The 115343-nt window shown below is 46.9% G+C and carries 101 protein-coding genes and 4 pseudogenes (1 of these 105 only partly in view); 75 read left to right on the top strand and 30 right to left on the bottom strand.

Going from position 1 to position 115343, the window contains the following annotated elements:
- Window positions 1-727: the 5' portion of an AraC family transcriptional regulator gene (locus A7975_RS27695; RefSeq protein ID WP_065387297.1), read on the bottom strand. It extends 137 nt beyond the left edge of the window; only the first 727 of its 864 coding nucleotides appear in the window; the start codon lies at window positions 725-727; its stop codon lies beyond the left edge, outside the window.
- 255 nt (window positions 728-982) lie between these two features.
- On the opposite strand from A7975_RS27695, the gene A7975_RS27690 reads away from it, so the two are divergent.
- The 12 genes from A7975_RS27690 to A7975_RS27635 all read left to right on the top strand — a co-directional run bounded on the left by A7975_RS27690 (window position 983) and on the right by A7975_RS27635 (window position 18874).
- On the top strand, window positions 983-3121 hold the full coding sequence (locus A7975_RS27690; protein ID WP_065387296.1) for an alpha-L-fucosidase: 2139 nt from the start codon (window positions 983-985) through the stop codon (window positions 3119-3121).
- A 212-nt stretch (window positions 3122-3333) separates the two neighbouring features.
- Window positions 3334-5598 (top strand): helix-turn-helix domain-containing protein, encoded by a 2265-nt coding sequence (locus A7975_RS27685; protein ID WP_065387295.1) that lies wholly within the window; start codon window positions 3334-3336, stop codon window positions 5596-5598.
- 221 nt (window positions 5599-5819) lie between these two features.
- Window positions 5820-7448 carry an extracellular solute-binding protein gene (locus A7975_RS27680; RefSeq protein WP_065387294.1) on the top strand — a complete coding sequence of 543 codons (1629 nt, stop codon included), beginning with the start codon at window positions 5820-5822 and terminating at the stop codon, window positions 7446-7448.
- A gap of 90 nt (window positions 7449-7538) precedes the next feature.
- Window positions 7539-8441, top strand: a complete 903-nt coding sequence (locus tag A7975_RS27675; RefSeq protein ID WP_053371916.1) for an ABC transporter permease — start codon at window positions 7539-7541, stop codon at window positions 8439-8441.
- A gap of 57 nt (window positions 8442-8498) precedes the next feature.
- Window positions 8499-9371: a carbohydrate ABC transporter permease gene (locus A7975_RS27670; protein WP_053371915.1), complete on the top strand. Its 873-nt coding sequence runs from the start codon at window positions 8499-8501 to the stop codon at window positions 9369-9371.
- Window positions 9372-9430: 59 nt separating this feature from the next.
- The gene (locus tag A7975_RS27665; RefSeq protein ID WP_065387293.1) at window positions 9431-11197 is read left to right on the top strand and encodes a hypothetical protein; all 1767 of its coding nucleotides are present in this window, start codon (window positions 9431-9433) and stop codon (window positions 11195-11197) included.
- Window positions 11198-11201: 4 nt separating this feature from the next.
- Complete coding sequence (locus tag A7975_RS27660) at window positions 11202-13478, top strand: glycoside hydrolase family 88/105 protein (RefSeq protein WP_082198499.1); 2277 nt, start codon at window positions 11202-11204, stop codon at window positions 13476-13478.
- An 11-nt stretch (window positions 13479-13489) separates the two neighbouring features.
- A complete protein-coding gene (locus tag A7975_RS27655; protein ID WP_065387292.1) occupies window positions 13490-14341 on the top strand; it encodes a glycoside hydrolase family 43 protein in 852 nt (283 codons plus the stop codon).
- Window positions 14342-14441: 100 nt separating this feature from the next.
- A complete protein-coding gene (locus A7975_RS27650; RefSeq protein ID WP_065387291.1) occupies window positions 14442-15455 on the top strand; it encodes a LacI family DNA-binding transcriptional regulator in 1014 nt (337 codons plus the stop codon).
- A gap of 477 nt (window positions 15456-15932) precedes the next feature.
- Window positions 15933-16739: a phytanoyl-CoA dioxygenase family protein gene (locus tag A7975_RS27645; RefSeq protein ID WP_065387290.1), complete on the top strand. Its 807-nt coding sequence runs from the start codon at window positions 15933-15935 to the stop codon at window positions 16737-16739.
- A gap of 59 nt (window positions 16740-16798) precedes the next feature.
- Window positions 16799-17797, top strand: a complete 999-nt coding sequence (locus A7975_RS27640; RefSeq protein WP_065387289.1) for a Gfo/Idh/MocA family protein — start codon at window positions 16799-16801, stop codon at window positions 17795-17797.
- A gap of 3 nt (window positions 17798-17800) precedes the next feature.
- The gene (locus A7975_RS27635) at window positions 17801-18874 is read left to right on the top strand and encodes a Gfo/Idh/MocA family protein (RefSeq protein ID WP_053371908.1); all 1074 of its coding nucleotides are present in this window, start codon (window positions 17801-17803) and stop codon (window positions 18872-18874) included.
- Window positions 18875-18962: 88 nt separating this feature from the next.
- Here A7975_RS27635 and A7975_RS27630 read toward each other — a convergent pair whose 3' ends face one another.
- Complete coding sequence (locus tag A7975_RS27630) at window positions 18963-22079, bottom strand: ATP-binding protein (RefSeq protein ID WP_141680445.1); 3117 nt, start codon at window positions 22077-22079, stop codon at window positions 18963-18965.
- Between the two features lie 54 nt (window positions 22080-22133).
- Window positions 22134-22739 carry a LysE/ArgO family amino acid transporter gene (locus A7975_RS27625; protein WP_065387287.1) on the bottom strand — a complete coding sequence of 202 codons (606 nt, stop codon included), beginning with the start codon at window positions 22737-22739 and terminating at the stop codon, window positions 22134-22136.
- Window positions 22740-22847: 108 nt separating this feature from the next.
- Between A7975_RS27625 and A7975_RS27620 the strand changes: the two genes are divergently transcribed.
- The 8 genes from A7975_RS27620 to A7975_RS27585 all read left to right on the top strand — a co-directional run bounded on the left by A7975_RS27620 (window position 22848) and on the right by A7975_RS27585 (window position 32093).
- Window positions 22848-24278, top strand: a complete 1431-nt coding sequence (locus A7975_RS27620; protein WP_065387286.1) for an aminotransferase-like domain-containing protein — start codon at window positions 22848-22850, stop codon at window positions 24276-24278.
- Window positions 24279-24387: 109 nt separating this feature from the next.
- A complete protein-coding gene (locus tag A7975_RS27615) occupies window positions 24388-25245 on the top strand; it encodes a sugar phosphate isomerase/epimerase family protein (protein ID WP_053371904.1) in 858 nt (285 codons plus the stop codon).
- 64 nt (window positions 25246-25309) lie between these two features.
- Window positions 25310-26251 (top strand): AraC family transcriptional regulator, encoded by a 942-nt coding sequence (locus tag A7975_RS27610; protein WP_218061039.1) that lies wholly within the window; start codon window positions 25310-25312, stop codon window positions 26249-26251.
- 19 nt (window positions 26252-26270) lie between these two features.
- Window positions 26271-27278 carry a zinc-dependent alcohol dehydrogenase gene (locus tag A7975_RS27605; protein ID WP_053371902.1) on the top strand — a complete coding sequence of 336 codons (1008 nt, stop codon included), beginning with the start codon at window positions 26271-26273 and terminating at the stop codon, window positions 27276-27278.
- Window positions 27279-27326: 48 nt separating this feature from the next.
- Window positions 27327-28172, top strand: coding sequence for a sugar phosphate isomerase/epimerase family protein (locus tag A7975_RS27600; protein WP_065387284.1), 846 nt, complete (start codon window positions 27327-27329; stop codon window positions 28170-28172).
- Window positions 28173-28360: 188 nt separating this feature from the next.
- Window positions 28361-29443, top strand: coding sequence for a GerAB/ArcD/ProY family transporter (locus A7975_RS27595; protein ID WP_065387283.1), 1083 nt, complete (start codon window positions 28361-28363; stop codon window positions 29441-29443).
- The gene (locus A7975_RS27590) at window positions 29440-30921 is read left to right on the top strand and encodes a spore germination protein (RefSeq protein ID WP_255314591.1); all 1482 of its coding nucleotides are present in this window, start codon (window positions 29440-29442) and stop codon (window positions 30919-30921) included. The genes A7975_RS27595 and A7975_RS27590 overlap by 4 nt, the downstream gene beginning before the upstream one ends.
- Before the next feature lie 5 nt (window positions 30922-30926).
- Window positions 30927-32093 carry a Ger(x)C family spore germination protein gene (locus tag A7975_RS27585; RefSeq protein ID WP_065387282.1) on the top strand — a complete coding sequence of 389 codons (1167 nt, stop codon included), beginning with the start codon at window positions 30927-30929 and terminating at the stop codon, window positions 32091-32093.
- A gap of 357 nt (window positions 32094-32450) precedes the next feature.
- Here the strand turns inward: A7975_RS27585 and A7975_RS27580 are convergent, their stop codons facing one another.
- Window positions 32451-33848 (bottom strand): glycosyltransferase family 4 protein, encoded by a 1398-nt coding sequence (locus A7975_RS27580; protein ID WP_065387281.1) that lies wholly within the window; start codon window positions 33846-33848, stop codon window positions 32451-32453.
- A gap of 289 nt (window positions 33849-34137) precedes the next feature.
- Between A7975_RS27580 and A7975_RS27575 the strand changes: the two genes are divergently transcribed.
- Genes A7975_RS27575 through A7975_RS27555 form a run of 5 tightly spaced genes read left to right on the top strand, consistent with a single transcriptional unit; the run spans window position 34138 to window position 40259 of the window.
- The gene (locus A7975_RS27575; RefSeq protein WP_065387280.1) at window positions 34138-35412 is read left to right on the top strand and encodes a nucleotide sugar dehydrogenase; all 1275 of its coding nucleotides are present in this window, start codon (window positions 34138-34140) and stop codon (window positions 35410-35412) included.
- A 13-nt stretch (window positions 35413-35425) separates the two neighbouring features.
- On the top strand, window positions 35426-36388 hold the full coding sequence (locus A7975_RS27570; protein WP_065387279.1) for an NAD-dependent epimerase/dehydratase family protein: 963 nt from the start codon (window positions 35426-35428) through the stop codon (window positions 36386-36388).
- A 34-nt stretch (window positions 36389-36422) separates the two neighbouring features.
- On the top strand, window positions 36423-37643 hold the full coding sequence (locus A7975_RS27565; RefSeq protein WP_065387278.1) for a glycosyltransferase family 4 protein: 1221 nt from the start codon (window positions 36423-36425) through the stop codon (window positions 37641-37643).
- Window positions 37640-38998, top strand: a complete 1359-nt coding sequence (locus A7975_RS27560) for a glycosyltransferase family 4 protein (protein ID WP_065387277.1) — start codon at window positions 37640-37642, stop codon at window positions 38996-38998. Before A7975_RS27565 ends, A7975_RS27560 begins: the two co-directional genes overlap by 4 nt.
- A gap of 25 nt (window positions 38999-39023) precedes the next feature.
- Window positions 39024-40259 (top strand): sialidase family protein, encoded by a 1236-nt coding sequence (locus A7975_RS27555; protein ID WP_065387276.1) that lies wholly within the window; start codon window positions 39024-39026, stop codon window positions 40257-40259.
- Between the two features lie 53 nt (window positions 40260-40312).
- Here the strand turns inward: A7975_RS27555 and A7975_RS27550 are convergent, their stop codons facing one another.
- The 4 genes from A7975_RS27550 to A7975_RS27535 all read right to left on the bottom strand — a co-directional run bounded on the left by A7975_RS27550 (window position 40313) and on the right by A7975_RS27535 (window position 42286).
- Window positions 40313-40762 (bottom strand): hypothetical protein, encoded by a 450-nt coding sequence (locus A7975_RS27550; protein ID WP_065387275.1) that lies wholly within the window; start codon window positions 40760-40762, stop codon window positions 40313-40315.
- Between the two features lie 87 nt (window positions 40763-40849).
- Window positions 40850-41317 (bottom strand): hypothetical protein, encoded by a 468-nt coding sequence (locus tag A7975_RS27545; protein WP_065387274.1) that lies wholly within the window; start codon window positions 41315-41317, stop codon window positions 40850-40852.
- 35 nt (window positions 41318-41352) lie between these two features.
- On the bottom strand, window positions 41353-41802 hold the full coding sequence (locus tag A7975_RS27540) for a hypothetical protein (RefSeq protein WP_053371890.1): 450 nt from the start codon (window positions 41800-41802) through the stop codon (window positions 41353-41355).
- Between the two features lie 25 nt (window positions 41803-41827).
- Complete coding sequence (locus tag A7975_RS27535; protein ID WP_053371889.1) at window positions 41828-42286, bottom strand: hypothetical protein; 459 nt, start codon at window positions 42284-42286, stop codon at window positions 41828-41830.
- Window positions 42287-42443: 157 nt separating this feature from the next.
- Here A7975_RS27535 and A7975_RS27530 point away from each other — a divergent pair, with 157 nt between their 5' ends.
- A complete protein-coding gene (locus A7975_RS27530) occupies window positions 42444-43082 on the top strand; it encodes a class I SAM-dependent methyltransferase (protein WP_053371888.1) in 639 nt (212 codons plus the stop codon).
- A 236-nt stretch (window positions 43083-43318) separates the two neighbouring features.
- Here the strand turns inward: A7975_RS27530 and A7975_RS27525 are convergent, their stop codons facing one another.
- On the bottom strand, window positions 43319-44233 hold the full coding sequence (locus tag A7975_RS27525) for an NAD-dependent epimerase/dehydratase family protein (RefSeq protein WP_065387273.1): 915 nt from the start codon (window positions 44231-44233) through the stop codon (window positions 43319-43321).
- A 305-nt stretch (window positions 44234-44538) separates the two neighbouring features.
- On the opposite strand from A7975_RS27525, the gene A7975_RS27520 reads away from it, so the two are divergent.
- From A7975_RS27520 to A7975_RS27485, 8 genes are all read left to right on the top strand, one after another.
- Window positions 44539-46386, top strand: a complete 1848-nt coding sequence (locus tag A7975_RS27520; RefSeq protein WP_053371886.1) for a cache domain-containing sensor histidine kinase — start codon at window positions 44539-44541, stop codon at window positions 46384-46386.
- Window positions 46361-47407, top strand: coding sequence for a response regulator transcription factor (locus A7975_RS27515; RefSeq protein WP_065387272.1), 1047 nt, complete (start codon window positions 46361-46363; stop codon window positions 47405-47407). The genes A7975_RS27520 and A7975_RS27515 overlap by 26 nt, the downstream gene beginning before the upstream one ends.
- 125 nt (window positions 47408-47532) lie before the next feature.
- The gene (locus tag A7975_RS27510; protein ID WP_065387271.1) at window positions 47533-49215 is read left to right on the top strand and encodes a type 2 periplasmic-binding domain-containing protein; all 1683 of its coding nucleotides are present in this window, start codon (window positions 47533-47535) and stop codon (window positions 49213-49215) included.
- A gap of 27 nt (window positions 49216-49242) precedes the next feature.
- Window positions 49243-50145: an ABC transporter permease gene (locus A7975_RS27505; protein ID WP_053371883.1), complete on the top strand. Its 903-nt coding sequence runs from the start codon at window positions 49243-49245 to the stop codon at window positions 50143-50145.
- A 15-nt stretch (window positions 50146-50160) separates the two neighbouring features.
- Entirely contained in the window at window positions 50161-51051 is an 891-nt protein-coding gene (locus tag A7975_RS27500; protein ID WP_065387270.1) for a carbohydrate ABC transporter permease, read from the top strand.
- Between the two features lie 6 nt (window positions 51052-51057).
- Window positions 51058-52431 carry an MGH1-like glycoside hydrolase domain-containing protein gene (locus tag A7975_RS27495; RefSeq protein ID WP_065387269.1) on the top strand — a complete coding sequence of 458 codons (1374 nt, stop codon included), beginning with the start codon at window positions 51058-51060 and terminating at the stop codon, window positions 52429-52431.
- A gap of 263 nt (window positions 52432-52694) precedes the next feature.
- Complete coding sequence (locus tag A7975_RS27490) at window positions 52695-53636, top strand: aldo/keto reductase family protein (protein ID WP_053371880.1); 942 nt, start codon at window positions 52695-52697, stop codon at window positions 53634-53636.
- A 15-nt stretch (window positions 53637-53651) separates the two neighbouring features.
- The gene (locus tag A7975_RS27485) at window positions 53652-54509 is read left to right on the top strand and encodes an NAD-dependent epimerase/dehydratase family protein (protein WP_053371879.1); all 858 of its coding nucleotides are present in this window, start codon (window positions 53652-53654) and stop codon (window positions 54507-54509) included.
- 83 nt (window positions 54510-54592) lie between these two features.
- On the opposite strand, the gene A7975_RS27480 is transcribed toward A7975_RS27485, so the two are convergent.
- On the bottom strand, window positions 54593-55609 hold the full coding sequence (locus A7975_RS27480; RefSeq protein WP_065387268.1) for an SLAC1 family transporter: 1017 nt from the start codon (window positions 55607-55609) through the stop codon (window positions 54593-54595).
- Window positions 55610-55753: 144 nt separating this feature from the next.
- Here A7975_RS27480 and A7975_RS27475 point away from each other — a divergent pair, with 144 nt between their 5' ends.
- From A7975_RS27475 to A7975_RS27450, 6 genes are all read left to right on the top strand, one after another.
- Window positions 55754-56641 (top strand): LysR family transcriptional regulator, encoded by an 888-nt coding sequence (locus tag A7975_RS27475; protein WP_065387267.1) that lies wholly within the window; start codon window positions 55754-55756, stop codon window positions 56639-56641.
- A gap of 112 nt (window positions 56642-56753) precedes the next feature.
- Entirely contained in the window at window positions 56754-57428 is a 675-nt protein-coding gene (locus tag A7975_RS27470) for a response regulator transcription factor (RefSeq protein WP_065387266.1), read from the top strand.
- Complete coding sequence (locus tag A7975_RS27465) at window positions 57425-58792, top strand: sensor histidine kinase (RefSeq protein WP_065387265.1); 1368 nt, start codon at window positions 57425-57427, stop codon at window positions 58790-58792. The genes A7975_RS27470 and A7975_RS27465 overlap by 4 nt, the downstream gene beginning before the upstream one ends.
- A gap of 293 nt (window positions 58793-59085) precedes the next feature.
- Entirely contained in the window at window positions 59086-60024 is a 939-nt protein-coding gene (locus A7975_RS27460; RefSeq protein ID WP_065387264.1) for an alpha/beta hydrolase, read from the top strand.
- A 304-nt stretch (window positions 60025-60328) separates the two neighbouring features.
- Complete coding sequence (locus A7975_RS27455; RefSeq protein ID WP_065387263.1) at window positions 60329-61267, top strand: alpha/beta hydrolase; 939 nt, start codon at window positions 60329-60331, stop codon at window positions 61265-61267.
- A 176-nt stretch (window positions 61268-61443) separates the two neighbouring features.
- On the top strand, window positions 61444-61821 hold the full coding sequence (locus tag A7975_RS27450) for a VOC family protein (RefSeq protein WP_053371872.1): 378 nt from the start codon (window positions 61444-61446) through the stop codon (window positions 61819-61821).
- A gap of 113 nt (window positions 61822-61934) precedes the next feature.
- On the opposite strand, the gene A7975_RS27445 is transcribed toward A7975_RS27450, so the two are convergent.
- A complete protein-coding gene (locus A7975_RS27445; protein WP_053371871.1) occupies window positions 61935-62144 on the bottom strand; it encodes a hypothetical protein in 210 nt (69 codons plus the stop codon).
- 182 nt (window positions 62145-62326) lie between these two features.
- Here A7975_RS27445 and A7975_RS27440 point away from each other — a divergent pair, with 182 nt between their 5' ends.
- Window positions 62327-62686 carry a winged helix-turn-helix transcriptional regulator gene (locus A7975_RS27440; RefSeq protein WP_065387262.1) on the top strand — a complete coding sequence of 120 codons (360 nt, stop codon included), beginning with the start codon at window positions 62327-62329 and terminating at the stop codon, window positions 62684-62686.
- Between the two features lie 82 nt (window positions 62687-62768).
- Here A7975_RS27440 and A7975_RS27435 read toward each other — a convergent pair whose 3' ends face one another.
- Together A7975_RS27435 and A7975_RS27430 are read right to left on the bottom strand one after the other, a co-directional pair.
- Window positions 62769-63332, bottom strand: coding sequence for an NAD(P)H-dependent oxidoreductase (locus tag A7975_RS27435; RefSeq protein ID WP_053371869.1), 564 nt, complete (start codon window positions 63330-63332; stop codon window positions 62769-62771).
- Between the two features lie 263 nt (window positions 63333-63595).
- Window positions 63596-64663, bottom strand: a complete 1068-nt coding sequence (locus tag A7975_RS27430) for a LacI family DNA-binding transcriptional regulator (protein ID WP_053371868.1) — start codon at window positions 64661-64663, stop codon at window positions 63596-63598.
- A 254-nt stretch (window positions 64664-64917) separates the two neighbouring features.
- Here A7975_RS27430 and A7975_RS27425 point away from each other — a divergent pair, with 254 nt between their 5' ends.
- The 6 genes from A7975_RS27425 to A7975_RS27400 all read left to right on the top strand — a co-directional run bounded on the left by A7975_RS27425 (window position 64918) and on the right by A7975_RS27400 (window position 72600).
- Window positions 64918-65907 (top strand): ROK family protein, encoded by a 990-nt coding sequence (locus A7975_RS27425; protein WP_082198495.1) that lies wholly within the window; start codon window positions 64918-64920, stop codon window positions 65905-65907.
- Window positions 65900-68314 (top strand): glycoside hydrolase family 9 protein, encoded by a 2415-nt coding sequence (locus A7975_RS27420; protein ID WP_065387261.1) that lies wholly within the window; start codon window positions 65900-65902, stop codon window positions 68312-68314. The genes A7975_RS27425 and A7975_RS27420 overlap by 8 nt, the downstream gene beginning before the upstream one ends.
- A 13-nt stretch (window positions 68315-68327) precedes the next feature.
- On the top strand, window positions 68328-69218 hold the full coding sequence (locus tag A7975_RS27415) for a carbohydrate ABC transporter permease (RefSeq protein ID WP_065387260.1): 891 nt from the start codon (window positions 68328-68330) through the stop codon (window positions 69216-69218).
- On the top strand, window positions 69215-70051 hold the full coding sequence (locus A7975_RS27410; protein WP_053371864.1) for a carbohydrate ABC transporter permease: 837 nt from the start codon (window positions 69215-69217) through the stop codon (window positions 70049-70051). Before A7975_RS27415 ends, A7975_RS27410 begins: the two co-directional genes overlap by 4 nt.
- 35 nt (window positions 70052-70086) lie before the next feature.
- On the top strand, window positions 70087-71436 hold the full coding sequence (locus A7975_RS27405; RefSeq protein WP_065387259.1) for an ABC transporter substrate-binding protein: 1350 nt from the start codon (window positions 70087-70089) through the stop codon (window positions 71434-71436).
- A gap of 72 nt (window positions 71437-71508) precedes the next feature.
- Window positions 71509-72600: an SIS domain-containing protein gene (locus A7975_RS27400; RefSeq protein ID WP_053371862.1), complete on the top strand. Its 1092-nt coding sequence runs from the start codon at window positions 71509-71511 to the stop codon at window positions 72598-72600.
- Window positions 72601-72722: 122 nt separating this feature from the next.
- Here the strand turns inward: A7975_RS27400 and A7975_RS27395 are convergent, their stop codons facing one another.
- Window positions 72723-73286, bottom strand: a complete 564-nt coding sequence (locus tag A7975_RS27395) for a manganese efflux pump MntP (protein WP_053371861.1) — start codon at window positions 73284-73286, stop codon at window positions 72723-72725.
- A 306-nt stretch (window positions 73287-73592) separates the two neighbouring features.
- Here A7975_RS27395 and A7975_RS27390 point away from each other — a divergent pair, with 306 nt between their 5' ends.
- Complete coding sequence (locus A7975_RS27390; protein ID WP_065387258.1) at window positions 73593-74360, top strand: DeoR/GlpR family DNA-binding transcription regulator; 768 nt, start codon at window positions 73593-73595, stop codon at window positions 74358-74360.
- Between the two features lie 39 nt (window positions 74361-74399).
- Window positions 74400-75542, top strand: coding sequence for an N-acetylglucosamine-6-phosphate deacetylase (gene nagA / locus A7975_RS27385; protein ID WP_065387257.1), 1143 nt, complete (start codon window positions 74400-74402; stop codon window positions 75540-75542).
- 112 nt (window positions 75543-75654) lie between these two features.
- Here nagA and A7975_RS27380 read toward each other — a convergent pair whose 3' ends face one another.
- Window positions 75655-76476, bottom strand: coding sequence for a phytanoyl-CoA dioxygenase family protein (locus A7975_RS27380; RefSeq protein ID WP_053371858.1), 822 nt, complete (start codon window positions 76474-76476; stop codon window positions 75655-75657).
- A 139-nt stretch (window positions 76477-76615) separates the two neighbouring features.
- On the opposite strand from A7975_RS27380, the gene A7975_RS27375 reads away from it, so the two are divergent.
- Window positions 76616-77506: a helix-turn-helix transcriptional regulator gene (locus tag A7975_RS27375; RefSeq protein ID WP_065387256.1), complete on the top strand. Its 891-nt coding sequence runs from the start codon at window positions 76616-76618 to the stop codon at window positions 77504-77506.
- A 125-nt stretch (window positions 77507-77631) separates the two neighbouring features.
- On the opposite strand, the gene A7975_RS27370 is transcribed toward A7975_RS27375, so the two are convergent.
- On the bottom strand, window positions 77632-79365 hold the full coding sequence (locus A7975_RS27370; RefSeq protein WP_065387255.1) for an S-layer homology domain-containing protein: 1734 nt from the start codon (window positions 79363-79365) through the stop codon (window positions 77632-77634).
- A 40-nt stretch (window positions 79366-79405) separates the two neighbouring features.
- Window positions 79406-82072: a hemoblobin-interacting domain-containing protein gene (locus A7975_RS27365; RefSeq protein WP_065387254.1), complete on the bottom strand. Its 2667-nt coding sequence runs from the start codon at window positions 82070-82072 to the stop codon at window positions 79406-79408.
- Window positions 82073-82350: 278 nt separating this feature from the next.
- On the opposite strand from A7975_RS27365, the gene A7975_RS27360 reads away from it, so the two are divergent.
- Window positions 82351-83430: a phosphatidylglycerol lysyltransferase domain-containing protein gene (locus A7975_RS27360; RefSeq protein WP_065387253.1), complete on the top strand. Its 1080-nt coding sequence runs from the start codon at window positions 82351-82353 to the stop codon at window positions 83428-83430.
- A 158-nt stretch (window positions 83431-83588) separates the two neighbouring features.
- Here A7975_RS27360 and A7975_RS27355 read toward each other — a convergent pair whose 3' ends face one another.
- Complete coding sequence (locus tag A7975_RS27355) at window positions 83589-84155, bottom strand: TetR/AcrR family transcriptional regulator (RefSeq protein ID WP_065387252.1); 567 nt, start codon at window positions 84153-84155, stop codon at window positions 83589-83591.
- Window positions 84156-84404: 249 nt separating this feature from the next.
- Between A7975_RS27355 and A7975_RS35700 the strand changes: the two are divergent.
- The 11 genes and pseudogenes from A7975_RS35700 to catA all read left to right on the top strand — a co-directional run.
- Window positions 84405-84548, top strand: a pseudogene (locus A7975_RS35700) (NAD-binding protein); the annotation flags it as partial.
- A 52-nt stretch (window positions 84549-84600) separates the two neighbouring features.
- Entirely contained in the window at window positions 84601-84759 is a 159-nt protein-coding gene (locus A7975_RS35695) for a hypothetical protein (RefSeq protein WP_483295933.1), read from the top strand.
- A 67-nt stretch (window positions 84760-84826) separates the two neighbouring features.
- Window positions 84827-85459, top strand: coding sequence for a biotin/lipoyl-containing protein (locus A7975_RS27350; RefSeq protein WP_065387251.1), 633 nt, complete (start codon window positions 84827-84829; stop codon window positions 85457-85459).
- Window positions 85443-86615, top strand: a complete 1173-nt coding sequence (locus A7975_RS27345) for an ABC transporter permease (RefSeq protein WP_065387250.1) — start codon at window positions 85443-85445, stop codon at window positions 86613-86615. Before A7975_RS27350 ends, A7975_RS27345 begins: the two co-directional genes overlap by 17 nt.
- A 328-nt stretch (window positions 86616-86943) precedes the next feature.
- Entirely contained in the window at window positions 86944-87246 is a 303-nt protein-coding gene (locus A7975_RS27340) for a Ger(x)C family spore germination C-terminal domain-containing protein (RefSeq protein ID WP_065387249.1), read from the top strand.
- 75 nt (window positions 87247-87321) lie between these two features.
- Entirely contained in the window at window positions 87322-87693 is a 372-nt protein-coding gene (locus tag A7975_RS27335) for an iron chaperone (protein WP_065387248.1), read from the top strand.
- Between the two features lie 222 nt (window positions 87694-87915).
- Complete coding sequence (locus A7975_RS27330) at window positions 87916-88380, top strand: hypothetical protein (protein ID WP_053377391.1); 465 nt, start codon at window positions 87916-87918, stop codon at window positions 88378-88380.
- 211 nt (window positions 88381-88591) lie between these two features.
- Entirely contained in the window at window positions 88592-88810 is a 219-nt protein-coding gene (locus A7975_RS27325) for a hypothetical protein (protein WP_065387247.1), read from the top strand.
- Between the two features lie 548 nt (window positions 88811-89358).
- On the top strand, window positions 89359-90342 hold the full coding sequence (locus tag A7975_RS27320; RefSeq protein WP_065387246.1) for an SLAC1 anion channel family protein: 984 nt from the start codon (window positions 89359-89361) through the stop codon (window positions 90340-90342).
- Between the two features lie 126 nt (window positions 90343-90468).
- Window positions 90469-91017 carry a GrpB family protein gene (locus tag A7975_RS27315; RefSeq protein ID WP_065387245.1) on the top strand — a complete coding sequence of 183 codons (549 nt, stop codon included), beginning with the start codon at window positions 90469-90471 and terminating at the stop codon, window positions 91015-91017.
- 140 nt (window positions 91018-91157) lie between these two features.
- Window positions 91158-91820, top strand: a complete 663-nt coding sequence (gene catA / locus A7975_RS27310; protein ID WP_065387244.1) for a type A chloramphenicol O-acetyltransferase — start codon at window positions 91158-91160, stop codon at window positions 91818-91820.
- Window positions 91821-91898: 78 nt separating this feature from the next.
- Here the strand turns inward: catA and A7975_RS27305 are convergent, their stop codons facing one another.
- The 3 genes from A7975_RS27305 to A7975_RS27295 form a co-directional block, all read right to left on the bottom strand.
- Window positions 91899-92960, bottom strand: a complete 1062-nt coding sequence (locus tag A7975_RS27305; RefSeq protein WP_065387243.1) for an NAD(P)-dependent alcohol dehydrogenase — start codon at window positions 92958-92960, stop codon at window positions 91899-91901.
- 149 nt (window positions 92961-93109) lie between these two features.
- On the bottom strand, window positions 93110-93490 hold the full coding sequence (locus A7975_RS27300) for a MerR family transcriptional regulator (RefSeq protein WP_065387242.1): 381 nt from the start codon (window positions 93488-93490) through the stop codon (window positions 93110-93112).
- 622 nt (window positions 93491-94112) lie between these two features.
- Window positions 94113-95024 carry a helix-turn-helix transcriptional regulator gene (locus tag A7975_RS27295; protein ID WP_065387241.1) on the bottom strand — a complete coding sequence of 304 codons (912 nt, stop codon included), beginning with the start codon at window positions 95022-95024 and terminating at the stop codon, window positions 94113-94115.
- Between the two features lie 174 nt (window positions 95025-95198).
- Between A7975_RS27295 and A7975_RS27290 the strand changes: the two genes are divergently transcribed.
- The 3 genes from A7975_RS27290 (at window position 95199) to A7975_RS35545 (ending at window position 96112) form a co-directional block, all read left to right on the top strand.
- A complete protein-coding gene (locus A7975_RS27290) occupies window positions 95199-95663 on the top strand; it encodes a VOC family protein (protein WP_065387240.1) in 465 nt (154 codons plus the stop codon).
- Window positions 95664-95787: 124 nt separating this feature from the next.
- Window positions 95788-96000 carry a hypothetical protein gene (locus A7975_RS27285; protein WP_065387239.1) on the top strand — a complete coding sequence of 71 codons (213 nt, stop codon included), beginning with the start codon at window positions 95788-95790 and terminating at the stop codon, window positions 95998-96000.
- Complete coding sequence (locus tag A7975_RS35545; protein ID WP_082198525.1) at window positions 95921-96112, top strand: S-layer homology domain-containing protein; 192 nt, start codon at window positions 95921-95923, stop codon at window positions 96110-96112. The genes A7975_RS27285 and A7975_RS35545 overlap by 80 nt, the downstream gene beginning before the upstream one ends.
- A gap of 438 nt (window positions 96113-96550) precedes the next feature.
- On the opposite strand, the gene A7975_RS27280 is transcribed toward A7975_RS35545, so the two are convergent.
- Both A7975_RS27280 and A7975_RS27275 read right to left on the bottom strand, forming a co-directional pair.
- Complete coding sequence (locus tag A7975_RS27280) at window positions 96551-97969, bottom strand: sensor histidine kinase (RefSeq protein WP_065387238.1); 1419 nt, start codon at window positions 97967-97969, stop codon at window positions 96551-96553.
- The gene (locus A7975_RS27275) at window positions 97966-98682 is read right to left on the bottom strand and encodes a response regulator transcription factor (protein WP_065387237.1); all 717 of its coding nucleotides are present in this window, start codon (window positions 98680-98682) and stop codon (window positions 97966-97968) included. The genes A7975_RS27280 and A7975_RS27275 overlap by 4 nt, the downstream gene beginning before the upstream one ends.
- 143 nt (window positions 98683-98825) lie before the next feature.
- Between A7975_RS27275 and A7975_RS27270 the strand changes: the two genes are divergently transcribed.
- From A7975_RS27270 to A7975_RS27245, 6 genes are all read left to right on the top strand, one after another.
- A complete protein-coding gene (locus A7975_RS27270; protein WP_065387236.1) occupies window positions 98826-100250 on the top strand; it encodes an alpha/beta hydrolase family protein in 1425 nt (474 codons plus the stop codon).
- A 195-nt stretch (window positions 100251-100445) separates the two neighbouring features.
- Window positions 100446-101051 carry a DUF3267 domain-containing protein gene (locus tag A7975_RS27265; RefSeq protein ID WP_065387235.1) on the top strand — a complete coding sequence of 202 codons (606 nt, stop codon included), beginning with the start codon at window positions 100446-100448 and terminating at the stop codon, window positions 101049-101051.
- A 74-nt stretch (window positions 101052-101125) separates the two neighbouring features.
- Complete coding sequence (locus tag A7975_RS34610; RefSeq protein WP_218061038.1) at window positions 101126-101434, top strand: hypothetical protein; 309 nt, start codon at window positions 101126-101128, stop codon at window positions 101432-101434.
- Between the two features lie 135 nt (window positions 101435-101569).
- On the top strand, window positions 101570-102460 hold the full coding sequence (locus A7975_RS27255) for a copper amine oxidase N-terminal domain-containing protein (protein WP_065387233.1): 891 nt from the start codon (window positions 101570-101572) through the stop codon (window positions 102458-102460).
- Between the two features lie 229 nt (window positions 102461-102689).
- A complete protein-coding gene (locus A7975_RS27250; protein ID WP_065387232.1) occupies window positions 102690-103160 on the top strand; it encodes a GNAT family N-acetyltransferase in 471 nt (156 codons plus the stop codon).
- A gap of 320 nt (window positions 103161-103480) precedes the next feature.
- Complete coding sequence (locus A7975_RS27245; RefSeq protein ID WP_065387231.1) at window positions 103481-106597, top strand: hybrid sensor histidine kinase/response regulator; 3117 nt, start codon at window positions 103481-103483, stop codon at window positions 106595-106597.
- 162 nt (window positions 106598-106759) lie between these two features.
- Here A7975_RS27245 and A7975_RS27240 read toward each other — a convergent pair.
- A pseudogene (locus A7975_RS27240) lies at window positions 106760-108014 on the bottom strand (SpoVR family protein).
- Between the two features lie 167 nt (window positions 108015-108181).
- On the opposite strand from A7975_RS27240, the gene A7975_RS27235 reads away from it, so the two are divergent.
- Entirely contained in the window at window positions 108182-108781 is a 600-nt protein-coding gene (locus A7975_RS27235; RefSeq protein WP_065387230.1) for a Uma2 family endonuclease, read from the top strand.
- Between the two features lie 441 nt (window positions 108782-109222).
- On the opposite strand, the gene A7975_RS27230 is transcribed toward A7975_RS27235, so the two are convergent.
- Window positions 109223-109762 (bottom strand): GNAT family N-acetyltransferase, encoded by a 540-nt coding sequence (locus A7975_RS27230; RefSeq protein ID WP_065387229.1) that lies wholly within the window; start codon window positions 109760-109762, stop codon window positions 109223-109225.
- 401 nt (window positions 109763-110163) lie between these two features.
- Here A7975_RS27230 and A7975_RS27225 point away from each other — a divergent pair, with 401 nt between their 5' ends.
- From A7975_RS27225 to A7975_RS27215, 3 genes are all read left to right on the top strand, one after another.
- Entirely contained in the window at window positions 110164-110802 is a 639-nt protein-coding gene (locus A7975_RS27225) for a DUF4183 domain-containing protein (protein WP_065387228.1), read from the top strand.
- 78 nt (window positions 110803-110880) lie between these two features.
- The gene (locus tag A7975_RS27220; protein WP_053377372.1) at window positions 110881-111165 is read left to right on the top strand and encodes a DUF4183 domain-containing protein; all 285 of its coding nucleotides are present in this window, start codon (window positions 110881-110883) and stop codon (window positions 111163-111165) included.
- 100 nt (window positions 111166-111265) lie between these two features.
- Entirely contained in the window at window positions 111266-111700 is a 435-nt protein-coding gene (locus tag A7975_RS27215; RefSeq protein ID WP_065387227.1) for a hypothetical protein, read from the top strand.
- A 70-nt stretch (window positions 111701-111770) separates the two neighbouring features.
- Here A7975_RS27215 and A7975_RS27210 read toward each other — a convergent pair.
- From A7975_RS27210 to A7975_RS35290, 5 genes and pseudogenes are all read right to left on the bottom strand, one after another.
- A pseudogene (locus A7975_RS27210) lies at window positions 111771-112365 on the bottom strand (manganese catalase family protein); the annotation flags it as partial.
- A 314-nt stretch (window positions 112366-112679) separates the two neighbouring features.
- Window positions 112680-112886, bottom strand: coding sequence for a hypothetical protein (locus tag A7975_RS27205; protein WP_065387226.1), 207 nt, complete (start codon window positions 112884-112886; stop codon window positions 112680-112682).
- A 462-nt stretch (window positions 112887-113348) separates the two neighbouring features.
- Window positions 113349-113574, bottom strand: a pseudogene (locus A7975_RS35150) (DUF3231 family protein); the annotation flags it as partial.
- A gap of 1 nt (window position 113575) precedes the next feature.
- Window positions 113576-113930 (bottom strand): DUF3231 family protein (locus A7975_RS35145; protein WP_255314590.1); only part of this gene is annotated, 355 nt, incomplete at its 3' end.
- Window positions 113931-114073: 143 nt separating this feature from the next.
- Window positions 114074-114285 (bottom strand): WGxxGxxG family protein (locus A7975_RS35290; protein WP_304362774.1); only part of this gene is annotated, 212 nt, incomplete at its 3' end.
- Between the last annotated feature and the right edge of the window lie 1058 nt (window positions 114286-115343).

The raw sequence follows: 115343 nt of genomic DNA, 5'->3' as shown, positions 1-115343 counted from the left end.
GCATCGCGTAGGCCCTCTGCATTTTGATCCGCGCAAAACATTCTTTTGGCGTGAGGCCGGTCATTTTTTTGAAAATGCTGTAAAACTGCGATTTTTTTAACTGGCATAAATCAAGCCATTGCTCATAGGGCGGGTTGGTACCGGGAAACTGTTCCATCAGGTCGATAATTTTTTGAATCCGGTAATCAGGGATGTTATCCGATATTTTCAGATTGAACAATTGGAGAATCCAGCTGTACAGCATACTGCTTACGATCTCTTCCTTAAAATGGATATCGAGCCGGCTGAGCCTAACCAGATGAATGAAAGTCTGAATCAGCTCCGGGTAGCGGGAAAGCTGGAGTGTACCCGTTAATGGCTCGATGACCGAGCTATCTGGCATCACCGTCATCCATTCAGCGTTAAAATCCTCGGGAGGGTTAAAGCAAAGATGGATGCGGGTATCTTTTTTGGTATAAAAATCACAGTACAGATCATAGGAGGCTATAGGCTGTGATTCGGAAATATGAAAGGAATGGTTGGTTCCCGGCGGAATAAAGACGAGCGTCCCTTTCCTCAGAGGAAATGTGCGGCCAGCCATAAGCACAGTGCCGATCCCTTTATCGATCAGGTGAAAGGCGCAGCAGTAGCCGCAGCGGTTTTTCTCCTTGAGCGTCCCGGAGTAGGCGTGATAATGGGCGGCTCTTATGGAAGGCTTAATGGAAACAATCGATGATTCTATACGCACAAGGCAACCACCTCACTCTTGATCATGGGAAGCTTCAATAGAAAGCGCTTTATTTAAGGGTAAACCTCCAATTAGAGGCTGTCAATGACCGTGATTCACGGCGGATGAACGACTTGCGCCTTCATTTTCATATTTTGCTGGAAATCTCTATAAAGCAGCGGAATTTCATCTAAATACTTTAGCAGCCCTAAGCCGGATAATGAGCAGCAGGATGAAAATACGGAGAACAGCCCGATCGAATTGGAGGTTATACAAATGAGCGATTATAACGAAGCATCTGCGGTCATTATTAGCAGTCAAGATATAAAGGCAGCGCTGTCGGTTGGCAACTATTCGCTATCCCGCTTGCAAGAGCTGGGCTTGAAAGAAGCTCCGCTAAGCTCAATTCAAGTGGCAAAAGGCTTTCAAGCTGTCATTTATGCCGAGGATCATTTCAAGGGTGACTCCCGGGTGCTGAACGGTGAGCCCGTTTTAGAAAACATAATGCTGAAGAAGGGCAATCCCCTTTTGAAAATAGCCTCTATGAGAGTACTGGCGCCTTCCGTGCTGGAGGCGGATGATCATGATAGTCAGGCGATTCAGCACGCGCTGGACGGATGGTGGCCGCAGTCGCTTGTAAATATGGAGAACCGGCTGGCTTGGTGGCGCGAGGCTCGGCTGGGCTGTTTCATTCATTGGGGAGTCTACTCGATTACGGGCGGGAGATGGAAAGGCGAGAAATCGCAAGGATATGCCGAGCATTTGATGCGGGCGAAAAAAATCGGCCATAAGGAATACAAGGAAGCCTTTATCGATAAGTTTAGCCCGGAGCATTTTGACGCGGAAGCGTGGGTTCGGCTGATTAAAGCCGCTGGCATGAAGTATGTGGTGATTACGGCTAAGCACCATGACGGATTCTCGATGTATCCATCGGATGCTTATCCGTTTGATATCCGCATGACGCCGTTTCAGCACGATCCGCTGCTTGAGCTTAAAGAGGCTTGTGCCAGGCACGGCATGAAGTATGGCTTTTATTACTCCCACGCATTTGATTGGGAGCATCCCGATGCGCCGGGCAATGACTGGGAATATACGAATCCGGGCGGAGATCTTCGGCTATATGAAGGGGATGGGAAGCTGTGGCATTCGGAGCATCCGGAGCTTTTGGCAAGAACGGCTAATTATTATGTTGACCAAAAAGCCATTCCGCAGATTTTGGAGCTGATACGCGTCTATGAACCTGATATTTTATGGTTTGATACGCCGCATAAATTGCCGTTATCGGAAAATTTAAAGATTTTGGAGGCGATCAGGGAGGCTGATGACCGGGTTGTCGTGAATGGCCGCCTTGCGGCGGGCCGTGGATTTTATACGTTTGCGGATTATGTGAATACTGCGGATCGCGCGCTTGAAATTTTCCCGTGCGAGGGTGATTGGGAGAGCATTCCGACGACTAATGAATCCTATGGTTATTCGATAGATGACCACAGCCATAAGCCGGCTTCGGCATTTATCGAGCTCTTAGCGAAATCCGCAGCGCGCGGCGGCAATATGCTGATGAATTTGGGGCCGAAGGGCAATGGGGAGATCGACGAACGGGATACGCCTATTTTGCAGGAAATTGGGGCGTGGCTCGCTGTTAACGGGGACAGTATTTACGGGACATCGAGAACGCCGCTGGAAGTGCAGCAATGGGGCGAATCGACGAAAAAAGCGAATAAGCTGTACCTTCACGTTTTTCAGTGGCCGAAGGACGGAGAGTTGGTGCTGGGTGGCCTGATGAATGTTATTCGCAAAGCATGGCTGCTATCCGATCAGGAGCAAAAGCCTCTGGAAACCAAAAGGCTGAATTACTACGATTGGCTCATTCATGTCCCTTTGATGGCTCCGGATTCCACCAACAGTGTTATAGCCGTGGAAGTAGATGGCGAGATCAGGACTCATGCGGGCCGCCTCCTTAGCGAAAAAGGGATTAATGTCTTAAGAAGCTTTGACGCGGAAGTCAGTCAGGGAATGAAATACGGAGACGGGAAGAAAGGAAATGATTATATTTGCAACTGGACGAGCTTGAATAAGCGGGTGATTTGGAAGGTTCGGTTAAATCATTCCATGAAAATAAGGCTATCGTTAACATACAGCACAGCAGAAGCGGTGGATGCGGGAGTTGTCCGGATTGCCTTGGGGGATGAGACTATGGAGAAACGCGTCAACCGAACGGAAAGTCCAATGGAAACCGCAACGCTGTCATGCGAGTTTGTGATTTCCGCCGGTGAGCATGACCTGTCTATCACGCCTGTGCAAATGGAAGGGAAGGAGCTGATGAGGCTTTATTCGGTGACGCTTGCTCCGCTTGGCGCGTACGATAATCAAGGGAGAAGCTTTGCGGAATTTGATGCAACGGATGTGGGAGACTGAGGAATAAGATACACGCAGCAATAAGCCCATAGATCTCGCCAACCCGGCGATGTCTATGGGCTTTTATTTTGGCTATTTACCAATAAACCGTTTAAATCGAACAAATGGCTGCGCTTGTCATTGAATACTCGTGTATAATCTCTTAAAATAAGCAAGGTAAGCGCTTTCTCTGAAGAATAGGCATTCGTGCTTTTATACAAGGAGTGATAGAGATGAAGAGGAACTGGTACCGCCGCATGCTGCTTTCCTATTTCCCGATTTTTTTGTTTACGGTGACGATTTTGATCTTTTTGTCCTTTATTGTTGTCAATGATATTTCGCACAAGGAAACGGTCAAGGCGGACCGGATAACGACCAGCTATATGGTGGACAGGCTTTCCCGTTCCCTCAAGGATATCGAGATGGACGTGCTTGAAGAGATAGGGAAAAACCATCGATACCGCGATTTTCTGAATATTGGACTAACGGACGATAACAGCCAGGTGATCTTCGATGTCGTCGATAGCATGCGCACGCTCACCGCGAGCGACAGCTTGCTGGATTCGATTTATGTGTATCGTACGGAGGATAAGCAGGTGCTGACGCGCAGCGGGCAAGTGGGCTGGGAGTCGTTCGCAGACAAGGCGTTCATTGAGCAGGCGCTGGCGAACCCGGACAGCCATGGTTGGTCGATCGTGCGCCCCTACCATGAATTCAGCACGGAGAAGGATAAACGCGTAATTTCCATTTACAAAAGAGAGCCGCTGCCATTCGGAACCGAGGGTCTCGTCGTCATTAACGTCGATATGTACGCGGTCGAGCAAATGATCAGGTCGATGAATAACGGGGGCGTCTCCTTCGTAGATGTGCTTGACGCGGCCGGGACGCCGTTGTTTTCCACAAGGGGGGCAGGTCAATCCGGCAATGCGGAGGGCGGCAAAGTGCTGAACCGCTTATCCGTGGAGCTGACAGGCTGGTCATTCGAGAGCGGCATTGCCGCAGGACAGCTGTTCATGTGGGTGTCGGTCATCTCGTATGTGTGGGTTGTAATCGGCCTGCTCACCGTTGTATTTGCTATTTTTTACATCATTTATATAACAAGAAAAAACTATAAGCCGATCCGGGTCATGATGAACAGAATCGAATCGATACAGCTGCGGGAGGATGCGTTTGGACTGAAGATGGACGAATTGTCCATGATCGACCATACGCTGGAGAGCCTCATACAGCAAACGGCTGATTTCGAGAAGGAGCAGCGCGAAAATCTGCTCGTGAGCCGGCGGCAGCTGTTCCACGATATGATGCAGGGCAGCGGCCCAGAAAAGGTTTCGGAACGTTTAGCGAAGCTGGGATTGCTTCCGGCAGGCGAGAAGCCGCAGCAATTGGCGTTCGTGGTCGTTGAGATCGGGCGCTATCGCGATTTTAGCAGCGATTTTTCAACGCGGGACCAGCATACGTTGAAGTTTGCGTTAACCAACGTGCTTCAGGAGCTGGCGCAAGCGGACGGCATGTACGGCTGGGCGGAGTGGATTGCGGAGAACCGGATGGGGATGATCGTCGGTTTAAGCGGCGGAAGTGTCCCCGCAAGAGAGAAAATTCGTGAATTCGCCGATAAAGGCAGGATTTGGGTGGCTGAGCATTTGCGGCTGTCGCTGCTTTTTGGCGTCGGACATGTGGAACGGGAATGGGAGAAGGTCGGGCTCTCTTATAAGGCGGCAATTGACGTGCTGCTGCATAAGATGTCCCTCGGCAAACAATCGGTCGTGATGAGCGAGGATCTGCCGGATGAAGCAGGCCGGAAATGGTATGCCTATCTGCAGCATGGCTCCGGGCTTGTCAAGGAATTCAGGCTTTTAACGGGCGAATGGCGTGCGCATTTGGAGAGATTGTTCGAGCATTTGGAGAAAGACTGCCTGAAGGATGAGGACATTAGGATGGTTTTGCTGACGATGATGGATATGCTCGGGAGCGAGCTGTCGGATATGTCCGACGAGCTGCACAGCCATTTCAAAGGTCCAGAGGCGAAGGCCAAGCAGGGTGAAGCCGACGATACCGCGACGCTAGACGAATTAAAAGCTTATTACTTTGAGCGGCTGACGGATATATACCGCACTTATGTCGCGCACAGCGAAACGAAAAACCATCGCGCAATGATAAACGAATTGAAGGCATATATCGAGGAGAATTTCGAGAACCCGGATTTATCGTTAAAGCACTTGAGCGACCGGTTCCATATATCGGGCAAATACGCCAGCTATTTATTCAAAGAAGAATTTAATATGAAGTTTGTTGATTTTATCGTTCAGCTTCGTATGGAGCGGGCGGAGGAGCTGCTCGCGACTACCGAGGAGTCGGTGCAAAATATTGCCCTTCAGGTGGGATATGCGAATTCGATTACGTTCGGCCGCGTGTTCAAGCGAATCGCCGGTGTAACGCCGGGAGACTATAGAAAGCTGAAGATTAAGCCCGGAAAAGCCCGTCATACCGAGGATATTTGAAAATTGTTTATTGCACGACTACGGTCATTGTATACAGATAATGGGAAAAGAAGCAGGAGTTTATCGATTGGAAACTAGTTTATTGCTGCCTCTTCGGATGCCATGCCATACTGTGGTCATTCCGAATCGGGCTGCAGCAGCATTTCTGAAAGCGTTATCCTGAAATGTCGAGCGGCCTGCCCGGTACAATGTTACATCATTCATAGAGGGGGCTTGGAACGATGATTGGAAGCAAAAAAGGAAGAGGAATGTTGGGTAAGAAGAAAGCGGTTTTGGCGATTGGCTTAGCTTGTTCCTTATTATTTACGGCATGCTCGGCAAACTCGGCAAACTCGAAAGAGGAAGCATCAGGTAATAAGAATGGGGGAGCGTCAAAGGAGCGGGTAACGCTTAAGGTTGAGGTGTTCGATAGAGGCAACTCGCCGGCCGGCTCCACGATTACGGACAACTACATGACGAAATTTATTCAAAAGAATTTCGGAGATCCGAACAACATTAATATGGAGTTTGTACCGATTCCGCGTTCGGAGGAGGTCGAGAAGCTGAATGTGCTGATGGCCAGCGGCAGCAACGTGCCGGACATCGTCTTTACTTATGATCCGAATACATTTAACCGTTACGCCAAACAGGGCGGCTTGACCGATATCGGACCGCTTCTTGAGCAGGCGCCGAATTTGAAAGCATTTCTGGGCGATGAAGTTCTCGGCTACGGCCAGTTCCAAGGCACACAGTTCGCGATTCCTGCAAAGCGGTCGAATGTAGGCAAATACGCGTCCTTCATCCGTCAAGACTGGCTGGATAAGCTGAATATGCCGGTTCCGCAAACGACAGAAGAGCTGTATGAAACGTTGAAAGCGTTTAAGGAGAAAGATCCGGGCGCAACGGGCGGACAGGTTATTCCACTCGGCATGACGATCGCGTCCGCTCAATACGAGCCGCTGGTTTGGTCTTTCATTAAGCCGGTGTCGGAGGAACAAAAATATACGCTGACGCAGCAGCTTGGTTCGAACGATTATCCGACGCTTCTGCCGGGCTTTAAAGATGCGCTGCAATTTATGAACAAGCTGTACAACGAAGGTTTGATGAGCAAGGATTTTGGCCTCGACAAGGATAAGAAAAAACTGGGTGAAGGCGTGTCCACGGGGAAGATCGGCTTCTTTAGCGAGGACGATATCAATCCATTTTACGAGAACGGCTCTAACGATACGCTGCTGAGCAACGTTCCTGACGCGAAGCTCGTTTCCGTTGACATATTCACCAATGAAGAAGGCAAACATGCCAAGCCGATGTACGCGCCGAACGGTCTTTACATCATGATTCCAAAATCGAGCGAGCGTGCGGCCGAGGCCGTCAAATATTTGGAATGGATGACGAGCGGCGATAATTTGTTCAATTTGCAAAACGGCATTGAGGGCGAAAATTATACGATGGTCGACGAAATTCCGGTCGTTGTTGAAAATCCGACCGAGGAAGCGTTGAACCGTATGTACAATGTAGGCGACATGGTTATTATCTCAAACGGCAAGCAGCTGGGCAGCATGGAGAAAAACTTGAAGGCGAGAGCGCTTCAAATGCCGACGAAATTCCAGGAGCAGGTGGAAGCTGCGCAAAAGATAGCGAATTCCGATGTGATTCCGCCCGTGCTAATGGACAGACCGATCGAGGCGCAAACGAAATATGGCACCACTTTGCTCGACAAATTTAATGAGATGATCGTTAAGACAACGATGGCGAAGACGGAGCAGTTCGACAGCGTTTATGAAACGATGATGAAGGACTACATGGCAAGCGGAGGCCAGGCGATTCTGGACGAGAGAACGTCTGTTTACAAAGAGATGCAGGCGAAATAATGCGCTGAGCAAAATGGGCCGCGGCGACGGAACGAGGAAAAGCAACTTCCTCGTTCCTGCGCCAAACCGATGCATAAGGAGGAGACCGCTATGAGCAATACCGCCTATTTCCGCAGATACTGGCAGCTGTACGCACTGCTGGTTTTGCCGCTGTCATATTTCATTATTTTCAAATACGGACCGATGTACGGAATCCAAATCGCATTTAAAGACTTTAACTTCTTTCAGGGCATAACGGGAAGTGAATGGATCGGCTTCGAGGCGTTCAAGGAAGTTTTCGGCATGCGCGATTTTTATTTGACGCTGCGCAATACGCTGATGCTTAATTTTCTGGATTTGCTCATGTCGTTCCCAGCGCCGCTTATTTTGGCCATCATGTTATACGAGATGAAAACGCTGTGGTTCAAGAAGCTGTCGCAAACGATACTCTACATTCCGCATTTTATTTCATGGGTCATTATCGGAGGAATCGTCTATCAGGTGTTCGGCACGGAATCAGGCATGATCAATAATTTGATTACGTCGATTGGTTTTGACGCTATACCGTTTCTAACAGACAAAAACGATTGGCTCATTACCTATTTGCTTGTCGGCGTGTGGCAAAGCGCCGGCTGGGGGACGATTATTTACTTGGCTGCCCTTACCGGCATCAACAAGGAGCTGTTCGAGGCTGCCGGCATTGACGGAGCAGGCAGGCTGAAGCGCATTTGGCATATTACGCTTCCAGGCCTTAAGCCGACGATCGTTGTGCTGCTCATCATTAATTTGGGCCATATGATTTCTATCGGCTTCGAACGCCCGTATGTCATCGGCAATTTGGCCGTACGCGAATATTCTGACGTGCTCAGTACGTTCGTGTACCGAATCGGACTCCAATCAGGCCAGTACACGCTGGCGACGGTTGTCGGTTTATTCCAAGCGGTCGTAGGTCTTGTCTTCGTGCTCGGAGCTAACTATACGTCGAAGAAGCTTACCGACGAAGGCATCATGTAGAAGCGATCGCAGCAAACGATCCATCCTGAATTCGATCATTTGAAAGGAGCGGACGCTATGAAAGAGCAAACCGCTAACCGCGTATTCGATACCGCCAACTTTATCATTCTACTCGTTTGCACGTTGATATGTCTGGCTCCATTTCTTCATATAGCAGCTATTTCACTGAGCTCGGCTGGTCCGATTCTCTCCGGTAAGGTGAGCCTCATTCCGGTTGATTTAAATCTTGAAGCTTATGTCAAAGTGTTTTCTGACGCGTCGATGATTCGCTCGCTTGGGTTTACGTTGCTATTGACCGGCTTGTTCACCGTGCTCAGCATGATTATGACGATTGCGATCGGTTATCCGCTGTCCAAAAAAAAGCTGAAGGGCCGCAAAGTATTTATGATCGTCGTCGTCGTTACGATGTTTTTCAGCGGCGGCATCATCCCCGAATATATTCTGATCCGGAATCTGCATCTGCTGGATACCATATGGGCGCTCGTGCTGCCCGGTTTGATCAACCCTTTTTATTTAATCATCTTGATTACGTTCTTTAATAACATTCCGGAAAGCTTGGAGGAGTCTGCGGAAATTGACGGCAGCAGCCACTTTCGGACCTTGCTGAGCATCATGCTGCCCTTGTCGCTCCCGGTCATTACGACGCTCAGCCTGTTTTATGCGGTGGGACGCTGGAACGGTTTTACGGACACGCTCATGTACATCAACAGTCCGGAGCTTTATCCGCTGCAGCTGAAGCTTTATCAGCTCATTCAAAACAACATGATTACCGATCTTCTGCAAATGGAAGGCGCGCAAATGGCGACCGTCGTCCCGGAAAGCTTGAAAGCGGCCAGCGTTATATTCGCGACCGTGCCGATTCTAATCGTTTACCCGTGGCTGCAGCGTTACTTCGTAAGCGGCGTAATGCTTGGCGCGGTGAAGGGTTAAGTGCTTCAGATATAGCTTGAAGGCGAAAAACGACTGACGAGGAAAGAGTGGGAGAACGAATGGACATTTACGACAAGCTGGTTTCTATCAATGACGGTTGTGTGCAAGACGGAATGGATCATCAGGTGCTCGATTGCGATAGCCGGTTTTACGGCGGGGTCATTGATCCCGCAAACGGCATCGCATGGCCGAGCCATGGCGGAACCCCGATGGTTATGGCTTTTTGGGCTTCCGCAATTACCAACGAGGATTCAAGGTTTTATCATGATCAAGAGCTGTTGCACCGGCTGGAGCTGAGCGCTCAGTACATGCTGCGGTTCCAACATGCCGACGGCACGATATCACCGCCATGGACGAATATGCACTCGCCGCCGGATACCGCATTCGTCGTTAGCGGCCTTGCGCAAGTCCATGAGCTGCTTGCAGGCCATGCATGGGAGCCTTTGCGCCAAGCGGCGGAGGGAATCCGGACATTTCTTGTGCGAACGATTCCTGCCTTGCTGACGGGAGGCTGCCACACCCCGAATCACCGCTGGGTCATTACGGCGGCGCTCGGGTTTATGTATCAAATGACTGGTCAGCCGGAGCTGAAGGCGAGAGCGGAGCAGTGGCTCGCGGAAGGAATCGACTGCACGGAGGACGGGGAGTGGACGGAGCGGAGCAACGGCATATACAATGCCGTGAGCGATATCGTCCTTATTTACGCGGCGGAGCTATTTGACCGGCCCGATCTGCTTGCGCCTGTGCGCCGTAATTTGCGGATGATGGCGTATATGATTCATCCGGACGGCGAAGTGGTGACGGATTATTCCGGCCGCCAAGATTTTGGCAGCACCTACAACATGGGCACTTATTTTCTTTCGGCCAAGCTGATGGCAAGCCTCGACAATGAGCCGCTGTTTGAAGCTATCGCCGCGCTTGCGGGCGAAGCGCTGACGCATCCGGGCGGCTTGCCCAATAACGCGCTGCTCGGCTTGTTGCGTTATCCGGAGCTTCGAGGCAGTTCGGTCGAGCGGGCAGAGCTGCCGGACAACTACCGGGTCGTCATCAACGGCAGCTTTCCGCGCGAGCGTTATTTGAGCGGAATGGAGGCGGCCGGACACGGAGGCAAAATCTATCACAGCCGGCTACATCCGGACTTTGGCGCTCCCGTAGCACGGCACAGGAGCGGGGCGACCAGCGCGACCGTCATAACCGAGACGAATTCGTTTTTTGCGCTGCGGCACGGCGCGGCGCGGCTGCTTGCGGTACAAATCGCCACATCCTTTGAGCCTGGCTTCGTCAAGCTGAAGCAGCTGGAAGAGCTGGAATCCGGTTACCGTTTAACGGCGACGGAGCGGAAGGGATACTACGGTCCCGTGGCGCAGAGCCAATTGCCGGAAACCGCCAGCGGGCCGGTCAGCCCTTGGTATTTGCTGCCGCATCATTTGAGGGAAGTCACGCACGAGCAGCAGCATGAGGTCGAGGTTGAGCTAACGGAGAGCGAGCATGGCTGGCGCATTCGCGTCCGCTGCGAGCAGCCGGAAATTTTGATGACGCAAATCTCATTCGTATGCCATATGGAAGGTTCGCTATCGGGCGAGGGAATAGCGCCTGCAGCCGCTGGAACGTTGTTCTGGAAAGAGGGGACAGCCCGCTTAACTGCGGGTAAAGACTGGATTGAGCTGGACGGGGGCTCGCACGAGCACAGGGCCAAGGCTATTAACAATGCAAGCTATCCCGCGAATTGCCAAACACTGCTTGTAAATGTAATGACGCCATATGATAAGACGTTCGAAATCAGGCTGTCCGGCAAGGACATCAATGAGGGCCAACGGGAGGAGTGAGAACATGACCGCATATATGGAAGCGCGGGAAAGCGCGCGATACGGATACGGCGACGACGAGCGCCGCATACTGGAGGTGCTCGCAGGCCGGTACGCCGGCGCCAATCCGCCCGTTCCCTTCGCTCTGCGGGCTTTTGCCAAATCGGGTGTGCTGCAAACGCGGGAAGGACTGTACGAGATGGATTTCTCGCTCAAGCTCCCGGGAGCAGCTATCGGCGACTATGCTTACGCATTCGGGCTTGTATGGAGCGATGACGAGCGCTCGCTCGACGGCATCATGGAGCCGCTTGGCCCTGCTCGGCTGTACGTCAATGAAGAGGAGCTGTACCGATCGAATGCGGTAGAGGAGCTTAAGCCTGGCGCACGCGCCGTCGTTCCGCTCTTACTGCGCAAAGGCTGGAACGCTTTCCTAGTAGAGGCGCGAAAGACGGCTGCCGGCTTCGGCTGCCGTTTTGGAGCGGACGAGGGTAAGGTTCGCATTATGCAGGTGCTTGCTCCCTTTGCAGGCAGGACGGGGAATGCGGGCTGGGTGTTCGCAGGAGCAGCGAAAAACCGGATATTCGGGACGGAAAATGGTTTTCCCGATTTCAAGCGGGCAGAAGAAGAAACCGGGCTTTGCTGGCAGCCTCGGCTGAAGTGGACGGAGGAGGAAGCAGAGCGGCCAAACGGCGAGCGATTGTTCGGCTTACCCGTTCAACCTGCGGCGGCTTACGGCTGGAGCAGGCTGCAGGTACCGGCTGAGGCGGAGTCCGTCGTGCTGGAAGGCCATGCTCTAGGGCCGACCTCCATATGGGTGGACGGAAGGAAAGCGGCGGAGCTTGCGTCTGCGGGCTCTTACCGCATCGAAGTATTCGTTGCCCCGGGGCTTCGCGAGCTGCTGGTGCACAATGTAAGCAGCCATGCTGGTTGGGGGTTTGCATGCAGCGCTTATGCCTGCGGGAAGCAGCTCCAATTGGAGCTGCCTGCTGCTATCCACGGAGGCGAAGGCGCATGGCTGTACGCCGGGCCGCTGGATCCGGCAGCCCAGCCTGACCCGCAGGCGGTATGCACAACGTCTGCGCTTTATGCTGCCGTCGATTCCGAAGGAGCGGCTGCCGGTTATACGTATTGGCTGCTCGATGCCCCGCAAACAAGGGTGCGGCCTTACTATGAGAACGCGATGCTGAGCAATAAATGGACGACGGGCAGCGCCACCAATTACGGGCGCTGGGATTACCCGCTCGGCGTAACGATGTATGGGCTGCTGCGGACCGCCCGTGAGCTTAATCGGAATGATTTGTCCGATTACGCGCTCAGCCATATCCGCAGCTGCACGGACATGTATGAGTATTCGTTATGGGATAGGGACGAATACGGCTTTCCTTCGGTGAACCACCAGCTCGTTTTGATTCGGATGCTGGACAATTGCGGCTCGTTCGGGTCGGCTATGCTTGAAGCATATTTGCAGACAGGGGACGAAAGCTTTGTGCGCATAGCGGATGTCATCGCGGAGTTCATGCTGGAGAAGCTGGAGCGGAGGCCGGACGGAGCATTCTACCGGCTGTGTCCGGGCGAATATTCGGCCGATACGATGTGGGCGGACGATCTGTACATGAGCGCCCCATTCCTAATCCGTTACGCGGAGGCAACCGGCAAGCAGGAAGCGCTGGATGAAGCGGCGAAGCAGTTTTTGCTGTACAAGCGCTACTTGTTCATGGAGCCGGAAGGCATCATGTCGCATGTGTTCGATTTTAAATATGGCATAGCTACCCGTATGCCGTGGGGACGCGGCAACGGCTGGTGCCTGTTCTCCTTGTCCGAGCTGCTGGAAAAGCTGCCCGGCAACCACCCGGACCGGGAGGCGCTGCTCGTTATGTTCCGGGAGCTGTGCGCGGGAGTCGCGGCGCTGCAAGCGGAATCGGGCTTATGGCGACAGGTGCTTAACCAGCCTGAAGCCTACGAGGAGGCTTCCTGTACCGCGATGTTCGCTTATGCTTTTGCCAGGGGCGTACGGTTCGGCTGGCTGGAGGATAGGGACGGCTACGCCGCCGCTGCGCATAAAGCATGGCAGGGTCTAACCGGCGGGGCGATCGACAGGCAGGGCAATGTGCACGGCGTATGCAGCGGGTCGCGGTATGCTTTTTCCCCGGACTATTACATGTACGAGCTGCGCACGGTCGTTAATGATAACCATGGCATCGGCATTATGATGCTGGCGGGGGTGGAGATCAGCAGGCTGAATCAGATGGATGCGAGGCAAGTCCTCTCTAACGCTCAAGTCCCGCAGCAGCGGAATTCGTAGGGGGAGAGACGATGTATTTGTTCTCGTATTTCAAAACGGATGACGAATCGTTTTATCTCGCTGTCAGCGAAGACGGCTATGCGTGGAAGGAATGGAACGGCGGCAGCCCCGTGCTTCAAAGCATGGATACCGGCGGGAAAATAATACGCGATCCTTTTGTAATGGAGGATAAGGCTGGACGGTTTCATGCGGTTTGGACGGACGGCTGGGAAGGGAGCTCGATCGGATATGCGTGGTCGGACGACCTGCTTCGCTGGGAAGGCTACAAATCGCTGCCGGTAATGGCGAGCGTAGCCGGAACACGGAATTGCTGGGCGCCTGAAATGATGCTCGACGAGGCGGAGGGCGCTTATCGGATTTTTTGGTCCTCTACCGTTGCGGAGCCGGGGATCGGCAAGGTCCGCGATCATCGCATCTGGTCGGTGCTGACGGATGATTTCGAGCGGTTTACGGCGCCGCAGCTTTATTTTGACCCGGGATACAATGTCATAGACGCGACGGTAGCGGATTTGGGCGAGCAGTATTTGATGTTATTCAAGGATGAGCGCGGCGGCAATGATCCGGACACGGATTACAAGGCGATTCGCTCGTGCTCCTTCGGCAAACATGCAGCAGGCCGGCCTGAGCCGACTTGCGTTTCCGGGCTCATTACGCCCCCTCTTTCCGAAGGACCTACGCTGTATGAGGTTGTGAACGGCAGCGGCGAGCGGGAATGGATCATGCTTTACGATTTGTTCCACTTTCGGGAGTACGGGGCTATGCGTTCCAAAGACTTGGTTCACTGGGAAAACGTTACGCATCTTATGACTTTTCTGCCGGACAGGCGGCATGGGAGCGTCATTAAGGTAAAGCATCATCTCTGACATCGCGGACATGGATAGCCATGCGTGATTGTCATTGCCAATTGTACCCTCCTCCAAGCATAATAGGTATTAGGACGACTTGAGTGAGCGAGGAATGCACATGAAAGCGACAATTTACGATGTTGCCCGCGAAGCTGGCGTATCTATAGCGACCGTATCCAAGGTGATCAACGCGAAGGGGAAAATAAGCCAGGAGAGGCGGCGTGAAATACACGCCATCATGGAGCGGCTTCATTATCAGCCAAGCGTTATCGCTTCGGCTTTGACTGGCAAGCACACCTTTACGCTTGGCTTGCTTATCCCGGACATTGCGAATCCTTTTTACGGCGAAGTGGCGAGAGCGGTCGAGGACCGGGGGCATCAGCTCGGATACAGCGTTATTATTTGCAGTACGGATAATCAGGATGAACGGATTGAACAATATATTTCGGTGCTCAAGCAAAAGCGGATCGACGGCATTATGATCGGCACGGGAATGGGGAACGCGGATACTTTGCGCGAGCTCAGCGAGACCATGCCGGTCGTGGCCATCGGCCGCGAGCTGCCGGCCTACCCGGTTCATACGGTGGTGGCGGACGATTGGCAGGGTGGACGGTCAGCGGCCGAGCATTTGCTTCAGCTCGGACATCGCCGCATGGCTGTGCTGTCCGAGAGCATGACGCTCAGCAGCAGCCGGGACCGGCTTTTAGGCTTTAGGGAGCGGCTGCATGAAGACGGCATCAAGCTGCCGGAGCGTCTTGCACGGCACTGCAAGCACAAGATGGAGGACGGAAAACGCGAGGCTGCGGTCATGCTGGAAGGCAGCGATCGGCCGACCGCGATTTTTTGCTGCAACGATCTGCTTGCCGTAGGCGCTCTTCAGGCGGCCAAGGAGGCGGGAATCCGTGTTCCCTCCGAGCTGTCGGTCGTCAGCTTTGACAATACGATTCTCGCCTCGGTCACCGATCCCCCGCTCACCTCGATTGCCCAGCCGATGGAGCAGTTGGGCGCTGCCGCCGTCGATTTGCTGCTGGAGCAATTCGGCAAGGAGCCCTCGGCTGCGAAGAGCCGCGTCGCACTGCGGACGGAACTGGTAGTGCGGGCATCTACGGACCGTGCTCTGCTGGTTGAATGAAGATGAATCGCAGCTACAAACGTTTCTATGCGCACTTATATTAATCATCCCCATATGGCAGACAGTGAAAAAACGTTCATGATCAGATGAGCGAACACGGCTGGCCGGCGGGGCTTTTTCTATTTTTAATGAATAACACGGCTTCTTGTCCCTTTGGATGAGGGGCTATTTGTTTTTTCCTTGAGACGGCTCGGCAGCTCTGCTTAATGAACAGGATTGTTAATATATATTTAACATATATGATTCTGAGATGTGTACGGGCAGTACAAGCTTAATAATCTCGAAATCACTTTTTCAAAGGTATGCATCCTAAAAAAATGTTGCTCGATCACTGTTTTTTTAACTTAACTTAAAAATTAATAGGAATAATTCTGTTTTTTTAGCATGTAATCAAGATGCTGTTCATATTTTACATATATGATATGCAGCTTGTATTAGGATGCTTTGCACCCACTTATTTAAACAGGAGGTTATCGCATGACTGCTGAGCTAAGCCAAGGGCTTAATGCAATATCCAGCCCCGGTGAATTCACGGAGCTTGACCGTTTTATGTTTGATTCATGGGGATATCTTATTATTCCGAACGTATTATCGGCTGAACAAGCGAACGAATGTCTGGAGGCTTCTATCCGCCTCCACGAGAAAGCGGGGACGACGGGCTGGGCACAGGTTGGGCGAGGTTTTGAGACGGAGCAAGCGCTCGACAATTTGATTGACCATCCGGCTGTGCTTCCAAAGGTAAGGGGGCTTTATGGCGACCGTTTCATTCTTCAATCCGCTTGGTGTACGAAGCAGCCGGCATTTGGGGATGCGGGCGGGTGGCATCAAGACGGCTCAGGAGCCTATGATTTTAAGCATCTAGCTTATCCGATACCTCTTTTGCAGCTGCGCGCCTCCTATCTGCTCACCGATCAATCGCTGCCGAGGATGGGCAACATGGAAATGATACCGGGCAGCCACAGATCGCAGGTGCCGCTTCCGGAAAATATTCGCCGCGACAAATCCGATCTGCCGATCGGACATGTTATTTGTGCTCCGGCTGGCTCCGTGCTGCTGTTCCACAATGCCGTCTGGCATCGTACATACATGCATGACGGAGACTATGATCGTTATACCGCGCATTATATTTACAGTCCGCCTTGGGTGCGATTCTCGGACCGTTTTGCGAACGACAAGAACTATTTGGAGCATACCACGCCGGTACGCCGTTACTTGGCGGGAGAGTACGAACGGCCAGACGCTCCGTTCGGAGCCGGATACCCGGACACGGCCTTCAAGGATTAACAAGCTGACTCTTCACGCAATCAGGTTTGATTCGAATAATGATTTGGAGGGATACTCGAATGCTGAATGTCGCAATGATCAGTAAGTGGCATGTTCATGCCGAAGGATACGCTAGTCATTTGCAATCGCTTGGAAACGTAAACATTACGGCCGTATGGGATGAAGTCACAGACAGGGGGCGCGCTTGGGCGGCGCAGCTTGGCGCTGATTTCGAAGCTGATCTGGATGCGCTGCTGAAGCGGGAGGACGTGGATGCCGTCGTCATCGATGCACCAACCAGCATGCACGCCGAAGTGATGATTGCGGCGGCAAATGCGGGCAAGCATATTTTCACGGAGAAATCGATGGCCCTTACCGTGGCGGAATGCGATCAGATTACGGAGGCCGTCCAGAGAGCGGGCGTCAAGTTTTGTATTTCTTTTCCCGCCCGTACTAGGCCGCATCATTTGTTCGCGAAGCAGCTGCTGGATGATGGGCTGCTCGGCGCGGTAACATTGCTCCGCATTCGGAACGGCCATGACGGGGCATTAAATAATTGGCTGCCTGAATACTGGTACGACGAGAAACAGGCAGGCGGGGGAGCCATGATGGATCTCGGATGCCACCCCATGTATCTGGCAAGCTGGCTGCTCGGTCAACCGAAGCGGATTACATCCATGTTTGGTTATTTTACGGGCAGGGCCGTCGAAGATCATGCGCAATGCTCGATTGAGTTCGAAGGTAACGCAATCGCGCTGCTGGAAACAAGCCTAGTCACCTACCTTACACCGCCGGCATTCGAGCTGTACGGCACGGAAGGGACATTGATCATCTCTGGGGATGCCGTTAAACTCGCTTCCAAACATTTGGATTCGCGGTTGCAGGGCTGGATTGCTCCCCGCCAGCTGCCAAAGGAGCAGCCGCTTCCGTTGACAGCATGGGTGGATGGCATCTTGAACGACCGTCCGATGCCGTTCGGGCTGGAGGATGGAACGAAGCTGACGGAGCTGCTTGAAACGGCATATATCGCCCATCGCGAGAGAAGAACGGTCGAATTCAAGCAGCCGGGAGGGAATTGATCGATGCGGACAGTCAAAGTAGCTATAATCGGATGCGGAATGATTGCTAACGGAAAGCATATGCCAAGCTTAGCTAAAATAGAAAATGTGGAAATGGTCGCCTTCTGCGATCTGATCGAGGAAAGAGCGCGCGAAGGCGCCGAGAAATATGGCGTGCCCGGCGCGAAAGTATTTACCGATTACAAACAGCTGCTCGCCATGGAAGATATTGAAGTGGTCCATGTGTTGACGCCTAATATTTCACATGCCGTCATTTCCATCGATGCGATGGAAGCCGGAAAGCACGTAATGTGCGAGAAACCGATGGCCAAGACGGGAGCCGAAGCGAAAGCGATGTACGAGGCTCATGTGAAGACCGGGAAAAAGCTGACGGTCGGCTACCAGAACCGCAGCAAAGCGCAGTCGCTGCTGCTAAAGAAGATGATCGAAAACGATGAGCTCGGCGAGATCTATTATGCCAAAGCGGTCGCAACCAGGCGCAGAGGCGTTCCCACATGGGGCGTGTTTTTGGACAAGGAAAAACAAGGCGGCGGTCCGATGATCGACATCGGCACCCATTCCCTCGATCTCATCCTCTGGCTGATGAACAATTATGAGCCGCAGAGCGTCGTGGGCAGCGTGTTTCATAAATTGAAGGATACGGAAAATGCGGCAAACGAATGGGGTTCATGGGACCCCAAGCAGTTTGAAGTGGAGGATTCCGCCTTCGGTTATGTGAAATTCAAAAATGGCGCCGTCGTTTCGATTGAAACCAGCTGGGCGCTTAATGTCGCCAAGACGGACGGCTCGCTTCTCTGTGGAACGAAGGGCGGTGCTGATTTTAACGACGGTCTGCGGATTAACGGCGAAAGAGACGGCAGCCTATTCATTAATACGATCGACGTAAATCCGAACGCCAGAGAGCAGTTCAGGGGAGAGAATCTAACGGATTTCGAGTATGAAGCGAAGCAGTGGATCGATAGTATCGTAAATAATACCGAGCCGCTCGTTAAACCCGAAGAAGCGATGGTTGTATCCGCTATTCTGGAAGCTGTATATATATCGGCAGAAACCGGAAAACCGGTCTACTTCGATTAATAGCAGGCATAGAGCGCTGGGATAGGGGCAGCCGAGCTGAGCAGGCAAAAAAGGCAATGCGGATTCATGCAAATCCACGCTGCCTTTTTTATTTGTTCGGAATAGGAAAGGATACGGTTGTGCCTTCATTTGGCTTACTGGCAATCGTTAAGCCTTGGCCGTTCAATTGCGTCAAACGGCGATGCGTATTGGCAAGTCCGATACCGCTTTTCCCTCTCATGAGCGGGCTAAGCAATTGAATGATCTTTTCCTCGGCCATTCCGATTCCATTATCTTTCACCTCGATAAGCGTAACGTTTTCACTCCGAGCAATCCGAATATGAACGGTTCCGCCTTCGAACCGGCTAAGCAGGCCATGTCTAACTGCATTCTCGACCAGAGGCTGTATGGAGAGCGGAGGCAGCAGCAAGCTGATGCCGGGCTCAACTTCCCATATGATCGACAATCTGTCCTCGAACCTCTCTCTCTCAATGAACAAATAGGCTTCGACAAGCTCCAGTTCGTGGGCGAGCTCGACAAGTTCCTCCATGTTGAGAAAGTCAAAGCTTATCCTCAAAAAGGACGCAAAGGCATCGCCCATCTTTCGCATCTTATCCGAGTCGATCTCGCTTAGCGCCATAATCGAGTTAAGCGTATTGAATAAAAAGTGTGGATGAATCTGCGCCTGTAGATAGGCAGCTTCCATGCGCAGACGCTCATTTATGGATAGCTTCAGCGTAGTTAACGCCCTTATTCGATATTGGAGCTCTAATGCATCCACAGGTTTGGTTACATAATCGTTGGCGCCTGCCAAAAAACCGGTATAGATGTCAGCGGGCTGGCTGCGCGCGGTCAGCAGCAAAATCGGAAGCTCCGATACGGAATAATGCTCCCTGACTCTCTGCGTCAATTCATAACCTGACATATTCGGCATCATGACATCGGCAATCAATAAGTCCCATCGTCCTGTGGCGAGCAATTCCAACGCTGCGCGGGCTGAATGAGCGGTCGTAATGGCATACGAATCCGTTGATAGGATGCCAACGAGCACATTAAGGTTGACTGGGTCGTCGTCGACCGCAAGAATATTGATTTTCCTGTCTTGCAGGAGCGGATCATAAAGCTTGGCGGCTGCCAACTCGCGGCTCCCGTCATCCGGAAAAACGAGCCCAGCATGCAAATGTTTTATGTTGTCAGCCGTCTCTTCCGTATTTAGCTGCTTTAGAGCTTGTGGCAGGTTTGACGAGTTAGCGAGCGGCAGATCAAAGCTGAATACAGAGCCCTTGCTCTCTTCGGATCGAACGGTTAATGTCCCGCCGTGCAGCTCTACTAATTGTTTGCATATGCTCAAACCAAGCCCGATTCCTCTGCCATCGCTTATGCCTGAAGCTCCTTGCTCATAGGGAAGAAAGATTCTAGCCTGCGTGTCCCCGCTCATGCCGATGCCCGTGTCCGAAACATGGATGACCGCATGGCCATCTCTCGCCTCGGCGGATACGGTAATCGACCCTTTTTCAGTGAATTTCAAGGCGTTATGCACCAAGTTGTAAATGATTTGCACGAGTCTTTTCTCATCGGCCATTACCGGAAGCAAGGATTCCGGGATATCGATTTGCAGCTTTATAGGCTTGCCATCGATCATAAATCTTAACATGCCGAATACGCCGGGAACGATCGCTTGCATGATTACCGGCTCTTTCTGCAATACGATACGATGCTCCTGGAGCCGAGCGACATCAAGAAGATCACCGAGCATATGCGACATACGGCGGCTTATGGTGATGAGCAGCTCCATGTCTTTCAAGCTGCCCGGATCCATGGTTTCCTTTTCTTTGGCTGCAACAGATTGAGCAATATTGATAATACCGTGAAGCGGCGTCCGCAGCTCATGCGACGTATTGGCGAGAAATTGGTCTTTCTGCTTATCGGCATTTTTTAGCTGCTCGTTCAGCTTGTTGTTTTCTTTGGTATGACGGAAATATTTTTTGAACCAGTATGCAGAAAAACCGATAATGGCTGCGATGATATCAAGCGGGTAATAGACGACAGTAACCTCTCTATATGAATTCCATAGACTCCAGAGAAAGTTAGACATGATGCCGGCTGCGGATAAGAGCAGGAAAACAGCGTCGATGTCGGCTTGTTTCTTGAAAACCATCTTTCCTATGACATATACAAACCAAGCAAAAGGTATAACATAAAAAGCGGAAAAAACGTTAAATTCGACGGACCCATTTATGAATGGAGCATTCGCAACGAGCAGAAATGCCGAATAAGAAATAAGCGCCATGGTGTATAACCGCAGCCATTCGTTCCTTGGAGGAGACGAAGAGAATCGCGTGAAGATATGAAGTATGAAAAAAGGCTGCCAAACGAGAGCGAGCAGTTTGATTTTTAGCGCCCACGTATAATTGATCGGCAGCCAGAGCAATAGCAGGTTATCATGCCCGGCGACAATCGAAATCCCGACAGCCAGCGTCAGCAGTCCTGCAAAGAACAAAGCCCTTTCTCTAGGGCTGAATAAATAAAGAATGCAAGCATATACACCATGAATCATTAGCGTAATCAGCATGACCAATTGAAACCCGATCGAGTACCAGCGAACATAATCGATTGCTGCTTGAGAGCCAAAACGAATGGAGCGCAAAATGCCGCCATTGTACGGATCCTCGAAATTAGATATTCGAATGAGCAATTCAATCTCATCGACATCAAGCGCAGCGTAGGAAGCGGTGTAAGAAAAATTTTTGGGTATATGCGCCTTAGCGTTATCAGCAGTTTTTCCGAAATCATTTTCAACTTGCCCGTTTATTTCCACAGTAGAAGCGGATTGCAATCCTCGCAGCCAGAAGGCGACTGGAACCTCCAGCGGGTCGACTAGAATACGTAACCGGTAAGTTCCGTAGCCAAAAGAAGAGCCTGTTCCACTTGCCAATACGCGTCCCCAGTCGCCCGGAACTTGGATATTTTGAGATTGGTTTTCCTCTAGCGCCGCATCCCGATGGGAAACGAATTTTTCAGGGTAGAACTTCCACTCGCCGTCCAAGGGGATTGTTGGCGTATTCGATAAGTCCCGTCCGCGCAGATCAAGTATTCCATCGACAGCATGGGAATGCTCTGTTGCCGAAAAAATTTCAGACCAAGTCCAGCGCAGGCCAAGGAGTATGCTAAGGAATAATAGGATGGTAGCTATATATTTAAGGGTGGTTGTATTCGTTATTCGCATCATACAACGATATTCGACATTATATTTGTTTATCCCTTTATTAAATGCCCGCAGCTATGCAAACAAGCTTTTTAATAGCAGCAGCGCCGTAAGCCATATAAAAATAGCGGAAAATTTGTTAAATATATTTAATATCGGGCCCGAGCCATCTAATTTTTTGATAAAAGCGCCTGCGATTGTGAGGCCGAAAAACCAGCACCACGATACTGCTATGCAAGTTGCTGTAAATAGAATCTGCTCCAGTCCTGCGTATCGCAAAGCGCTTGTTCCAATCACGCCGACAGTATCCAAGATCGCATGCGGATTCAAAAGCGAGACAGACAGCGCAAATACAATCTGCTTCTGCGGCGGCAAGCTTTTCCCTGATTCCCGCTTGGCAGGCCTCGAGTTCCATACGGAATATCCCATATACAATAGGAAAATAATACCGATAATCATTAAGCCAAGCCGCAGCCACGCAAATTGCAGCACGATGACGGACAAGCCGAACACCGCGAATAAAATAAGCAGCGTATCGCAAAGCGCGGCTGTAAGGGTTGCCGGCAACGCCTTGAAAAGGTTTGGCTGCGTTGCCCCTTGCGTAAAAATAAAGATGTTTTGCACGCCTAAAGGCAAAATAAGGCCAAATGCTAATAAAATCCCATGAAGTGTGGCTTCCATCTCAAATGAACTCCTTTCCTTCTTCACTTTACCTATGTTACAAATGAAAGAGAACAACCAATTGGATGGTTTTTGGACCCAACCAGTTTTGAAGGGAGACTGATTATTTTGCAATGGAAACCGGATCGTGCCTTTCCCTTATCGCTTCATGAACAGATCTATAATTGGATCAGCGCCCGCATCCGGCAGGGTGAATGGACGATCGGCACAAAGCTTCCTTCGCAAAGGAAGCTTTCCGAAATGTTGGAGGTAAACCGCAGCACCATCATTCAAGTGCTTGAAGAATTAAAGGCAAATGGGATATTAGAGACCCAAAGAGGCGGAGGCACATACGTATCCAATAGCAGCTGGAATAAGCTGCTAAGCCATGAGCAGCCCAATTGGCATAAGCATATCGATGCGAGCATTCATGAGCCGAATTATCATACCATTCAACTCATTAATGAGCACGAGCAAAATGCTTCGATGATTCGGCTGGGCACTGGCGAGCTTTCACCCGATTTACTGCCAACGGCGTTGCTTGAGCAATCGCTGCAAAATATATCCTTGTTTGCTAGAGATATCGGCTATTCAGAGCCAAAGGGCAATAAAAAGCTGCGTATCGCATTGAGCGGGCATTTGCAAAAACGAGGTATTAATACGTCACCGGAGAGTATCCTGATCGTTTCTGGCGCGCTTCAAGCGCTGCAGCTTATTTCATTGGGCATTCTTGAGCAGCGTTCAAATGTGTTCCAGGAGCCGCCTTCTTATTTGAATTCGATTCATCCTTTTCAATCTGCAGGCATGCGTGTAATCTCGGTAAGTAGAGAACAACAGCTGAAAAAAACGTTAAAAGCATTAAAGGGTAAAAAACAATCGTTATTTTATACGGTGCCTACCCTCAATAACCCGTCTGGGCGGATTCTAACGATGGAAGATAGACAAGCTTTATTAGACATCTGCACGTCCCTGCAAATTCCGATCATTGAAGACGACGTATATCACGAATTAACTTTCGAGGATGCTCCTCCATCGATGAAATCAATGGATCATTCCGGACAAGTCCTTTATATAGGCAGCGTTTCAAAGACGTTGAGCCCCGGTTTAAGAATTGGCTGGGTCGTGGCGCCTGAACCTGTCATCAATCGATTGGCTGATATTAAAATGCAAACGGATTACGGCTCAAGCGCCTTTTCGCAGCAGATTGTAACGCACTGGCTTACATCCGGCTTGTACGATTCGCACGTCGGGCGGTTGCGCTGCCAATTGCAAAGACGGGCAGCGTTTGTGGAAGAGATTTTGACCAAAGACTTTGGACAACTCGCATCATGGGAAAAGCCAAAAGGCGGCTTTTATATTTGGCTGCGATTTAACGAGCCTATTGTGAATAAAGCGTTGTTTCAACAGCTCATCAAACAAAAGTTATTGATTAATCCCGGATATATTTATGATCCAAAGGATTTTCATCACATTCGCTTATCCTACGCCTATGCAACTTTGGAAGAGCTAAAGCAAGGGCTGCACATCTTGTTAAATGTAGTGGCACAAAAAAGCAGCTAACGGTGTTTTAGATAAAAATTAATGGTTTAAGCTAAAGATTATGTCCGGATACAACCCCTATAATCGGGTTATATCCGGATTTTTTTTATTTCTAGGGAGGTGAGAACGTTTGAAATCATATAAAGGAAAAATAGCTGTGCACGCGATTACCTGGGGGGATAACCATCTGCAGGCGCTTGATGAAGCTTCAAAGCTCGGCTATCGGGCGATTGAGCCATGGCCTTCCTTTGCGCTTCAATATGAACAAAACATCTCGTTGTTCAAAGAACTGCTGGCACAGCACAGCTTGGAATTGTCGGGGCTTTACGGAGGCGTTACTGGAGATCCGTCCTGCAAGTTTGCCGATCCGTCCAAACGGCAGCATATCGTAGATTACAATGTGCGGCTGGCGCGAATCGTTTCGTTATGCGGGGCGGGTCATTTGCTGCTTGGTCCCGGCGGTCCCCGGCTGAAGCCAGCCAGCTTGGAGGAGCTGAAGATAGCGGCTTCAACGATTACCGAAATTGCGAAACGAACCCTCGAGCTAGGCGTCAAAGCCTGTCTTCATCCGCATTTATGGACCGAGCTTCAGGATGAGAATGAGCTGGATGCGATTATGGACTTATGCGATTCCGAGGCCGTTTATTTTGCCCCGGATACTGCCCAATTGACTGGAGCCGGAATGGATCCTGCGGAGCTGATTCGCCGGTATAAAGATAGAGTCGCCTACGTGCATCTAAAGGATGTTACGAAAGACGGCGCCGTGGCAGAAGATTTTCCGATGCTTGAAGGGAACGAGGTTCCGATATTTTGCGAGCTGGGTCTGGGTAAAATCGATTTTGACCCGATTATAGAAGCGTTAAACGATATTGCGTATGAGGGCTGGATGACGCTTGAGATCGACCGCTCAACCAGCACGCCTTATCGCAGCTTGGAGATTTGCAGAGACTTCGTGGAGCAGCGGCTTCACATTCCGGTTAGAGGATAAAGATAGGGGGCTGTAATCGTTGCCGGCAATGGATTATATTTAGAGCATAATCCAATGGATAAACATGAAGCGATTAACGCTCGTGCCGGATAACGATAAAGGAAGTTTGGAGGAACGAATGATGGAAGCATGGATGAATACCATTTCTCCCTTTGTGAGAGTCGTTAAAATCGCAAAATCTTCTTCGCTCTCCGGCGAGTGGATTGATTTTGACCATGTCTTTACCTATATCGAGCAAGGAGAAGCGGATTTTATATTAAACGGGATCAAGTATCTAGCGAAAGAGGGAGATCTTTTTCTGATGCCCCCCATGCTTCCGCATATCATTCGAACGACATCGGACGTTCCCTTGATTCAATATATTGTGCATTTTGATCTTCATTATGACGAAACCCGGAGCGGCTGGAAGGAAACGGGGCTTATCAATGAGCAGACCAGAGAGGTTCCCTTACGGGAGAAAGCTTTGGGAGCCATCGTGCCGATCTCCCATCTGCGCACTTCAGACCGCATCGACTTAAAGAGAAGATTTCTGCTGCTGCAAAAAATTTTTCTGGACGAGAAGTCCAACCGCGATTTGCTTACCAAGGCTATAGGCATCGAGCTGCTTTATTTTTTCCTAAAGGGACAGGTAGGCAGCAAGGAGCAGGAAGGCAAGCTGACGAAAGGATGGGGTGTGCTTGAGAAATCCATTCACTTCATCCATGAGCGCTATGCTGATGCAGGGCTTGATAATGTCACGATCAGCAGGCATGCCGGCGTCTCCACCAATCATTTATCTTTTTTGTTCAAGGAGCAATTGAATATAACGATTCATAAATATTTAACCCATGTGCGGATCGAGCAAGCCAAAGTGAAAATTATCGAAGGACAAAAAACGGTTACGGCGATTGCGGAGGAGGTAGGCTTCTCCGGCATTCATTTGTTCAGCCGTACCTTCAAGGCGACGGTTGGCATAACGCCCAGCCAGTTTTTTGCCGCCCATACCACGATCCGCAAAGACGGATAAGAGAAGGAGCATCACTAGGATGGAAAATAAACAGATCGTATTTGCAGCGCCGTGGCAGGTTGAGGTGCATGATGCGCCGTTATCTATTTCCCATATAGGAGACCATGAGGCGTTAGTAAAAAAGAAATATACGTTGATCAGCCCGGGTACGGAGCTTGCATGCTTATCCGGCAATGAAGGATGGTTTGGCATGCCCGGGATTCCTGGCTACGCATCGGTGAGCGAGATTATAGAAATAGGCAAGGGCGTCGAGGGATTCTGGCCCGGAGATGTTGTTTTTCATTACGGCGATCATTCCGCTTATCAAATCGTTCCGACGACCGGCGTATTTTTGAGGGCTCCCCAGCACGTTCCGTTAACTTGGGTTCCTTTTACGCGGATGGCAACGGTGGCATTCACCTCGACACGGGTATCGCAAATTGAACTAGGCGACAACGTGGCCGTTACAGGGCTTGGGCTCATTGGCAATATGGCTTCGCAACTGGCTAAGCTTGCGGGAGCAAATGTGTTTGGGATCGATCTGTCGGAGCAACGTTTGAAGATGGCGGAAACGACCGGGATTGACGCAGCCTTGCATGCAGGACGCGGGGATATTCGTGAAGAGATCATGAGGCTTACGAGAGGAGAAGGCGTATCTACATTAATTGAGGCAACCGGCGTGCCGAAGGCAGCGGTCGATAATCTGCCTTTGATTGCGAAGTCCGGAGAGCTGATCCTTCTTGGCAGCCCGCGCGGAGAATACCAAACGAACGTAACGGAAGTGCTGAATTACGTTCATTTGATCAATTACGGCTGCATTACATTTAAGGGCGCGCATGAATGGCGTTATCCGGTGGAGAAGGACCCGTTCGTGAAGCATTCCTTGGTGCGTAATTCGCAAATCGTATTTGACTTGATGGCGCAAAACAAGCTGAGCATCGAGCCGCTGATCAGCCATATTGTTAAACCGGAGGAAGCGGCATCTGCTTATATCGGGTTAAGAGATGACAAAGAGCATTACTATGGCGTTTTATTCGATTGGGCATAAAATCAGGCGCAGCATGCGAATCTATTTTTTCTGATGGAGCTGAACGATATGTTAAGAGGCTTGACCCGGGCGGGACTCGGTGAAGTCAGTGACGATAAACGGTTCATTGAACTGGCGGCGGAAAAAGGTTTTCAAGCCGTTGAGATTGATGCATTAGGATGGATAGAAACTTACGGGCTTGAAGGAGCTAGGGAGCTGCTGAATTCGAACGGAATGGCGATGGGCGCCTTCGATTTAGGGGTAGATTGGCGGAGCAGCGAGGAAGATTTTCTTGGGAGCATAGGCTTGTTGGAGGCTCGTGCCAAAGCGGCGGCGTTACTGGGAGGCGATTCCTGCTGCACGTATATATTGCCCTCGACTGACCATTCACCCGCAGTGCTGGCCATACATGCCGCTTGCCGGCTTAGAACATGCGCGGATATCATAGGCGCATACGGAATTAGGCTTAGTCTGGAATTTGTTGGTCCGCACCACTGGCGAACGGCGTTTCAGCATCCTTTTATCCATACGCTGGAGGATACGTTAGCGTTCATCGCTGCGATTGACAGGCCCAATGTCGGCTTGCTGCTGGATTCCTATCACTGGCATACGAATGGATTAACGACCTTGGATATTGAGCGATTGTCCGCAAGCCAAATCGTGTATGTCCATATTAACGATGCCAAGCCAATGGCGGTTGAGCAATTATTGGACAATGACCGGTTATATCCGGGTGAGGGCGTTATCGATTTGAGCGGTTTTTTGCGCAGTTTACGAAAAATCGGCTATACAGGCGTTGTAGCGCAAGAGGTGTTGATGCAAAACGGAGAAGGGGTTCAGCCAACGCTGGAAGCGTCGCTGCATCGCTCGAAGACAGGCTTTGACAAGGTGTTTTTAGCGCTTGATGCCGTGTAATTAGAACGGCAAGTCTATCATGATGAATGAGGAGAAACCCGGCCCTTTGAGGCCGGGTTTTTAATGGTGTCTAGCGGTGAGAAGCAGCAAAGGGCAGCCAAGAACAACCATCCCATGCATAATCGAGCGATGGAAGGGAAAGTATACCAGATGTAGAAAATGTAAAAAGCTTGAGGAGGGGAGCAGCGATGGAGGGATCCTTTTCTAGACTTCAGATCGTATTTTTATTGCTATTATCACTTGGGATCTCTAACCACGTACTGATTATCCCTCATCTTCTCCAAGCGGCGGAACGCGATGCATGGTTCAGTATTGCCATCGCTTATTTGGCATTGATTGGATGGAGCCTGATTTTATATCTTGTTTTAAAATCGATGCGTTCATTATCCTTTTCCGATTGGCTTAAATTACGGACGGGCAAACTCGGCTTATGGCTGGTGAGCGGGGGGCTCGTTCTATATTTATTGGCGGCAGGAAACATGATCGTGTTTGATACGGCAAAGACCGTCAAAATTTACTTTCTTCCCAATACAAGCGATATCGTCGTTACGCTAAGCTTTATCTTTTTGTGTTACTGCGCCTCAAAAGCGGGAATGAAGACGCTTGTCTATATGTCTGCCATGTTATTGCCTGTCGTGATGCTGCTAGGCTTCGGGGTATCCATCATGACTATGGATAGCAAAGACTATGGCATGCTTCAGCCCTTCCTTAAGGAAGGGCTCGATACGCAGCTATCCGGAGGAATAGTCGTATTTGGCGGCAGCATGGATTTGCTTATTTTGCTTTTGATCCAGCATAAAATGAGCAAGCCCATGAACTACGGAACCATTTTTCTGCTTTTGTTCATGCTGGTAGGTCTAATTATGGGGCCTACAATCGGTTCCATAGCTTCGTTTGGCCCTTTTCAAGCTGAGAATTTACGCTTCCCGGCTTTCGAACAATGGAGGCTCGTTATGATCGGCAGCAATATCTCGCATGTTGATTTTTTAGCTGCCTTTCAATTAATGGCAGGCAGCATTGTGAGAACAGCTCTAATTATCTATCTCTTATGTGAACTAACCGGAGCGAAATCCCCCAAAAAACGCCAAATGGTTATGCTCATTTGCGCAACCATCATTTCGCTGCCCTCCCTTCTAAATGTCAGCGACATTCAGATGCAGCAAATTATTCATCAATACTTTTATGACGGTTCCCTCTGGTTCGGCGTTACGTTAACCGCGCTTCTATTTACGATAACCTTTATACCGCAGCGGAAAGGAGCACGAAAATGAATAAGTCGCAAGAAGAGTCGATGTTATTCGCAGAGCATGACACCCGGCTGCGCAGCGGCAGTTTGTTAGCAGGCGAATTGAAAGAAGCATTCTCGCATTATTCGGATGTCCAGTTTCCGCTTCTTCCGCAATTGGAGTTCTCAGACCAATTAACGGCCTTTTATTGTGAAGGCATGATCGAGAAGACGGAGCTGAATGCATACTTTACTAGGGCATGTCATTATATTAACCGTTTGCATGTCGATCCGGATGAAACAGTATCGGAATATACGGACGAAATGCCTATTTTAGAGATCAATCGGTCATTCGGGGAAATGATCACTAGTTTGTTTACCGGCAAATTGATCATATACCGGGAAAGCGACAGTTACTTTTGGACAGTCGATATTTCCAAAGTGCCCCAGCGTTCCTTACAGGAGTCCAATACGGAAATTTCGATCAAGGGGCCAAAGGATGCATTCACAGAAGACCTATTTACAAATATTTCGCTGATTCGGAAACGGATGCAAACCGGATTATTGTTCAGCGAGCAGTTCTTAATCGGCAGCTTAAGCAAGACGCAAATATGCTTGCTTTATCTGAGCCATAAAGCGGACCCGAAGATGATTTCCAACGTGCGCAGACGTTTGGAAACCTTTCAAGCGGAAAGCATCGTGAGCAGCGGGCAGCTCGAGCAATGGCTGTCGGATCGAACCTTTTCGTTGTTTCCCTTGATTGATTACATCGGTCGGCCAGACTTTGTCATTGAAACGCTGCTGCGGGGAAGATTCTCGATCGTCGTAGACGGATCGCCGATGGTGCTTATCGGGCCATCTAACTTCCTTGAATTGCTAAAAACGCCAGAAGACGTCCATTTTCCGTTTCACTTTGTCATCTTTCAACGGATTCTAAGGATCCTCGGTTTGTTGATCGGCATTTTTTTGCCGGGCTTTTGGATTGCCCTTGCATCGGTGAATTTAGACCAGATCCCCTTTTTCCTGCTGTCTACAGTGGTCATTTCACGAGAAGGGGTTCCGCTGCCTTCTTTTCTAGAGGCATTTCTTTTGCTGTTTCAATTTGAATTGCTGCGGGAAGCCGGCATTCGGCTGCCGAAAGCCGTCGGCCAAACGATTGGAATCGTTGGAGGCTTGATCATTGGAGACTCCCTTATCCGCGCAGGGCTAGCATCGCCGACTTTGCTCGTCATTGTAGCTCTTTCGACCGTATCCACGTTTTGTTTGGTAAATCAGTCTTTGTCCGGCACGGTAAGCCTGATCCGAATTTTTATTTTGCTCATATCCTCGTTCTTGGGGATCTATGGCTTTTTTCTGAGCATGTTTTTGATTTTAATTTATCTCTGCCGCCTTGAATCCTTCGGGCTCTCTTATCTGGAACCGATCTCTTCCTTGCGCTTCAAGGATTGGCTGGGAGCCTTCGTTGTTGATCCATTCCGAAGATCACGTTTCTCGTCAGCCATGATTAATAAGCGAAAGAGGTGATAGGGTTGAAGCTTAACCTGCGGTGCATCCTCATAATGACGGTTGGATTGTTATTCACATCAGGTTGTTCTACAGACGTCAAGGATATCGAAAAGCTGAGTTATGCTTCCGCATTAGGCGTAGATTTTAAGGATGGAAAATATCATGGCTACATCCAATTCATAGATTTTCAATCGGTTGCGAAATCGAGCGACGGTCAGAAGTCTCCTTCGAGAGTTTGGGTAGGCGAGGGAGTTGGAGATACCTTTGAAGAATCATTTTTCAATCTCTATCAGACGGCGCAAGAAAGAATTTATTGGGGGCATTTGACGGCGATCGTCATTAGCGAATCGGCATTCAAACAAGGGATAAAAGAAGTGTACGATAGTTTTATCCGGTATTATGAATTTCGTCTAACGCCCTGGGTGTTTGGCACGAGGGAATCCATCAAGGATATCCTCTCAGCAGGAGGATTTTTTGGACAATCTCCGCTTAGCACCATATTGCATGAACCAAAAGGGACTTACTCCCAGTCTTCTGTCATTAATCCGATCAAGCTCCACCGATTAATCGGGCAAATTAACGAGCCCGGTTTTACTACTGCCATACCGACGCTTACTTTAAATAAAAAACAGTGGAGCGAAAAAGATAAGCCCGAGCCTAAGCTAATGATTAATGGGGCGATATTTCTTAAAAATGACGTGTTTAAAAGCTACATTCCAATAAAAGATTTAAACGGACTCCGCTGGGTTCAACAGGGGACGGTTCGTGCCGGCATTCCCGTTCCAAATAAGAAAAAGCCTGCCGTCCAAATCGTTGTGGATAACCCTAAATCTAAGCTGTCACTAGATAAGACCAGCGTTGATATCCGCTACAACATTGATTTGAAAGCGACGGCCTATATCGTAAACCGCACGAAGGATAGCTTCCTCGGGCTGCAGCAATTAACGAATAAGACAACAGAGGTTATCGAACAAGAAATCCGGAGCACATTAAAAACAGGGATAGAGAAAAAGACCGATATTTACAATATAGAACATGAGCTTTACCGCCATCACTATGAGAAGTGGAAGCCTATCTCTCCAGATGATATGATACTGCTGAAAAAGAATCTGATTCAAGATATCCGTATTCACTTAAATATTGAGCACTCGAGCTCGGAAAAAAATTCGACTATCCATCGAAACCAGTAAGCGTCTATCTTTTGGAAAGACTCCAAGAAGTAAAAACCCGACCTCTTTATGAGGTTGGGTTTTTATAATTTGAATGGTCACAGCTTCATGTATGTCCACTTGCTCACTTGCGGGCATCCAGCAGCGGCTGAATAATGCTCATATCCGGAATTGTATATGCATGAGGAAGTGATGAAAGTATCCGATTCCAGATTTTTTTCTGCTGGGCATCCCGTGATGATGCGAAGAAGGCAGCGAGCGTTTTGGGCAAGTTATCGCTAGAGAGAAGCAATGGATTTCTGGATAGGCGTCGTTTTTTTCTTAATATACGGCGTACGCGCCGCAGCTTTCGACGACGTATTCGTTTACGTACAGGCTTTACGATCGTTGCTTTGCGTGCCTTCTTTTTTTGATCCGCTGCCTTTTTTGAGTTATTTTTGCGTGATGTCTTTTTCTTCGGAGGGTGCCCCATTTTCTTCTTCCCTTCTGTGTCGTGATTCGAATTTGCGGTTTAGGCCGTAAAACCACTTCGTCCACAGCTCCCAGATGTTTGCTTCGTGCAAGCTCATAGAGCTCTAGCGTGCGAGAAGCCATTGAAGGCAGCGCCCAATGGTTCTCACCCCATTGCTTTGCATGGTTTGCCATGTCGCTTAATGCCGTTGAATCCGCCTCCATGGCGGACCGCAAGCAGAAATGCAGCTGATCGATATCTCCGGCATGAAAGACGAGCCCAGTCACTGAAGGGGTTACCATTTCCGGTATGCCGCCGGCATCGGAAGTGATAACCAGCTTGCCTGCTAATTGTGCTTCGATAATGGCAAACGGCTGATTATCCTGCATGCTTGGAAGGACGATGAAGTCAGCTTGACGTATCAATGCCGGAACATCATCGCGGTTTCCGGTAAAGATGACGTGATCAGCGAGACCTAATTGATTAGCCGTTTGCATTAAATCTTGACGGAGATAGCCTTCTCCAACCAACCAGCAAACCCAATCCGATCGCTCTTCTTTCAGTTTGGCTAGTGCATGAATGAGATGGATATGTCCTTTTACTACATCAAAGCGTGCAGGGCACATAAACACTTTTTTCGCATCCGGCTTCGCAATCGCCGATACCGAATCGCGCATCATGTGCTGTTGGAATTCGTCAATGTCAAAGCCGTAATGGCTTACTACAATATGGTGTTCAGGAACCGAAAATTCGTTTACCAATACGTTTTTTAACCACTGTGAGGGAGAGATCGTAACATCGCTGACAATTGCGCCCAAATTTTCTCGAATGGTGGAATAGTGCCAAAGAGGGGAGTTTGTATCTTGGTCCGTTAATCCCATTTGCTTTATTTTTACGAACCATTCCTTAGCGAGACAGCCGTGAATGGTCGTTACCAAAGGCGTATGGGCAGGCTTTACACGTGACAATGCATGGGCGCTCACGATGTCCTGCGCGTGTATAATGTCATATTCGCTCAAACCGAAATACATGGCAGCTGCCTCGATACAGTACCGTTCGATTTCAGACTGCTTAATCCATGGATCGATGCCGGGCAATTGGTGATTCATATAGCGGTTTGTCTGATTGGCAATAAATGTCCTTAGTTTGCTTTTATCAATAAACAAGCCTCTGCTTGGGATATAAAATCCAAGTCCGTCTGGCGTCGAGGAGAAAATATCAACGTGATGCCCTGCGAGCTGCAATCCTTTTGCCAACTGATTGACATACGTGTTTACGCCACCTGCATGAGGCAGCGACCAGCTGCAGGCGATTAATATTCGCATTTGTTCCCCTCCCGGTCAAGTCTGTCATCCCCATATCATATGAGTGCTATACAGCATTGTTAACGTACACGAACCTATTTTCCCTTGCATCATTTCAACTAGCAGTCGCATCAGATGTGCTTTTTGTCTATCAAATCCCTTATTTCTCCGTGGAAATAAATAATAGGCAAAAATTTCCTTCAACACCGTGATACTCTACTATTTTATTGAAATTTAGACGTTTAACTAATGCGACTTTGATTAATTTTCGTATGATGCTAGAAGATTAATTAAAGGAGTTGAAAGAGCTTTGGAGCACTCGCTTAAATATAAAATAGGCATTATCGGACTAGGGTACGTCGGATTGTCGCTGGCGCAGTTGTTTCTGGAAAAAGGAAGTACGGTGTATGGCATTGATGTAGAGGAACGAAAGATTAATATGCTTCAGAAACGCCAATCCTATTTGTCTGATTTTAGTAAAAACGATATTCGAAAGCTTTTTAGCAACAATAGTTTTCACATTGGCTGCACATTCGATGTCATAGAGAAAGTAGATGTCATTATTATTTGCGTTCCTACGCCGCTCGATGAGCTTGATCAACCTGATTTGAGATATGTGGTAAGTGCGGCAGAAAGCTCAATCCCGTACTTGAGAAGAGGCCAACTTGTCGTTTTGGAAAGCTCCACGTTCCCAGGGACGTGCGAGGAGCTGCTTAAACCGATTCTGGAATCAACCGGCCTCCTTATAGGCAGGGACATTTCACTCGCATATTCACCTGAGCGAATTGACCCCGGTTCAACATGGGAACTCGGTAAAATACCCAAAGTTGTTGGGGGCGTAACGCCATCATGCACAGCGTATGCGAAGCAAGTATATGGAACGGCGTTCGAGCAAACGGTCGTCGTATCATCGCCGCGCGTTGCCGAAATGACAAAACTCCTCGAAAACTGCCAACGTTTCTTGAATATCTCATTTATGAACAGCCTGCTTAAGATTTGTGAAGAGCTAAATGTAAGCCTTTGGGAAGTGATCGAGGCGGCAGATACGAAGCCGTATGGATTTACGAAATATTATCCAGGGCCGGGCATTGGCGGGCATTGCATTCCGGTTGACCCTCTGTATTTGTTGTGGAAATCGAGGAAGCTTAATTTGGATCTGCCCTTCATCGAGCTTTCCCATCAGGTAAACGAGGATATGCCAGGATATATTGTGGAACGGGTTGCAAAGAGCTTGCGGCCAAAAGAGCTTAAAGAAAGCAGTGTGCTTGTTATCGGGGTTACGTATAAGAAGGACGTTAATGATATCCGAGAATCTATCGCACTGCCCATTATAGAGCAATTGCTGGAATCCGGCGTTCATGTTGGTTATTTTGACCCTTATGTGAATGAGCTGAAGATTGGGGAAACGATGCTGCATGCAATGCCGCTTACGGCACGGAATGTGAAGAAATACGATTGCACGTTGATTTTAACGGATCATTCGAATATTCCTTACGAGCTTCTAGTGATGCACACGCCTGTCGTTATCGACACACGGAACGCCACCGCCAAAATGGCAAATCGCAAAAACGTCATCTTACTCTAAGGGGGTCATGTCATTGAAAATATTAGTAACGGGCGGCGCCGGATTTATCGGCTCTCATTTAGTGGAACGGCTGCTTGCGGAAGGCCACACCGTTTGGACGCTAGATGATTTCTCGAACGGGCGACCGGAGTTTTTATCCCATCTCCAACCCAATAAGCGCCATACTCTCATCGAAGGCTCGGTCATGGATCGCGGCACGCTGAAGAAACTGATCGGCAAAGTCGATGTCGTCTTCCACCTTGCAGCCGTACTGGGCGTTAAAAATACGGTCGACGATCCGATTAAGGTTATTGAAGGCAACATTGACGGGACGCGTAATGTGCTTGAATTAGCCTATCCGCGCCATGTAAAGGTCATATTTACATCAACATCGGAAATATACGGGAAAAATGAAGAGCTGCCCTTTCACGAGCTGTCCGGTAGCATCTACGGGGCGCCCTCTGTCCATCGGTGGTGCTACGCGACGGCAAAGTCGCTTGATGAGCATATGTGCTTCGCTTATGCCAAGAAGGGACTTCCGGTCACAGTGCTCCGGTATTTCAACGCATACGGACCAAGGCAAACAAACTCACAATACGGCGGTGTCGTCGCGCAATTCATTAAGGCAGCCTTAAAGGGCGAGCAGCTCGAGGTTTATGGAGACAGGATGCAGAAGCGTTGCTTCACCTATGTGGACGATACAGTTGCGGGTAGTTTGGCCGCACTTAAACCGGAAGCGAACGGGCTTGCATTCAATATCGGTACGGATCGCTCCATAACGATAAGGGAGCTGGCACAACTGATTGTTAAGCTTAGCAGCTCAAAATCTCCCATTGTAAGCAAATCGTATTTTGAAGCTTATGGGCCAGGATATGAGGATATACCGGCTCGCGAGCCGGATTTGACAAGGTCGGAAACATTGCTCGGCTATAGACCTAAGGTCATGCTGGAAGCGGGTCTTAATAAAACGATCGATTGGTATCGAAATCGGATTTGACAGCTATCAATCGTGTTGGAGAAGGAAGTGACAGATGAAAATTGCACTTGTTTCCTATTGGAGCATTCCTTACACAGGCGGTGTATCCACTTACGTTTTAGCGCTCCGCCAAGGTCTCGAAGCAAGAGGATATGAGGTCGATATCCTCTCCCATAACGAAACCGGAATGAACTATCACAATGTAGATAAAGGCAAATCGATTGATAAGCAAGCGATATCGGTTCCGATCATGCAGCAAATCGGGACTCGGTTCAATGAAAAATCATTGAATTACGATTCATGGCTGGCAGCTATGGAAGGGGAGCGTATCGCATTCCGCCAAGCATTGTCCGAGTTTTCATTAAAGAAATACGACCTCATTCATGCGCAAGATGTCATTTCCGCGATCGGTGCATCGGAAGTGAAATCCAGAACTGCGCCGCTTATTGTGACGCTGCATGGGAAGCTTGCAGCCGAATGGAAGCTTCAAGGCGCGATTTTCGACCATACGCGGTCATGGCAATGGGCAAATGGGCTTGATTATTATGGAAGCATGGTTGGGGACTCGATCATCTTTCCCTCGCAATGGCTCAGGCAACAATATGAATCAACCGGGCTTATGAAGGATATTCAAATGGACGTCATTCCATATGGGATCGATACGTTATCTTTTATCCGCAAATCGGCAAGCATAAACTCGCCTTCAAGACAGGAGGGAGTGAAGCTTTTGGTTTGCCCGGCGCGGCTAGATCCGGTGAAAGGGCATGAGGTTTTATTGGAAGCTCTTGCTCTGCTACTAAAGCAGCGATCAGATTGGATTTGTTGGTTGATCGGGGATGGGCCTTCGCGCGCGCGGCTTGAACAAATCACGAAACAGTATAATCTGCAGCAGCATGTCAGGTTTCTCGGGCATCGCAGCGATATGGCTTCCCTTCTGAAGGAAGCGGATATCGTCGTGCATCCAAGCATTCATGATAATTTGCCTTTTGCGATTATGGAGGCGCAAATAACGGGGAAACCAATAATTGCTTCGGAGGTAGGGGGAATTCCGGAGATGATCATTAATGGAGAGAATGGTTTATTGGTTCCTTCGGGCAGAGCAGACCTGTTAGTTGACCAAATAATTGGATTATTCAATGACGATGCGCTAAGAAAAAAAATGGCCAATAAAGCCCGGTATGATGGGCTTAGGAACTGGTCTTTGGATAAAATGATCGATCGCATCGTACGCCTGTACGATGAAGCGATCCGAGCTAAAGGCGGCGGTGGGCGATGAAAATACTCATTGCCACTTACTGGATACTGCCTCATGTTGGCGGTGTATGGGTCTATATTCAAGATTTAAAAGCAAGTTTGGAACGACTGGGCCATGAGGTGGATGTGCTCGCTGCTCATCCGGATGAGCAAAGCTATTATTTGGTCAATACCGGCCAGCGGGTAAAGAAGGAGCAATTCATGCCGCTCGTTGGAGGAGAGATACGAGCCACGTATGCGCCTCATCACTCTCTAATCAGTCCATGGATCGTTGATCAGGAAATCGAGTTTTGCACCTACGCCATTGCCGCAGCCTATTTCGGACTCGGAAAATATGATCTCATTCATACGCAGGATGTGATCTCCTCACGGGCAATATGGCAGATTAAGCCGGAAGGGATACCTTTAATCAACACCATCCATGGTTGCCTAGCCACCGATTACTGGACTTCGCTCGAAGGGAAAGCGCCGCCCGAATCGATTTGGAAGTATGCTTGCGCCCGGGAGTATTATGGGGCAACTTCGAGCGATTATTCCATCGTACCGACAAAATGGCTGCATGACACGCTCGCCGGCTATTTGGTGCCACCCAATCACATGAAGGTTATTCCCTATGGGATGAACGTTAAACATTATTTGCAACGCATGAATGAGCCCTCCGACTTGAAGTTGCCGGATGCTGCGAATGTCATCGTATGCCCTGCTAGGTTTGATAAAGTAAAAGGACACAGCTGCTTGCTGGATGCCCTTTATAAATTGAAACAAAGGAGAACGGATTGGATTTGCCTGTTCGTTGGCGACGGGAATCTCCGGGAAGAGCTGGAGTTGAAGGCTAACCGATTGGGCCTGGCCCATCACGTTATTTTCACGGGCAGCAGGAACGATGTTCCGGCATTACTAAAGCAATCTGATATCGTCGTACTCGCAAGCTTGAATGACAACCATCCGTTTACGGTCATGGAAGCACAAATTTCACAAAAGCCCATCGTTGTTTCCGATGCGGGTGGCATTCCGGAGATGGTGGAGCACAATCAAACCGGGTTAATAGCTAGAGCGGGGAACAGTGACGAATTAGCGCACTGCTTGGGAACTTTGCTTGAAGACCCTGCACTCCGTAAACGGTTGGCTGCCAACGGTTATAAGTGGGGAATAAAACGCTGGTCATTAACAGCGATGGAAAAGTTAACAGTGCCTCTCTATGAAAATCTTGTGAATAAGCAGCTTGTACGAAAAGTCGTTCATCCGCCAAAACACCCAGCAAGACATGGTTCGTGGATATCCGCCCAACTACGTGACAGGTACAATATGCACATTCCAAGCTCCTTTTCTATCGTAGATGATCATATTATGGGTTCGGTTTTGTTTAATGCTAAATAACAATAATCGATAAAGGGAGATCTCAATGGCAAATATTCAAGTAACCCCGTCAGGCCCCCAGCAGGAACCATCCATCGCTCTTAATTCACTGGATCAATCAACGGTCATCGTGACAACAAATGATCTGCGCTCGGGGAACAATATGACGACGGTTTATCGATCAATCAATGGCGGAGCGTCGTACGCGCAGATGCTGCTGTCTCCTCCAGTCGGGTTCGCAGCTTCCGGTGACGGTGTGGCTGCCTATGGCTATCCTAACGTGTTTCTTGTTTCGGCAACTGCGCTGAATGTAAACCCGGTACGAGATTCATCCATAATCGTGTACCGGTCGACGGACAACGGCGCCTCTTTTTCAAGTCCAATCATTGTCAATCAAGGGTACGGAACCGCTGTGTATAACGACAAGCCTTCGATACGGATCGATACGGCCAATGGCAGTCCTTATCTTGGTCAGGCGTATATCGCTTTTACGCGTTATTTTAACGGTTTTACAAGTTCTGAAACGATGATTCAGCGATCACTGGATCAGGGGGTGACATGGTCTGCTCCCATTCTCTTGACTAATCAAGTTCAAAGCGTTTCTAATTTTGGAGCGAGTGTCGCTATTGGCCCGGCAGGCGAGGTTTATGCCGGGTGGATGCAATACGGGCCAGGGACGCCGCAGTTTCTCATACGCAGATCGGACGATGGAGGTGTGACTTTTGGACCGATTGTCTCCATATCGAATGTTTCATTGGTAGTGACCCCGCTTCCTGTGCCGAACTTTGGGTTTCGCGTCTTGACGATTGCCTATTTGGCGGTGGATATCTCGCCGTTCAACGGTGAAGGCATCGTGTATGCGGTCTGGCAAGATAATCGAACGGGTTCCGCGCACATTTTTATGTCACGCTCCACCAATAAAGGCGTTTCATGGTCAACGCCAATCCAAGTAGACGATAGCCCAGCCGGCACCCAAAACTTTCTTCCGAATTTAACGGTATCGCGTGATAATGGAGGGGTGAAGGTGATGTACTACACGAATCGCGTCAGCAGCTCGTTATTGGATGTGTTTTTAGCTGAGTCGAACGACGCGGGCTCTTCATTTTTGCCTAACCGCCGTGTGACAAGCGTCTCTTTTGATCCGAACGCCGACCCATCGTTAGGCACGCCAACGCCGTCAATTGGTGATTATAACGACTTGGTCGTTAATGCCGCAGGCGTACCGATTATTGTGTGGATGGACACACGAACAGGATCGCAAAACATCTTTGAAGATCTCTAGAAAGAAAAAGGGTGATCGAACGTCCATGTTCATGGAAATCCGATCACCCGATGTTACCCTACAACCATCCCTGTCAAATTAATCGGACCGGTGATTGTGGCGTTTCCAAACCCTGTGTGTTGAACGGTCAAGAAGTATTGTTGGAATGTCCCTATTATCGAAGGGTCCGCCGATTCTGTATGCACAAAGGTGCTTGTGTAATCAAGCGGAATCAGCGGACCTTGCTCCGGCGGCAATCCTACAAAAGCGGAGTCTGTCGTTTGATAAATGATTGGCCCGCCTGTGCTGGAGAGGCGAAGTCGAAATACAAGCTTCGGCAATTCAGCGACAATGAGCAGCTGAGCCTCCCAACCGACCGTTCCCCGCAATTCGATTTTGTTATTGGATGCCGTAGCCTGCAGGAAAATAGATGTTAATAATATTTCTTGGCCTTGCGTAAGAGCAATCGGAAGCAACCCCGATCCGACCGGTACTTCTTGAAAGGCATAGTCGATGATTTCCAATAGATTCGCATCTCCTTTTTCAAGCATTTTTTCTCTATATAGGAGATGCGGCTTGATGCAGGTACGATAGTGGCATTTGCCTATTGCTTACAGATAGACAATTCCGTCAATGTGTACGGGACCCGTAATTGTAGCAACATTTTGTCCAATATGCTCTACTGTGAGGGCATATTGCTGGAAAGTGCCGACCATAGCCGGAGTAGCCGTTTCGGTATGCTGGAACGAGGTGGTGAAATCCAGCGCTACCCATGGCCCCTCGCTGGCGGTACCCAAGAAAGCAGAATCTGTCGTTTGAAATACGATTGGCGCAGGGGCGCCAGTACCGCCGCGCCGCAAGCGAAATAGAAGTTTTGGAACGATATTCACGATTAGCAATTGCGCTTCCCAGCCGATAGTAGCTTTCACCTCGATCCGATTGCTGGCACTGGTGACTTGAAGAAAGATAGAGGTCAGCAGCACCTCAGATCCCGGAGCAATGATAAAAGGCAGAGACCCTGATCCTGCAGGTACTTCTTGGTACTGATAATCAATTATGGTGACAGTTATATCAATCATCTCCTCGCAATATTGCCTGAAATAAAGGCGGATTTTTAGAAGCCAATCGTGGAGCCGATAAGAGTAACGGGACCAACAACCGTGATCGAGCCAAGTCCATTTGATTGCACGGTTAAAAAATATTGCTGGAATGTACCAACGGTGCTTGGGTCTGGCGATTCCACGTGGTTCAGCGTTGTCGTTATGATGTTCGATAACAGCGATCCCGTTCCGAGAAATTCCGAATCGGTTGTTTGATAGACCTCCGGAAATGCGGGCGTGGAACCACCGCGACGGATCCGGAATGTGAGCTTGGGAACGATGGGCAACAATAGCAGCTCAGTCTGCCAACCCACCGTAGCTTGCAGAACCAATTTGTTGCTTGTGCTGGTCACGTTTAAAAATATGGAAGTCAATAACGTTTCGGTACCGGCAGCCAGCAATAACGGCAATGACTGCGTATTTTGTTGAACTTCCTGCGATGCGAAATCTACCAATACGGGCATGGTCTCAACTCCTTTTTAATATGAATCAACCGATAATTTGACCAATTAGCGTAACCGGACCTGAGATGGTCGCCCCGCCTGTCCCTGAGAGCTCGGCAGTTAGAAAATATTGTTGATAGGTCCCTGCGATTGCAGGCGTATCAGGAGATGCGGCACGAGAGAAGGACATCGTTAGATCTGATGTTAGTACCGGAATCAGGTTGCCTGCACCGAGAAAAATCGAGTCCGTTGTTTGAAAAATGAGCGTGCTCGCAGGGGTGAACCCGCCGCGTCTAATGCGGAAAATAACTTCTGGCACAAGCGGGAGCAGCGAGAGCTGGGCCTCCCAACCAACCGAGGAAAACAGTTCGACCTTAACATTCGGGTTTGCGATATTGAGAAAGATGGAGGTAAGCAGCACTTCAGAGCCGGATGCCAAGTTAAGAGGAAGCGACATTTGGCCGATAAGAACTTCCTGTGAAGCAAAATCAATCAATTGATTCATTCACGTATCTCCTTTCTTGTCCAATTGAATACTTCTGTATAGTAGATTCATAGTTTTAGAGTTATGACACGTATAAATGAATCAGGCTAAAGGTTTAATTTTCATAGAAATGATACGTTTGACCGATTCGATTCTTTTAGGTAATGGGGGAAGGATTATGGATGATGAGCTTACGAGGATGGAACGGATGTACGCTACGTCTTTTTACGATGTCATGATGGATCATCATTATCGCTATCATTTTGTATTGAGCTTCATTCGCCAAGGGGATATTGTACTGGATGCAGCCTGCGGCTCGGGGTATGGCACGCATTACATCGCCAAAAACTCAGCTTGCGCATTAGCAGTCGGAGTAGATCGGTCAGACCATGCGTTAAATTGGGCGATGGACCATTTCTATTGCGATAATACCGTTTATGTGAAATGCGATTTGGCAGGATCGTTTCGGGATGAGCTTCCTATCCAACGGTATGATGTCGTCACTTGCTTCGAAACCGTGGAGCATATGGCGGATGACCGGTCATTTGTCCAGAAGCTTTATGATTCGCTTAACGATAACGGCATTCTTCTCATCTCGGCGCCGAATGAAAAAGTTATTCCGCATTTGAAGAACCCTTACTTTCTTGGCGGAGTGAACCCTCACCATTTCCGCCATTACCGGCCTAACGAGCTGTGCAGCTTGTTAACGGATTGCGGTTTTCGCATTCAGCAAATATGTACGCAGGATAATGAGACGTATGAGCTTATTACGGACCGCGACGACGGATTTACAACTGTGCTTGTTGCGGTTAAATAAATAGAATAACAAGTGGAACTTTCCTCTTGGTTAAACGTGAAAAAAAAGAGTTCATAATAGAATGGACTTGACGCGCTTAACCGGAGGTTTTTTGTGTGCAAGGATAGGGATGCAGCAAATTAGGCGACCTCCTCCCGGTTGAATACCGAGAAGCGATCGCCTTAATGGGACTATTTTATAGTCTGCTTGATAGAGCTGTGGGCAGCATGTTGTGACATAGGTTCCTTTATTAGAGCCTATACATCAACGTTATACTGGTAGGTTTGTTTTAACCCTTCGAACAGACTGCCTTTCGGCCGCCATCCAAGTATATGCTCGGCTTTCGCATTATCAAGGCAGCTGTCCATTATATCGCCGGGCCGTTCTGGGCCATGCACGACTTCAAAGCTTGGCTCATGAATCATATTTAATAAATGAACAAGGTTATTAATAGAAGTGCGCTGCCCTGTGCTTATATTAATCGTTTCCCTATCTCCTTGATTTATGGCTGCTATATTTGCCTTGACGACATCCTGAACATAAATAAAATCGCGGTTCTGATTGCCGCTGCCGTGCACGAATAACGGGAGTCCCTTTTTTAGGTTATTCATATAGATCGCGACTACGCCGCCTTCGCCCTTAGAGGTCTGACGAGGGCCATACACGTTGCTGTAGCGCAATATTGTAAAGTTTATGCCATCCATTGCATGAAACAGTCGGAAATAGCTTTCACAAGTAGATTTGGATAGCCCATAATAGGAAATTGGCGCAGGAGGTGTATCTTCCGTATTGCGTCCGTTTTTGGAGACACCGTATACGGCTGATGTTGAAGAAAATATGATTTTACCGACGCCGGCTTTCTTGCAAGCATTAATGAGCTGGACGGTTCCAACGATATTGACTTTAGAGTCGTATGCGGGGTCGGTTATCGATCGTTGAACATCTACCTGCGCTGCCATATGAAACACAACGTCAGGCCGTTCGGTTTCAATGATTTTACTAGCCATATCATGGTTTATATCAACTACATGCAATTTTGCGGCAGGGTTCACATGATTTCTTGATCCGGTTGAAAGATTGTCAATAATGTGTACTTCAGCACCGCTTTCGATAAGCATATCCGTAAGATGGGAGCCTATAAAACCTGCGCCTCCCGTAACCAAAGCTTTCATAATTCAACTCCTCGCTATGACGATATGATTCATAGTATGCATAACAGAGGAATTGGTAATATGTATTCATCTCCTAGGTTATAGCCATTTTATTCATCTCAAAAAGGATCACAGCTAATCATAAGATAGGAGCCCCAGCCCTTGTACGTTCTCCATTCTTCTCGACTCATGTCATATTCATCGGCAATATGTCACAATCGTTATAAATCGCATATTGCACGCTTAATTTTGTCTCGTCCTCAAAATTATCCACTATAATGGGTAGCATAACTTCATTGTTATTTTTGCAAAAAGGGGCAGACGAAATGGGATTTTTTGTGAATGCTACGCTTCAAAAGAAAATTATTTTTTTAATGCTGCTGCTCTACATCCCCCTTCCGCTGCTTGGCCAGTTTTGGTATCAGAAATCGTACAAAGCGATCAAAGAGAATGCCATAGGCTCGAGCTATCAACTGGTCAATCAGGTTAATGACCATCTGGACACTTATTTTAAGGAAATACAACGTTTGATGTACCCGCTCTTGGTGAATGACCTGACCTCAGAGTTTTTGAACGGGTCGATGACGGATTCCTTTGAACGCTTCCGGCTATCCGAGCAAGTGGAGCGCAAGCTGCTTAACCCCCTTATGACCAATAGAGAGGATATACACGGCATTTCGCTGGTCACAGGCAAAGGCATCGCCGTATCCTCATCCAGCTTCATGTCGGCTGAACGAAGGTTTGGCATCTATGATGACCGGATCAAAGACAACGGCAAATTTGTCATTATGGGGCTGGAGCGGGAAGAGGAGGGCCCGACCTTCCTCACGATGGCGATTAAATTCAGCAGCTTGAATTACGGCGATGAAGACAGGGGCATGCTGATTGTCGATTTAAAGCTCGATGAAGTGATCAATATTACCCAAAACGTCAGAATCGGCAAAACAGGCTTTATTTGGATTGCCGATCCCGAGCAGAAAACGGCCTATCATCCAAGCGGTTATGGAGCAGAAACGAGTATACCGGAGCAGTATATGAAGGAAATGGGCGATCAGCGGCGCGGGACGTTTACCGTGCCAACCGACGAGGGAAATAAGCTGGTCGTGTTTTTTCGCTCAAGCAGTACCGGGCTTACCTTGTTCTCGGAGGTTTTGCTTGCCGAGCTTAATGCCTCGCTTCTGAAGGTTAGCCGAATATCGACCTTGGTTTCGCTCTTGCTGTTTTTTCTGGTGATGGTCGTTGCAAGCGCAGTCATGTACTCGCTGAGCAATTCGCTGCTCACGCTGCTGCGCTTGATGAAGCGGGCGGAGCTTGGCGAGCTTACCGTCCGTGCGCCGGAGAACAAGAACGCCGAGGTGGGCAGCCTTTACCGCGGCTTCAATAAGATGGTGGGGGAAATCAAGCGGCTGCTTGAGATCGCCCACGTATCCGAGCTAAGGGAGAAGGAGCTGGAGGTGAAGCAGAAGGAAGCGCTGCTGCATGCGATGCAAGCGCAGATCAATCCTCACTTCTTATACAATACGTTGGAGTTCATTAACTCCAGCGCCATCGTCGAGGGCAATGACAAAATCAGCCGCATGATCGTATCCCTAGGAGATATGTTCCGATATAATGTGCTGAATCCAAATGATATCGTCACCTTATGGGATGAAAAGCAGCATATTGAAGCGTATCTGTCTATCCAAGCCGAGCGTTACGAATCTTTGGCCTATTCGATTGAAATCAATAAAGCGCTGGGCAACCGGGTGCTATCCGTTCGGTCGACGCTTCAGCCCATCGTGGAAAACTGCTTTAAGCATGGCTTCCAAAAGCATAAAATATCGCCGAATTATGTCCGCATATCGGTAATGGAGACGGCTGCCGGCTGCCTGATCTCGGTGGAAGACGGCGGGAAAGGCATGTCGGAAGACGTATTAAGCTCTTACAACCGATTGTTTGATCTGCCTATTGAGGAGCTTATGGAGCATAAGCCTTCGCCCAATAATAAAATGTCTATCGGACTTCTAAATGTGCATACTAGAATACGATTGCTGTTCGGAGATCCGTATGGGCTGTTCATCGCCGCTTCAGGCGAAGACGGAACTTGCATGGATATTCTATTGCCCCTGAAGATTGAAGACCATCATGAAGGAAGCAAAGGAGAGGGCTATGACATACCGAATTCTTCTCGTTGACGATGAAGCGATGACAAAGAGAAGCCTATATAAAATTTTGACTGGCGCTAATGCAAGCTACAGGATCGTTGGGGAAGCATCCGATGGAGCGGAAGCGCTGCAGATTGCCCGGCGTGAGCAGCCGCATTTGATAATAACGGATATCAGCATGCCGGTCATGGATGGCATTGAGCTGATTCAGCGGCTGCGCGAAGACGGGCTGGACATGGATATCATCATTTTGTCGGGCTACGGCGAGTTTGAATATGCGCAGGAAGCGCTGCGGCACGGCGTTGTTGATTATATTTTGAAGCCGATGAAGCAGGAGCAGGTTACCCTGCTGGTAGAGAAGAGATTCGACCATTTCATGAAGTCCAGGCAAACCGCGATTATAAAAAGCCAACTCATCGCCCCGATCAGCTCGGCGGCGGAGCGAATCGGCCATGAGCTGTGGATCGCCAATGAGCCGGGCATGCGCAAGGAGATGCGCAGCCTCTCCTCGCTGCTGGACGATACCGAATTTATGCAGGAAGAGCGGATTTCACTGCTTCGTGATGCGGCATCCCTTATAAGCAACCGGCTGCAGCCGCAATTCCCGCATCAAGCGTGGGAGCTTCCATACGAGGGACAAAGCTACGGGCAAGCCTCCGAATCTTTTGCGGCGTGGCTGGACAAGCTGCTGAATGAAATCAGGGACAAGCGCAACTGGGGCAAGCGGGGCGTTATTCAGCAGGCTATCGATTACATTAAAACCAATTTTGCGGACTCCGAGCTCAATTTGGAGAAGGTGCTCGCCCCGCTTGGCATTTCCTCGACCCATTTTTACCATATGCTCATGGAAGAGACGGGGATGTCCTATATTGCTTACCTCACGCAAATCCGAATGGACCATGCCAAGGAGCTTTTGGAGCATAGCGACTTGAAAACGTATGAGGTGGGCCAGCGCTGCGGTTATCCGGATTATCCGCATTTTACGAAGCGCTTCAAAAGGCAGGTTGGCCTGTCGCCTTCTGAGTATCGGAAAAACATGCAGCAGGCATAAGAGTTATGAAACCGCTAACATCGATAATGAAAACGACATATACGGAACGAAAATGCCATTTTATTCGAATTCCCGGTTTACTACAATGAATGGGCAAGACAACATCTCACAAGGGGGATTCACCTATGAAACGGCAAGCGGCTACATGGATGGCCATTTTATTAAGCACGGTATTGCTCTTATCGGCATGCAGCGGCAAAACCTCAAACAACGGCGGCAACGCTCCTCAAGCGGGAGAAGGAACGCCAGGGGAATCGGCTGCGGCAGGAACGGTGAATGAATTCGGCTGGACTCTTCCGGCTAAAACGACGAAAATTCACTTCTATCAGGCCGATCAGGACAATCCCGACAAAATAAATAAAAAGCAGGCCGCGTTCCATAATTACCTGCTGGACAAGTTTAATGTCGACATCACGAGAACCTCTTTGGATGTTGATCCGAAAGAAAAGCTGAACCTTATGCTCGTATCCGGCGACTATCCGGAGGTAATTGCGGCGATGGATGATTCCGCGATTTCGCAGTGGAAGGCTCAAGGCAAAATTATGGATCTGGCGCCACTCGTCGATAAATACGGACCGAATATTAAAAAAGAGCTTGGCGCGCGTTACGAATCCTATCTCGATGAAGACGGCAAGCTGTGGGGCATCCCGCGCGGGTGGGGGTATCTGCCGATTCCTGATTTCACTGCCCATATCCGCTGGGACTGGTATCAAGAGCTTGGCGCTCCGGCTATCGAGACGCCTGAGGATTACTACAATGTGCTTAAGCAGATGGTAGAGAAGCATCCGACCAATGCCAATGGCGAGAAAACGTACGCGTTATCGTGGAACTCCGATGTGAAAATCAACAACGCGCTTGGCTTTTGGGGAATCAAGGACGGTTACACAGAGGATGCAGACCACAATTTGACCCACTGGCTGAACACGGAGGAAGGCAAGCAAGCGGTCCTTTATTACAATAAGTTTTTCCTTGACGGCTTGATGGACCCAGATGCGTTCGTCAACAAATTCGAGGATTGGAGAATCAAATTTTCCAATGAAAGAATTGCCGGACATATCGGTCCTTGGTGGCAGTCATGGAATGCTGGCCATGAAGTATGGCTGAAAACAGATGCCGATTATAAAGAGGACAAGCGTTACGTGCAGATTGCCTTTAAAGCAGAAGGCGCGGAGAAAGCCTATTTGTCGCCAAAAGATACGCACGGCTGGAACTATACAGTACTGACGGACAAAGCGGAATCGCCGGAAGAAATTATTAAATTTCTTGATTTCATGATGACTCCGATCGGAACGCGTTTGCTCGGCTGGGGCATTCCGAATATCGAGGATTCCTACTGGAACTATGAAGAGGGCGGCAAATGGTCGTTTAACGAAACGACGAAGAAAGCTCTTCTTGACGGCAAGCTGGATTTCGAGAAGACGGAAGCCGCGAACGGCAGCAATTCATTCTGGCTTGCGTATCCGCAGGGTCTGCTTAGCGACGATCAGAAGAGCACGGCTTGGTATGACCAGAACTTCATTCAGGATGACAAATGGAAAAAGCTCATGCACGAAAATGTAAGCGATACGATCTACGACAGCACGGAGCGCCGAGTGAGCTTTACGAACGACAATCCGCTAACGATTAAGAACCAGCAGATTGAAGAGCTGATCAAAACCGGCTTTGCGAAGGCCGTTATGTCCAAATCCGAGGCGGAAGCGATCAAAAACTTCGACGAGCTACGGGAAAAAGCGATCAAGATCGGACTTTCGGACATCGAGAAATACCGCACGGAACAATATAAAAAGAATATCGCTTTGTTGAAATAAACCGGAGGGCTGGAGGGAAGCCGAATCATGAACTATCTTAGACGCTTTTCCAGAGAGAGACAAATTTGGCTGATTAGCTTGCCGATCATACTGTGGGTGCTGCTCTTTGCTTATTTTCCCATGTACGGCTTAATCATAGCATTTCAAAATTACGTTCCCGGCCAAACCTTGTTTGGCAATTGGGTCGGCTTCGACAATTTTATCCGCTTCTTCCAAGAGCCTGATTTCTGGATGATTATGCGCAATACGATCGTGATCAGCATGCTGAACCTTTGCATAGGCTTTCCGGCGCCGATCATTCTTGCCTTGTTATTGAATGAGGTCAAAAACCGCGCGTTTAAGAAAACGATTCAATCGCTTTCCTATATTCCTTATTTCATCTCTTGGGTCGTTGTGGCCAGCATTCTGTTCACGCTGCTCGGAAGCGACGGCATCGTGAACGATCTGCTGCAGCGCTTTGGCCTCATCCAGGAGCCGATCCTCTTTCTCGGGGAAGGAAAATATTTTTGGGCGATTATCACCTCAGGAAACCTTTGGAAGGAAATCGGTTTTAGCTCCATTATCTATTTATCCGCGATAGCGGGTATCGACCGTGAGCAATATGAAGCGGGAAGGGTAGATGGGCTGGGACGGTTCGGGCTCGTATGGCATATTACATTGCCAGGGATCCGGGCGACGATCGTATTGCTGTTCATACTCGCTCTCGGCGGCATTCTGAATGCTGGCTTCGAGCAGCAATTGCTTCTGGGAAGTCCAACGACCCGGGATTATCATGAGGTCATCGATACGTATGTCTACCGTTTTGGCGTGCAGCTCGGCAATTACTCCTACGGTACGGCAGTCGGGTTAATGAAGAGCCTGATCGGCCTTACGCTGGTGGTGCTCGCGAACCGGCTTTCGAAACGATTGATGCAAACCTCGATATTCTAGAAAGGAGCATAAAGAATGAATACGCGATCTGTACCGGTATCTCAACGGGTTTTTGATATGATGAACATTATGGTCCTGCTCTTATTTGGCGCCATGGTCGCCTATCCCTTCTTGAATTTGCTTGCGCTGTCCCTGAATGACGGGGCGGATGCCGCGCGAGGCGGGATCTACATTTTCCCAAGAAAGTTTTCGCTGGACGCTTACGTCCTGCTGTCGCAAAACCATAAGCTGCTCGAAGGGTTTGGCTGGTCGGTGCTGCGCGTCATTGTCGGAACGTCGACCTGTTTATTCGTAACGGGACTGCTCGCTTATATCGTGAGTATCCGGCATTTCTCCGGACGGAAATTTATGCGCATCCTTTTTCTGGTCACGATGTATTTTAATGGAGGGCTTATTCCGGTCTACTTGTTGATGGTACGGCTTGGCCTGACAGACTCCTTCAACGTCTACTGGATTCCAACGCTGATCAGCGCGTATTTCATGCTGCTCATGGCCTCTTACATTTCGGAGCTGCCGGAAGCGCTGTTCGAATCCGCAAGACTGGACGGGGCGACCGAAATAACGATCTATATCAAACTCGTTATTCCGATGTCGCTCCCCGTGTTCGCCGCCGTGTTCATCTATGCCGCGGTAGGGCATTGGAATTCATGGTTCGATGTTGTCCTGTACAATTCCAGCGGGCATTTCGATACGCTGCAGGTGTACTTGCGCAGGCTGCTGCTGGAGGTAGAAGCCTCTCAGCAAATTATGGATCAGCAATTGATTTACCAGAAATTCAACAGCTTATCTCCTTTGACGCTGCGCGCAGCGACGACGATTTTGGTTACTGTGCCAATCCTGCTCGTATACCCGTTTTTGCAAAAATATTTCATTGGGGGCCTGACGATAGGCTCCGTGAAAGGATAAACAGTGATGGACACAGTCTTAAATACATTAACATTCCGCTCGGAAGACGAGGCGCTGAACCGCGGCTTTGAATGGGCGAAATTGCAGGCGCTGGCTTATGCGCATGACGGAAGCGACCCGGTCGGATTTTGGTACGAGGCGGCTTTGCCGGGAAGAAATGCCTTTTGCATGCGGGATGTATCCCATCAGAGCATGGGCGCTTCCGTGCTCGGCCTGCAAGCGCATACCCGCAATATGATGCAGCGGTTCGCCGAAAATATTAGCAAGGGAAAAGATTACTGCACGTACTGGGAAATGACAGGGGACAATGTTCCCGCGCCGGTAGACTACGAGAATGACGATGACTTCTGGTACAATCTCCCAGCTAACTTTGACGTCATTGAAGCATGCTACCGGCAATACCTGTGGACGGGTGACCGCTCTTATCTGGAAGACCCGGTTCTGCAAAACTTTTACCGCTTATCCGTGACCGAATACGTGAAGACATGGGATAAGGACGGAGACGGCATTCCGGAGTACGATCCCGCTTACGGAAGACGTGGGCTGTCGAGCTACAACGAAGCCGGCGAATATCCCAAAATAGGAGCCGATTTGATCGCGCTGATGATCGCAGGTTATCAGGCTTATGCCGAAATCGAAAAATCGTTGGGAAACAACGAGCTCTACGCAGAATACTCGGACAAGGCGTTACAGCTTCGGAAGCTGCTGGAGCGGCAGTGGTGGGATGAGGCAAGCGGCTGCTTCTTCGTCGCCTTGGGACAAAACGGCTCCTTCCTCGGGGCAGAGTCCGGCGAGGGACAGTTTTTGCCGCTCTATTACGAAGCGATTGCGGACAAAGAGAAACGGGAGGGCGCGCTGCGCTCCATGCATGCGCAAGGCGTCACCAACGTCGAGGGCATGTCCTATTTGCCGGAGACTTACTATAGATGCGGCGAAGACGGCGAGGGCTTGCGCAGCCTAAAAGAGCTGATGGACCCCGCGCTTGAGAGACGCGAATATCCCGAGGTATCTTTTGCCGCCATCGGCGCAGTCGTCTCGGAGCTTATGGGCATATCGGCGGATGGCATCTCAACCGTAACTACGGTGTCGAGGCTAACGGAGGAGCTTGCCTTTGCGGAAATCGCTCAGGTTTCCGTGCTTGGAAGAGCGGTTAGCGTGAAGCATGAGGGCAGAACGTCTACGGAATTCACCAGCCATTCCGGCGAAGCGCTCATATGGCGTGCGAAATTTTATAATGACGCTAAATCCCCGGCTGTATTGCATCACAATGGAGAAGTTATCCGCGGGGCGAGCGGATTTGACAAGCTTGGACGCCGTTACGCATACGCGGAGATTGCGGTCGCTCCGGGCGAGAAGCATGTCATCTCGGTTGTATCTTGAGCAGGATAAAGCAGACGGAATAATAAAATAAAAACATGAAGTGAAAGCATGCAGTGCAGCCATTATACGGCGGCTGCATGCTTTTTTTTTAGTTAAAATAGACGGATAGAGTAGTTACCAAATGTATAGTATATATAGGTCATATAATATAGTGATCTTTTTTTCACTACTTACATATTGAAACGAACTTCTCTAGAATAGAGGTGCAAGCGATAGAGAGTCATTCCATTGTTCGTACACCATTCTTGAGGAGATGAGTAGAGATGCAATTTCGTCATTTAGGAAAGAGCGGATTGAAGGTTAGCGAAATCAGTCTTGGAAGCTGGTTGACATACGGAGGATACGTAGAACGCGAAAATGCGGTGAAAGCGATACAAACGGCTTATGGGCTGGGCATTAACTTTTATGATACGGCAAACGTGTACGAGCGTGGGGAAGCGGAGAAGCTGATGGGTGAGGCGCTCCGTGCCTTCCCGCGTGAATCCTATGTTCTTGCGACTAAAGTGTTCGGCCAGATGGGCGACGGTCCCAATGACCGCGGCTTGTCCCGCAAGCATATTATGGAGCAGTGCCATGCCAGCCTGAAGCGGCTTGGCTCAGATTATGTGGATCTGTACTACTGTCACCGCCATGACCCGAGCACGCCGATGGAAGAAACGCTGCGGGCGCTCGATGATCTGGTGCGTCAAGGCAAGGTGCTGTACGTAGGCGTCAGCGAATGGACAACCGCCCAGATGGTGGAGGCGCATGCAATCGCGGATCGTTATTTATTAGACCGCATCGTAGTAAACCAACCGATTTATAATATGTTTAACCGGTATATCGAGAAGGAAGTCATTCCTTACGGAGAGCGCGGCGGCATCGGACAAGTCGTGTTCTCGCCGCTTGCGCAAGGGCTGCTGACGGGCAAGTACAGCTCGGTGAACGAGGTTCCCGCAGACAGCCGCGCCGCGAAGCTCGACGGCATGCGGAAAAATGTGACCGAGGAGAAAATCAATAAAGTGCGCGAGCTGGGCAAAGTGGCAGCCGAGCTGGAGCTAACGGTCGGACAATTGGCGCTTTCCTGGATTTTGCGGCAGCCGAATGTGTCGAGCGCGCTGGTTGGCGCGAGCCGCCCCGAGCAGGTAGAAGAGAATGCGAAGGCATCCGGTATCGTGCTAAGCGCGGATGTCATCGAGCGGATCGAACAAATTTTGGAATCGTAAGAAGGAGGAATTGAAATGCCTAAAGTAGTCGTTACAGGCGGGAGCGGAATGCTTGGCAAATGGGTGGTCAAGCATTTTGTTGAGCAGGGATATGAGGTCGTCAATGCGGATGTTAAGCATCCAGCGGAGCCGCTTTGCCGTACCGTCATCGTTGATTTGAACCAGCTGGGCGAAGTTTATGGCGTACTCGCTGGAGCGGATGCCGTCGTGCATTTGGCTGCGATACCGGTCGCTTACTCGCATCCGAATGAGGTGACGTTCCATAATAATGTGATGTCTACCTACAATGTGCTGGAGGCGGCGGCGGGGCTCGGCATCCGCAAGGCGGTCATTGCCTCAAGCGAATCCTCTTACGGAATCGTGTTTGCAGCTCAACGTTTTGGACCGCAATATGTGCCCGTTGATGAGGAGCATCCGCAGCTTCCGCAGGACAGCTACGGATTGTCCAAGATCGTAAATGAGCAAACGGCCGATATGATGAACCGGAGAACGGGCATGCAGGTCGTGTCTTTCCGTTTAGGGAATGTCATACCGCCTGAGGCGTACGAGCGGTTCCCGTCCTTTATTCATGATCCCGAGCAGCGCGAGCGGATTTTGTGGAGCTATATCGATACGCGCGATGCAGCGGAGGCTTGCAGGCTGGCGGTTGAAGCCGAGGGGCTAGGGAGCGTGGCGATCAATTTAGCGGCGGATGATTCCAGCATGGCCGTTGCAAGCCGTGAGCTGATGGCTGCGCGTTTTCCGGAGGTCAACGACTTCCGCAAGCCGCTTGCGGGTCATGAATCGCTGCTCAGCAATGAGAAGGCCAAGCGGCTGCTGAACTGGCTGCCGAAGCATGCTTGGCGCGATCATGTCAAAGATTGGGACAAGTAACACTCGTGCGGTTTTACTTAAGGAAGGAGGCCAACCGGAGCTTAGCGGTTGGCCTTTTTGTTAAGGCTCCATTTCACTTCACACTAGCGAGATGGTTGAACTGCATGAGGATAATATTTTTTATGGAAAAATAAATATACAGTACCGATGATTACGATTGAGGTAAGAAGCAAGGAGACCATTAAAAGCGTAACGGCAAAGAATATAAAAATGGGTGATTGCTGCTCCCGAGCCATTAGCAGAAATCCTTGAGCGACAGTGGCAACTCCAAAGGTATAAGCCCAGTAACCCGGAGCGAATGCTTGTTGCCTTAACCAGTTGTAGGACAGAACTAAAGAAATGGTTAGGAAAAGAGAATAACCTGCCAGCGCGTAGGTTAATAAATCGGATGACTGACCGCTAAGCACTTGGTACGCAACGAGCACAATAGCGGCCGGTGCCATATAGATCCCCATGAAATTTCTTGTTTTGGCATCAAGTCCGCCTGTTACCAATTGCTGCAGCACGACGGAGTCCAATATAAGCCACGAGATTGCTCCAATGCCAAATAGCATCCAACCATATTCCTTATATCCAAATAGGCCTGCGATCAATGCATTAACAAGCACGCTAGCTGTATAGGTAAGGAATAAGGAGGGGGTCACTTGCTCGTTTCCGCGGGGTACCGCCCACATTCGGGCAAGCCGATAGGAAGCATAGGCTATATTGGTTACCGATCCTACCCAGAAGAGAACGTGGGAAAAGGTGTCCAGATAAGGCAAAAAGGCTAATGCAAGCAGGATTAACGATTCTGGAATCAAGGCAACAAATGAAGCTTGAATAGGATCTCGCCATTCATTGACGGCTGAAGGGCGATGATTGATCCATTTGTTCGTATAAAGCGCGCCCCACCACAAAAAGGAAAGAATCGCTAACAACTCGAAAACAATGCCGTATGCACGAGGAACATTCCAGGCATCATGAGCAAAGAGCAAAGCATTCCCTGTCTCAGCCAAACCTAAAGTCATTGCGAAATAAGAGGCTGGAGCAATTGGAAGCAGCCCTTTTAAAGATGCTGCTTGTTGATTTTGACGCCTGTTAGCCGAATCGATTGATTCCATAAGTGTTCCCCCTATATGTTCTTGCTGCTAGTATCCATTGTAGTGAAACGATGAACGATAGATCAATATTGATATTTCTATAATAATGATTGATAATTTAAATGACTTATCCATTAGATGAAATCAGCAAAAGGGGGGAGCATCATGGAATTAAGGCAGTTAGAATGCTTTATTGCCATATGCGAGGAACTGCATTTTACGAGAGCATCGGAGAAGCTGGGCATCACCCAGCCTACTTTAAGCTACCAGATTAAACTTCTTGAAGATGATTTAGGAATGCCTTTGTTTAACCGAATCGGGAAGAAGATCACGATGACGGAGGCAGGAAGCCTACTGCGCAATCATTGCAGCACCATATTTGGTTCCTTGGCCGGAGCACGCGAAGAAATTTTTGAGCTGCAGCACATTGAGCGTGGCACGCTGTCGATAGGCGTATTGATCGGGGAGATAAATGAACTCGTATCAGGCCTTCTGATTGATTTTCATCGCATGTATCCCAAAGTTCAAATCAAGCTTTACGGCGTTGAAGATGTGGTAGAGCCTCTCGTCGACAACGATCTGGATTTTGCCGTGACCATTCTGCCTCTGGAGGATGAGAGATTCGGCAAGGTATCCCTTTATGAAGAGCAATTTTATTTTGTAATGAATGAGGACCATCCGCTTTCAAAAAACAAGTCCATTGCACTTGATGAAGTAAAAAAAGCATCGGTTATTATGTTCCCGCCTACTCATCGCTGCCGGAAAATGATCGATTTGGCTTGTTCGCTGCAGAGCTTTGATTTGAATCCGAAAATAGAAACCTCGACGATTGAATCGTTGCTGATGCTTGTTCGTTCAGGCGCAGGGATATCTATTTTGTCCAAAACGCTGCTTGAGCTGTACCCGCATCCAGAGTTGAAGGTGGTTCCGTTGACGAATCCGGTTTTAAAAAGGGAAGTGGGCGTCATTTATTTAAAAGATCGTTATATGGGGAAAGCGGCGAAGGAATTTATAGAGTTGCTGATCAAACATATTGCGGTTATAAAAAAATGACCTCCGCGCTTTGGCGGAGGTCATTTTTCATGCTTGCCATTTATGTTTCAAATCTTATTTATAGTATAATGGTTACTACTAAATGGGTTGGATAACAGAGATGAGGGAACGGATGCCTACGATACTGGTTGCTGACGACGATGCGAACATTCGCGAGCTTGTCTGTTTATTTCTGCGCAACGACGGATATGAAACGGCCGAAGCGGCGGACGGAAAGGAAGCGTTGGCCGTCTATGCCTCGACGCACGTCGATCTTGTCGTGCTCGATATTATGATGCCGATTATGGATGGTTGGACGTTATGCAAGGAGCTCCGAAGAAGCAATCCTGATCTTCCGCTGCTAATGCTTACTGCGAGAGGCGAAACCTGGGAGAAAGTGAAAGGCTTCCAGCTTGGGACGGATGATTATTTGACGAAACCATTTGATCCGCTGGAGTTGACGGCGCGCATCGGGGCATTGCTGAAACGATATCGGATTGGCTCCACGCAGACGATCCGCTTAGGCAACGTCATTCTTGATCGGCAGATTTATAAAGTGATCAGCGGCAAGGAGTCACTCACGCTGCCGCTTAAAGAGTTTGAATTGCTTTATAAGCTAGCAGGGACACCCGGGCAAATCTTTACGCGCGAGCAGCTGATCGATCAAATTTGGGGAATTGATTATGCTGGCGATGATCGAACGATTGACGTGCATATTAAACGCCTTCGGGAGCGGTTCGCGGCTACACCCGACTTTCGCATCGAAACGGTGCGTGGACTTGGTTATCGGCTTGAGGTGTACGAATGATCAAGTCCTTATATACACGAGTAGTCTTGATCTTTCTTGTCTCCGTAATCGGGGGCACTGTCATTGCTTTTTTTGTGGCAACTTGGGTATTTAAAGATAAATTGAACGAAAACCTGCATGTTGCCTTATCCAACTTTGGCCAGGACTTCGTCCGCGTTTACGAGACCATCCCGCCCAGTGAAGCGGACTCGTTCGTAAGCGGAATGAAGCAGCTTGATTCCTATCATGTTCGAATTTTCGATAAAACAGGGCAGTTCCAGTCTTACGGAACGCTTCAGGGACATCATATTGCCAATGTGACCATGGAGCAAGTAAACAAAGTGCTGCGCGGGGAAGTTGTTCGGGTCAATACGGATGGTATTTCCAGTATTTTATTAGGGCTGCCGTTGAAAACGGAAATGGGGACGAAAGCGATGTTTGTGGAGCCGCTCGCTCCCTCTTCTTCCACTTTTCTCGTTAAATGGATATGGTCGTTTGTAACCTATTCGTTGGTTACAGGAAGCTTATTGATTTTAGCTGCCTCCATGTTCCTGATCAGACCGATCAAAAGGCTTACATACGCGACTAGACGTATAGCAGCTGGAGATTTCAACGTGAAGCTGAATATTAAACAATCGGGTGAGCTAGGTACTTTGGCCCGCAGCTTCGAAGAAATGATACATGATCTTCAGCAGCTGGAGCAAATGCGCAGGGAATTTGTATCGAATGTGTCGCACGAGGTCCAGTCGCCGCTCACGTCGATATCCGGTTATGCAATCGCGCTCAAGCAAGTAGACATTGCGCCTGCCGAGCGAGGCCGTTATCTCGATATTATCATCGCTGAAGCGGAGAGGATGTCCAAGATGAGCGATAGCCTGCTGAAGCTGAGCTTGCTTGAATCACAGTCGCAGCAGATGCGGCTTGTCACGCTCCGTCTTGACGAACAAATAAGGCGCGTAATCGTTGCGATCCAGCCGCAATGGTCGGCTCGCAACATCCGCTTCGAGCTTAATCTGAGACCGGTTACCTTAACCGCTGATCATGACCAGCTAAATCAGGTATGGACCAATTTACTCGGCAACAGCATCAAATTTTCTACGGACGGCGGCACGATAATCGTCAGCGTCAAGCAAGATAACAAAAACGTGACAGTCCGAATATCCGACACTGGCATTGGTATTTCGCCGGAGGATCAGAAGCGAATATTCGATCGGTTTTTTAAAGCTGACCGTGCCCACAGCCGCAAATATGACGGCAGCGGCATGGGACTTGCCATCGTTAAACAGATCGTATCGCTTCATCGGGGCGACATCCGAGTCGAAAGCGAGCTCGGCCAAGGAGCAAGCTTTATTGTTACCTTGCCAATAACGACGCCGATTGAGTAATCAGGTTGTCTCCTTCCTTCTTCTCCATGTTGCGGCATCTTGTGCAAGCTTCCTTGCATGCGATGCCGCAGCATTTTTTTTACCTGTTCATATTCCGTTCATATTGCCGTCATAGACAGTACACCTTTGTCGTATAAGCTTGCTTTAGCGGCCTGTTAGGCAAGAGAGCCAATAAACAGAAGCGGTCAGGAGAAGATGCGAATGATGCGAAGAGAAGCAAGGAATAGGTGGGTAAGCGTGAGAATCGATAGAAAACAAACGCATACGATCACTTTAGCTGGGGTGAGCCCATTATGAAAAAAATATTTAAGATTATGCTTTATTCCATAGCAGCAATCGTTTTAGCAATAGCCGTTTTTATTGCCACCGTTTATATCGTCAATAGGATCAGCAGCAAATCGGAGCTAGGTAAAATAAAACCCTACGGCCAGTTTGTCGCCGTGGACGCGAAAAATATGAACGTTTTGATTCAAGGAAAAGGCGAAGAAACAATCGTGCTTCTTCCGGGTTACGGAACGGCAGCGCCGGCTCTTGATTTTAAGCCGCTAGTGGAGGAGCTGTCTCCTTTTTACAGAGTAGTCGTGATTGAGCCTTTTGGTTATGGACTCAGTGATGTTACCGAAAAAGAACGAAGCATAGGAAACATAGTAAATGAAACGCATGAAGCTTTGCAGAGCCTTAATATTGACCGGTATATTTTAATGGGCCACTCTATTTCAGGCATTTACGGATTAGAATATGTGAACAAATATGAAAGCGAAGTGAGCGCCTTTGTCGGGATCGACAGCAGTGTTCCAACGCAAGGCGGCAATGATGGCGAATTCCCATCAGGCATATATAAAGCGCTCAAAAAATCAGGTTTTGCCAGACTGCTAATGAAGCTCAGTCCAGACCAAATTGTAGCGCCAAACGTTGATGATGAAACGAGAGAACAAATAAGAATGCTTTCGCTCAAAAACATGTTTAATCCGAACATATTAAGTGAAGGGGAACATTTTAATCCTAATTTCAAAGCGGCTGAAAGCTTAACTTTCCCCAAAAACCTTCCTGTTATTTTCTTTTTGCAAGCGAATGATACAGAAACAGAAGGATGGATACCGCTGCATGAAGAGCAAGTGAAAAATTCTGCGCATGGTAAAGTGATGACATTTGAAGGCGGGCATTATTTACACCATACCCGGTCAAAAGAAATCGTTGAAAACTTCAGAGGATTTATGGAAGGTTTAAAATAAATATATAGATATATGCGAGATGAAAACCGCCCTTTGGGGCGGTTTTTTCGTTGCTTGGCTATGCGGATCATATCGAACCGTCAAGGAGAATGCAGTTTATTTTGCCCGTTCATATTCCGTTCATATTGCCGTCATAAGGAGTACATCTTCATCGTATAAGCTTGCTTTAGCGGCCCGTTAAAATAAACAGATATGGATAGGAGCAGATGCAAGTGAAACGAAATGAGGTAATGAATGTGAGAATGTGCAGGAGAACTGGTGGAAAACGAGCTTTAATAGTCGCTTTAGCGGTGGTGAATAAATAATGAAAAAAATACTGATCATTCTTCTTAAAGCATTAGCCGTAATAGCTATAGCCGTTGTCGTTTTTATAGCCATTGTTTTTTTCGCCAATAAGATCAGCAGCAAATCAGAGCTGGGGAAAATAGAGCCTTATGGCCAGTTAGTGCCTGTAGACGGGAAAAATATGAATGTTTTGATTCAAGGAGAAGGGGAAGAAACAATTGTGCTGCTGCCAGGCTACGGAACGGCATCACCAGCTCTTGATTTTACATCGCTAGTGAAAGAGCTGTCTCCTTTTTACAAAGTTGTAGTGGTTGAGCCTTTTGGATATGGATTAAGCGATGGAACCGAAAAAGAACGAAGCATGGAAAATATTGTGAATGAAACGCATGAAGTTCTGCAAAAGCTTAATATTGACCGCTACATTCTAATGGGCCACTCCATTGCAGGTATTTACGGATTGGATTATGTGAGCAAATACAGAAACGAAGTGAGCGCTTTTGTCGGGATCGACAGCAGTGTTCCAACGCAAGGCGGCATGGATGTTGAATTGCCAGCAAAGAAGCTAAAGTTGCTCAAAAATTCAGGGTTCGGCAGATTGATGATGAAAGTAAGCGGCAATCCATATGCTGAGCTGCCGTTTGAGGATGAGACAAAAGAACAGCTGAGAATGATTTCACTCAAAAACATGTATAATTCTACCACTCTGAATGAAATGCAGCATATTAGATCTAATTTTAAAGCAGCTAAAACCTTAACGTTCCCAAAAGATCTTCCTCTTATTTTCTTTATACAAGCGAATAATACCAGCCATAAGAATTGGATACCGCTGCATGAAGAACAAGTAAAAAACTCTGAAAATGGAAAAGTGATGACATTTGAAGGCGGACATTATTTGCACCATACCAAATCAAAAGAAATCGCTGAAAACTTTAGAGCCTTTATGGAAGGAATCAAGTGAGCTTAGAACCGCCCTTTGGGGCGGTTTTTTCATTGTTTGCATATAGGTAGATGAACGGGGGCCAGGATAGTTGAACTGAATGGTTGTATTTTGTATAATCAACAAGCCAATAGCAGTGGAGTGTCTCGATAAAAAATGAACGATATACAAAAGAAACTGAAAAGGAGAAATGCTTAATGATTAATAAAATCGGCCAAATCATGTTATATGTGAACAACCAGGATGAATCATTGAAATTTTGGACAGAAAAAGTAGGGTTTAAATTAGTTTCCGAGGAAAAAAACGAGCATATGAGATGGATTGAAATTGCTCCAGCAAACGATGCGCAAACGAGTATCGTGCTTCACAATAAGGAGCTAATTGCAAAAATGCAGCCTGAATTGAATCTTAATACACCTTCGATGTTGTTTTTCTCGGACGAGCTCGATAGCTTGTATAAAGCGTTTAAGGACAAAGACATTACAGTCGGCGAACTTGTAACGATGCCTTCCGGAAGAGTATTCAACTTTGCTGATAGCGAAGGAAATTACTTTGCGGTTTTGGAAAAAAAGTAATGACAAATGAAGAACAAACGTATTCGTTCCAATACACAAAAAACCCGACCTGAATAAGGGCGGGTTTTCTGGTTTTTTTACATTTCATTATATCGGTCCTGCACAAATTCACTTTAGACGAAAAACGAATTTGCCGCTCTATGGATGATACTTCCGTCAGACATACGAACGGAATCATCGTTATATCCGATAATCGTAGAAGCTGGACGAATCTGCATCCCGTTTTGCATGGGTTTGATGATAGCTTTTTCAGCTATCGCTACTTCAAAATCTTTGTTCGTAATTAGTCTTTGACCTTCTTGAAGTTTAATTTTCGCTTGCATATAAACATGCCTCCACGGTTCTATTTGTTTTTTTATGCTAAGGTCAAATAATACACTAATAACTTCATACAAAGCAATGGCAGCGAACGCAAATGAAAAAGTATTTCAAAAAGATCTCATAATGATCTATAGTAAAGGATGCATATTTATAACGTATTCTAACCTAAAGGAGGGTGTAGCTTATGCGCGAAACCTGTATTCCGACTGGCGTGAAAGTAAAAGACACTGGCTTTGGATACACGTTGTCCTTAATCGGCGGTAAATATAAAATGATCATTATGTATTGGCTGTCAGAAAATAAGATTGTGCGGTTTAATGAGCTGCAGCGCTGTATCGGTACCATTTCCTTTAAAACGCTGAGCATCATGTTAAAAGAGCTGGAGGCAGACGGACTGGTCATACGCGAGGAATTTCCTCAAATACCTCCCAAAGTTGAATATTCATTATCCGAACGCGGTCTTTCTCTCATTCCATTGTTAAATATGATGTGCGAGTGGGGCGAGCAAAATAATTCTCCTACTCTGGAAGCCGCTCAGCGGTAGGCAAAGCTAGTTAAAAAACAAAAGAAGTATCTCCTGAACAAGGAAATACTTCTTTTTTTAGCAGCTTTAATAAATAGGCCTATTACAGGCTGTCAACAAAAGTCAAATAATGACGCGCGCTTTTTTCCAATTCGTTCGTAGACGGATCAATTTCTGTACCAGGCACCATTTCGCCAGGCTCAGTTTCCGAACCATAAAACGCAAAGAACGAACGATAATTGGCATTGCAGTATAGGAAGGTCGTTTCAAAAGGAGCTAATAACTGTTCAAGCGTATAGCGATATCTTCCCTCTTCGCTGTAATCCTCTTGTTTAATACCGGCAGATACAGCTAAAGCGACTTTGCGATCTTTTAATTTATCGCCTCCATTTGTACCAAAAGCCCACCCGTAAGCTAAAACATCATCAATCCATTTTTTTAGGAGTGGCGGACAATTAAACCAATAGATAGGGAACTGTAGAACAAGATTGCGATGGGATTCCACTAATTTTTGTTCTTTTTCCACGTCTATAATTCCATCCGGGTAAACCTTATGGAGTTCGTGTACCGTATACTTTTCTGGATATTTATTGAGTTCTTCTACCCATCGCTTGTTAATGACGGATGTTTCAATGTTTGGATGGGTTACGATAACTAGCGTTTTCAATGTAGTATCCTCCTTCATTCATCTGTATTTCTTTTTTTGAGTATAAAGATTGCACTGCAAATATGTAAGTATGCACTTTTAGTACAGCTACTGTCATAAAGGTAAGTGTCGTTTTGGACGGCGAACGGTTTTGGATGGGGGATACCATAGGCGAGGCTGCGGTTTACTCCGAAAAAAAGCAAACAACCCCCTCGATAAAATCGCAGGAGGTTGTTATTTTAAGTTCTTCTAATGAGCCAATACAACGCAACAAGACATAGATGTTAGAATCCAGCGCGGGAAGCGCCGCATGATTCGCGAATAATGAGCTCCGGCGAATGGTTGATGCTTATCGTTTCGTCTGAGCCGTTAATCGCGCTGATGAGCTGCAGAACGGCCATACGCCCCAAGTATTCGTTATGCTGGTCCATCGAAGTGAGCCTTGGGATGCTGTAATCGCTCTGTAGGAACTGGTCACAGCTGGCGATCGCGATCTGCTCCGGGCATTGCAGTCCGCGGTCTTTCATCGCGCGGATTGCGCCAAGCGCGACCATGTCGTTGATTGCGACGACAGCGGTCGGAAGCCTGTCAGGATTCATGTCTAAAAGTTGCGTCATCGCGCTATAACCGTCTGGTGCGTAGTAGTCGGATGTGACAATATACGTCTCATGTACGGTTTGACCCAGTGATCGCAACGACTGCGTGAACGCATCGACGCGGGAGGTCGTAATTCGAATGCCGGGTTCGCCGCCGATGAAGCCGATTCTCTCGTGCCCGAGCGCGATAAAGTGATGGACGATGGACGTAACTCCTTGTTTCAGGTTGCGTTCGACGAATAAGCACTCGCAGCCGTCGATACGAGAGCCCATGATCACGACGGGGACTTGCCTATGGAGTTGGTTGAGCGCCTGAACGAAGGAATCCGGAACATCGTCCTTATCAATCTGTCCGCCTAAGATCAATACGCCATCCACTTGCTTCTCCAGGATGATCTTGAAATACTCCTCTTCCGTCAGCGATGTCTCATAGCGCTGGGGATTGCGGGAGAACATGGTGTTGAACAACAACGTGGCATACATGTTCTTAAGAGCAAAGCTCTCGACTTGAAGGAACAATGACGCGAAGTAGGGGTTCGTAATGTCAGGAAGAATAACGCCGATGTTCTTCGTCTTATGATTGACCATGCCCCTAGCGAAAATACTTGGGGTATAGTTATGTTCGTCGATAATCCGTTGGATGCGTTCTCGCTTCTTCGGGGAAACAGAAGGGCTATTGTTGAGCACGCGCGATACCGTGGATACGGAGACGCCGCTCTTCTGAGCGATTTCCGTAATCGTAATCTTGCCTTTCAATGCGACACATCCTTCTAATAGCTTTCCGATTAGTTAAATTCTAACGCATCTTTTTCAACTGCGCAAGCTATTTTGGTATCGTTACCAAAATAAACAGGCTTATTTCAAGTTTTATAATAATTCGTGGTCACCTGATAAAAAAACGAACTTTTAAAAGGGTTGACAGCTTTTATAGAGGTCTGTTAATCTTGCGTTGAAAGCGTTACACAAATTCATATTTGGTAACGTTACCAAATCAATAGGAGATGCATCACATGAATAGACACAGTCTGGCATCCATTCTGGCAGTCGATTTAGGCGGGACCAGCATCGTTCTCGGAGAGATGGCACCGGACGGGGAAATGGTGCGTTCCAAATCCTATCCCAGCGATACGACGACGCAGTCGATCGCGATCGAGAGTATTATCCAAGCGATTGACGATTATAAGAGGACGTTTCCCTTCAAGCCCGGCGAACTGGCGGCGATTGGCATCGGTCTTGTCGGGCGAGTCGACGAAGAACGAGGAATATGGCTCGAGATTGAGCCGGGCAAGTCGGAGCCGACGGACGTGAAAGAGATTATTGAGCAGCATTACGGGGTGCCCTGCGGCATTGATAACGACGTGGCTTGCGCAACGAAAGCCGAGCAAGAGCTCGGATGGGGCACGGTATCCGACAACTTCATCTATCTCAACATCGGTACCGGCATCGCGGCGGGGCTTGTCGCGGACGGCAATTATGTCAATGGATCGAACTTCAACTCCGGCGAAATCGGTCATATGGTGGTCGCGCAAGACAGCGACGTCGAGTGCGGCTGCGGGCGCAAAGGATGCGTAGAACGGATCGCTTCAGGACTTGGCATGCACGAGCGGATCATGGCTTTGAAGGAGCAATATCCAGCTACGACCCTTTCCTTCAGGGATAACGAGCGCGTCTCCGCATCCGAAATCTTCGAAGGGGCTGCGCTAGGCGACGAGCTAAGCTTGAAGGTTAGCGAGGAAGCAGCGCGCGCCCTGGCATCCCTGATCATGAACCTCGTCCGCGTCAGCGACCCGGATACGATCGTGCTCGGTGGCGGCATCGCCAGGAACGAATATTTTCTAGGCAGAATCAAGTCCTATCTGAATCCCCGGACGATGCGTTTCGTCGCCCATTCGCTCGTGCCGACGAAGCAGCCGACTGCAGAGGTTGGGCTGGTAGGAGCGGCGTTGGCAGGCTTGAAGGCAAGAAAGAGATACGAAGAGGAGCTGGCTAACCATGGATAACAGACTATTGGAAGATATCCGGCAATCGGGCTTTATTCACCGTCCGCTGCCGCTCTATGCAGAGAGGTCATTAGAGAGCAAACAACAGAACGAGCCGGTTCTAGGCAAGCTTGAGCTGGCTTTGTTCGAAGACGATGGCAAATGGCTGCATCAGGGAGCCCAGAGCATGTCCATCGTACCCGGACAACATCTCGCGATAAGCTCCCCAACGCGGATGCCGCGCTGGCCGGAAGGCTCGCCCGAGGACGGCGATTACGTTAACTTCGGGTCCGCTTGGCTGATAAGGAGATTCGATCACGACAATTGGGAGGGTTATAACCGGATTACGGTCGAGGTGTATCCCGATTTTCCCGGCGTGCCGAACGCTTATGTCGCCTTGAAGTTCAAGAATGAGGGCGAGGTTGCCGTGCCTGATATTTATAACCGCGAAGGCTATCACGGCGTGAATGTGAAGAACGGGCAATGGAACACGATTCATCTGGATATTCAACAATTGCCTAGGGACGGCATTACGGAGCTTGCGATCGGCTATTACTTGAACGGCAAGGACCGCGCTACCGGCGACCGCATGGAACTGCGCTTGCGCTCCGCGAGGCTGGAGCGGGTAGAGGGTCACGAAATCTCGAAGGGCTGGATGCCCAAGGCTGGAGATTTGATCTATTCCCACAGCGGGTATAACGCCGAAGGCACAAAGACGGCATTTGCCGCTTCGGGATTGACGGGGGAGGCTTCGCCGGAATCCTTCAGCTTGAAGCGGGAAGGCACGGACGAAATCGCCTTCGAGGGTAGGGTCATGCCGCTGGCTACGAGTCTTGGAACCTATCTCTCGATGGATTTCACGGCGTTCTCGGAGAGCGGCCGCTACTACTTGCAGGCCGGCGGCCTGCGATCCGAAGGTTTCGCGATCGGCAGCGCTTCGGAAGTATGGCATGCCTCTGTGTGGAAAGCGCTGAATTTCATCTTCTGTGAACGCTGCGGTTATCCGGTTCCGGGCATTCATGGCAGCTGCCATGCGGATATCGTCGCTAAGCACGAAGGCTTAATACTTTCGTTTAACGGAGGCTGGCACGACGCGGGCGACGTCTCGCAGCAGTTGATTCAGACCGCTGAAGTGGCATTCGCGCTGTTTGAGCTGGCGGAGAAGGTCGAAGCGTTCGACCGCGATCTCTGCTTGAGATTGATCGAAGAAGGCGAGTGGGGATTGGATTTCCTGCTGAAGACGCGCTTCGGCGATGGTTACCGCGCGACAAGCGCAGGCATTACCCGTTGGACGGACGGCCTGATCGGGAACATGGACGATGCGGAGGCACGCGTTCATAACCAGGCTTACGAGAATTTCTATTGCGCGGGGATTGAGGCGTATATCCACGAGCGTCTGAAGAAGGTCAATCCGGCGTTGTCGGAGAGGCTGCTGCAATTCGCGAAGGAAGACTTCGAGTTCGCGATGACGGAATATGGCCGGATCGGATTCGATCAGAAGCCAATATTTTGGGAGCATACGTACCAGACGTCGGAGAGCCTCTACATGGCCACGGCATCTTGGGCGGCATCGATGCTGTACAAGGCGACGCAAGAGAGACAGTATGCCAGCCGTGCGGTCGAATTCATGAGCTACGTCCTGGACTGTCAGGAGCTTACAGGCATCACGCTCGATAGCGGTAAGACGCTGGCAGGCTTCTTTTACCGTAATCCGGACAAACGGGTCGTGCAGCACTTCAACCATCAAGCGCGGGAGCATCTTTATTTAATGGCGCTTGCCTCCATTCGAGATACGCAGCCGGAGCACGCCGATGCGGAAAGCTGGCTGGCTTCAATCCGGAGCTACGGCGATTATTTGAAAATACTCGCGGCCTACACGGAGCCTTATCCGATGATCGCAAGCGGTGTCTATCACGAGAGCGAGCATCTCGACGAGAGAAGCTTCGGCCATCAGCATTTGCTTACTGACGAGAGGGCAAAGGCAGACTATGGCGAACAACTTCGGCGCGGCGAGAAGCTGAACGATTCGTATTATTTGCGTCGATTCCCGGTCTGGTTCTCGTTCCGGGGCAACAATGCCATCTTGTTATCGACAGGAAAGGCGGCATCGGTCGCGGCAGCTTGCTTGAACGACCGGGAGCTGAAGGGAATCGCGGAAGGGCAGCTGCAATGGATCGCAGGCATGAATCCGTTCGCCCAATCTCTCATGCACGGCGAAGGCTATCGCTACGCCCAGCAGTATTCCGTGCTCTGCGGCGAGATGACCGGTGAAATCCCGGTCGGCATTCAGACTTGGGGCAACGACGATGAGCCTTATTGGCCGCAATTCAACAACGCGACCTACAAGGAAGTATGGACCGGCAATGCCGGAAAATGGCTGTCTATCGTTGCCGATCTATACGAATCGGAGAACGGGAAGCTGGGCTGAGAGGAGGAGTTCCATGAAACGCAAGCGCAACAAGAAAGCAAAATATTTCTACATCTTCATCGGACCTTGGCTCATCGGAGCGATCCTGTTCGCGCTGTATCCGATTATCGCCTCCGCCTATTACAGCTTTACGGAATACAACATCGTGAACTCGCCAAAGTGGATTGGCCTCGGGAATTACGAGGAATTATTCCACGATAAAATCTTCTGGCTCTCCGTGAAGGCGACGGTGAAATATATGCTACTCAGCATTCCGATCCAGCTGGGTCTCGCGCTGTTCTTCGCCGTTCTCATCAATCAGAAGATTCCGTTCAAAGGTTTCTTCCGAACGGCGATGTATGTGCCGAGCATGGTGTCGGGCGCAGCGATGTCTCTCATGTGGCTGTGGGTGTTCAACCCGAAGGTCGGCCTCATCAACTACATGCTAAGTTGGTTCGGCGTTGACGGTCCTAGCTGGCTGTTCGACGAGAAGTGGGCGCTTATCGGCATCATCATCATGTCGTTATGGACCGTAGGTGGCGGTATGATTATTTTCCTCGCCGGTCTGCAGGGCGTGCCTCAATCGCTGTACGAAGCCTCGGATATCGACGGAGGCGGACGGCTTCGCTCTTTCTGGCACATCACATTGCCTATGATATCGCCGGTTATTCTGTTTCAGCTCATCATGGGCATGATCGAGTCATTCCAAGTGTTCACCCAAGCCTACGTCATGACGCAAGGCGGACCGAACTACTCGACCATGTTCTACGTGTACTACTTGTACCAGAACGCGTTCACCAACTCGAGGATGGGTTACGCATCCGCGATGGCGTGGATCCTGCTTCTCGTCATTATGTTCTTCACGTTGCTCGTCATGAGAATGTCTAAAAAATTAGTCCATTACGAAGGAGGCGACGGGACATGAACCGCAGACGCAGATCATGGTTGGATTGGGCAGGCTTTATGCTGCTTGCAGTGCTTACGGTACTCATGCTTCTTCCGATGATCAACATGCTGGCGACGTCACTGAAGTCGAGAGCCGAATCGCTCGTCTTCCCGCCATCCATTTTCCCGAAAAAGATCATTTTCACGCATTATGTTGATTTATTCACGCAGACGGACTTTTTACTTTGGTATAAGAACAGCTTCCTAATCGGCATTCTCGTCGTAATCGGCACCGTACTCTCCTCTTCCTTCGCAGCGTTCGGATTCGCGAGATACGAGGCGAGAGGCAAGGGGGCGCTGTTCGCCTTGCTGCTGGCGACGCTCATGCTGCCATATCCGGCGATCATGGTGCCGCAGTTCATCCTGTTCCGCCATTTGGGGTGGATGGACAACATTTTGCCGCTTGTCGTGCCTTCGTTTCTCGGGTCCGCGTACTTCGTATTCCTGATACGCCAGTTCTACGCTTCGCTTAGCAACGAGGTGTTCGAAGCGGCGACGATGGACGGCTTGTCCGAGATTCGGCAATGGTGGAACATGGCGCTGCCTCTCTCGGGGGCGGTCATCGCGACGGCGGCAGTATTCTCCTTCATATGGAGCTGGAACGATCTGCTCGGGCAGGTGCTCTACTTAAGCTCGTCGGATAAATTCACATTGCCGATCGGGATGGCCAGCATGGTCGGCCACGTTACACGCCCGCCGGCTTGGGGCGTCATCATGGGCGCTTCCATTCTTGCCGTATTGCCTATCTTGGTTTTATTCTCCGTCGCTCAAAAGCAATTCGTGCAAAGCATCGCCATGACGGGGGTCAAATAGAACAAATTATGTTAAGTAAAAGGGAGAGGTCGACTATGAAAAAAGCTAGACCGTACGTTCTGCTAGGCTCGATCGCATTAACCGCAGCGCTGGCGTTATCCGGATGTTCGAGTTCGGACAATGGCAACTCGGAGAAGCCCATCACGATTACGCAGTTCACGGCGGATTCCTCTGACAAAGCGTATGTCGAGGATTTGGTGAAGGACTTTGAAGCGTCCCATCCGAACATCAAGGTTAAAATCGTCAAGGCGCCTTACGACCAGTATGAGTCCAAGCTGCAGAGCTTGATCGCCGCGGGCACGACACCGGACGTCACGTCCCACTTCGGCACCAATGGCTTCGCGGATTACATGGACAAGGAAATGATCATGGACATGACCGACTTGTTGAAGGAGTTGAACTTTAACCCAGCGGATTACGGCTTGTCCGACGAGCTGATGAATATCTACAAAGTCGAAGGCAAAACTTACGGCCTTCCGGTCTACAGCTATACTTCCCTTATGCTTTATAACAAAGATATGTTCGATAAGGCTAACTTGCCTTACCCGCCTGCCGATTACGAGGATCAGTCCTGGACGTTCGACAAAATGGTTGAGGTCGCCAAGAAGCTGACGGTCACTTCTAACAATCCCGAGGAAGCGCAATGGGGGCTCGACTTCAACTGGGGACCGCGGGATATGTACCCGACGTATTTCGGTGGGGGCGTTTATCCGCCAGAGACGTTCACGACAGGCGGCGGTCGTCCGGCTAAGGTCGACTTCTCCTCCCCGGCATCGATTAACGCCTACCAAAGGCTGAGCGATCTCATGTACAAAGACAAAGTCTCGATCGATCCGATCAACGCCAAAGTCCTTTCGGGTCAAGGCGGCAACGCGTTCTCGACCGGGAAAGTCGCGATGTCGGTAGGCGGGGCATGGATTCTCGCCGGTTCGAACGACTATAGCTTTAAGGTCGGCGTAGCTGCGATTCCTTCGGCCGGCAACGATAAAGTGCGCGATGTGCTTTATGTCGACCCATTGTTTATCCTGAAAGATTCCAAGCATCCGAAAGAAGCGCTCGAGTGGATCGAGTACCAGCTGACGAAGGACGTACAGGAGAAAGCGGTTGCCCTGAGCGGCGGCACGCCTCCGTCGAACTCCGAGGCGGCAGGCAAATTCTATGCCAACTTCTCGAATATCGACCCGGCCGATTTGCAAAAGGTATATGAAGGCGGCATAAAGTACGGCATCGAATCGTCGAACCATCTGATCGTCGGTTACGGCGAGCTCGACAATATTATTAAGAACGAAATGCAGCCGCTCGAGAATGGGAAGAAGGCGGCGGCGGAGCTGCTTCCTGACCTGGAGAAGCACGTTAACGATATTCTCGCCAAGCGGAAAAAGTAACGAACGCGATCCCGAGTCTATATTCCCGTTGAGGCTCGGGATTTCTGCGAAAAAGGATCAGGAGGCTTGAAGATGACAACAACTAAACCTACTATGATGACCTACGTGCTTGAGCAGCCCGATATCATCGAGGCAATTACAGCGAGTTACCCAGGCAACGTGGACGGGTTCGCGGAAGTTGCGCTCGGTAAGGACGATTGGCTCGTTTTCGCGACGGGGTCTAGCTACAATGCTGCGCTCAGCGCAAAGTATTACGTCGAGAAATGGGCAGGCGTTCGTATGGAAATCAAAGAGCCTTTTCATTTTACGTATTACGATCGTATCTCCCCGCATGTGGACTTAGCCGTAGGCATCTCCCAAAGCGGACAAAGCACATCGACGATCGGCGCCCTGCAACGAGTGCGAAAGGAGACCGGAATGGCAACGGTCGCGATGGCAAGCGATGCGGCAAGCGCGATTTCCGAGTCGGCTGACGCAACGGTTGATATCGGATGCGGGAAGGAGCGGGTCGGCTACGTAACCAAGGGGTTCACGTCGACGGTGCTGACGTTTATGCTTGCAGGGCTGCGGCTTGCCGAGAGGAAGGGACTTGCTTCGCCAGATCAGGTACGCTCGGAGCTAGTAGCCTTTCGGAATTTCGGAGCTGCCCTGCCGCAGATCATTGCAGACACCGAAGCCTTCTATGAGCGCTACAAAGAAGACTTTGTAGGAGCGCCGAGGTTCACAGCTGTCGGTAATGGTCCCGCAGTCGGCACGGTTAAGGAAATCGAGACGAAGTTCTCCGAGACGGTCCGCATACCGACGCAAGGGATCGAACTAGAAGCGTTCATGCACGGCCCTTACTTGGAAGTGAATCCGGAGCACCGCATGTTCTTCCTTGAGACGGAGAGCCCGGTAAAGCACCGGCTCGAATCGTTGCGGGACTACGAGTCGCGTATTACGCCGTACACGTACACGGTGAAGCTTGGACGGGCCGCCGAAGAAAGGACGCTCGGAATAGACGCTCAGCTCGACGAATTTCAAGCGCCGCTCGCACTGGTTATTCCATTTCAGATTCTCGCGCATCACATCGCCGGAGGCAGGGGAATTGACCTGACGAACCGGATCTACACGGATTTTGGCGTCGCGATGAAGAGCAAGACGCAACCCGGCGATTACGCTTGATACGAATCTAATGCGGTCTTTCCGCTCGGGCATTCTAAACACCAAAAAGAATCGCGTCGTTTCGCGATTCTTCTATCGCAGTTGCAATCTTCAAAACCGAGGGACGGGAAGCCGAGCACGGATCACGTGAAAATCTCATAAAGACCAATAGCAATCAATATCAACCCGCCGATCACGTTTGAATATTTCCCCAGCCATGTCTTTGCAATCTGATGCCCGATGCGCACGCCGATAGCTACAGTTATTAATGAGAACATGCCAACTGAGATTGCAGTCATGAATGGCGAAACACCGCTGACCCCTGCTCCAAAGCCCGTTGCTAGACAATTTAATGAAAGCGCTATGCCTAACGAGATTGATTCTTTCCATGAGATGTCTTTATTGTAATCACTTGATGCAGGTAAAGGGCTTGTCTTAACGATAGTTACGCCTTTAGGTCTAATACTCATTGCTCCTAGAGCCATAATGATAATACCGCCAATCAAATTGGCATGCTGTTGACTCATATATCCTGATATGAGATGTCCCATCGTAATCGATGAATAGGCGGCAGCCATTCCGAGAATGGCAATAAATAGGTTTGAAAGCATTGGAATTCTCGTCGAGCGTGCTCCAAAATATACCCCAATTCCTATATTATCAATATTAGAAGCTAGTCCGATGAAAATAATGGATATCCAGTGCATATTGAAACCTCCTCCCTAAATAATTAATTCTACTAAGTAGAGTATGCTAGAGGAGTCTGTTCAGATTGTGCTCATACCCTTCATTTATCGTTTCATACAATCACATAACCAAGGACAAAAGAGACTATGGTGAAGCGGCCTATAGTTTCTTTTTTTCGTATATGAATCATAATCGCGGGAATGTTTCTTTCGTGTTGGAACCATTCGACGATGGATAAATGCTTGCAATGACTTAAATATAGTTATAATATACTTATAAGTACTTATTAAAATGTCTAAAAATACTTAAACGGAGGCGCATCTATCGTGTATCAAGAGGAAAGATTGCTAAAAATACTCAAATACTTGAAGCAGCATCAATCGATGAGCGTTACGGATATATGTACACAATTTGAAGTATCAAGAGATACGGCGCGAAGGGATATTGTCAGACTGGTACAAGAAGGCGTAGTCGTTCGTACGCACGGAGGGCTGGCTTTACCCGAGCTGCAGAAAAAAATATTGTCCTATCAGGATCGTTTGATTGATGAATCCGAGACTAAGAAACGAATAGGGAAGCTTGGTGCAAAGCTTATCCAAGATCATGAGACTGTGATTTTAGACGTATCAACTACCGTGCAATTTGTCGCCGAGCAAATTAGCGCAAAAAATATTACGGTTGTCACGCATTCAATTGATAACGTAGCGACATTATCGAATCGTGAGGATCTTCAAATCTATGTTCTCGGCGGTTACTTGAATGTAAAGCACAGACTTTTGTATGGCTCGTCCATAATAGATAAGCTTAGTGAAATTCGCGCTGATAAAGCATTTATAGGAGCAGCGGCGATCCGCTCAGATGGGCTTTATTATCCATTTGAAGAAGACGCAAGGGTAAAGAGAGAAATGGCCCGTAGATCAGATCAAGTAATCGTAGTGGCCGATCACACAAAATTTATTGGCAAATCATTTTATCGGTTGGACTTTGATCACGTTGACATATTAATTACAAATCGAGAAATACCGAGTGAAATAAGAGAAGTTTTAGACCAGAAAAATATTACGGTCATTGAGTGTGAGGAAGAGAACGAATAGGCTCGAAAAAAAATGATAACCATATTGAGGAGGTTTTTTATGTATACGATTTTGCATAATGTTCAAGTGGTGCTTCAAAATGAAATCGTCCCCTCAGCCCATGTTTGGATTTTTGATGGGAAGATTATGAGGATAGACACAGAGGATCTTTCCAGCCTAAATGAAGAGTATGAACGAATTGATGGGAGAGGGCATTTGTTAGTACCGGGAATGCTCGATGTCCATATTCACGGCGCCAATGGTTTTGATATGATGGACGGCACGGAAGAGAGCATTCAAGAGGTTTCACGTGCCTGTGCTTTATCAGGGTGCACGTCGTTTCTGGCTACTTCTGTTAGTTCTACGATAGAGGATCTCCTAGAAATGATTCGCAGCGTTAAGCGCGTAATCGGGCATGAAGCGGGAGCGAAGATTGCAGGGATACACTTAGAGGGACCTTATTTGAACCCTAAGCGAAAAGGCATGCAAAATGAAAAGTATTTGCGGCATCCCGACCTCGAAGAAATAAAAATGATTTTTCAGGAAGCGGGTTCTCTTATTAAGATGGTAACTATCGCGCCTGAGTTGCCCGGAGGAATGGATTTAATATCATTTTTGAAAGAACAAGGCGTCGTTATTGCAGTCGCGCACTCTGACGCCACATATGAGGAAGCCAAACAAGCTTTTTCAGCGGGCGCAAGCCATGTTACGCATTGCTTTAACGGCATGCGGCCGATCCATCATCGAGATCCGGGTTTGGTCGTGGCAGCTTTCGAAGAAAATCATGTAAGTCTTCAAGCTATTGTGGACAATGTCCACCTGCATCCTGCTATCATTCGTTTGATGCATAGGTTGAAAGGACCGGAAGGAGTGGTCTTAATCACAGACGCCTTGCAAGCAATGGGTCTTGGTGATGGGCAATATCTATTTGGCGGTCACCATGTCACGGTATCGGGTGGCATTGCTAGACTAGAGGATGGGACACTCGCCTCCAGTACCGTTACGATGAATGAAGCACTGCGTTATACGGTCGAAACCGGAATTTCTTTGATCGATGCGGTACAGATGGCTTCAACTACGCCGGCCAATATCCTTGGATTTCAGCAAAAGGGAGAAATTTCAGCTGGATTTGATGCCGACCTGGTCTTATTGGATAATGAATTTCAAGTGTTATGGACGATGGTAGGCGGTCGAATTTTATAAGCAAACGAGTTAGGGTATCCTTGTCCGCAGCCGCCGTCCGAAAGACAGCTCTATTCATGCTCCAGAAACTTGGCATGAATAGAGCTGGCAATCAAGCCATCCCGATGGCCGGCTACGCCTTCTTGTACACGATTGGGAAATGGTCGCCCTGAAGAATTTCACCGGCGTTCACGTTCACATAATCGTGCATCGCATGGTTCGCTGACGGTTCGTATCTGGTATGACCCGGCATATAATGGACCGCAATAGCCCGGCGATGCAATTCGGAACGGTTATGCGGGCTGCCGTGCCAAGTCATGCAGTGGTGGTAGCCGACTTGACCCTTCTTGATTTCGAATGGCACAGCCTTCACTTCGGCGACACTTGGCAGCAACTCGGGCTGCTTATGGTAGGGCATGAAGTTTTCGTCACTGGCCAAATATTTCTGATGGTCACCCCACTTGTGGCTGCCGGGAACCATCCACATACAGCCGTTCTCGATTACTGCATCGTCAAGCGCCACCCAAGCACTGACAAGATCGGCTGGTTGTATGATTGGCCACAGAGGATGATCCTGGTGCCAGCCGGTCGGTCCGCCGGATACCGGGGGCTTGTATTGGATCTGGTCGTGCCAGATGCGTACGGTGTCTGTGCCGGAGAGCTGGGCGATCTCCTCGCAAATCCGTTGGTTCGACGCATGCTTGAAGTAGACGTCGCTCGCCATCCAGATGTTTACGATTTGTACGACACGCTCGCTGACCGTCATTTTCATATTGTCGTAGAGCGATCCGGCGTCCAGCATGTTATGATTCATAACCGGCTTGTTGACTGTCTTCCCATCCATCACATCCTGCAGCTCGCGGCGGAGCACCTCAACCTCTTCATCGCTTAATATGATATCCCCTTTTAGAAAACCGTCCTGCTCGAACTGCTTCACTTGCGCTTCCGTTAACATTTCCCAACACTCCTCTATTAAAATCAAGTTGATTTTGTATGCGCTTTAAATATACATTAGGAGCAAAGGATCGTATTTAGACAAATAACAGAGAGATTTACGTTTTTTCAAGATTTCGATCAGAGGAGGGCTGATCCGTATGCATCTGGGGTCGCTGTTCGACTGCAGCCCTGCGGTGAATTTCGCAAGCCGCGACACCGCTAGTCCGAACGTGCAGTGGGGGCCGCGGTTCATTCCTGACTGGCAGTTCTTTCATGTCGTATCCGGTGAAGTCGATCTGCATTTGGGACGGAGCCGATACCGTATCTCGCCAGGCGAATGCGTGTTGTTAGGACCAAACGGCGCCCATCTGCTCGCGACGACGAAGGCGACCGAATATTACAGTGTTCATTTCACGTTCCACAGCCATTCCCCTGAACCTGTTCATCCAGCCTACTTAATCCGGGGAGCATCTGCGGCGCAGCTCGATGCGGAGCCAGAGCGGTTCCGCATCGCAATTCCGGGCGCAGCCGATATCGAACTGATGAGCCACTTTGCGATCGTCCACGTGGAGGGGCTGTTCGCCCGCATCGTCAAGGAGTACGTCAGAGAGAATGCGGCTTATCCGTTCGCGCTGCGCGCTCTGATGATGGAACTGCTAACGCTGGTCGTTCGCTCGGTTTTGCGTTCGCAGGCGGACGGACCAGCTAGTAAGATCGGGCCGGCGCTAGAAGCGATGCGTGAACAGCCGGGCAGACAGTGGACGGTAGGTGAGCTGGCCGAGCTGTGCGGCTATCATCCGGGTTATTTCACCGTTATTTTTCACCAAGAGGTGGGACAGAATCCGAAGCAGTACCTAATTTCGGAGCGGATCAAGCAGGCGAAGCAGTCGTTGCTGCGTGGAGAGCCCATCGAAGCGATTGTGGCCGGACTCGGTTATGCGAGCATTCATTACTTTAGCAACAACTTTAAGAAAGAGACGGGCCTCTCGCCGAGCGAATTCAGACAGCGGCCCAATGCCGTAAAACAACGGACAATGAGGGATAGGTAAGCCTCTGAAGGGGGGAATCGCAAGTGCTCTGTACCTTCCGTGTTGACAGTATTGGAGAGAAAAACTTAAAAAACTCCCCACGAATAACGAATGGGGAGTTTCTGTATTGTGCTAAGAATTCAAATTTAATTGATGAAATGTACATATTGCATCAGGCGTTTCAACATCACCGATGCTTGCGCGCGAGTCGCTTTCTCTGAAGGAGCAAAGGTATCAGCAGTCAAGCCTGTGATGATATTGGCTTCAATCGCTTCCGCTACTGCTGCTTGTGCCCAGCTGCTAATCGCGGCATGATCCTTAAATTTGGTCAACGGTTCGTTTTGGCCCGTTGAGGCACCGCTTGTGATGCCCGCTGCGGCAATCGCTCTTGTAACCATAACCGCCATTTGCTCGCGGGTAATCGTGTCGTTTGGCTTGAAGCGGTTGCCATCAAAGCCGTCGACGAGCTTGGCTTTTACAGCTGCGCCGACCACGCCAGCATACCAATCACTGGATTTCACATCTGTGAAAGCTGCCGAAGAAGCATCCGAAGCCAGCCCCAAAGAACGGACCAATAATGCGGCGAATTCCGCTCTCGTAATGTTGCTGTTTGGAGCAAAGGTGTTATCCGTCACGCCGTTAATCACCAGCTTGGAGGCCAGCAGCTCAATGTCCGCTTTCGCCCAGTGCTGGCTAATATCATGAAACGTTTTGGTTACGGAGAGAACCGTATAAATACTGTTTCCGTTACGCTTGAATGCCACTTTCGTTGAACCGTCTGTCTGCTTCTCGAATATAGCCGGAACGAACGAGAATTGACCCGTAGAAGGCTCATAACGGACGACGGACGCATGCGCTGCATCAACCGAACCCGTAAGAGCGACAGTTCGCTCTACATAAGTAGAACCAAATGAGTTCAGCTCGATCGTCTTCCCGTTTCCTGCCGCGACTAGCGTAAACTCAATCGCATTTCCAAGCTGCGAAGCAGACATAGCTTGTGCGCTTTGTTTAATTTTAGCATTCAAATCAGCAGCAGCTGTTGAGATTTTTACAAGAATGCTGATATTTGCAGCCGTAGTTCCTAAGCTTTGCTCCAACGACGCAAAATCGATAATGCTGAGAGGCAAGGAATATTCCCCATCATTGGTTTGCAATGAAATAATCGAATTTGGCGCGCTAAGAGCGGCAGCGGATAAAACCGATGAAGAAAGGCTAAACTGAACAGCCTCGCCTACTGCATTGTTGAAAGCAATAAAAATAATGGGCGCCGCGCCATGGTTATCCTGCTTGGCCGCTTTGGCAAGAGCGTCTGCAAGAGCTGAGCTGTCTTGAGTGACCGTAGCCGTTATCTGCCCGTTTTCTGCTGTTGCAGATGCGGTTATATTTTTGCTCGTATCCGCAATGACTGGCTCGGCGCCAGATTTGCCAGGCGTAACCGGCTTGCCTGCTACAGGGGGTGGTGTTGGCGGTGTAATCGTTCCGATTGGGCCGCCGTTATTACCGCCGTTATTACCATTGCCGTCTTCGCCGCCTGTATTAGCCGACTTAACAATAAGGTCGGCTGCAGCCACTTGGTTTGCTTCACCTGCGACGACCTTGTAAGTACCGCTAGCCTCGCTGGCAGCTAAAGTAAACGTGCTCGAAAACTTTCCGCCGCTGACTTTAGCAATAGCGTAAAACAAAACGCTATTTCCCGGGCGAAGCACCTTAATAATGACTTCATCCAGCGTAGAGGTGCCGGAAATGACCACGGCGCCTCCTGGCGCTTTCTCTCCTATGGCATCTATCGTAACCGCCGGGCCGCTCGCAAAAACCGCAGCTGGAACGAGCGATAGGCACAGCGTAAAAATTAGCAGTAAACTGAGCTTGCGCAATTTCACTTGACATTCCTCGCTTTCCTATTATTCATTTCGACTAGACTTAGTCCTCAATGTTGTTGTTTCCCATATTCATAAGAGCAAGATCGAATTCGCTTTGCGTTTTGACAGATGCCAGATTCAAGCCAACATCGGCAGGATCGCTGCTGTATTTGCTGACAACGTACGCTTTAACTGTATAATTCGGATTTGTAGCCGCGTCACTGACATTGAAGTTCGCTGAATATGTGCCTGTCCCAAGCTTTAAATTAGCCGCAACAATGCTCACCGGCGTAGTGCCGTTAAATAATTCGAATACAACGGACTGATTGCCTGTAAATTCATCTTGATAAGCATGGTTCAAAAGATTTATTTTGGCTGTAATCCCGTTTTCCGTCGTCATCACTGGTGCAGTCATATAGAAAAGTTCAGACGATTTATAAGCTCTGCCGTCAAAGTATTTAGTGCTGTAGCCTTCCGCATTCACAAGGATTTCGTAGTATTGTCCCTCTTGGAAAACGCCTTTGGCAATCGTAATTTTCCCTTCGCTCAATTGATACTCAGAGCTGTTTAGTTGTCTTCCTATTCCAATTTTACCATCGTATAATAGGACCGTTTTGACTTGGTTTCTCCATAAAGCATTATCTGTGAAAATAAATTCGCTTGCTGTATTGCTCAGCATATATCCTGTAATCTCTGGCGTATTGTAAGCAAGCTCTACCTCTGCAGCTTTATTTCTTTTTGTATCATACTGATCGCTAATCACTTGTTCGGCAATTTTAAATTTGATCGAGCCGGCTTTTATCGCATCATGAAACAGAATATTAATATTTCTTCCATAAACAGAAACGACGTCGAGTTCATCCAAAGTTTTATAGGTAGCTCCATGATCGAGAGAATAGGAAATGCTCTCTTTCAGACGGGATACCCCATCCACTACTGTTTGATCTACGATATCCGTATCCGCATTAAACTGGATGCTCAACCAACGGCCATTGTAAGAAAAGCGTCCATTGCTATAACTTAGCTCGTTACTGCCAGTGGAGAGCCAATTTGTGTTTATGCCGTTATTGATCCTATTTCCCGCTGTATCTTTAAACATATTGGCATTGAATTGAAAATAATATTGGTATCCCGTAAGCGGTGCGGCAAAATGAATAGTGGCTACAGAACCGGAGAACGTTAGCGTAGTGCCTTGAGGAAGTCCGTAGCCCCAGCCCCAGTCAGACCCATACCGATATATACCTTGTAAAAAAGCAGCTTCAGTTTCCTTTGCATTTTGGACATCTTCGTTAAATACGATATTCAGATCCTGGAAAGCATTTGAGAAATACGAATACTGATAGACGGGAGCTGTTGTATCCGCAGGAAATGGATCGACTCCGCCAACATTGGCTTGAATCGGTGCGGTTACTGCCCGCTCATTTTGTATATTGCCATAGCGATCTTTTAGAGCTCCGCCGTCGATGTAAATATAGTTGCTCGCTCCCGACAATGCTTCTTTAAAATGGATTTGCAGCTTTCCGGAGACAACAGCAACGGAATCACCCTCGACTAGTTGTTTATCCTGCTGAGAACCGTCCTTGATTAAATAAATATTATTTATTAAATTTTCATCCGTGTTATCAAAAATATCATCATAGAAAGAAATCGTTACGTCGTGATTGTCGCCGCTAATGACTGCGCTTTGAATGACAAGGGGGGAAACGTGCAGAAGCATTTCCTCATTCAGGCTGCCCTCTGCATTTTTTAATGTATCGGCTGCGATTTTGATCACCGTCTGTGTGCCTAATACAATTTTCATATCATTCGCGTATCTCATGTAGATTTGTCTGGAAGCGTCTTGTCGAACTTCATGATCCTCGCCCAAAATAGGCGCAAAATGCTCTCCATCTGTGGCAACGCTTATTTTACTTTTCAGCAAAGCATTGATTTGATTTTGATCGGCGCCAGCTGGCGCATTAATCGTAAAATCTTTATCGAATTTCAAGTGTAACTGGCTGCCCGAACCGTAGATTACCGCTCCTATAAAAGCAGGGGCAATGAGATCACGCGCAGCAATATTACGAACTTCTAAATCTAAGCTGTATGGAACTTCATCGATATCGACGAATGCTCCCGGTGCTATTTTTATAGCGTTTGCATTCCCTGTCAATGCCGTTCCCAATGTTAGAACTAATGAGGTTCCCGATTCGCTTGAGGAGAAAGAAATGGAATCGCTTGCAGCAAGGGGCAAATAGCCGGAGGTTTCCGATCTTTCCAGTGTAATCGCGTCTTTCAAGGCTTCCTGCGTACCCGCCTGCGCAAATTCTTCACTAAATGTAATCGTCATTTTTTTGTTATGGTCACTAACGTCAACCGTTAGCCGCGGGGTTCCCTCGGCAAGCACATCGCGAGTGTAGCATTGCTTCCCTTGGTTTGGAGCGGGATCAGAGCCCCAGCTGGCAACGGTACAGTTAAAGCCATTTGTGATTTGACGATAGTCATAGCTGTTGTTTGTTCCAAAACGTACTTCCTTTGTCCCCGAAAAAGCACAATTGCTATTTTCATTGGCGCAAAATACCCAATCGCCATTATCGGCAGATGCAGGCGATACAAATAAAAACGAAGACAACGCCATAATGGCAACCAGCAGACTGATTGAAGCCCTTTTAATGGGCATCACAATCGAGCGGAATCGCAAACCGACCGCCGCTTGCGTTTCATTCTTTTCTTTCCTTGTCGTATACATAGTTCCTTTGTCACTCCTAATATCATTTTTTTGGTAATGAAAGTAGTATAATCTACCTTAATGACGGCAAAATGACAAACTTCGACAGCAATGAGAGCGACTATCTCTAATCTCCGGGAAACTGCTTCTTTTTTTGTCGGAAGAAGAGGACTGTTGTCCTTTTCGATATGATAAAATCTATTTAGTCTACAAAGGCAATTGCCGATGAATATAGGGATACATTTTAAAAAGGAATCAATGAAAGCATACATATATCGAACCTGGGGGATTTTCGCGTAATGGACCAAATTTCTGAAAAAAGACTGCAACGGCTGCTCGAAAGCAGCGGCCACAACTCACACACACATTTATATCATTTAGGGGATAAAGAGTGGTTCTGGGATTCAGAGCGCGAGGCTTTACTCGTCTATCGTTCAATAGGGAAGAGGAAAATTGTACTCGGAGACCCGATTGGAAGCCCAGCAGCCTGCCAGCGAGTCATTGAACAATTTATCGAACACTGCAAGGAGAACAAACAAATACCGGTATTTTATCAGGTGAAATCCACTTTTCTTCCTATATACAAGCAATTAGGCATGCAATACACCAAAATCGGAGAAGAAGCCCAGATCAATGTGTCCGATTTTCATTTGAATGGCAAGCAATGGCTTAAGCTTCGGAACCGCATCAATAAATTCGAACGCTCCGGCTACTCCTTTCAAGTCATGTTTCCCCCGTATACCGATTCATTTCTTCACCTGCTTCAAACCATTTCCAAGGAGTGGCTTGGGGATCGCAAAGAAAAAAGCTTCTCCGTAGGATCTTTTGCGCCTGAATATGTGAGCCGCTTTCCCGTCGCCGTATTAGTAGGCCCAGATGGTAGTTATGAGGCATTCGCCACGGTTGCAGGGGACCATCCACCTAACCTATCAACGCACCGAGCAGATCCGGTTAACAGACAAATCACGGTAGACTTGATGCGTTATACGAAAGCCTGTCCGCCAGGCACGATGGACGTCTTGTTTGTCTCTCTATTTAAATGGGCCAAGGAACATCACTATTCGCTTTGCAGCTTGGGCATGTCTCCTTTAGCCAACGCATGTGACCTGCTTATCATTAAGCTGCTCTATAAGTATGGGAATAGACTGTATAACTTTAAGGGCTTATACGAATATAAAAATAAGTTTGCGCCTAATTGGGAAGAGGTATATTTAGTTTATCCCCCTTCACAAGCCACCCTGACCGTGGCTGCGCTTGCAAAAATCATTCATACGCCGCTGAACAAGCAGCACGCAGCAGGCAAGCTATTTTCCAAACGCTTCATCAATCGAAATTCCTTCTCTCGGAAACGGACCGTATCCAGCGATCAGAAAAGGTAGTACGTATTCCAAAGAAGAGGTGGGAATGCTGGAGCAGTCTCTCAGGGGCCGAGCGTGAGAAGGCGACCTAGTAAATTCGAAATCGTCCGCCAAATACATAAAAAAAGCGGCAGAGATGCCGCTTTATCCATTGTGAGCATCTAAGCTTGAATGTAATCTTAGGTCTTAATTAACGCTTTGGCATGCAGCTTGCCAGCCGCGAGAAGGCTGTCGCTGAGTTTGGAATCATTAACGGATCGTGCCAGCACCAGCGTTCCGACCATCATACTAAGCAGTACGCTGCCAGTATCTCTGTCTATTTTTGCCGTACTCGAAATAAAGTGAACCATTCGTTCCAGCTCTTGGGTGAACACCTGCCGAACCTCGTCTGAGGATCGGGAAATCTCACTGGAGAGGGCAGGCAGGATGCAGCCCATCTCTGTTCTATCACGGTGAAACGCGCTTAAATAGTAATCAATGATGGCATTGATTTTGAATTCTTGCTTCTCTTGGTCAGCGGCTTTTTGCAGCAGAGCAATCGTATCGCTGATGGCAAACCGGCAGGCTTCGGCGACCAGCTGTTCTTTGTTGCCAAAGTGCGCGTAGAATCCTCCATGAGTCAGTCCGGCTCCTTTCATAATAAAAGGGACGCTGATGTCGCGAATCCCATTCGTACGAAAAGCTTTAGCGGCACTTTCGATGATTTTGCCTCTAACTTTTATCATATGGCCTTCAGGATAAGGCATTGCAATCACTCCGATGCTTATAAATCTCTTTTAAAATATTATAGTCATCATATTAATGCGTGTCAATTTCTCTGTTGACGGCCGTTAGCAATAGCGTAAGCATAAACGAAGCTATTGACTGGTTTAAAATATGATGATTATAATATATTATGATCATCATATTTTGGTGAAACATTTCATTGAGGAGGTGTGAGGCGATGAGTCAGCTTGAAGCGGTTGACACATAGGTTATAGGATCTTCCAACCAGCCTGATTATTATCGGCGGAGGATACATTGGCATAGAGCTCGGGCAGACGTATGCCAAATTCGGGGCAGAGGTGACGATACTGGAGGGAGGAGGACAGGTGCTGCCAGGATTCGAGGCGGAGCTAGCTGCACCGGTTATCCGGCAGTTGAAAGCCGACGGCATCAACATCATAACAGAATCAAGCGTCAGGAATCGTAATGGGTGCGCAAATCGTTGGCGTAGAGGCTTCAACGCTCATATCGGAGCTTGCTTTGGCCATCGAGATGGGAGCGAGCGTAGAGGATTTGGCTATGGCTGTTCATCCCCACCCCACACTGGGTGAGTTGATTATGGAGGCTGCCGAGAACGCCGTTTGAAAAATCAATATGAATAAAAATAATGAGAAGCACGTTTAGCAGCATTCAGGGAGAGGGAGATAGAGCCATGAAACTTAAAGCAGGCTTATATATTGGAATTGCCGCTCTGGTTATTGCTGGAGGCGCGCTTCTTGCTGCAGAAGGCAAAGATGCAGTTAGTCAGGCGGAGAGCAGAAAACAAGGCGTGCTTGAGGCGGAGCAAAAGATGATCGTAAATGAAAAAGGTCCGGGGACAATTGTGAAAATCAACGCAGCTGCAGGCGATTCCATCAAACAGGGAGACATTCTATTGAAGGTGAAATCAGCCGAAGGAGCCGAAGTGGACGTGCAATCGCCGGAGGATGGATGGATTAGCAGAATCCTTGTAAATTCGGGAGATCAGGTTGCGCAAGGAATGCCGGTTGCAGTTGTGCAAAAGAACACCTACTATGCGGACATCTATGTACAAGAAGGGGAAATTCAAAAGCTTGAGGTTGATAAAAGCATACAAGTTCGTTTTCCCTATCTAAAGCGTTCTGCCCAAGTCGATGGCGTTGTCGCTTCGATCGCGGCCGCGCCTCAATTTGCCAGCTTGCGCATGTCGCGAGAGAGAGGGCAAGCTGATTTAAGCATGTTTCTTGTCAGAATAGCTGTAAATACGAACGCCGATCTTCTTCCAGGTATGACTGCGGAGGTGGACCTTGATGAAATCGCTGATTGAGGAGTGGAAGTATGCAGCGGGCAGCAAGTTCCTCCTCATGATCTTTATCGGCCCGCTGATTGCCGCTTTGTTTTTTGGATTGATGTTTTCGAAAAACCAAATCAGCCAATCACCGATTGTTGTAATCGACGAAGACCATAGCGCTTATTCGCGGCAGCTGATTTCAAAAATGAACGCCTCCCCCTATATGAAGGTCACAAACGTATTCGCGAGCCGCATGGACCCCGAAGCCTTGCTGGCAAACGAGCAGGCTGTAGCGGTCATTATGCTTCCCAATCAACTGGAGCTGCATAAGCTGCAAGGGAAGTCTTCGAATATCGGAATTTTAATGGACAACACGATGCCCTCGGGGCTAATGGGGATCCGAACCGCAATTCAAGAGATTGTCACAACGGAAAATATGACTCTTGGCATGACTCGTCTGGGGCAAAGCGGGATGGATGCGGAAGCGGCCAGAGGGCTTCTATCTCCATTATCTCTCCAGCAGCGAATGTTGTTTAATCCAACGACAAGTTATGTCGGTTTTATGGTTCTTGGATTTGTAAATATCATCGTGCTGATGATCACAACTAGCGCAGCCGGATCAATTGCGCCCCGACTGCGCAAAGAAGGGAAGCTGTTTGCAAACGGCGTTTCACCTATCCAGCTTTGGGTTCGCAGCATACCTTACGCTGTACTGAGTACATTCTCTTTAATCTTAAGCTATGGTTTATTAAAGCAAGTAGGAAATATGCGGTTTGAAGCGGACCTTTATCTCTTTATTATCCCATTGCTGGTTTATTCTTTTGCCTTGTCCCTTATGGGCATATTGATCGGTTATACGGCCAAAGATGCATCTAAATTGGGTTCGCGAACAAGTCTCATCGTGTATCCGTCGTTTCTGGCCACGGGAATTCAATTGACTCCGCTTGCGTTCCCCATGTTTTTTCAGGTTACCGCATGGGCGTTGCCGATGAACTGGCTTAACCGTTTGATCCGCGGCATGGCATTTCGGCATGGATCACTGACAGCCTACAGTCTTGAGATCGGAGCATTGTTAGTTATTATTGGAGTGGCATCCTTGCTAATCGGATTGTTGATGCTTCGTGAAGCGCGCAAAACGATTGCTCCTGCGGACCAGCTTGCAGGTTCGGGCGTTTTATCGGTCAGCATTTAAATGGAAGCGCCGACGACTTGCTGAAGAAGCACCTTTGAATGAGCCGGTTATGGCTTATTTAAAGGTGCTTCTTTTATTTGCCTGAAGGAGTGACGGTACTGGTCAATACGTAGTTTTTTATGTATAAAATATTAAGCGATGTTAAAAATAGGAGATAAAACAAATGTTGAGGAGTAGTTGAATGGGTGATTCAGTACAGGAAATGAAGTCAGTCAACTTGCCTTAACTGAAATTCCGCTTCAAGCCATCCATTCGTTAAAAAAGAACAGAGTCGTGCTTTATTTAGTCCAGTGTCTGTTAACCCCGAAGCATTAAGCTGGACTTCGCCTTGTTTGTCGCAGAAAGCAGAGAAGGCATTCCTCTATCAGCCTTACTTGAAACGATTACGATGGTTGTATTAGTTGATCTAATCTTAGGAGCAATTGATAGCCAGATACAAAAAGAACTCGAAAAACGTATAGAAAATCGGTTTTACCAAGTGTTTGAGCAATCCCAAAAAAGCCGTACGGATTTTTTCGGATTTGGCCAATATTTTCGCCATCAGATTCCTTATCCAGAACTAAAAGACTGGCAAGAAGTATATTATCCTAAATTAATTGTGGATTTTCAGGTCAATGCAAATATAGAATAGGGGGAGACGTCAGCCCTCAAGATGGTCTGAGGGATTTCTCTAAACGACATCTTTGTTATTCTAGGAGGGAACAAGATGGAAGTTTTTGCGGCTTTTTTAGCACATATTGATAACCCGCAGCATCGGGGCCGAACAGAAGAGGTTTTGACTTGGGTAACGAAGAAGTTTCCTGATTTAGTGCCAAAAGTGGCTTGGAATCAGCCTATGTTTACCGATCACGACACATTTATTATTGGCTTTAGCGTATCTAAACAACATTTGGCAGTTGCCCCTGAAAGGGCAGGGATTAATCATTTTTCTGACGACATTGTGAAGGCAGGCCATGATCATACGAAAGAGCTGGTACGTATCAAATGGAATAGTCCGGTTGATTTCACTTTACTTGAGAAAATGATCGAGTTTAATAGGATGGATAAGGTAGATTGTTCGACTTTTTGGCGGAAATAGAAAAGCTAGGATAGGCATCGGGGCACGATTTGTCAGATTGTTTTTGTGAATACCAGTCAATGTGAACACCCTTTAACAAACTCGCTATTCAAAATGTTCTCTTGCATCATTTTTGCGATAATATGGGGTAGGTAAAAGAATGAATTTGAAGTTTGGCTTCGTATTTGGTGAAATGCGGAATTTTGTTGCTCGGAAATAAAAACAGAAAAGGAATGGGTAGAAATGTCATATATCGTTGATTTTAATAATGTGTCTACGGTTGGTTTAGAGTCTTCCCCTGTAGTAGAAGCGCTTGCTGGTTTACGTGCGAATGAAGCCCGTTACTTTATGAACAAATACAAGCATGAATTTACGGTTGTACCAGCTAGCGAAAGCCAGGAGAGCCTTGATTATGTAATTCGGATTTTGAAAGAAGAACGTGATATTGAGTTTGCGGCCAAACCTTTGGAAACGTCGCGTTTTGAATTGGAAAATATCAAATTTACCTACGTGTTTTATGAGGATGGTCTTGCGGTCAATGTCATGTATACGGTTGATGACCCTAAGAAGCGGGCCGTTGGCTTTAAGCTTTCTGAGGGGATGGAGGTACCAAAGGAGTTGGAACAGAAGTTTAAGTTTGCTAGGCAGAAGTCTAAACTTGCTGGAACGATTCGGGGCTCGTTTTTTGTCATTAAAGGACAATATTAAAGCAAACAAAAGCGCAATTGGAGGCTTATCTGATTGCAGCCATGAGAACAGCGCGGTAATAACGAAACGGAAGTATTTTTAAGCTAGCTTAGTTTAAGAGCTACATATCCGAAGTGGGAATGAAGCTCTTTTTGCAAGTTTAGGCTACTATTATTTTCCAAATATCGTTTTATCATTCTTGCGTGTTCTAAAACGGCGCGAATCAGTAAGATTGCTGCTGCAATCCATCCGGCCATTACTTTATTTTAATGACTACCTGGGTCATGATAAGTATTACCCAAAGTTTGGATATAAAAAAGCCAGTCAATTTGGCATAGAAGCACCCTTCGAAGTTTCTGATGATAATTTTATAGCAGTTGAGCTTATTGCAGGTGGTCTTTCAGATTTCCATGGCGTTGTAAAATATGCTAAAGAATTTTTTGGAAAGTAGATTATAAACTTGAAATAATGGTTTTACAAGATGAAGGCTCAAGCATTACCCGGATCATAAGGTATTATTTCAAAAGTCAGGCTTGGCGAAAATATGATCATGGATGAGCAGGCGCTGCGGTGCCTGCTCATTTTATTATGCTGACGGACAGCATAACGTAACCAAATAAGAAAATTGCCTCATGAAATTAAAATTAATTATAGTTGAAATTATTGGGCATTATAAGGAAAAAAAACGTGTAAGCCTCTATATTCCCCAGTCGTTGATATTGATTTCATCCATACTGCCGGGTGACAACGAGCGACCCCGCTTGCTTTGAATCATAGAACCCTTCTATCGTTTTTATAGAAAAAATGATATTGATCTATAAATGTGAATCTCATAGAATGAGGCAACAGGAGAGAGTGGAGGTAATCGATAGGAGGACGAGACGTTTACAAGCATGACGAATCAGGCTTAGTTTGGTAAACCGTTTGTCTTCGACAACTTAACACGATTGCACTTTGCATTAGAAATACAATAATGGATATAGAAAGTGGTGACGATCCATGCAAACCATGGCTGCCGTACAGAAACAAAAAAGGATCGGTTCTGTTCAATTTTTACCCGTTAATCTATTTGCGTCGGTTATGGGAATTTCAGGTCTCTCATTGGCTTGGAGACAAGCAAGCAAGCTATTCGGCACTTCCCCCGTCATCGCGGATATCATTGGAGTTGTTGCAGTTCTGGTATTTGTTGCGTTAAGCATAGGTTATATTTCAAAATGGGTTCTTTATCCACAAAAAGTAAAAGAAGAATTTGCGCATCCGATTTTAGGGAATTTTTTCGGTACGATTACGATTTCCATTTTATTGCTTTCCTCCGTGATAGGCACCTATAGTCAAATATCGGGGCAAGTGATTTGGATCATCGGAACTGTCCTTACTTTAGCGCTTAGTTTCGTCATCATTTCACGCTTGTTGAACGGGAATCATGATCCAGGTAACGCGGTTCCAGCCTTGCTGATTCCTGTGGTAGGGACCATTAATATTGCTGTTACCGGCGGGACAATGCCTTTCTCTTGGGCGCATGAAATTAATCTGTTGTCCCTCGCGATCGGAGGATTTATTGCTATTGTTTTCGTTTCCTTGATATTATCGAGAATGATTCATCAAGCACCACTGCCGGAAGGATTAACGCCTTCCATGCTTATCTTGATTGCTCCGTTTGAGGTTGGTTTTCTTGGCTACACGAACTTCGAGCAGCGGATTGATCCCTTCGCTTCCATCTTGTTTTACTTTGGTCTGTTCTTGTTCATTATCTTGTTCTTCAAAGTATTCAAAAAGTCCATCCCGTTTGGAGCTTCCTGGTGGGCTGTAGGCTTTCCAATGGCTGCTCTCAGCAATGCGTCTATCAAATACGCGATGTTTGTGCATTCCTGGCTGCTAATCGCCATTTCCGCGGCCATTCTGGCTTTGGTAAGCATCGTTTTGATCGTTATCTTTATTCGAACAATAAAAATGCTTTTTAAAGGAAGTCTGCTTAGTGCATAAACATCTAATAAATAGCCACTTTGAATTCTGTTAAATACACTGCATAGGAATCTAATGAGCAGGATAACTCAACAACAAGGAGAATTTTTAAAAGTAAACTCTTGTTGTAAGGAGATGATTAATTGTATGGCTAATGATAACGACCAGAATGACTATCCTGTTTGGGCGGACGAAACAGTAGAAATAAAAAATCCTGATCCTATGTGGATTGAATGCGGTGTGCATGAAAGAAATGAACTTTTTAAGCTGCTCCTTCCTTTTGGTGTAGATCAAGTAGAGCATATTGGAAGTACATCAATTCCTAATTTACCAGCTAAACCAATCATCGACTTAATGGCAAGTATTTCTTCATTAAAGGATATAAACGAAATTTCGATTAAATTAGCCACACATGACTGGCATTATGTGCCGCCCGTATTAGATAAACAACCATGGAGAAGATTCTTTGTTAAAGTTAAGAATGATAAGCGGATAGCACATCTTCATCTCATGTTAAAGGGAGAGGAACGTTGGGAAAAACAACTCTTATTTCGTGACCGTTTAAGAATGAACCCGTCACTTGCTTTAGAATACGCAGATCTTAAGTATAAGTTAGCTCATGAATTTACTAATGATCGAGAATCTTATACAGTAGCAAAAACGGGCTTTGTAAATAGCGTAATAAAAGAAAAATAAAAATTTAATTGAAATGTTACAGAGTCAAAGTAGGGGCAGTAGAAAAATAATGCGATGGGATTGTGAATGAGGATATGGTTAAAGCAGTGGATTTAACCTCCTAAAACAAAAAAAGCAATCATTTTAGGAGGTAATAATAAATGTATTTCAAACCGATTGTTATGGATAGCTGGAGTAGAAAACCCTATTATGAGCATTATTTAAATAATGTTAGATGCACCTTCAGCATGACTGCAAATATTGACATTTCCCGGCTGCTAAAAGAACTTAAGAATCGTGGGATAAAACTGTATCCAGCACTAATCCACATGATAACTACAGTGGTAAACCGCCACCATGAATTTCGTACCTGTTTTAATTCTGACGGGACATTAGGTTATTGGGATAGTTTGTCTCCTAGCTTTACCGTTTTCCATGACGATGATAAAACTTTTTCAAGCATATGGACTTTGTACGGTGAAGATTTTAATGATTTCTACAGTCGTTATCTTAATGATATGAAAAAGTACGGAAGTGTTAAACAATTTGCTGCTAAAACAAACGAACCACCCAACACCTTCCCTATTTCTAGCATTCCTTGGGTTAGCTTCACTGGCTTTAACCTGAACATCTATAACGAGGGAACCTATCTACTACCCATCTTTACAATGGGGAAATACTTTCAGCGTGATGAAAAAATATTATTGCCATTATCAGCACAATTCCATCATGCCGTTTGCGACGGATACCATGCCGGGATGCTGTACAATGAGCTGCAATTACTTGCAGATGCTTGTACGGAGTGGTTGCCAAACTGTAACTAACGGGAACCGATAATTGAAGAGCTTCATCCCCTCATTGGGAATGAAGCTCTTCAAGAGGGTAGAAAACATCTTTGCGAATTACAAAGTAGAGATATCAATAACGAACCGATACCGCACATCACTTTTGAGGACACGCTCATACGATTCTTCGACTTGGTCTGCACTTATCACTTCAATCATAGGGGAAATGCCGTGCTCAGCTGCGAAATCGAGCATTTCCTGGGTTTCACGAATGCCACCAACGAGTGAGCCTGCAATGCTGCGACGACCCATAATTAATGAAAATACATGATACTTGTCTGGTTCAGCCGGTGCGCCAACATTTACAAGTGTCCCATCAATGCGAAGTAGTGATAAATACGCGTCAACATCCAGATTTGCAGACACGGTGTTTAAGATTAGATCAAAACGACCTGCTAATTCTGCAAATGCAGCGGAATCACTTGTCGCGAAGTAATGATCTGCGCCAAATTTCAATGCTTCCTCTTTTTTATTATTAGAGCGACTCAATACGGTAACTTCAGCGCCCATAGCATGAGCAAACTGGATCGCTAGGTGGCCAAGACCTCCCATTCCCACAATGGCAACCTTCTTGCCGGGGCCGGTGTTCCAGTGTTTTAGAGGAGAGTAGGTGGTAATGCCTGCACATAATAGTGGGCTTGCCACATCCATATCCAGACCGTCTGGGATACGGACAACGAACCCTTCCGTCACAACGATTTTTTGGCTATATCCTCCGTATGTTGGATTACCATCGTAGTCTAGACTGTTATAGGTGTTAATAACACCCTTCGTACAGTATTGCTCCTCTCCACTGAGGCAATATTCGCATTCTCCGCAGGAATCAACAAAGCAGCCAACGCCAACGCGGTCACCAACGACAAACTTGGTTACTTCTGTTCCAACTGCTTCTACGACTCCGGCAATTTCATGACCAGGAACCATTGGAAAAATTCCGCCACTCCATTCACCGTATGCACTGTGAATATCAGAGTGGCAAATGCCACTAAACTTAATATCTATTAAAATATCGTGTGGCCGCAATTCTCTCCGCTCGATCGTGATCTTTTCAAATGGTGCTTTCGCACTTGGGACACTAAGAACACGCGTCGTAGTAATGTTTTTATGATTATTGCACATAATTGATCATACATCCCTTTCTTCTGTAAAATAATAAGTTGATTGAAGAAGCAACTCACATTAGCTTATTACTTAATGGATTTAAAACCTACGAGAATAGCTTAATCCTTCATGTTGACTTTAAGGCAAGAGTTTTTTGAAAAATATTTTTATTTATGATCTTTGTTGTACTTATTTTCTAAATCGTTATAGTATTCAATTTTCAAATCAATTTTTATAAAAGCGTTATCCAAGTCTCTTTGTTTTTCCATCATTTTCTCTTTATGCTTTTCAAATATCTGTTTGCGTTGCGTGGCTGTGCGGTCTCCTTCTTTTGTTAATTCCACGATTGCACGTAACTCTGCGAGAGGGATATCGGTTTTCCGTAAACATACAATAAGCTCTAACCATAATAAGTCTGCCTCGTTAAAAATACGATTTCCATTTTCATCTCTGTTTATATAAGGTAGAAGACCCTCTTGTTCATAATATCGAAGTGTATGTGCAGGCAAACCGATCTTATCCGCGGCTTCTTTTATGTGAATTTCCATTGTATCCTCCATCAATCTTCATCATTGTTTTGTTCTAATTCCTGTGATCAATCGAGCAAGGTTTATTATAGACCTTAAAGTGTACTTTAATGCAACAACGTTCAGGGAATTTAAGAATATCTCTTGACTTAAAGCTGGCTTTAAGGACTATTGTTGCTTTGCAGTTTAGTATGAAAAAATTTTTGACAGACAGATCGTTCAATTCAATTCTCATTCAAAACCGCTTTGCTCAAATTGTAATCATCCCATGCATTTAATACTTAATTTCGATCTTAAAGATAGGAGAATACAAGATTTAGATAATTAGAATTTTGGGAGAGCCCCTCTTTGCTACAGAACATATCTTATTTTTATTTTTGTAAAAATTGCAATACTATAGATACGGAAACGCAAAGCACCTAAGCTTTAAAACCTTGATTGGCTTGATGCCTTTCAAGGTTTCTTTTATATCCTACTATATGACGCTATTTCCTAATCAAATAAATGTCATAAAATTGAAGCTAATGCGTAAAACCACGCCTGTTATCATCAAGCAATATCGAGTGACAGGACTGGCGGTTGGCCAAACATACCGCTCCGGTAACCTTGGCGAAATATCTAACTGATGTTAAAAGGGACCTTTTTAAGAATATTTATTTATCATTTTATTTAAATAATTTCGAAATTGTTCAACATATGTTTTGGGCTCTACTATTTCCAGATTTGTACCGAAACTTGCTAAAAATTGAAATCCAATACTGTTTTGTGGAACATCAATTGTTGCTAAGAAATATTCAGAACTATAGTTTTCAATACTTTTTCGACCGTACCTTTCAATGAATTGATCTTTTACGCTAGGTGTAATCAATGCCTTAATGGCGACTAGTTGCGGTTGATAACTTGCTTCATGTTCTTGTTCTAGTAAATAATCTCTAGGGTTAAATGTTTTTTCATTCATAGTAAGATTATCGATCCTAGATAATTTAAGTGTTCTATATCTCTGCCGATGTAAACAGAATCCCTTCAAATACCAACTGGTCTCGCTAAAATGAAGCTGATAGGGCTCGACAATTCTATTCGTTTTAATGCCATTTTTATCAATATAATCAAATGAAATTAACTTTCTCTTTAATATTGCTTCTTGGCATGTCTTCAAGGATTGAATAATCTCAGACCGACCCTCCCAATCATAAAATGACAAGTGAATCGAACTTTTCCAGGATGATGAGCTTATCATCGCTTCAATTTTTTTAAGAGTTTGTTCTACTTCATCACTAAATAGAATTTGTCCCAATCCACCCAGTGCTGTTAAAATATTTTCTAAGTCATTACTGCTTAAAAGTCGTTTGTCTAATTTGTACTCATCCATAATCCCGTAGCCGCCGTGAACTCCATTTATAGAATAAATAGGTATATTAGAAAGACTCAAGGTTTCCATGTCACGCAGAATCGTTCTTTTAGACATGTTAAATAATTTTGAAAACTCGGTTGTTGAAACGACGTCCTTCTGCAGCAAGATCATTACGATAGATATTAACCTTTCGATTTTCTCCATATTATCCCTCCGGCCCGAACCGTAATCAATCAACCTATTTATGAAAACTCACAATAATTACTGAGCATCCTCTTTAGGTAAAAAAATAAATGTTTACAAAGCTATAATAGGTGACAAGAAAGCTGTCACCTATTATAGCTTATACTTCATGTATTACAAGAAGGAGGTTTTTTCATGTCAGTTATTGCATATTTAAACTTTGATGGGAATACAGAGCAGGTCATTGCGTTTTATTCAGAAGCTCTGAATTCAAATAAAGTAAAAAAGGTGAAATTTAAGGATCTTCCGCAAGATCCAAACTACCCTTTGCCAGAAAATGAGTTGAATATGATTATGGAGTCATCGTTAGAATTCGCTGGCGGAAAAATAATGTTGTCGGATATTCTACCATCCATGAAGAAGGTAACGGGCGAGTTGGTTATGGGAAACAATATACTAATTAGTATCGTTATCGATGATAAACAGGCACTGGAAGATTACTTTTCTAATTTGTCTGTAGGTGGTTATATTATCTTGCCGTTATCAGACATGCCTTGGTCATCCTGCTTTGGAATGTTGGTTGATAAATTTGGTGTTGTTTGGAAGTTTAATAGTGACGCAGAAAAGTTTCTTGATAGAGTTATTTCCAACAAACAGTGACTCAATGAAGTAACGGAGAACGTTAGTGCAATAATACAGCGGTAGTCTAGAACTGAACTGCACCCCTAAGAAAGGGCAGAAGTTTAAACATTATCCTGGGTCTTTAAAAGTGGAGGCCGTTCGTTTGCATGTTGAGAAGGGATGGAGTTACAGCAAGGTTTGGGTAGAAATCGGAGGGACGGCGAGCGGCAACCGGATTACGGCGGAAGTCGATCATTTCACGAAGTTCGCGGTATTCGCCGTAGCAAAGAAAGAGCCTGAAGAGAACAGATGCAGGCTTTACGTTCAGCGACGTAACAGGCCACTGGGCGGAAGCGGCAGTATCGGCAACGGTTGAGAAAGGCATCGTTCAGGGCATCGGTGCCAACAAATTTGCGCCGAACCAAACGGCAACGAGGGCGCAGGCACCAGTCATTCTGCTTAGAGCGCTCGAGCTTGCCGGCAATTAAAGCTTCATCTGCTCTTTAAAGCCAGGCCCCCGGTACTTGAGCCGGGGGCCTGGCTTTTATAACAGCACCGGACGGTTTCCTTGAGAGACAGCTACAAAACGAAGAAAGCAGTTGTCGCAGCGTTGCTTATTGCGAGTTAATTACTCGAATTACATAGGTCATAAAACTAAAAAATAAGGGAGGCCGATCCTGCAGAGGATCGGCCTTTGTAATGAATGGAGCTTGATGATGCTCACATTTTTCTTTATTGATCGTTATGTTATGGTTTGATCGTTTAGAGGAATGTGGATAACCTTGAAAAATTACCATACTTTTTGCGTACGAATTGCGAACCGCAAAATAAGACTGGCGTGCAGCGATCCGGAGTAGGGAGGGAGTGGGAGTAGCCCTAGTTGAATGAAATCGCGATGAAAGACTCCCCATTCACAGGTCTGAAAACTAAAAAGTAGAAGGGGTATTATTCTTTTGAAAAATCATGCGGAAAGCGGTTTGCCCGTTGCTTGTATCAAGCTGTAGCTCTCCATTGTGCTTCTCCATTACATGTTTAGCTATAGCCAAGCCCAGTCCTGTACCGCCGTCGCATGTGCGTGCTTGGTCGCCGCGTGTAAAAGGATCAAAAATGATCTTATACAAATTATCTGGGATGCCTGGTCCGTTATCGATGACATTCAGTTGAATATGCGATTCCGTTTCCAGTAGTTGAAGAAGTACTTCGCTCCCCGCAGGGCAATATTTAAGCGTGTTAATTAATAAATTAGATAAGGCGCGGTATAGCATTTTCGCATTAAACCGGATTCGAATTTCATTCGACGGAATTTGGACTTGAATGAGGAGTGGTTTTTCCTCGAATTGATTGTAGAATTGGGCGGCGATTTCCCTGACGAATTCCGCGATGTCTGCGAGCTCGGTTTCTAGGACATAGTCCGGACTGTCCAGCTTGGATAATTCGAATATATCATCGATCAAGGAGGTTAGCAGATTCGATTTATTTAAAATATAGTCTAAGTAATCCTGCCTTTTCCCTTCATCGTCAACGATTCCGAGCTGTAAAGCTTTGGCATACCCCTGAATGGTTGTAATCGGTGTTTTGAGATCATGTGATACCCCAACGAGCAAGCGTTGTTTGCTTTCTTCCAGCATTCGTTTCTCTGTCTCGGATTGTTCTAATTGTTCCGCCATATTATTGAACGAATCTTGAATTTGCGCCAACTCATAGTCAGCCTTAAAAGCTAGTCTTGTCCGGAAACGACCGTTCGCCATATTTTGCATACCGCTTGCAATGGCTTCGAGTGGGTTTGTAATTTTGAGAGCGGTCCATCGACTGTACAGGTAGACATTAAGGCTGTAAAAAACCAAGAAAAGGATAATAATCAAAAGTACCAGCTCAAAGAAGGTCTGCTCTAAGGCGGCGGGCGTTTTATGAAATAGAAATTCCTTTGTAATATAACCTTGCGGTATGTGGACAAGACAACGGTATGACTTTCCTTCAGTCGTTTGAAAAGGTGCCATAGAAACATATTCAGTTGCGCCTTTAGGTTCATTAAAGAGAGAAATGAGCTCATCTTGGGTGTATGAAGTGCGATGATCTGAAGAGGCTCCACGGGTGAAAACGACTTGCAGATTTTCATCGAGGATCTCGATCCATCCTCCAAACGATTCGATAACCTCGACTGGGATTTGTGTATAGTCCATACGAACAATCTCATTTGCTTTTATTTTCGAGACCGTAGGATCTGCCAGTCGAGATTGGACCTGGCTATCAAAAAAAGGAAAAATTAAGCATACAAAAATGCCCAATGTAATTGAAAATAACATATATTTTTTTATCAAGGAAGTAAATATTTTGTTTTTCTTCATGTTGGATTAACGCTCTTTGCAAATTTGTATCCCAACCCGCGGATTGTCAGTAAGTAGACGGGTTGCCTTGGATCATCTTCCATCTTTTCTCTCAATCTGCTGATATGCACCATTATAGTATTATCGTCGTTCATATAAGGCTCAGACCAAACATTTTCAAAGATTTGTTTTTTTGTGAAAATTCGACCGGGTGTTCCCATAAATAACTTTAAAAGAGCGTATTCTGTTGAGCTTAAAGGTATGGCTACTCCTCGTTTCTTTAGTTCGCAAGAATGGTGATCGAGAACCAAGTCGCCCAAGTTGGTTAGTTGGTTCGATATTGAATCCGAGGCGATAGGAGAAGCGAATTCATAAGACCTTCGCAGCTGGGCTTGAATACGTGCAACGACCTCAAGCGGATTAAATGGCTTGGAGACGAAATCGTCTGCGCCAAGACCTAGCCCTAGAATTTTGTCGGCATCTTGATTTTTGGCGGATAAAATAATAACAGGCAGCTTATATTTCTCGCGTATCTTTTTAAGCAATTGGTAGCCGTTAAGCTTCGGCATCATAATGTCAATGACCGCCAGGTCGATTTTGTTCGTCTCAATTTGCTGCCAAGCTTCAGCCCCGTTAAAGGCCTCGATGATTTCAACCTGTTCACGCTCCAGAAAAATTCTCATCAATTCAACAATTTCCGGTTCATCGTCAACAATTAAGATCGTTTTGGACATACGCAGATGCCTCCCCTTTGATGTCGTATTTAAACTAATGATTCCATTCAGTCTTTGATAATCCTGCTTTTAAGGTTAATTCAAGGAAAATGTAAGATTGGTGAAAGAGTGGTGCGGTATGATAAAAGTTAGGAGGAATGTTAATGCGCTTGTTGGAACTATTTGCTTATTTGATGAATGTAGGTTTGTTATTTTGGATTTTTTTCAAGCCTAATTGGCTTGCAAGACGGTACTTCGTTGTAAGCTTGGCTCTCAGTACGTTACTTACTCTGTTTCAGCTGCAACTAGAAGGATATCGTTGGCAGATGGTTGCAACGTATTTGTTGACCGTGTTTTTATGGGGGATTGTAATTAAAAGAAAAGTCGAATTCCGCGCCAAAAAGGAGCAGAAAAACCGAAGAAGCGGACGAAAAAAAATATTTTTAGGTCTGCTAGTTTTAATTTATGCATTGATTGCAGGCATACTGCCGGTATGTTTACCGGTATTTTCATTTGAATCCCCGACGGGAACCTATGCGGTAGGCACAGTAACCTATCATTGGATTGACCTGAAGCGAGAAGAAGCTTATAGCAAAGATCCAGAGGATCATCGAGAATTAATGGTGCAGGTTTGGTATCCTTCGCCCGAGGGGGAAAAAGGGAAGAAGAATAGTTACGTACCTTACCTTCCCCGATTCAGTCAAGAGATTAGTAAACAATTCGGGGTACCCGCTTTTCTGCTTCAATATTTACATTTGGTAAAAACACATGCGACGGTGCAATCGAAGCTATCGGAAGCGGCTCCTAAATATCCGATTGTCTTATTTTCGCCGGGTATGGGAGGAACGCGATTTCAAAATATGTTTCAAGTGGAGGAGCTTGCTAGTCATGGGTACATTGTGGTTGGTATGGAACATACCTACCTTTCCGTTGCAACTGTGTTTCCGGATGGAAAGACGACTGGATTTCGTAAGATGAATTTATTAGATCTTTCGTCATCAGATAAAATGACAAGCGAGATCATTGTGAAAGATATTCAGTTTGTACTCGATCAAATCGAAGGCTTGAACCGGGAGGATTCTACGGGTCCGTTCAAAGGGAGGTTGGATCTGGATCGAATCGGAATCTTTGGTCATTCTCTTGGTGGCGCGGCAGCAGCTCAAATGTTGCTTCTTGACCCACGTGTGAAAGCGGGAATCAATATGGACGGCACGTTCTTCGGTGAGCCTATTCCCAAATCGGGATTAAAAAAGCCATTTATGCTTATGAATTCTGAATCATTTGCAACAAAAACAGAGAAGCAGCCTCCACAGAAAATGTTAGATAAATACAAATTGACATTAGAGGACTTCAACAAAATGACCAAGGATATTGTGACACGAAGTCAAAATTCCCTCGCCGGTGGTGGATACTCATTAACGATTCCACATTCCAAGCACTTCAGTTATTCTGATTTTTATATGTATTCGCCGCTTTTGCAATGGATGGAAGGAACCAGTCCAAAGCACGAGCACCGAAGAATTAATGCCTATACAGTTGCATTCTTTGACCGATTTTTACAAAACAAGCCGTCTTCCTTATTTAACTAAACTTCTAAACGATATCCGGAGAATATAGGTGGCCGTGGAAAAATGGTTGATCTATGGATAAAAGAAGTAATACATAGACTGAAAACTCGTGTGTTAGACCGAGAATATTTTTTTCAGAAGGTCAGAGTGTGTCGCTAAAACATATACAACCACAACGAAGAAAAAGAATAGATTTTGGGTAAGGAGGTTGTGAAAGTGAAGATCGTATTTCAGATCCCCAAGACTGATCCCGAAAAACAAGCTGAACTACTATTACAGAAATGGTTAAAAGTAAAAGAACCCAATTCTATATTTACTGCGATTCTTTTTTCAATTCCGTTCATGATTCTAGGTTTGACGATTACGATCATGTTAATGAGTATGTTTACTTCGGCTAATTTAGAGAATTATGGTGCTCATGATGGAACAATAAGCTTTAATTTCAATATATTATTCATCACTAATATTGTCCTACTATTGCTTTTACATGAATTAATCCACTTGATTCTGGTTCCAAACTTCTTGAAATCCCCCAATACAGGGTTAGGGATTCAATTTTTTGGCGGGTTTGTATTTACAGAGGAAATAATGTCTCGAAAGCGATTTATTCTAATATCAATAGCCCCTTTTGGGGTGATATCGATCATTCTACCGTTAATCTTAGGGGCAATTGGATGCTTGGGTCCGACTTTAATCTTTCTTATGCTCCTAAATGCTCTGGGTTCATCAGTTGATTTATTAAATGTTTGGCTGATTTTATTTCAAGTGCCTAAAGAGGCGAAGATTATGAATAGTGGTATGAGTACGTTTTGGAAGGTTTGAGTGGAAATCAAACGAAACTTCAATCCGCTGTCATGTGTGGGATTACGACAAGGAAAACGGGGATGGACCATTTCATGGAATTCCCCGATCGAAACTCTATAGAAGAGCTCTCCGAATTTACTTACAAGGTGTTGTTTTGTTATATGTGTACAGTCATGGAGTATAAAGTGAAAATTTTACGTGAATATGAAACATACTGTTACCAAGTCATTTATTATTTAGTGCAAAATGAGAACCAAGCAGTGATAGCAACAAGACAAGTCTTACTCTTGATATATGATAACAATTCTTTTTTTTCTATGTCTGACATAATGAAACGTAAAGAGATTCGAGGAATTGCTATAAAGCGGGCAATACAAGTTTTAAGTGGCAAAGATAGTTAAGATCACGAAGACTTGCGGCTGCGTATTCGGAAATTTAGCAGCAAGTCGGTCATAGTGTTGTAGTGATTAATTCTTGTGGAAGAGCAACTTTATACTAAAAGCAAGCGTCTGTGGGCGCAACGGGAGGCTATAATTATGAAAAAATGGATGAAAGCAGCAGCAGCCGCATTAACGGTAGCAGGAGTATTGTCAGCGGGTACAACCAGCTTGGCTGCGTCAGCGCAGCCGTCAAAAATGTTTATTAACGGCGTTTACCAAGAAGATGTATTGGTTGTAAACGACAGAACGATGGTTCAACTTCGAGCGTTTAACGACCCCAAATCATTTGTTTACTCCTATGAGACAGCAACAAAGACAATAATCATTCATAACCCGGTTCAGAAAATGACGGTGCATCTAAAAAATGGTTTGAAAACAGCGGAAGTAAACGGCAAGAATGTAAAGTTGGATGCACCTGTTACCGTGAAGGCAGGGAGGACTTACATTCCCGTTCGTTTTGTAACCGAGACGCTCGGCGGTAAAGTTGATTATGACAACGGCGCAAAACATATTATTGTCAGGACCCCAACGGGCGAAGAACAGTTTAAAACACTGAAAAACGGCGATCTTGCCGAAGCGCGGGCACTGGCGATTAATTTGACTCGCGTAAGTAACGGCACAGAGATTGCACCTTATGGCGAGGGTTTCACTACAACGTACAGGTTCCCTAAAGGGGAAGCGCTTCGCTATTTTATTTCGTATAAAGGTTTAGAAACTTATGTGGAAATCAACGCTAAGGGCATTGCTGAGATTAAGTGGCAGAAGGACACTTTGGGCGAAAATGGCGAAGCTGGCAAGGAGCCGAAGCCGTTTGGCGAGTCGGTTACTTTCATAGATAACTTTATGGCGGATATGCTGAATTATGGTTCAGTGGACAGCACAGGTAAATATACGGAGCTAGGCGTCATTAATCGTTATATAGACAAAGAATATGCGAATGTGATCATTATGCCAATTGATGGTGAAACACGGACGGATGCAAGATAGGAAAAAAGGAAATAGCGGTGCGAGAGTGCGTAACTTATTTCCATCTTCGTGGAGCAGATCACAATACGAAAAGCCAATCCTATCATCGTGACAAAGACGATTCCGTTACTTTCATTAGGAATTACAGCAGAAGTTGCGCATTCAGAGGATTGGGAAACAAACCGAGTGAGATGGAACCAGGTTAAACCCAACTATACTTAAGCGATTTCATGAATCGAGGAGGCTGTTTATGTTTTCATATCGGTCGTTACAACTAGGTGATCTTGAAACGCTCTGCTCTTTTCCGCAGAATGAAGAAGAATTATATTTCATGTTCCCTAAAGCCGTATATCCTTTAACCCCTGACCAAATTGAGGAAGTCGTTAAAAACAGATTGGAGCCTACAGTTATTCTGTGTAATCAAGAAGTTGTGTCTTATGCAAATTTTTATGATCATGACGGCGAATCTTGCTGGCTAGGTAATGTTATCGTGTCTCCTGAATATCGAGGAAAAGGCGTATCTCAGTATCTAATTGGGATAATGGAGAACATTGGAAGAGAAAAGTTGAAGGTACAAAAAATCAAACTTGTATGTCATAACACTAATACAAGGGGGATTTTATTTTATATGAAGCATGGATTTAAACCATATGATATCTCTTTAAGAGTTAAGCCTTCCGGGGAATATATTGCAGGTTTACACATGGAGAAGTACCTATAACGAAAATTAAATTAAGCTAAAGAAAGATGTCAGAGACGTTAGTTAAATAAATCAGCGGTAGTCTTGGGCTTTAGTTTCTCGTCCATGGCTTCCGCTGTTTCTTTTATCGGGGTCAGCCTAATGCTTCATTTTACTTGAACCGTTTATTCCGCCTCCTCTTTTTTTGTCCTTCACAGCACTGGCTAATGTGCCTAATCACCCGATTATGGAACAAGGGATTCCCGCAGTTCTTGTCGAAATATGATAGCTACCGGAATGGGCCTTAGCATTTTCAAGCACTTGGCAGAACTGTACGGTGAAACGTTGGGAGTGTGCGCTGTATGATTTGGATAAAAAACAAAACCACCTTGAAATATGCTGTGATGTTCATCCTGTTTCTCTCTATACTTCTCGGCGTCCGGTGGCTATGGTCCGGGGTTTTCCTTACGCCTGAACATCCTCGTGCGGTTCAAGGCGTGCTTGATCTGCGCGGCTGGGACTTCGCCAACTCCCGTTCCATTACGCTGGACGGCGAGTGGGATTTTTATCCGGAAGCATTCGTCACGCATAAAAACAAGGATTGGAAATCCCTGGACAAGCATAATATCATGGTTCCGGGAGATTGGCGAAGTACTTTACCGGCAGGTTCAAAGTCGTCGTTCGGATACGGTACGTACCGGCTGCGCATTTTGGTCGATCCTTTACCTCAACAGTCCTTCGGATTCTGGATTCAGGAAATTCAAGCCTCTTCCGTTGTTGAATTCAACGGTCAGATAGCAGGAGTCGGACAACCGGCGGAGCAAGCGAATACGTATAAGCCCCGCCGGATTTCTTATACCCCGCTTTATAAGGCAAACGGAGTGAATGAGATCGAACTGCTTGTTCGCGTGGCCAATTTTGATAATCCGCTTAATGGCGGTATTGTCAGAAACATCCGCTTCGGATCGGATACGGCCATCAATACCGAAAGGTGGATCTCCATTGGCTTTCAGATTATGACCTTCGTGGTTCTGATGTTTCTTGGCTTGTACGCCGTGATGTTATATTTGTTCAGTTGGCAAAAAGGGTTGCTTGCCTTTTTCATGCTGGTTTTGACCGCCGGGATTACGATTGTGTCTGATAACGACAGCCTGCTGCTGGTAGGTATGCCTTTTATCAACTATGCATGGGCACTGAAAATAAAGATACTCTCGTACTCGTTGGTCCCCTTTTTTTTCCTGCTGATAACGGGAATATTTGCCAAGCTCCGAACAAACACGGTTTTGTTCCGAACGTACGCCATTGTTCTGGTTTTGTATTCAGGATTTGTGTTGGTCATGTCGCCTCCGCACATTTACTATCTTATCGAATTTAAAATATTCAGACTGGTTTATTGGTTTCCAATGATCTGGGTTATCTATCTGATTGGCAAACTTATAGCCAAAAATCAGCCCGGTGCCACTTTCTTGCTGCTTGCCACCATGAGCATATTATCCAGCTCCGCATGGGGACTGATAAATGCTCATTTGGAAGTAATAAACGTTTACTTCCCTTTTGACGTGCTTGTGGCTATCGTCAGTTTTTCAGCTTACTGGTTTAAGCAGTACTTCCGCAATTCCCAAGAAAACGCCAAATTAAACGAGCAATTAAGAATGGCAGACAAGCAGAAGGACGATTTTCTGGCGAACACCTCCCATGAATTGCGAAATCCCCTGCACGGGATGCTGAATATGGCGCAAACCGTCCTTGACAGCGAAAAAAATTCATTGAGCGGCGAGAGCGTCCAAAATTTGGAGCTGGTAATGACGGTCGGTCGACGCATGTCTTTTATGTTAAATGACCTGCTTGATTTGACTCGTCTCAAGGAGGGGAACATCCGTCTGCACGTGCAGGCCGTTCAGCTGCAGGCGGTCGTTTCCGGCGTATTCGACATGCTTCGCTTCATGACCGTTAGTAAACCGATCCGGCTGGTCAAAGAGATTCCGAACGAGTTTCCTCCTGTGATGGCCGACGAAAACCGACTCATTCAAATTTTGTATAATCTCGTTCACAATGCAATCAAATTTACCAACGAAGGAACCGTCGCCATCCGGGTGGTCGCACAAGACGGGAAGGCGTACATTAGCGTTGCTGATACGGGCGTCGGCATGGACGAGGAGACGCTTAAAAGAATCTTTAACCCTTACGAGCAAGGCGACTCCGGCATGACGGCGGCGCCCGGGGGCGGCATCGGACTGGGACTCGGCATTTGCAAGCAGTTAGTGGAGCTGCACGGCGAAACGTTGGAAGTGACGTCTGTCTCTGGCCAAGGTTCTGCATTTACCTTTGCTTTGGCTCTGTCCGATTCGCCCGTTCAACGGGAAGCGGATTTTGCAACAAGTCTGCCGCCTGTCTATGCAGCAACCGCCGCCGCTGCCGACTCGAACATCCATTACGGTACGAATGACGATTCTGCCGTTGCGGAGAGAACGGTGCGACCTTCGGTTTTGGCCGTGGACGATGATCCGTTGAACTTGAAAATATTGGATAATATTCTGGCTGGGGAATCTTTCGACATCATTGCGGTTACGAGCGGCAATGATGCCCTGTCTCATCTGAACACGAGAGTATGGGACCTTGTTATTGCTGACGTCATGATGCCTCACATGTCGGGGTATGAATTAACGAGAGCTATTCGTGAACGATACTCTAGCTCGGAACTGCCCGTTTTGCTTCTGACCGCGCGCAACAAGCCAGAAGATATCGCCGCTGGTTTTTTGGCTGGGGCTAACGATTACATTTTGAAGCCTGCGGATGCGATGGAGTTAAAGGCTCGGGTGCGGGCATTAACGGATCTGAACCGTTCCGTGCGCGAACGCCTGCGTATGGAAGCGGCATGGCTGCAGGCGCAAATACAACCGCACTTTTTATTCAACGCCCTCAATGCGATAGCTGCGCTTAGCGACATCAATCTGGACAGAATGCGCCTACTGCTCGACGAGTTCGGCAATTATCTAAGGGCCAGTTTCAACTTTCAAAATTCCGAGCTGCTTGTTCCGCTGGGACAGGAGCTTGCTCTCGTACGTTCTTATTTATATATCGAGAATGAACGTTTCGAAGGCAGGCTGAATACGGTTTGGGAAGTCGAAGCGAACATGGAGCTAAGGCTTCCCCCGCTATCCATTCAACCGCTTGTCGAAAACGCAGTACGGCACGGCATCATGAGTCGTTCGTCGGGCGGAATGATTCATATTCATATCGCCGAATATGAAGATCGTACAGAAGTAACCGTTGCCGATAACGGCGTGGGAATGGATACAAAAACGCGGCAACAGATATTCGACAAACGTTCGAACCAAAGGCAGGGAGTCGGTTTGTTCAATATTAATCAACGGTTGAAACAATTATATGGGAAGGGGCTGCACATTCAGAGTGATCCGGGTCAAGGGACGATAGTCGTCTTTACCGTGCCGAATAATGCGGTGAACCACTTGATTTAGCGGCTCGCCGATGCGCATTGGCAAAAAAATGAAGGCAGTGGAGGCGCCCCCTCGCCCCTCTGGACGGAAAAAAGAAACCCCAATCGAATGAGATTGGGGTTTTGGTGTAAGCTTTATGCATGACAGCTCGTCAATGCAGAGTTAAGAAACAATTTCACTAAATCAAACAAACTTCCGACTCGTCTTCTTCCCATCGCAGCTAAACACGATCTTCTTATCCTCAACAAACGTCTCCAAATGCACGTTTTTCCCCAAAAGCTGCACAACATGAGGCAGCGTGCGCTCTACATATTTGAGATCAAGCTCCATACCCTCATACTCATGAATCAGATACAGCTCACCCACACGGTTGAAATCCCCATCATTAACCATCAAGCTGGGAAACCCGCCGATTACTTTGGAATAAACGAGTTGATCACGAATATTCTCCCAAGATTTATCGGTAATTTTCCACTCCGGCCCTTTTTTCTCGAAAATGTACAGATCCAGATCATTAACCAAATCCTTCGTCAGGTAGTTTCTCAGGAAAGAGATGCCGGAATCGAGCTCACGCACCTCGAACATTTTTTCTCTGCCCTTGCCAGGTACGCGACCGAAGCGTTCTATTTCCTCAGATATCGGGTTATCCCAACGCCGCTCGATATCCTCAAATATTTTCAGTCCCAGGTAGTATGGGTTCAACGTATGACCCGAAGGCTGCGCCACTGAGGAGTTCAGCTTAGCTTATTCAATCGTTTCATCGTCGCTTAGATCGAGTTCTCTTATGATCCGTTGATGGAAAAAAGTCGCCCAGCCTTCATTCATAATCTTCGTTTCCATCTGCGCCCAGAAATAAAGCATTTCATCTCGCAGCATCGTTAAGATGTCACGCTGCCACGGCTCCAGTATCGATGAATACTCTTCAATGAACCATAAAATACCCTTTTCCGGCTATGGAGGGAAGCGTATAGGTTGATCTTGATTAACCGGAATATCATTCGTGATATTTAGCGACCAGATATCATCATATGGCGATTGTACCGTTGTTGAAGTGGTGGGATTTTGCTTCTTCAAAGAAGAAACATAAGCCTCCTTAGGCATTTGGTAAGGCTTCACAATCGAAGGATCGACATGCTCCTGAATGGCAAGGACGGCATCTATGAACTGCTCCACAGCTAAGTATCAGCTTATTTTGCACGAGAGAGTTGCTGTCGAGCAGAAAGGCATAGCAGGGATCGGAGTTGATAACGAGCTCATAGATTTTACTATGCCCGAAATCGTATTGCATCTTCATTTTGTTGAACGTCTTCCCGAAGCTCCAATGGTTGAAGCGGGTAGGCATGCCATAAGCACCGAAGGTATAAATGATATCTGATGGGCAAATTTCATATCGCATGGAGTAGAAATCAAGTCCAAATCCAGTAGCGATCTCCGTAATTTAATCAATCGCATATTCCAATGCCTTCATATCCGAGGTTGTCATTGTTGGACCCCCTATGAGAATTTGTGGGTTAGGTGAAACACTTCAATAATCGGGTAATACTGATGATAATGAATGAGTAAAAATAGCAACGATCCACTTGATCATGTTACAATTACATTAATATGATACTTAAAATCAGAAGGAGGTCGAACATCGTGTCAAATCCGGATGAGAAGAAAAGCCACACCTATCAAGATTGGCTGACCTGGGACGGAACGTGGGAGTTAATTAACGGCAAAGCCTATAATATGTCGCCGGCTCCGACCTCGTTGCATCAATTTATTGTTGGTGAGCTTCATTTCGCTCTGAGGACATTCTTTCAGAATCGGAGCTGCTATGTGTTCGTTGCTCCATTTGATGTGTTCTTCAGCGAGAGTGATGATTATCTGTCACCTGATCACGTCACGCAGCCCGATCTTTCGGTCGTTTGCTCGAAGGAACAAATATCCAAGAATGGCTGTCATGGTGCACCGACCATAATCATTGAAGTGCTGTCGCCATCCACCGCATTGAAGGACTTCAACGAGAAGTTCAACTTATATCAGAAGTATGGTGTGCAGGAATATTGGATTGTCGATCCTGGCAATCGAACGGTTCATGTGTATGCGCTGCAGGATGGCAATTACCAGGTACGTCATTTGCATACGGAGCAGGAAACGATTCAATCGATCGTATTTAAAGATTTGCAATTGCCAATGAACAGGCTGTTCAGTCTGGAATAACAAAAACAATAAGCCGGTGAGATGCAATCTCGACCGGTTTTTTTGTGCCCTAAATTCAAGCACCTTGGCGATACGAAGCCCAGCCCTCATTCATAATCCCACGCCTTACGGATAAGCTCTTCCGGACGCGCTGGGCTGATGAAACAACCTGGACGAATGGCAAACGCACTTTCTACAGTCGCCCTGGCGTGGAGCTGATTGTACAAGAACAAGTGAAGGATCTTCATGGGGCATGGTCATTTTGGGCGGAGCAGGTTGTAGAAAAGGATGCATCGGTGACACCGCCGATCAATCAGACTAAGCCGGTTATGACGATCACGTATCCAACCGGCACAACGGCATTTCTTTATATCGACTATGCTGGGACTGAAAAAAGCTTTAACTTGATGGAGGGTATGATTAACCCTGGAAGGGTGGTCCGTGTACAAGGGCAAGTGTACGCTAAAGGGGCATGGTCGAATATGAGTAATAGCCGTTACTTAGAGCAGTGCCAACGGCTACAAAACGAGGTAATCGTCCATATTCTATGAACCCCAGGGATTTGTACAGTTTGGCGGCGCGTTCGTTGTCACCACGGAAGTCAATGGTCAGCACCTCAATCCCAGCATTGACAGCAGGGGAAATCAAATGATTCATGAGACGACGACCTAATCCATGGCCTTGATACCGTGGATCGATTGCCACCTTTTCAATGTCGGCATGGGGACTGTGAGTCGGGCGATTGTAACGCCTCCACCATTCAATACCCGCAAGATCTGAGTCGACCCAAGCTGCGATTAGGCATGCATTTCCTTCATCGCTTGCGATGGCCAACTCTCGAAGCAGGCAGGTTACCTCTTCTATTGAAGGTGGATCTATCCACCCGATTGCTGCACCCTTTGAAACAAGCTCCTGATATAGCTGTGCTGCTCTTTTGACAAACGATAAGTCTTCTGTGTTTCCGATATCTACCACACTTAACACAATAGATTTCTCCATCATGACTCCCCCATCTATGATTCTTCTAAGTGGCGATCTTAGAGGCAATCTCTAACTTTATAAATTCGCATTTTACTTGGTTTACTCCATAAAAAAGTCAAGGAATGGAATAACCACATTTGATTCTTATCTGGGACGATCGCTTCCAACCCCGTATACAGCAAAATATTTTCAATAATAACACAAGACTTTCCTCTGTCGTTTGGAATAATCAAAAAGAAAGAGATATCACATGACGATCACGAATCCAATCGGCACAACAGCAGCAATTTTTCTCATAATTGAAGTAGTCCGAAACCCATTTTCAATAAATATAGTTTATCGTCTACAAGTGGTTAGTCTAAAGTCCATACCTCCAATGGAGTAAAATCATAATATAAGTTGTTAATAGGGAGGTGTTTAGTTTGTGGTGTGATAATAGCAATAAAAAAAATCGAATCACTCAAGTGAAAAATAAACCACTGCTTAAAGAGATATGTACCCTCAAAAAAAAGAGCATTCGTGTAACAGCTAAACTAAAATTGAAGAGCTCTTGTATCTGCCAAAGTAAAGCTTGTAAAAAGATAACAATTATTGCTTGTCCTGTGAAAAGAAAAAAACGTAAAAGAGTTATTTCAAAAAGAAAAATATTTATTCGTCTAGAGCCAGTAATTAACGTAACCGCTCCGCAAGGGCCTCAAGGGCTTCAAGGTCCGCAAGGGTTACAAGGCATACAAGGACCCACGGGACCAGTCATCAATCCACTTGTCAGTAGTATGCTAACTGCGAAAAGATATTTTTTTATTGCGAGCACAGATATTCCTCTGCCAACAGAAATTCCTGCGAATCAATTCATAAACGATGCTAGTGAATCAATAACGGAATTTATAGACTTAGATCAAAATAGCTATGCTAATCTCTATATCAACGGAATAATGCAAGATGGCAACTCTTATCGTTTAAGTTCAACCACCTTGACCATCATTCCCAACCATGACATTATTTTTGCAGGTACCCCAATTGTAATTGAAACCGTTCGCTTGTCTGTGCAATTAATCTCTTAAAATGATGCAATGTACAATTAGCCGTTCACTGAATTCTATCAATTGCATAAGCTAGTTGAGAGAAGCGAGGTGATATAAATGCCAATTACAAAACCCTTTATGGCTGCTAGAAGATTTAGTGCTACAGCAGCAGACGGAACTGGTGTCGGTGCTGCATATAATATTCTTGCTACAGCCACCACCAATGATGCCGGTGTTGCTCCCACAGCATTTCCAACTGCTCCTGCGTATTATAATCTTTACATCAATGCACAGATTCAAACAGCGGATACTTCCAGCGTAACCACTACTGCTATTACCATTCCAGACGGTGATACGCTCGACCCTGCAACTCCAATTGTAATCGAATTTGTTGTAAACTAATTTTCTAAATTGACGTGATGCCGAAAATCCTTATTGTTTTGGATTTTCGGCATAGTCAAAATAAACGACCATTGTTGTATATCTGATACGTACTCGCGGAATGGCAATCATATATCCAATCTTTCCCCCCATAGTTTCTGGATATGTTTATAATGTAAGTGCTCAAACTGTTCCTGTAGAGAATGATGTTACATTCGATTCAAATGGTATTCTTAGACCTGAAATTACTCTTACCCTCGGAACTGCTCAGATTGCAGTTACCAATTCGGGAAACTACGAGGTTACTTTTTCCGTGTCAGGAGTAGAACCCAACCAATTCGCACTATTTTTAAATGGCGCCCTGGCTACGGGAACCGTTTACGGTTCAGGTGCCGGCACTCAGCAAAATAAAGGTCAGGCTACAATCGCTCTAGCATTTGGGGATTTTCTTACTTTGCGAAATCATAGTTCAGCAGCAGCGGTTACCCTTCAGACTTTGGCTGGTGGCACACAAACAAACGTAAACGCTTCAGTTGTTAAAAAAAAATTGAGTTAGTTTTTTACATCCCACAGATGACAACCTAATATCGTAATTCGGAACGGAAAATAAATTGCCCCAATCGAANCCCAATCGACGCCAAGCGTTTCTAGAGCCTTAGCAAATGCGTTCTGATTTGCATTATCACGCACCATAAGAAAGGCTAATGTTTCCCGAAACGTCTTATTTGAACTCATTTCATAAATCCTTGATTTTTGTAAAACGCCAGTAGACTCACGCACTACATTATTCAATAATCACTGATTAATTACCGTGATTATACACGTAATTGCCCAGCCATGAATTACCTGCAGCATCGACAGGCAAAGAGCTTTGGGCACCAACGATATAGTGGTGGGGATTAGCGAGTTTAACGGCTTCATCGAGAGGGCGGAGTCAACACCGATATTACCAGGCAGCTCTCCTCCGGAACCGTTCAATAATTGGTTAATTGTATGTTGAACTAGTTCAACATGGCTTATTTCCTCTAGAAACACACCACGGATTAAATCACGGTATTGTGTAGCATTACCGCGAAAGTTGCTGCTCTGAAAAAAGTACTGCATCATTGTACGCATTTCGCCAAATTGCCCGCCAAGCGTTTCTTGTAAAACCTTGGCTGCTGCTGGATCAGGTTTGTCCACTACAATGTTGTTGATTAAGTCTTCTTTATAGAAGTACATATAACCTCATTCCATACATTCTTTGCATGAAAATACAAAGGACATATAATTAGTGTGATTAGTGTGAATAGTGATTTACACCAAATGGTTGCTGATTATTCATATTTGAATAGGCATTTATCTGCGAGTTAGTTGTTTGTGCATGTGAAATTTGATTGCAGATATTGGAGATTTGTTGTAATTGTTGTAGTGCCGTTTGATGTCCTTGTAAGGCTGTTTGAATTATTTGTGCAGCTTGTTGTTCACGTTGAGCGATTTGCTGAGAAATTTGGTTGNATTACCGCGAAAGTTGCTGCTCTGAAAAAAGCACTGCATCATTGTACGCATTTCGCCAAATTGGCATTTACCTGCGATTTAGTTGTTTGTGCATGTGAAATTTGATTGCAGATATTGGAGATTTGTTGTAATTGTTGTAGTGCCGTTTGATGTCCTTGTAAGGCTGTTTGAATTATTTGTGCAGCTTGTTGTTCACGTTGAGCGATTTGCTGAGAAATTTGGTTGTTTGGTTGAAATTGATTCATTGTATTGTTTCCTTCTTTTTAGTAATTATTTTTTCTTGAATATAGTTCCTTAGAATCAAAAATATATACAAAGAGATTTTTTATTGATTAATAGCTACCAATACATAAAAAAGCTGCATATTCGAATTAAATCGAGATGCAGCATTAGGGAGTGAAACGTTATTTATTTTATCCCACGGAGGAAATTTAATACTTTGACCCAATAAATCATTTCAATTTAATACAGTTTTGTTTAGAACAAAATTGTCGTAGCCCATCCCAATTCCCCCATAAACATCCTTTACAATTATTGGGCTGTTTTGGTTTGAAATATGTATTTTTCATCAATTTATATTTTCCTCCCACATAATTTCAGCTCCTAATTTGAAAATAATATATCCAACTTTATTTTTTGTATCCAAAATTTATTATAGCGTCTTGATAAAATAAGAAAAATCCTATCCCAAAGGGATAGGATTTACTTTAGACGTTAACTGTTTCAGGCCTTTTAATTTGTAAAGGAGGAGGAATAAGCCATCCCTTATCTTTACTCATCTCAAGTATTTTTAAGCCTAATGCTGTTTTTGTGATATGGTACTTCGCAAAAAATGCGCCAATATCCTCCCTTATGGATTGACCCATAACTTGACTACAAGCAACTAGCCCCATCGAAGTGTCAGCTGCAATCATAGCTGAAATTTCGGGATCANGACTACAAGCAACTAGCCCCATCGAAGTGTCAGCTGCAATCTTAGCTGAAATTTCGGGATCTGTAAATCTTGCACCTACAGGGATATCTTCAAGTTTTACTGACGGTCTTTCAGGCATTACTGGAGTGGCAGCAATCCCGTTATCAGTAAGCAATGCATCTAGTTCCTTAATTTCAAGTTTTGCTTGATCAATGAGTGCGTCCAGCACCTTTTTAAGTTCTTTGTCGCCGGCGTGGTTTAAATAAGCTTGATAGCAAGATATAGAACCTTTTGCCACCGTAGAAGCTTGCCAAACACTAAATACTTCACCGTAATGCATGGGTTCATCTTTTGGATTGCCGTTTAATATTCCCATTTAGTAATGCTCCTTTTATTCTTAATTTTGACTTGGTTAATATGTCCGCGAGTAGATAAATCATGTTTGGTACTTTATAACATATAGGAACCTGCATGATTTTTTTAAGTACTAGTAATCGCACACAAACACCCCCAGTGTANCGATCTCGAGCACGATTTCTAGCTCCTGCTAAACCAATTAAACCTAATAGACCAAGCCAACCCCAATCAAAACCATCATCATCTGTTGTTGCATTTGTTCTGTAGTTATTTGCGTTCATTGTAGTTCCGTTATTCGAACGGTCATAATTCTCTGCAGATACAGGTATAGCCGAAAACATCATGATACAACCGATTAAGCTAATAACTATCATCACTCTTTTCATTTTAATACCCCATTCACTTTTTAGAATTAAAATCAACTTTATTTTTTGTTTCAATGCAAATATTTATACATTAGGACAACACATTTATTGAATAATCCATATCGAGATAATAGGAGGTAATAAAGATAAATAAAAATGTAAAGTGACATAAGAGAGACATAAGAGACAAATGTGTCTGCCTTGGTTAATAGCGATCACTTTAGCTAATATTTGAAGGGGAATGTGTGACAGCACTTCCTTGTTATTTTCCAGGACGATGACAAGAACATGGTCAAAACGGGATAATTAATTAATTGATGTCGCCGTGTGGAAGGAAAAAATCGCCTTATGAGAGTGAGTGAAACTGGTGATAACACCTGAACCGATTGAGTTGCAGTACATAAAACGTCTAAGTGACGAAGAGAATACTCTGATCGAAGCGCTACGGACGATCCATTTGGCGAGGCATACATAAAGAGGTATTAATTAATGAGTAAAACAAGGGATGGGGTCGATTCCGGATAGCTGCGGCAGTTTCTTGATTACTTAAAAGTGGCCAGTAATGGCACAAATTGAGTGTAGCTGCCATGGCGGCTGTGCTCAAACTGTATTCCTTGTAGGGACTGATGTGACATAAGTACATAATCATAAACCGGCTAGTTGCACCTCATTGGCTTTCACGAAGAAATGACGAAGCTTATACAAAAACGTGTACTCGAAAAAATGGGGAAATATACGAGATTTGGAATCGCATCTGTCTCGATAGCCCTCTAGCATTTGCGGGAGGGAGCTGCCAACGCTAGAGGGCTTGTTCGGAGAGCAGTTCGGTGGTTATCCATAAGGGGAAATGCTGTCGTTCGTTCATAAAACATAAACAGGGGAGCCTTAGGGGCTCTCTTTTTCTATCTTACTATAAGGCAACATTGAATTATCAGAATTGTCTGCTTTTGTAATAATTTTGACCATCCTTTTTTGTGGATTTCATTAAAATGAAGGAGAAAGAGGAGGAGGGTGGTAGGCATGAACATCGGATTAATTGGGTGTGGAACGATGGGGAGAGTATACCT

The organism is Bacillus sp. FJAT-26390, from assembly GCF_001682865.1.
GTDB lineage: Bacteria > Bacillota > Bacilli > Paenibacillales > Paenibacillaceae > Pristimantibacillus.
The sequence above is the reverse complement of the archived record's forward strand: the minus strand, read 5'-3'. Positions and strand labels throughout refer to the sequence as shown.

Bases quoted from the DNA above. Each gene is read 5' to 3' on its own strand.
- A7975_RS27690 (WP_065387296.1), top strand. From the start codon at position 983: ATGAGCGATTATAACGAAGCATCTGCGGTCATTATTAGCAGTCAAGAT.
- A7975_RS27685 (WP_065387295.1), top strand. From the start codon at position 3,334: ATGAAGAGGAACTGGTACCGCCGCATGCTGCTTTCCTATTTCCCGATT.
- A7975_RS27680 (WP_065387294.1), top strand. From the start codon at position 5,820: ATGATTGGAAGCAAAAAAGGAAGAGGAATGTTGGGTAAGAAGAAAGCG.
- A7975_RS27675 (WP_053371916.1), top strand. From the start codon at position 7,539: ATGAGCAATACCGCCTATTTCCGCAGATACTGGCAGCTGTACGCACTG.
- A7975_RS27670 (WP_053371915.1), top strand. From the start codon at position 8,499: ATGAAAGAGCAAACCGCTAACCGCGTATTCGATACCGCCAACTTTATC.
- A7975_RS27665 (WP_065387293.1), top strand. From the start codon at position 9,431: ATGGACATTTACGACAAGCTGGTTTCTATCAATGACGGTTGTGTGCAA.
- A7975_RS27660 (WP_082198499.1), top strand. From the start codon at position 11,202: ATGACCGCATATATGGAAGCGCGGGAAAGCGCGCGATACGGATACGGC.
- A7975_RS27655 (WP_065387292.1), top strand. From the start codon at position 13,490: ATGTATTTGTTCTCGTATTTCAAAACGGATGACGAATCGTTTTATCTC.
- A7975_RS27650 (WP_065387291.1), top strand. From the start codon at position 14,442: ATGAAAGCGACAATTTACGATGTTGCCCGCGAAGCTGGCGTATCTATA.
- A7975_RS27645 (WP_065387290.1), top strand. From the start codon at position 15,933: ATGACTGCTGAGCTAAGCCAAGGGCTTAATGCAATATCCAGCCCCGGT.
- A7975_RS27640 (WP_065387289.1), top strand. From the start codon at position 16,799: ATGCTGAATGTCGCAATGATCAGTAAGTGGCATGTTCATGCCGAAGGA.
- A7975_RS27635 (WP_053371908.1), top strand. From the start codon at position 17,801: ATGCGGACAGTCAAAGTAGCTATAATCGGATGCGGAATGATTGCTAAC.
- A7975_RS27630 (WP_141680445.1), bottom strand. From the start codon at position 22,079: ATGCGAATAACGAATACAACCACCCTTAAATATATAGCTACCATCCTA.
- A7975_RS27625 (WP_065387287.1), bottom strand. From the start codon at position 22,739: ATGGAAGCCACACTTCATGGGATTTTATTAGCATTTGGCCTTATTTTG.
- A7975_RS27610 (WP_218061039.1), top strand. From the start codon at position 25,310: ATGAAGCGATTAACGCTCGTGCCGGATAACGATAAAGGAAGTTTGGAG.
- A7975_RS27605 (WP_053371902.1), top strand. From the start codon at position 26,271: ATGGAAAATAAACAGATCGTATTTGCAGCGCCGTGGCAGGTTGAGGTG.
- A7975_RS27600 (WP_065387284.1), top strand. From the start codon at position 27,327: ATGTTAAGAGGCTTGACCCGGGCGGGACTCGGTGAAGTCAGTGACGAT.
- A7975_RS27595 (WP_065387283.1), top strand. From the start codon at position 28,361: ATGGAGGGATCCTTTTCTAGACTTCAGATCGTATTTTTATTGCTATTA.
- A7975_RS27590 (WP_255314591.1), top strand. From the start codon at position 29,440: ATGAATAAGTCGCAAGAAGAGTCGATGTTATTCGCAGAGCATGACACC.
- A7975_RS27580 (WP_065387281.1), bottom strand. From the start codon at position 33,848: ATGCGAATATTAATCGCCTGCAGCTGGTCGCTGCCTCATGCAGGTGGC.
- A7975_RS27565 (WP_065387278.1), top strand. From the start codon at position 36,423: ATGAAAATTGCACTTGTTTCCTATTGGAGCATTCCTTACACAGGCGGT.
- A7975_RS27560 (WP_065387277.1), top strand. From the start codon at position 37,640: ATGAAAATACTCATTGCCACTTACTGGATACTGCCTCATGTTGGCGGT.
- A7975_RS27555 (WP_065387276.1), top strand. From the start codon at position 39,024: ATGGCAAATATTCAAGTAACCCCGTCAGGCCCCCAGCAGGAACCATCC.
- A7975_RS27545 (WP_065387274.1), bottom strand. From the start codon at position 41,317: ATGATTGATATAACTGTCACCATAATTGATTATCAGTACCAAGAAGTA.
- A7975_RS27540 (WP_053371890.1), bottom strand. From the start codon at position 41,802: ATGCCCGTATTGGTAGATTTCGCATCGCAGGAAGTTCAACAAAATACG.
- A7975_RS27535 (WP_053371889.1), bottom strand. From the start codon at position 42,286: ATGAATCAATTGATTGATTTTGCTTCACAGGAAGTTCTTATCGGCCAA.
- A7975_RS27530 (WP_053371888.1), top strand. From the start codon at position 42,444: ATGGATGATGAGCTTACGAGGATGGAACGGATGTACGCTACGTCTTTT.
- A7975_RS27525 (WP_065387273.1), bottom strand. From the start codon at position 44,233: ATGAAAGCTTTGGTTACGGGAGGCGCAGGTTTTATAGGCTCCCATCTT.
- A7975_RS27520 (WP_053371886.1), top strand. From the start codon at position 44,539: ATGGGATTTTTTGTGAATGCTACGCTTCAAAAGAAAATTATTTTTTTA.
- A7975_RS27515 (WP_065387272.1), top strand. From the start codon at position 46,361: ATGACATACCGAATTCTTCTCGTTGACGATGAAGCGATGACAAAGAGA.
- A7975_RS27510 (WP_065387271.1), top strand. From the start codon at position 47,533: ATGAAACGGCAAGCGGCTACATGGATGGCCATTTTATTAAGCACGGTA.
- A7975_RS27505 (WP_053371883.1), top strand. From the start codon at position 49,243: ATGAACTATCTTAGACGCTTTTCCAGAGAGAGACAAATTTGGCTGATT.
- A7975_RS27500 (WP_065387270.1), top strand. From the start codon at position 50,161: ATGAATACGCGATCTGTACCGGTATCTCAACGGGTTTTTGATATGATG.
- A7975_RS27495 (WP_065387269.1), top strand. From the start codon at position 51,058: ATGGACACAGTCTTAAATACATTAACATTCCGCTCGGAAGACGAGGCG.
- A7975_RS27490 (WP_053371880.1), top strand. From the start codon at position 52,695: ATGCAATTTCGTCATTTAGGAAAGAGCGGATTGAAGGTTAGCGAAATC.
- A7975_RS27485 (WP_053371879.1), top strand. From the start codon at position 53,652: ATGCCTAAAGTAGTCGTTACAGGCGGGAGCGGAATGCTTGGCAAATGG.
- A7975_RS27480 (WP_065387268.1), bottom strand. From the start codon at position 55,609: ATGGAATCAATCGATTCGGCTAACAGGCGTCAAAATCAACAAGCAGCA.
- A7975_RS27475 (WP_065387267.1), top strand. From the start codon at position 55,754: ATGGAATTAAGGCAGTTAGAATGCTTTATTGCCATATGCGAGGAACTG.
- A7975_RS27470 (WP_065387266.1), top strand. From the start codon at position 56,754: ATGCCTACGATACTGGTTGCTGACGACGATGCGAACATTCGCGAGCTT.
- A7975_RS27465 (WP_065387265.1), top strand. From the start codon at position 57,425: ATGATCAAGTCCTTATATACACGAGTAGTCTTGATCTTTCTTGTCTCC.
- A7975_RS27460 (WP_065387264.1), top strand. From the start codon at position 59,086: ATGAAAAAAATATTTAAGATTATGCTTTATTCCATAGCAGCAATCGTT.
- A7975_RS27455 (WP_065387263.1), top strand. From the start codon at position 60,329: ATGAAAAAAATACTGATCATTCTTCTTAAAGCATTAGCCGTAATAGCT.
- A7975_RS27450 (WP_053371872.1), top strand. From the start codon at position 61,444: ATGATTAATAAAATCGGCCAAATCATGTTATATGTGAACAACCAGGAT.
- A7975_RS27445 (WP_053371871.1), bottom strand. From the start codon at position 62,144: ATGCAAGCGAAAATTAAACTTCAAGAAGGTCAAAGACTAATTACGAAC.
- A7975_RS27440 (WP_065387262.1), top strand. From the start codon at position 62,327: ATGCGCGAAACCTGTATTCCGACTGGCGTGAAAGTAAAAGACACTGGC.
- A7975_RS27425 (WP_082198495.1), top strand. From the start codon at position 64,918: ATGAATAGACACAGTCTGGCATCCATTCTGGCAGTCGATTTAGGCGGG.
- A7975_RS27420 (WP_065387261.1), top strand. From the start codon at position 65,900: ATGGATAACAGACTATTGGAAGATATCCGGCAATCGGGCTTTATTCAC.
- A7975_RS27415 (WP_065387260.1), top strand. From the start codon at position 68,328: ATGAAACGCAAGCGCAACAAGAAAGCAAAATATTTCTACATCTTCATC.
- A7975_RS27410 (WP_053371864.1), top strand. From the start codon at position 69,215: ATGAACCGCAGACGCAGATCATGGTTGGATTGGGCAGGCTTTATGCTG.
- A7975_RS27405 (WP_065387259.1), top strand. From the start codon at position 70,087: ATGAAAAAAGCTAGACCGTACGTTCTGCTAGGCTCGATCGCATTAACC.
- A7975_RS27400 (WP_053371862.1), top strand. From the start codon at position 71,509: ATGACAACAACTAAACCTACTATGATGACCTACGTGCTTGAGCAGCCC.
- A7975_RS27395 (WP_053371861.1), bottom strand. From the start codon at position 73,286: ATGCACTGGATATCCATTATTTTCATCGGACTAGCTTCTAATATTGAT.
- nagA (WP_065387257.1), top strand. From the start codon at position 74,400: ATGTATACGATTTTGCATAATGTTCAAGTGGTGCTTCAAAATGAAATC.
- A7975_RS27380 (WP_053371858.1), bottom strand. From the start codon at position 76,476: ATGTTAACGGAAGCGCAAGTGAAGCAGTTCGAGCAGGACGGTTTTCTA.
- A7975_RS27375 (WP_065387256.1), top strand. From the start codon at position 76,616: ATGCATCTGGGGTCGCTGTTCGACTGCAGCCCTGCGGTGAATTTCGCA.
- A7975_RS27365 (WP_065387254.1), bottom strand. From the start codon at position 82,072: ATGTATACGACAAGGAAAGAAAAGAATGAAACGCAAGCGGCGGTCGGT.
- A7975_RS27360 (WP_065387253.1), top strand. From the start codon at position 82,351: ATGGACCAAATTTCTGAAAAAAGACTGCAACGGCTGCTCGAAAGCAGC.
- A7975_RS27355 (WP_065387252.1), bottom strand. From the start codon at position 84,155: ATGCCTTATCCTGAAGGCCATATGATAAAAGTTAGAGGCAAAATCATC.
- A7975_RS35695 (WP_483295933.1), top strand. From the start codon at position 84,601: ATGGGTGCGCAAATCGTTGGCGTAGAGGCTTCAACGCTCATATCGGAG.
- A7975_RS27350 (WP_065387251.1), top strand. From the start codon at position 84,827: ATGAAACTTAAAGCAGGCTTATATATTGGAATTGCCGCTCTGGTTATT.
- A7975_RS27345 (WP_065387250.1), top strand. From the start codon at position 85,443: ATGAAATCGCTGATTGAGGAGTGGAAGTATGCAGCGGGCAGCAAGTTC.
- A7975_RS27335 (WP_065387248.1), top strand. From the start codon at position 87,322: ATGGAAGTTTTTGCGGCTTTTTTAGCACATATTGATAACCCGCAGCAT.
- A7975_RS27330 (WP_053377391.1), top strand. From the start codon at position 87,916: ATGTCATATATCGTTGATTTTAATAATGTGTCTACGGTTGGTTTAGAG.
- A7975_RS27320 (WP_065387246.1), top strand. From the start codon at position 89,359: ATGCAAACCATGGCTGCCGTACAGAAACAAAAAAGGATCGGTTCTGTT.
- A7975_RS27315 (WP_065387245.1), top strand. From the start codon at position 90,469: ATGGCTAATGATAACGACCAGAATGACTATCCTGTTTGGGCGGACGAA.
- catA (WP_065387244.1), top strand. From the start codon at position 91,158: ATGTATTTCAAACCGATTGTTATGGATAGCTGGAGTAGAAAACCCTAT.
- A7975_RS27305 (WP_065387243.1), bottom strand. From the start codon at position 92,960: ATGTGCAATAATCATAAAAACATTACTACGACGCGTGTTCTTAGTGTC.
- A7975_RS27300 (WP_065387242.1), bottom strand. From the start codon at position 93,490: ATGGAAATTCACATAAAAGAAGCCGCGGATAAGATCGGTTTGCCTGCA.
- A7975_RS27295 (WP_065387241.1), bottom strand. From the start codon at position 95,024: ATGGAGAAAATCGAAAGGTTAATATCTATCGTAATGATCTTGCTGCAG.
- A7975_RS27290 (WP_065387240.1), top strand. From the start codon at position 95,199: ATGTCAGTTATTGCATATTTAAACTTTGATGGGAATACAGAGCAGGTC.
- A7975_RS27280 (WP_065387238.1), bottom strand. From the start codon at position 97,969: ATGAAGAAAAACAAAATATTTACTTCCTTGATAAAAAAATATATGTTA.
- A7975_RS27275 (WP_065387237.1), bottom strand. From the start codon at position 98,682: ATGTCCAAAACGATCTTAATTGTTGACGATGAACCGGAAATTGTTGAA.
- A7975_RS27270 (WP_065387236.1), top strand. From the start codon at position 98,826: ATGCGCTTGTTGGAACTATTTGCTTATTTGATGAATGTAGGTTTGTTA.
- A7975_RS34610 (WP_218061038.1), top strand. From the start codon at position 101,126: ATGGAATTCCCCGATCGAAACTCTATAGAAGAGCTCTCCGAATTTACT.
- A7975_RS27255 (WP_065387233.1), top strand. From the start codon at position 101,570: ATGAAAAAATGGATGAAAGCAGCAGCAGCCGCATTAACGGTAGCAGGA.
- A7975_RS27250 (WP_065387232.1), top strand. From the start codon at position 102,690: ATGTTTTCATATCGGTCGTTACAACTAGGTGATCTTGAAACGCTCTGC.
- A7975_RS27245 (WP_065387231.1), top strand. From the start codon at position 103,481: ATGATTTGGATAAAAAACAAAACCACCTTGAAATATGCTGTGATGTTC.
- A7975_RS27235 (WP_065387230.1), top strand. From the start codon at position 108,182: ATGATACTTAAAATCAGAAGGAGGTCGAACATCGTGTCAAATCCGGAT.
- A7975_RS27230 (WP_065387229.1), bottom strand. From the start codon at position 109,762: ATGATGGAGAAATCTATTGTGTTAAGTGTGGTAGATATCGGAAACACA.
- A7975_RS27220 (WP_053377372.1), top strand. From the start codon at position 110,881: ATGCCAATTACAAAACCCTTTATGGCTGCTAGAAGATTTAGTGCTACA.
- A7975_RS27215 (WP_065387227.1), top strand. From the start codon at position 111,266: ATGGCAATCATATATCCAATCTTTCCCCCCATAGTTTCTGGATATGTT.
- A7975_RS27205 (WP_065387226.1), bottom strand. From the start codon at position 112,886: ATGAATCAATTTCAACCAAACAACCAAATTTCTCAGCAAATCGCTCAA.